Below are 115,343 nucleotides of genomic sequence, written 5' to 3'. Positions count from 1 at the left end.
TAACATAGATAAGATGTTTATTTAACCAGTTCTCACTTAAAGCATATTCTGAGGTTGAAAGTGTAATGGCCAGATCGGCAATATCTCTATCCTCATGTTTAACAAAGTGGTTCGACGTGGGTAATCGGCCGTTGTCGATTTCTGATTTATAATAATCGATAATTCTTTTGCAAAGTGGATCATCAAATTCGACATCGCTCAGGTTCTGCATGATGAATGAACCGATGTACATATCATCAATTTTATCCCAGTTTACAAATTCGTGCCCGAAAGCCAGTAATAAGCGCACAATTTCTTTTTCCTGATGCTCATTCTCTTCTGCGGGTGCTTCATGACCCATTGGGCCTGCACTATCATCCCATAAATCATCTGGCGGACCAAGTGGTTCAGGTGCACCCGAAGAATATGGTTTTGGACTTGAAGCAGGGTTAGCCCTCTGGTTGTTATCAAAACTTTTCTTAAGCTTGGCTGAGCGCATTTTATTGAGTTCGCCAAGTAGGATGTGTTCATCGATTTCGAGCAAACTGCTACACTCGCGGATAAAAACCGAGGCTTTGATCTGATCTGGAATTTTAGCAATACTTTCTACAATATCGCGGATAATGCCTGCACGTTTGATGGGATCATTGCCCGCATCTTTAAGCAATACATTCGCCTTGTATAAAATGAAATCTTTTCTATTCTGCTCGAGATAGGTTTTAAAAGCACCTGCCCCAACATGGTGCATATAAGAATCGGGATCGTGGCCATCGGGGAAAGAAACGATTTTCACGTTCAGTCCTTCTTCCAAAATCATATCCAAACCACGGAGGGAGGCTTTAATACCTGCAGCATCGCCATCAAACAAAATGGTAATGTTCTGTGTAAAACGTCCGATCAGTTTAATCTGCTCTACGGTTAACGAAGTACCCGAAGAGGCTACTACGTTTTCTATTCCAGCCTGATGTACCGAAAGCACATCGGCATAACCTTCCGCCAGGTAACAGTTATCCAAATCGCGAATGGCTTTTTTGGCATGGAATAAACCGTAAAGTACATTCGATTTGTGATAAATCTCACTTTCTGGTGAATTTACATACTTAGGGACATTTTTGTCGGTTTTTAAAGTCCTACCTCCAAAACCGATGATCCGGCCTGTAAAGTTGTGGATCGGAAACATTACCCGACCGCGAAAGCGATCGTAAATTTTGCCGTTATCGTTTTTGATCGATAATCCGGTGGCTTCTAAAAACTCTAATTTATGTCCGGCGTTGATTGCGCTTTGCGTCATCGCATCCCATACATCCGGAGAATAACCCACCTCAAATTTTTTAAGGATGTCTTCCCTAAAGCCACGTTCTTTAAAATAACTTAAGCCAATGCCCTTTCCTTCATCTGTTTCCCAAAGCTGTTTTACAAAAAATGCAGCAGCGTACTGCGAAACGATATAAAGACTTTCTTTGGCACTTTGTGCTTCGGCATCTTGAGGGCTCAGTTCGGCTTCCTCAACTTCTATATTGTATTTATTGGCTAAAAATTTAAGTGCTTCGGGATATGAATATTTTTCATGATCCATAATAAAGCGCACTGAATCCCCCCCTTTACCACAACCAAAACATTTGTAAATGCCTTTAGTTACGGATACGTGAAAGGAAGGTGTTTTTTCGCCATGGAAAGGGCAATTACCAATTAAACTGGTTCCGCGTTTTTTTAAGTGCACAAAATCCCCAACTACCTCCTCAATACGGGCGGTATCCATTATCTTATCTATCGTTTCGCGGTTTATCATATCCCCAAACCCCTAAAGGGGCCTTTGCCTTTCTATTAATGTAAAATATATTTTCTTCGGTTCGCAGTAACGCTACAAAATCGTCATTGCGAGAAGGCTTTTTCAGCCGACGAAGCAATCTTTTATGCTATTAATTTATTTTTAAACTGTTAACGCCATACAGGAAAGATTGCTTCACCCCACCACACAGTCCCCTTCTACAGTTCGCAATGACGTAACCGACATTTACCATTCTTTCACTATCTCCCATAAATCCTTCCATTCAGGATTCATGGATTGAATTAATTTTATCTTTTTTTTTCGGCTTCCGCCTTTAATTCTCTTTTCTTCTGCAATTGCTTCCTCAATTGAATCATAAGAACAAAAATAAACAAGTTTATTCGTGCTATATTTTACAGAAAAAGAATTAGGGTATTCTTTATCTCTATGTTCTTTTATCCTAAACATAATATCTGAAGTGACCCCAGTGTATAACGTGGTATGGGTAAAATTAGTAATGATGTAAACTGTCCCTCCCTGTTCCATTATTCTATTTTAAGTCCACCGTTATACAGGATAGATTGCTTCACTCCACCACACAATCTCCTTCTTCGGTTCGCAATGACGATCTCTGGTCCGTCATTGCGAGAAGGCTTCTTCAGCCGACGAAGCAATCTTTTATGCTATACTCTATTTTCAATTCTATCATTCTAAAACAAGAAAGATTGCTTCACTCCACCACCTAATCCCCTTCTTCAGTTCGCAATGACGAATATGTTTCTATTTTACCAAAGGCAATAACTGATCAGCAACCAATTTATTACCTGTTTCATTTAAGTGTACTCTATCAACAGTTAAAATGCCTTTTTCTTTATCCTCTGGATTATTTTTTGCTTCGTACTCTGCAAAAATTTTCCTTAAATCGCATACAGGAAGATTATTTTTTGCAGCCAATGTTCTAATACCTTCAGCATATTTATTCAAATCGGCATCTAGCTCATTCGTACCATCTTTTTTCTCACCAACAACTGATGGAGTAACCAATACCACTTTGCTACCTACACCCTGAATTTTATTGATCAGCGCCTGATAAAACTTTAAATATTTGTCATAATCGGTTCCGGTATGAGAAGATTGTTTATGCCAAACATCATTAATGCCGACATAAATCACCACTAAATCGGGTTTCTTGTTGAGCACATCATCTTCTAAACGCAGGTATAAATCGTAAACCTTGTTGCCGCCAATTCCGGCCCCAATTATATCATATTTAGTAGAATCGAGCGATTTTCTGATCAGGGTTACATATCCGTTTTTAGAAACACCCTGTTGGGTAATCGAGTCGCCAAAGAAGATAATCCGTTTTGGTTTAAATGTCATTGATGTTAATGCAATTAAGCAAAAGCTTAGTAAAATACTCGTTTTAAATAATGTTTTCATTTTATAATTGGTTAGGTTATTTTTTATCGGTCTTTTTAAAATCCAGGTCCTGGAAATCGAAACTAAAATCGGTTAGCGGCGAAATCGCTTTTATTTTAAAACCATCGGCCGAAGCATTGTTATCTAAACTAAAATTAACAAAAGCATCGGCATCTAAACTTCTATCGTACCATTTTACAATAAAGGTATTTCCTTTGTAGTAAGTCATGTCGCCTTTCAATTTTGGAGCGTTTTTAGCCTGAAAATGCATTTTACCGTTTACTTCACTGATGGTAACGTCGCCAAACCATGAATCGTGGAAAGTGCCATAATAGTTTTTAACATCAGGTTTTGTAGCCGAGAGTTTTTGTTGAGCTGCAATATCGTTCCAAACTTTGCTTACCATCTCGTCAGCCTGCTTTTCGTTTCTGAGCCTGTTATCGTTATAGGTTTTAATCCGGTCCTGTCCTTTAATACCAAGATAACCATCTTTAATCGAATTGGTGATCGAATTAAAAGCAGCACCAGATTGCTGATTGGTTAATACAATAATGCCCAATTTCATCTCTGGAATAATCGTTACCTGTGTTACAATCCCTGACAGACCGCCTGTGTGTGTTGCCTGAAAATTGCCATTTACATTACTCAAAAACCAACCTAGGCCATAACTACTAAAAGCAACTGGATTACCGCCTGCAATAATGGTCTGCGGCGTCCAAAGTTCTCTTGCCACAGCAGGACTGAATAATTTCTTGTCAAGAGTTTCGCCATATTTGCCGCCATTGATCATGGCCATTACCCATTTGCTCATATCGGTAACGTTCGAATAAATTCCACCGGCGGCATTTGCGATCTCTCCAAAGCTTAGTCCTACAGGAAGCAGTTTACCTTCGTAAGGGGCATGACCGTCAATTACATTCGATTTGTCTTTTAAGCGGTACCAGGAAGCTGCCGTTTTGGTCATGCCTAATGGTTTAATGATCCTGCTTTCAATAAAATCTTCATAAGTAACTCCTGAAACCCTTGCTACCACATCGCCAGCAACAATATACATCAGGTTATCGTAATCGTATTTGGTACGGAAAGAGGAAACCGGCTTTAAATAACGCAGGTTATGGATCAATTGCTTTTTATCAACGGTTGAAGAATCTGGCCAGATCATTAAATCGCCCGCACCTAAACCCAAACCACTGCGGTGCGTGAGCAAATCGCGGATGGTAAATTCGCTGGTTACGTAGGCATCGTACATTTTAAACTCCGGAATTACATCGGTAACTTTAGTATCCCAGGTGATTTTCTTTTCATCAACCAACATACCCAATGCTGCAGCCGTGAATGCTTTTGTATTTGATGCCACACCGAAAAGGGTATGCTCATCAACCTTTTTATTGGTTTTGATGGAACTTATCCCATAACCTTTTAAATGGATTACTTTACCCTCTTTAATTACAGAAACCGCAATTCCGGGAACATTAAAGGTGGTGAGTGTTTTTTCTACAACACTATCGATCTGTTTTGAAGTGAGCACCTGTGCATGTACATGAAGGCCCAAAAACAGTGATAAAGCTAATGATATTTTAAATTTTAACGGGGAAAGGAATTGCATATTTATTGGTTTAAATAATCGTTTAAAGATAATAAATCTTTTTATGCGTCAGTTAATCCATATAGGTGCTTCATATTGTAAAGCTATCATCATGTCGAACTCGTTTCAGTATTTTGTTATTATGAGAAAGATCCTGAAATAAATTCAGGATGACGACCGCCTACCCCAAATCCTTATTTTCCCTTTTCGAGTTTATAATCTTTATGAACGATTAAAAAACTTGCCCGTTCTTCTTTTTTGAAAGGGTAATCCCAGTTACCCTGATAGGTGATTTTAGTTGGCAATTTATCTTCTCCGAAGTAGCCCATTTCGATGTTCATCTGCACATCAAAATCGAACAGCATGTTGCTGTATTTCATATCTACATAACGCCCCAGAATATTGAAATTTCTTTTATCGAAAATGGTAACCAGTTCCTTGATCATGATGCCATCTTTTGTCCAGCTGCTTAAATCGGGTTTAACTGAAACCTTAAAACGATAAACCGGAATAGAATCAAGATAGGTGCCGCTGGTGAAACCATAATCATAATACTGGCGCATATTGGATGAAAATATTTCGGTTTTACTGCCAATAAAAGGAACTTTTACCGGACGGCCAGGATTAAAGATTAATGTTTTGAGTTTGTCTTTATAACTTTCATTTGTTCCGCCCTTTCCGTCAGGCTTGGGTGCATTGGGGACAAAATCGGTGTTATAAGCATTCATAAAAATGTAATCGAACATCTCTACCGTATAAAGTTGGTATTTGCCATTTTTCTTATAAATTTTCCCGGTATCCTGTTTTACCAGATACTCCATTTTATAAGGACCGCTATTGTTATGTCTTATTTTACGGTAAATTTTTCCATCAACCTTGTTCTTTTTATCGTAACTGTAAATCCTGTTTTCGGCAATGAAAGAATAACGTTTCATATCCCTAAACGATTGATAAAAGGAAGTATCGTACATCACCTTTCTGATAAATGTCTCTACATTCAATTTTTCAGCCTTGATATTTACTGCAGAATCGAGCGTAATGGTTTTAATTGTATCAGGATTAAAGCGGTTGATTTCCTGAGCGAAACCTGTGTAAAAGAGCGACGTTAACAATAATAACAAAAATACTTTTTTCATGGAAGGTAGATGTAAAAGGTAAAATGGATAATGTATCATGAAAGATGTAAAACGGGAGAAAGATTAATTCCGTCCATCTTACATCCTCCACCTTATCATTAATTCCCTAATTGTTTTAAAGCAATATAGGCCATTAATCCTGTTGATATTTTCAAGGCATCTTCATCAATATCAAATCTTGGTGTATGTACTGAATATTGCGTCTCCTTTGCGGCATTCCCAGTACCTAAACGATAAAAACAGGCATCTGTTACCTGCGAGTAGAAAGAAAAATCTTCGGCAGCCATCCAGATATCTAAATCAACCACATTGTCTTTCCCCAAAAATTCTTCGGCAAAAGCCTTTGCATTTGCTGTTAATTTTTCTTCGTTAATTAAAAATGGATAACCTCTATGGATATCAAAATCGCAACTTCCCCCCATACTTTCGGCAATTCCTTCAGCCATTTTTTTCATGCGTTTATGTGCTTCATCTCTCCACCCCTCATCTAAGGTTCTAAACGTACCCTCGATTTTTACCTCATTTGGAATAATGTTAGTTGCTCCATTGGCATTTACCTTACCAAAAGATAAAACCGATGGTGTACGTGGATCGGCATTGCGACTAACAATCTGTTGCAAAGCAATAATGATATGCGATGCAATTAAAACCGGATCGATATTTTGGTGAGGCTGCGCGCCATGACCACCTTTCCCGGTTACAGTAACATATAATTCATCTGTTGAGGCCATGTAAATACCTGAACGGAAACCTACTTTACCGGCATCAATTAACGGCATTACATGCTGACCAACAATATAATCAGGTTTTGGATTCTCCAATACACCTTCTTTAATCATGATACTTGCTCCGCCTGGCAACAACTCCTCTGCAGGTTGGAAGATCAATTTGATGGTTCCACCGAATTCATCTTTCATTTGGTTTAGGATATGAGCTGTTCCTAAAAGTGAAGAAGTGTGAACATCGTGTCCGCAGGCATGCATTACACCATGGTTTTTAGAACGGTAAGGTTTGTCGTTTGCTTCGTGAATAGGTAATGCATCCATGTCGGCACGTAATGCGATTACTTTATCAGATGGCTGGTTACCCTTAATTAAACCTACCACACCGGTATTAGCACAATCGGTATATTCAATTCCCCATTTTTTTAATTTATCCTTGATGAACAATGAAGTTTCGAATTCTTTGAAAGATAATTCAGGATTGGCATGGATATGTTGACGATAGCCCACTACATCGTTAAAAATGTTCGCGGCTAGTTCTTGGATTTTATTTTTGATCATTACTTGTTGTGGTATCTAAACTTGGTGCATTAATTTTTTCCCTAAAAATAAACAATGTCGGGAAGTTTGGCCTGAGTTCGTTTATGAGGCGCTGCGCTTCTAAGCGTGTTCTAAAATCGCCCACTCGAACATAATAGTTAGGTTCTTTATAAACGAGGTAGGTATTATATTTAGGATAAAGTCCTTTAAACCTTGCCTGTTCGTTAAAAACCTCGCGCCGGTCTGACCCATAGAAAATCTGTACGCGGTAACCGTAAGCCGAAACAATGGGCTTACCCGGCTTTACCTCTCCAGAAGTTTTATAAACTGCCAAACGTTTGGCAATTAAACTATCAATTAAGGGATCTTTTATAACCGTAACCTCTCCTTTTTGTGCAAAAGCAGTGGTAAAAAGGAACAAACAGCCTATAAAAGTTAATATTGTTTTCATGTGTAAAAGACCTTGGCATTTAGTGAGCAGATGAATAAAATATCATCTCATTTCTTCTTAACAACAAGAATGCCGAAATCGTTGCAAAAATCGGCATTCTTTATGGGTTAAGCAAATAGTTTAATGCTACCTATTTATATGATTAAATCATTGGGATTCTGATTAGTAGGCCAAATGGTATGAATGATGAGTTGAAAATCATTACATTCATAAAAAATAATGTAATCAAGTACGATCAACCCCCTTATATTATCTTTTGATGACTGAATCCCTAATTGGGGATTTCTGATCAATAATTTTAGTTCCTTATTAAATATCTTGTAGAGTTTTGCCGAATATTTTTTATTACCATTTCTTTGAGCATAAAACTCAAGTATGGCAAATAGCTTAATTCTTGCTTTGTGAGACCAAATTATTTCTTTAACCATTTTCCTATTTCATCATCCAAACCTGATTGGGTTACAAACAGACCATTATTAATTTGTTTTTGGGATGAAATAATTTCTTGTTGTTGTTCTGGCGACAGAGCTAAGGTTTTATTTTTGGCGCTGCCCTCAAGAATGGTAACGCCAAGTTCTTTGAGTAATTGTCTTACAAATGTGCTTTTATTCTCTGGAATTTTTATGGTAAGTGTTTCCATATCTCAAAAATACTAAAATAAAACCGTAAACAAAAAAGCCGGATTTCTTATCAAAATCCGGCTTCATCAACTTTTTAACTAATTCCTATAAATTTGCTCCATGGCAGTTCTTGAACTTCTTGCCACTACCGCATGGGCAAGGTTCGTTTCTACCAACTGTCGCCTCCTTACGGATTGGCTGTTGCGGCACGGGCTCACGCGTATCGCCAAATTCGATACCTGGTTCTTCTCTACCAAATTCTTGTTTAGTAGTTTGCAACTTCGGCTGTTTTACCGGAGCTGGTGCTTCTCTAACCTGATCTGGCTCTTGCTGAACCGGGATACCGCCTTTATATAAGAAACTTACTACTTCTTTATTTACCGCATTAAGCATGTTTTTAAATAGGTTGAAAGCTTCCATTTTATAAATCACCAATGGATCTTTTTGTTCGTAAACTGCATTTTGTACAGATTGCTTCAAATCATCCATTTCGCGTAAATGCTCTTTCCAGCTATCATCGATCAAGGCAAGGACAATAGTTTTTTCGAATGAACGAACTACTTCTTTTCCTTTGTTGTCGATTGCTTTCTTCAAATCAACCGCTACCTGAATACCACGGATACCATCAGTAAACGGAACCACAATCTGTTTGATGTGCTCGCCACGTTCCTGATAAACCTGGGTTAAAACTGGTAATGATTGTTGGATAATGGCTTCCGATTTACGTGCGTAAAATGCTTCAGCTTCATCGAATAACCTTTCAGTTAACTGAGGGATGTTGGTTGAAGTAAATTCTTTTTCGGTAATGGCCGTATCTAAAGAGAAGTTTTTGATTACCTCCAGTTTAAAACCATCGTAATTTCCTTCTTGTTTATACTCGCTTACGATATCCTCAGCAACATCGAAAACCATATTGTTCATATCTACATCTAAACGCTCGCCAAATAAAGCATTTTTACGTTTAGCATAAATTACAGTACGTTGCGAGTTCATTACATCATCGTACTCTAACAAACGTTTACGGATACCAAAGTTGTTCTCTTCTACTTTCTTCTGTGCACGTTCGATAGATTTGGTAATCATCGAGTGTTGAATCACTTCACCATCTTCGATACCCATACGCACCATGATGCCAGAAATACGCTCAGAACCAAATAAACGCATTAAGTTATCTTCTAATGAAACGAAGAATTGAGATGAACCTGGGTCACCCTGACGACCTGCACGACCACGTAACTGTCTATCTACACGACGAGACTCGTGACGCTCGGTACCCACAATGGCTAAACCACCAGCTTCTTTAACACCTGCACCCAATTTAATATCGGTACCACGACCAGCCATGTTGGTTGCAATGGTTACAGTTCCTGCCTGACCAGCTTCGGCAACAATATCGGCCTCTTTCTGGTGCATTTTCGCATTTAATACATTGTGTTTAATTCCACGAAGTTTAAGCATACGGCTTAACAACTCTGAAATCTCTACCGATGTTGTACCCACTAGTACCGGGCGACCAGCTTTTGGCTCTAGTTGCCCTGTTTCAGGATTAACCGCAGGAATTAATGCACCTTTAGCATCGAGCTTAGGCACAGCTCTACCTGTTGGATCGTATTTGATTACCGGTTTGCCATCTTTTTGTTTCGGATTTCCTTCTTTATCCAGTTCATATTCTGTTTCATAATGAGAATACGGAAAAACAAGAAACTGAATTTCTGAAGCAACAGCGTTATATTTTTCACGAACGGTACGGTAAACGTAATCCTGCTCATCTTTTCTAGAAATATTTCTGTTGGTTGGAATTTCTACCACATCTAATTTATAGATTGACCAAAACTCGCCAGCTTCTGTTGTCGCGGTACCCGTCATACCACAAAGTTTGTGATACATACGGAAATAATTTTGCAAGGTTACGGTTGCATATGTTTGGGTAGCATCCTCAACTTTTACATTCTCTTTAGCCTCAATTGCCTGGTGTAAACCATCAGAGTAACGACGGCCATCCATAATACGACCTGTTTGCTCATCAACAATTTTAATTTTTCCTTCATCGATGATGTATTCTACATCAATTTCAAATAAAGTATAAGCTTTTAACAATTGGTTAACCGAGTGGATGCGTTCTGCTTTAACAGAATAATCGCGCATTAGGGCATCTTTTTGAACTACTTTTTCTTCTAAAGGCAGATCAGATTTCTCTAGATCTGCTACTGCAGTACCTACATCAGGCAATACGAAGAAATTCGGATCTTCACCTGATTGGGTAATCAGTTCGATACCTTTTTCCGTTAATTCAACCTGGTTATTTTTCTCATCTATATAGAAATACAATTCAGAATCTACTTTAGGCATATTCTTAGATTGATCTGCCATATAGTGGTTTTCGGTTTTCAACAACAAACCACGAACACCGCTTTCACTTAAAAACTTAATTAAAGCTTTGTTTTTTGGCAAGCCACGGTATGCACGCAATAAGGCTAAACCACCTTCACCTTCTTCGGTTCCGCTGTTGCCTGCGTTGATCAATTTCTTCGCTTCGTTTAATGCTTGGGTTACATAGGCTTTTTGTGCATTAACCAAACGTTCGATACGTGGTTTTAATTCATAAAACTCATGCTCATCGCCACGTGGAATCGGACCTGAGATAATCAAAGGGGTACGGGCATCATCAATCAAAACTGAATCGACCTCATCCACCATTGCAAAATGCTGCTTGCGCTGCACCAATTGATCAGGTGTTTGCGACATATTGTCACGCAGGTAATCAAAACCGAACTCATTATTGGTTCCATAGGTAATATCTGCAGCATAAGCTTTTCTTCTTTCCTCAGAGTTTGGCTCATGTTTATCAATACAATCTACACTTAAACCATGAAATTCGAATAACGGCCCATTCCACTCACTATCACGACGGGCCAAGTAATCATTCACGGTAACAATATGAACACCTTGTCCGGCCAATGCATTTAAATAAGCCGGCAATGTACTTACCAGGGTTTTACCCTCACCAGTAGCCATCTCGGCAATTTTACCGCTGTGCAATACAATACCACCAATTAGCTGTACATCGTAGTGCACCATATTCCAAACTACTTCGGTTCCTGCAGCATCCCACCTATTCGCCCATTGTGCTTTATCGCCAACAATTTTAACATTGTTTTTCCTTGCAGCATAATCTCTATCGAACTGTGTTGCGGTAACCTCTAAATAATCGTTTTCGCTTAAACGATGAGAAGTTTCTTTAATTACAGCAAAAGCTTCCGGAAGGATTTCCAAAAGTACTTTCTCCAATTCTGTGTCGCGCTCTTTACCTAAGGCATCAACCTGATCATAAATTGCTGTTTTTTGGTGAAGATCTAAATCTTCGCTTTCTGCATCAGCTTTTAGTGCTGAAATTTTCTCATCAATTTCGGTTAAAAAGGCCGAAATCTTTTCTTTAAATTCTATGGTTTTACTACGTAACTCATCGTTGCTAAGCGCAGACAGTTTACTGTAGTATTCGTTAATTTTAACAACTAATGGCTGAATAGCCTTTATATCTCTTTCTGATTTACTTCCGAAAACCTTCGCTAAAAATCCTAACATTATAATATTTTAAATCGTATTTATTATTAAAAAATGGTGTGTTACAACAACCAAGCCATTGTCTTTCTTAAGTCAGTTTGGCAGTTGTTGGTATGAATGAGGCTAAAAACCTCTCAAAAAATCTTGTAGAGAAGAAAACTAGGGACTATTGTTCTTCGGTTTTTTTCTGATTGTTAAATCGGCAATTACCTGATTTACGCTCACATATTTTGCAACTTTTAATTGGGCTTGGGTCCCGATTAAAGCTAGCTTGGTGTACGATAACAGATAAGGGTTACGGTCTTCATTAAGTTGAACCGACTCTTTACCCGTTGAATTAACGCTGATATTATGCTCATTACAATATTCGTGTAATATCCTTAGCCCTTCAACGCGTTCGGCTTTTGCCAAATGTGTTAAGCTAAAAAATACAAGCGATATGGTAACCAGGTGTTTCATTAATAGCGGCAAAGCTAGTTTTAATCTTTTATAAAAAGAAATTACATCATCGCAAAAAGCGTTCCTCAATTTCTAAGCCTTTTTTCGCGTTTGTTTTTTAAAGATTCGAACATAGATTAAATTGAATATAAAAGCATAGCATAATCCTTATAATTGTTTTATTTTCATAAAGACGTTAGGATTTCTTAGCGTCTTTTTTAATTTTATGCCATGTCAATGAAAGTAATTACGCTATGCTATCGAAAAATAATTGATGCAACCAATACCAGCACATGGGACAAGTTTGTACATGAAGATAGTTTTGCTGAGTTCAAAATGCAGGCACAGTTTTATAATCAGGAAGAGCGGTTTACTACTTTCGCCGAAATGGTACTGCATGTTCCAGAGGCAGAGAAGTTACATTTTTTGGTCAGTGCCACTATTACTGGTTATTTGCGCCAGTTAAACGGAATTATCCCGGATGTACTGGATAATTTAGGCAGGCGTTTCCTGACTTTTGAAAACTTTAAGTTCGAATTGATCAATTCGGACATTAACAGTCTTGAAAAGCATAAAGTGGCCATCAATTTTTTCTCAAAACCGCTGGTTTGGCACGATACAATAGATAATTTGCTTTTGGTATCGCAATTTAAAGAAAGTAATGAGGATGAAGTTTTCACTAATCTTTTTCAGATCCAGCCTTTCGTAAGTATCCACGCCATAAAAAACATTGATTAACAATGGAACTCAAACCTGGAAAAATATTTTTAGCCGATGAGCGGGGCTTAACAGAAACTTCGGCACTAAGAAGATACAGCACCTTTAATTTTGAGAAATATTACAGTGAACACAGAACACCTTTCGGCAACTTATTTTTATGTAATGATGAATCGATTGCTGGCGGAAAGGTTACGTTTTTTCTATGCAAGGAAGATTCGCTCCAGATATTTATGCCCATTACTGGCGGAATTGATATTGTTGCCAACGGAAAAGAATTTGCTTTGGAAACCGGGCAAGTACAGGTGTTGAATATGGGTAGGGGTGAAGTTTTAGAAATCAGCAACCCCTATCAAAACGATGTGATTAATTACATACAATTTGGCATTAAAACCGATATGTTTTTAATGCGGGCAAGTGAAATGCTTTTCAGTTTCGATTTTGAGAAAAACAAGAACCAGCTGCTCGAAATTATATCAAACCCAAAATTACCTTTTAAGCTGAGTGCAGGCATTTTTGCTGGCCGTGAAGAAGCAGTTTGTAAAATGCAAAGTCCAAACCATCGGTTCTATGCTTTTATTATTGACGGGGCTTTCGAAATTGAAGGCCGCTTGATGCACTCAAGAGATGGTTTAGCGCTCTGGGATATTGAACATGTAGAACTGGAAGCATTGGGCAACAATGCAATTGTAGTGGTTTTGGAGTTTGGATTTTAATGCCTCCATCGTTCTATTTTCCCGCCGATTTAGAAGATTGTCGCAGCGTTTTTCGATAGGCTTAGGCTGAAAATTCGTCGTGAAGTCAGATGTTACCATCTGACTTATTGCACATCTAAAAAGATTTGATTCAGTGTAAGATGATAACATCTTACACCAATAATATTTTATTGACGCTGGGTTTTGCGTTAGGGATTGGATGGGTTCAGTACCGATTCTTCATCGGTACCGCAGCGAAGCGTAGCCCTGTAAAGCCCGCCCCCTTTCCCGTTTTTCACGGGATTGGGGAACGCCCAAATAATAAATTACCAGTTTATCCTTCTACAGACTCAGGATTGAAATTCACCTTCTGTTATTCTGAGCCCACCGTATAGAATTTTAATTTACTGAATAGATTCTGAAACAAGTTCAGAATGACGAATCGTATGAAAAAGACTGCAGTGCAATCAGATGTGACCATCTTACCTAGCGTAAATCTAAAAAGATGATTCAGTGCAAGATGGTAACATCTTACACCACAAACAAAAGCCTACTATTTAAAAACTACTTCTGTAGCCCCGTAACCAAACTTTTCTTTTCTGGCATCCATGTATGTTTTTACATGTGGATTTTTACTGATTAGTTTATGGATTTTATCTCGTAAAGTACCATTTCCTGAACCGTGGATAAAAACGATTTTATCGAAATGATGCACAACCGCAGCATCCATCGCAGTTTGAAAATGATTGATCTGTATCTGCAGCATTTCATCAGCTTCCAGAAAATGATGATCATCTCTCAGTTTTTCGATGTGCAGATCGATTTCTTTTTGAGGGGCTGCAACTGTTTTTTTCTCTTCAGTTGATTTAAAAAAACTTTCTTTTAATTTTTGCGGATCGATGGTTACCGGAACCAGATCATCCAAGCGGATTAGCCATCCCTTATTTCTCAATTGAGGCAATTCCTTTTGTTCGGTGCTAAAATCTTTTGCCCTAAATTTCTTACGGATTACCAAGGGATCGATAGGTTTCACATCAGCTTTGCTAAATACTAAAACCTGAAAGTTAAATTCTGGCCAAAGATCAAGATCAGCCAAGGAAGCAGAATAAACTAAAGTAGAGCCGTAAGATTCGATTATCCCATGAAAAGCACCTGCATACTTCTCTTTACGCTCGGTAGTTAAGCTTACCAATAAAATATTTGGAGAATGGTTCTGCAGGTGAAAATGTACCACATTACCGGCCTTATCATCAGTAGCAACAGCTATATAAATACCATTTTCGATTTTGTTAATACTGGGGACATTTACATGGACGGGTTTGGGGGCATCTAACTCTTCGGCTACCACACCATGACCATGTACAGAAGTTAAATTACTCACCGCAACAGGTATCTCGAAACCATCTTCATCGGTAACACCTAAAGTTTGGCTATCGATTATTTTAGTTACATAACCTTCACGTTTTTCATCAACAAAACGCACAAAATCTCCCAGTTTAAATTTCATTACTTATTTTTTTTGTAAAGGTTTTCAATCTAATTCGTTGGTTCAATCAAGAAGTATTTTATCACACACCATATCTTCTGACCTTTCGACTCCTCACTCAATTAATGACGAGTATCGTTTCCGTGATAAATGCTCAGGTAACTTTCATACCTTGAAACTGCAATTTCGCCGTCGTTTACCGCGGCTAAAACAGCACAGCCGGGCTCGTTAATGTGCCTGCAGTTGTTAAAACGGCAATTGTGCGAGGTTTTAAAGATTTCTCTAAAAAAATGACCTAGTTCTTCTTTTTCGATATCAATCACACCCAATTCTCTAATTCCGGGAGAATCGACAATGAAACCGCCCTGTGGTAATTCGAACATTTCGGCAAAAGTAGTGGTATGCTGCCCTTTATCGCTCCAGTCCGAAACCTCCCCCGTTCTTAAATCACGATCGGGCAATAATGCATTAATCAAACTCGATTTCCCAACGCCCGAGTGACCAGATATCAGTGTAATTTTATTGGTAATCAATTCCTGAATAACCGGAATATTAATGCCTTTTAAAGCCGAAACTTCGTAACAGGCATAACCAATACGCTCGTATATCTCTTTAAACTCCTGAAGAATTTCTAAACCCTCTTTACTAAACAGATCGAGTTTATTAAACACCAAAACCGCAGGTACATCGTAAGCCTCGGCCGTAACCAGGAAACGATCTATGAAACCTAAAGATGTACGGGGCGAAGCCAGCGTAACCACCAACATTGCCATATCCAAATTTGCAGCCAATATCTGCGCCTGCTTACTTAGGTTGATCGATTTGCGGATGATGTAGTTTTTACGTGGTAGCATTTCGTGTATCAAACCCTGGTTGCTATCCCGTTCCAGATCAAATTTCACCCTGTCGCCAACCGCAATCGGGTTGGTGGTTTTAAGTCCTTTAATCCTGAATTTACCTACAATCCGGCAATCATAGCGTCCGCCATTATCGGCCAAAACACTATACCAGCTCCCTGTAGATTTAATAACTAATCCCTGCATATTTGCGGTAAAGGTATGAATATGATTTCATTGGTAGAAGCGGCTAGCCAGGATAAAAGTTTGTACATTAATGATGAAGAATAAAAAGGAATACAGACATTTCGGCGATATATTTTGTTATCCATTAAATATCTTACATAAATCCAACGCTTTAAAAGGCAAAAAACCTAAATTTGCGACAATAAAAATCAAAAATATAATGAGTTTCAGAATAGAACACGATACCATGGGCGAGGTGCAGGTACCAGCCGACAAATACTGGGGTGCACAAACCGAACGCTCACGCAATAACTTCAAAATTGGGCCAGAAGGTTCGATGCCAAAAGAAATTATCCATGCTTTTGGATACCTGAAAAAAGCAGCTGCGCTTGCCAATACCGAACTTGGTGTATTATCAGCAGAAAAAGCCGATTTAATCGCTAAAGCTTGTGATGAAATTATTGCTGGACAGTTAGATGATCAATTTCCTTTGGTAATCTGGCAAACCGGATCGGGTACACAAAGCAACATGAATGGTAACGAAGTGATTGCAAATCGTGCCCATGTAATTAACGGTGGTTCATTAGCTGATGATAAAAAAGTACTTCACCCTAACGATGATGTAAATAAATCACAGTCATCAAACGATACTTACCCAACTGCAATGCACATTGCAGCCTATAAACTTACTGTAGAAAACACCATTCCGGGTTTAGAAAAATTAAGAAATACTTTAGCCAAAAAAGTAGAAGAATTCAGTTCGATCGTTAAAACCGGGCGTACACACTTTATGGATGCTACTCCACTTACCTTAGGACAGGAATTTTCGGGTTATGTACAACAGATCGATAACAGCATCAGGGCCATTAAAAATGCTTTGGTTATGGTTGCCGAGCTGGCTTTAGGTGGTACCGCCGTTGGCACAGGCTTAAATACACCAAAAGGATACGATGTTTTAGTGGCTAAAAAAATTGCTGATTTAACCGGTTTACCATTTGTTACGGCTCCAAATAAATTTGAAGCCTTGGCAGCGCATGATGCAATGGTAGAGCTTTCTGGTGCTTTAAAACGTACTGCGGTTGCTTTAATGAAAGTAGCAAACGATGTAAGAATGTTAAGCTCTGGCCCACGTTGTGGTATTGGCGAAATTGTAATTCCTGATAATGAACCAGGATCTTCAATTATGCCAGGTAAAGTTAACCCTACGCAACCAGAAGCTTTAACTATGGTTTGTGCACAAGTAATCGGTAACGATGTTGCGGTTTCAGTGGGTGGGATGAGCGGCCATTTCGAACTTAATGTGTTTAAACCACTTATTGCGGCTAATGTACTACAGTCGGCCCGCTTAATTGGCGATGCCTGCGTTTCTTTCACCGATAAATGTGCGGAAGGAATCACCGCTAACTTGCCAGAAATTGAGAAACATTTACAAAACTCTTTAATGTTGGTTACGGCTTTAAATCCGCATGTGGGTTATGAAAACGCCGCTAAAATTGCGAAGAAGGCACATAAAGAAAATAAAACTTTAAAAGCTGCAGCTGTAGAATTGGGCTTGTTAACCAACGAACAGTTTGATGAATGGGTTCGCCCGGAAGATATGGTTGGCAGTTTGAAATAATTAATTTTCAAAGATGCTATAAAATATAAAATTTGTCATCCTGAGCTTGTCGAAGGACCTATTATAAACTTATAGTAAAACGTTTCGACAGGCTCAACGTGACAAATCCGAGTGAAAGTATTTTATGCCACAACCTCTTTGTTAACTGCAATAATTACAGATCCAAATCAATACGATTAATTAAAACATAGACAAAATGAATTCAGTACTCTCTATACTCATGAGCGTGTTATCTGTTATAGCTCCATGCATTGTATTTGGAACCTGCTGCTATTTTTTAGCAAAAAAAAATGTAGTTGAGGCCATTTTAATGACCATAGGCTCAGGAATTGGTATACTGATACACTTATTTTATATTCTATTGCCACTATGGATTAGTAGCAGGAATATCCCCTATACTGAAGTTTCAAAATACTATACTTTAATCGGTATTATCGGTGCACTAGCCAATATTTGTTTCGCGGCGGGCTTTTTAATTTTGGTTTTCAATACCGTTAAAAAGAACACTTTATTTAACGATCAGTTTCCTAAAAGCATCGATTAACAATACAATGAACAAGCTGCACCAGGGTTTAAAGAATTTCTACATCATCCTTTTTACGTTATCTATCTTACATGTAGCTTGTAGTCCGCGGCCTAATATACAGGGCAAAGGTGAAGATTTTATGCAAGGCGTTTGGAATGAAGATTCCGTCGCTTTTAGCAATAAACTGAGCAACTACACACAGCACCATTTCAAATTTACCTGCGATTCTGTTTATATTGATATGGTTACCCACAGCAAAGTAAATTTTTACGAAGATTCTTGCTACAACAATGGCATTTGGAAAGAATATGCCAGAGGCGTTTATGTAGTTAAAGGCGATACCCTATTTGTTGGTGCCACCTTTACACACGCTAACCATAAACAAAAAATATCGGGATGTTACCGCATTGGCCGATACGACAAGAACTTCCTGATCAAAAAGAAATCTGCAGATACATTATTGTTAGAAAGTTTAAGTGACCAACGCGAAATCAAATTAACCCTCAAAGAAAAAATTACCTGCATCCAAAAAGAATTATAAAATGATTTTAACATCAATTAAAAAGAAATTAACCATTGCGCTAGTTTTTGGTTTTTTAGCTTATCTACCAATTCAGGCAAATGCCTGGGGAACTATTGGTCACAGGGTAGTTGGCGAAATTGCCGATAGTTACTTAAAAGCTAAAACACGCAAGGCTATTCAGGGCATTTTAGGTTATGAAACTTTGGCCATGAGTGCCAACTGGGGCGATTTTATCAAATCAGACTCTACCTACAATTACATGTATAACTGGCATTTTGTTAATCTTCCGGCGGGACTGAACAAAGAAGGCGTTTACAACTTTTTAGAAACTGAAAAATCACCTAATCTTTACAACAAAATACTTGATCTAATTGCTGTATTAAAGAAAGCAAGCAGCACTGCAGCCGAAAAGAAATTGGCTTTACGTATGTTGGTACACCTGGCGGGCGATTTATGTCAGCCTATGCATGTTGCCCGTAAAGATGATTTGGGTGGTAACCGCATTTCGGTGTTATGGTTCAATGAAAAATCGAATATCCACAGGGTTTGGGATGAACAACTTATCGAATATCAGCAGTTGAGCTATACAGAATATGCGAAAGCAATTAATCACCCTTCAGCAATTCAGCTGTATAACTGGCAAAACACAGGCCTTAAAGATTGTATTTACGAATCGTACGGCATTTGCAATAAAATTTACGATACCACCAAACCGGATGCTAAATTAAGCTATCGCTACAATTTTGATTGGGTTGATACCCTTAACGAACAGCTATTAAAAGGTGGTGTTCGATTGGCGAAAATGTTAAACGACATCTACGGATAATATTTTAGATATTCTCGATGCCCCAACGCTAAAAAGCTTGGGGCTTTTTTTTCATCCGTTGTAGCATATCAGAAGCTAGTTTCGTTATCTGATGTATACCAAAATCAATTATAAACTGATGAAAAAATTACTACTTATCTTAACCCTATGCCTGGCATTTGCCTGTAAAAAGAAAGAAACTCTTGCAATTGACGATATTACAAGTTACAAATGGCCCTTGCAATCGGCAACTGTTAGTCCTGTTTTAACCGTAAACGGAAAATCGAGCAGCAATTTCATGACGCTTTCAGGACCTAGTTCTTGTTTAAACAACAATTACGCATTAAGTTTTTCATCAAACGGATCTTATGCCTTCACCTCCACAGGTCCATTATGCGACATGTTTTCCTTTCAAAATGCCAAATGGACAAAAAGTGGGAATGAAATCACGCTAAATACTGGTTTCGGCAATACAGAAACTGTAAATTTAAACGGGACAAATATCATTCAAAAATATACTTTTGAGAAGGATGGAACAACCTACACCGTTACTTATATATTTACAGCAAAATCTAAATAGTATTGAAAATTTTAATGGTTTGCCTTGGTAACATCTGCCGTTCACCTTTGGCCGAAGGCATTATGCGCCATCTGGCAGATAAACAGAACTTAAATTGGGAAATTGCTTCGGCAGGAACGGGTAATTGGCATATCGGCAAAGCCCCCGATCACAGGAGTATTTCAGCGGCGAAAGCGCTAGGTTACGACATCAGCAAACAGCGGGCACAACAATTTAACCGCTCCATGTTTGCTAAATACGATCTGATTTTGGTTATGGACCAGAATAATTTAGCTGATGTTAAAAACCTTGCTAAAAGCGAAGAAGAGCGAAAAAAGGTTAAACTTTTTCTTGATAACGACGAAGTTACAGACCCATATTGGAATAATGCCCTGTTTAACCCTGTTTGCAGGCAGGTTGAAGAAAGATGTATAGAAATTATCAAACAACTTTCTTAAATTTAAAGCTCAATATTCATCACTAACCAAGTCAGCAAAAATGAAAAAGTACCTGTCCCTATGTTTATTAATTGTATCCGTTTTTTTATTCCAAAGCTATACCACCGCTAAGAAATCGGCAAAAGTTTTAGTTTTTTCCAAAACCAAAGGCTTTAGGCACAATTCTATTGAAACCGGAAAAGATGTTATCCAAAAATTGGGCGCCGAGCATCACTTTGATGTAGATACCACGGAAAATGCCGATCTGTTTACAGAAGATAATCTTAAAAAATATGCTGCTGTGATTTTTCTAAATACTACAGGCGATGTTTTAGACAATAAACAACAAATAGCCTTCGAAAGATATATCCAGGCTGGTGGAGGTTATGTGGGCATCCATGCCGCAACCGATACTGAATACGATTGGCCTTGGTACGGCAAATTGGCCGGCGCTTATTTCATCAGTCACCCAGCTGTACAGGAAGCTAAATTTATCATTAAAGACAAAAAACATCCTTCAACCAAGTTTTTTACCGATTCAGTTTGGATGAGAAAAGATGAGCTATATAACTTTAAAGATATCAATCCAGATATTAAAGTGCTGATTACCTTAGATGAGAAATCGTATACCGGCGGTAAAAATGGTAATTTCCATCCTTTTAGCTGGTACCACAATTTTGATGGCGGAAGGGCTTTCTATACCTGTATGGGCCATACTAAAGAAGGCTGGACAGAAGATAAATTCCAGAACCATTTATGGGGCGGCATTGAATATGCCATAGGCGGACAAAAGAAACTAGACTACAGTAAGGCTCATTCTAAATTCTAAGATCAAGGCTGAGCTTACTGAACGATTAGGCAGCGGGCTCAACCTTTCATTCCCCTCTAATAAAACAACTGAGAAAGCACATTGCTTGCACTTGGAGCAGCAGGTTTTAAAGCAGTAAACTTGGCCAATTGCGCAACCGTTAAAGCAGTTCCCAGTTTCGATTTCAATCCAGAAAACAATTTACCAAATTTGTTTTGATAAGCAGCAGGATCTGTTTTTTGAGTAGCCATAATGGTTGCTTTCTGCACTAGAAAATCTTTCACAATTGTAGTTACGGTTGGTTTTTGAACCGGAGTTAAACTTAAGGCAGGAGTAAGTTTACCAATAATACCAGAGGTTAAACTTGCCGCATCGAAACCCCGTACTTGCTGCAGCAACGGATCCAACTTTATTTTTAAAAGACTTTGTGAATGAGACGCAAAGTTTAGGCTCAATATCAGGGCAGATAAAATCAATATTTTTTTCATTTCAATAGTTATATATTTAACTAAGGCAAACAATTTACACCTTTTAGGAATGAATATTTATGAAGATCTGGCTTTTTTCAGATTAACCAAATAAATATAATTCAGCATACAGAAAGAGGCCACAGCCCCGAAAGTATGCCATAAAAAGTGAGTACCAATTGTAAATACATCCCATTTATCGGCAATTCGAAAAGTTAGCGCGAATATGAAAGCAATTAGGGCAAAGCCAACCCATTTGCCGTTTTTCCACTCTGTTTTAATCAAGTACCCAAATACCGGAAATAAAACCAGTGCAGCCATAAAAGCATAATTGATGTTGATGAAGATCTGGAAATCGCCGTTGCTAAAGAGCCGTCGCACGTAAAACTGAAAGAAAGCATAAACGGCTACAATTAAAACGGCAAAATACCACTTGGTTAGTTTGGAAAGAAAGTAAACCCCGGCTGAAAGGCATAAGAGCATAATCGGCATCCAGTCCATCATAATAAAAATTGGCCAACGCCTCAATCCATGATAAGTGGTGCCTCCAATTCCACCTATATAAAGTAAAACCAGGGCAATGGTCAGAAAAGTATGCTGTTTAAAATTCCCCCAAATTTTTATTGTCCAATACACTGCAATAGCTAAAAAAAAGCAACTTGTTATAGTATTAAATGGCTCAGGAAAAAGCTGGCTAAGATTAGTTTCAGTATACATTGTACCTCCATCGGGAGGATTCTGGATAAAAGCGCTCATAATTAATTAACGTAAACTGAAATTAAATGTTTGGTGAATCCATGTAACGATCAAGATGTAAAAATAATTTCGTGTTTACATTTTCAAGAGGTTAAATATTGGTTAACTCTTTTCCTTCAGCTGGTATTTTTTTGTACTTTAGGTGGATCTAAGCTATAATGATGATGAAATACATATTAATTTTTTTTCTATTCTTAACAACGGCAATTTACGCCCAAACACCGCCTAAACCTTACGGTGCACTACCATCAAAAAGGCAACTGGCCTGGCATGATATTGAAGTTTACGGCCTAATCCATTTTACGCCAACTACATTCGAAAACAAAGAATGGGGCTTTGGTGATGCTGACCCGAAAACATTTAACCCAACAGATTTCAACGCCGATCAAATTATTAAAGCAGCCAAGGCCGGTGGATTAAATGGCATCATCTTAGTTGCAAAACATCATGATGGTTTTGCTTTATGGCCAACCAAAACGACCGATTATAATATAAGTAAAAGTCCTTTCAGAGCAGGCAAAGGAAATTTAGTTAAAGAAGTGGAGCAGGCTGTACGTAAAAACGGTTTAAAGTTTGGGGTATACTGCTCACCATGGGACAGGAACAACGCGCTTTATGGTACCGATAAATATTTGGCCATTTATCAGGCCCAGTTAAAAGAACTTTACAGCAATTTTGGCGAACTTTTTATGAGCTGGCATGATGGTGCTAATGGTGGTGATGGCTATTATGGTGGTGCAAAAGAAAAACGCTCGATAGATAACACTACCTATTACGATTGGAAAAATACCTGGGCCATTACCCGTAAAATGCAGCCCATGGCCAATATTTTTAGCGATATAGGTTTGGATATCCGCTGGGTAGGTAATGAAGATGGTCACGCAGCGCCAACCTCTTGGGCTACTTTTACACCGATGGCGCCTGATGGGAAAAATGAAGCCGTTCCCGGTCAGGCAAATTATCCGCAAAGTCCTGAAGGAATACGAAACGGTAAATTCTGGATGCCAGCAGAATGTGATGTTCCTTTAAGAAAAGGGTGGTTTTACCATGCCAACCAAAAACCTAAAACCCCAGAAAAACTGTTCGATCTATACTTAAAAAGTGTTGGCCGTGGCGCAGGTTTAGATCTTGGTTTAGCACCCGATACCCGTGGACAACTTCACGAGGATGATGTTGCTGCACTGAAAACTTTTGGCGACATGGTTAAACATACTTTCGAGAATAACCTGGCCAAAAATGCCCAAATTAAAGCGAGCAACAGTAGAGGCAAAAAGTATGATGTTACTTCCCTGCTTGATGGTAAAAGGGAAAGTTACTGGGCAACACAGGATGATATCCGCCAGGCAAGTTTAGAAGTAGATTTAAAAACAGCTAAAACCTTTGATATCATTAGCCTACAAGAGTATATTCCCTTGGGTCAGCGAATAGAGGCTTACACCATCGAGGTATTTGAAAACAATGCATGGAAAAAAGTTTACGACGGCACGAGCATCGGCGCGAAACGTTTGATTAAATTGGAGAGTCCCGTTACAACTAATAAAGTAAAAATAACCATAACTAAATCTCCGGTTTGTATTACGCTAAGTGAAATTGGGATATATAAATTCACAAACTAATTTGATTTGCCCTGCTTAAGCTATCACTAAGTTTGAAAGTGAGTTCTGCAACATTGGATATTTCTTTGGATGTTTGTTTACTGTACTTTGATACGCTATCAGCTTGAATATCCCTTAACATCAAAGCAACAGCAAGAGACATTTTTTTTGCAATTTCTGCTTTCTTCGAACGATCGTAAGCCTCTAAATCTTTAAGCTTAAGAGGCTTCATCTGTTTGATAATTTGCAGGTTATTCTGGCTGGGGATAATGCCATAATCGTTCACTTCTCTAAGTTTTTCCTCTTTTGATAAGGATGCTTTCAAATATAAAAGCTGATTAAAGGAAATCAGGTTATCGCTAAAACTATCCCTTAGCTTCTTGTATTGTTGCGTTTGATAATTCGGAGTAAAAAAGGCTACTCCAAACGAAAAAGCAATAAATAAAACAAACACGCCTGCATAACGCAATTGAGTATTCTGCCAGGGCTGCTTTTGTAATTTAAAGCTAAAAATATAGCAGATTATAAAACCAGCTATCATACCTGCAATATGTGTTGCATTATCAGTTGATTTAGATAATGATCCATTTAAAATAATTATCGCAGTTACAAAAACTGTACTGATCAACAATGCCCGGCTTGCATTTTTCTCAAAATATTTATTGAGCAAAAGTGCTATAAGTGCACCCATTACTCCCATAACCGCACCAGAAGCGCCAAAAATATAACCCACTTCGTGAAAAAGCAAGCTGATAAATCCGCCACAAATGCCACTTAACAAATAAATAGTTAAGAATTTTTTCCAACCTAATTTATTTTCAACCATTAACCCTAAATAGATTAATGCGTACATGTTAAAAAACAGATGAGAAAACGACCCATGGATAAACAAGCTCGAAATTAGTCTCCAATATTGCCCATCAAGCACCAGGAATTTATTGCTCACACCAAAATAAACCAATAAGGTTTGTATTTTTTCAACAAAACTTTCTTTAGAACCTGTTTGGTAGGCTTGTGTTAGTAAGTATTGCCTGTAAACAAATGTTACAAACGTTATTAAAACCCAATACAGAACATTCAATGCAACCAGGATTGGGGTAACGATATAACCCTTTTGAGGAAAAAACAGGAAGAAAACATTTTTGATCTTATTTTTAATGGCTAATGGGGCCTTTTCAAAATAAGTACCATCGGAAGTGGCAACTAATTCATGGAATTTGACCCTAATTTCATTCCACGAATCCTTTAGGTGATACTCCACGTATTCAAATTCATGAAAGAACTTTTCGAGGTTTGAATCATTCTTCCCATAATCATTTAAAAGCAGTTGAATGCCTACGCATTCGCTTTTTACTACGGCGAAATTGCGGATAATACGGATCGAGATCTCCTCACTATAGGATTGAAATGATAATGGTGTATAAGCAATAATCCCGGTTTCCGATAAGTGACTTAACTTCCAGCCCAGATTTTCGATTGCCTGCCTGGCAATAATTAGGTATTTATCTGCCGGAAAATCGGCCAAAGGAATATATTTTTCAATTTTAGGCGAGTAACCCCAACTGATTGACATAGCGCGTTATATTTTTTTCGCTACTAAGATAATATAAGGTGATAGATTTTTGCTTTCGAACGGAATAATCTTCGTAAATACTTTTCCGGTTAGCCAAACTACTTTCTTAAATAGACGAACGCCTGCAGATTTCTGGCTTTCATTTTCCAGCCATACACTAAAACGACCAAAATAACCAGATTTTACTTCTTTAAGTCCGGCATGCTCGCAGATAGATTTCAATAACGCGGGATCCATGCTATCGATATTATGCTTATCATAATTTTCTCTATCGAAATTCTTTTGAAACCAGCCGTTAACCGCCTTAAAATTTGGCAACGTGATAAACAAAGTGCCACCTGGTTTTACAAAAGCAATATGACGGTTAATAATATCGGCAGTATCGTTAAAGTGTTCGATTAAACCGCAGCTTAGTACAAGATCATACTGCTTTTCGGGCGTGTAATTAAAAAGATCGGTTTCAATAATATGGATATCCTTTTCCGTTAATCCGTTCTTTTCTAAAAGCTCATTTACAACCGGTGGATGAACAAAATAATCGAGAAGGGTAACATCAAGTTGAAAATATTTTTTCAGGAATACGGCATAATAACCGGGAAAACCGCCCAATTCGATGGCCGTTTTAACATTATCTTTCTGAATAACATCAGCCAGTTGTTGATGAAATAAATAATTTGAAGGTAACTGAACAGCTAGTCCTTTCTTACTTTCCCAATAATTTACCCAAAAAGCCCTGTCGGTTAATAAATTTGCCATGTTTTAAATAATTCCAATCCCAAAGAAACGGAAAAATTTGGTTAATTGTTAAAGTGGTTAACTGTTTAAACTGTGAAATTGGTTAATCGTAGACAGCACCATGCTATATACAATTAACCGATTTAAACACTTAACCGGTTAACCCTTCTTCCGATTAACCTTATTTAAGGTCCTTCAAAATCTCAGCCACTGCTTTTTCGAGCTGAGGATCTTTATCTGTCAGGCGGTCTTCGAAAGTATTTTTCACAAAAATATCGGGTTTAACGCCCTCCTTTTCGATGTTTTTGCCATTCATGGTATAACAGCCCCACGATGGTAAACGGTAAGAAGAACCATCAACCAAGCCTTTAGCAGAAGTAAAAATAATCCAACGGTAGGTTTCCGTACCGATAATCTTACCCAATTTTAATTGTTTAAACCCTGCCGCCGTCATTTCAGCATCACTTAAAGATTGTTCGTTAATTAGCAACACGATTGGCTTCGCTGCCGGACCAAAATTACTTTGTGGAGCCATTTTACCGCCGCGGTATTTCCATTGTAAATAAGGGCGCTGAGAAAGGAATTTTAGCACATCATCATGTACGTTCCCTCCGGTATTATAGCGCAGATCGAGGATAATGGCCTCCTTATTTTCTTCTTGCGCAACCATATCCAATAAGAAAGTTTCCAATTCGCCACCCCCCATGTTTTTCATATAAGAATAAGCAATCCTGTTGTTGCTCCATTTATCGACATTTTTATGGTTTTGAGCGATCCACTCATCGTAAAGATTTCCGCGCAAAGTGCTTGAGCTTTCTGGATGTACGTTTACAAAAACATCTTTTCCGTTACGCTTAAAGGTCAAAGTGATTTCTCTATCCAATGATGGTTTACTAAAATAATAATCGCGGTCTATTTCTTCATCTACCTTAACGCCGTTTACTTCTGTAAGAATGTCTCCTGCCAAAATATTGGTTCCGGTGCGGGCTGCATTACTTTTAGCGGCAATGCGTTCAACTTTTAAAGGATTTTCATTATCGAAGATGATTCCTGTTTCGTTGGTGATGTAAGTAAGGTTTTTGCGTTCCTCTGCCCCCGCACTGTTAAAGCCCATGTGCGAAGAATTTAGTTCGCCCAACATATCGTTCAATAAAATCCTCAAGTCACTACGGTTGTTCACATAGGGCAGATAAGCTGCGTAACGTGTCCTCATTTTATCCCAGTCTACGCCATGAAATTTTTCGTCATAAAAATTCTCATCTAAACCTACCCAGGTTTCGTAAAACATCTGGTTAAACTCGGCATTCAGGTTTCTGGTAAATTTATAACCGTGGTCTACGCGGTCAAGCTTGTTCCCTTCCAAGGTATATTTGTTGATCGCTCCTCTTGATAAAACGAAAAATTTATCACCAGTCGATACAATCGAGTAATCGCCCCCATCGGCAACTTTTTCAGTTTTATTGGCTTCAAAAGGCTCAATAGTAGTGCGATAAAGACCTGGTGCGCCTCCCTCATGGTTAGAGGAGTAAAACACATAGGTTTTGTCGCCTTTGGCAAAAGCATCCGTTCCAAATTGGCCGCCAAATGCAGGACCAACCAGTTCTATGCGATCTAAAACATCCTGCGTATTAATGGTAATTACATTTGCTGGTTTTGGCGTAGGTTTTACCTCGGTCTTCTTTTTAGCTGTATCTGTTTTTGCTTTTTTATCATTTTTATTATCAGTTATTGCAGGCTTAACTTCGGTTGGTGCAGGCTTGGTTTCTTTAAACAGGTCATCAAACTTATCAGAACGGTAAGGTTCGTCATAATTATTCAATGCCATACGGTAAATGTGTGCATTCTGCATTCCCGTTGGGTAAGACGGCTTGGTACGGGCACTGGTAAAGAAAATATATTTGCCATCGGGCGACCACGCAGGCCCTGTTTCGGTAACACCTGTATTGGTTAAATTGATGGTTTTATTACCCTTGATTTGATGCACCATAATATCCTGCTCGAAATTCCGGTACACCGTAAAAAGCACATACTCATCATTTGGCGAAAAGCTTGGTGCTGCACTTTGTAGGGCCCAAAACTCGTCGGTCACCAAAGTTTTGGCATCAAAAGTTTTAAGATCCATCAGCTTGAGCTCGTTTCTGCCACTCAGGTACACGGCCATGGTTTTGGTTTTGTTTAAAGTGATATCGCGTACATTTGCTTTATCCTTTGTCAGCTGTTTTACCGATCCTTTTCCGTCACCGGTAATGGTAAACCAGTTCTGATAACCATTAGCTGTTTGGCTGAACAAAATCGTTTTGTTATCGGCCAGCCATTTGCATTCTAAAGCACGCTCACCACTGTTGGTAATCTTACGGATAAATTTTCCGTCTGCATCGCTTACAAATACTTCACCACGTGAAATAAAAGCCATTTTTTTCCCGTCAGTAGAAACATCGAATGCTGAGATATTTCCACGCACATCATACTCTTGCTCTTTACTCAACACCTGGTTACGTGAAGTACTGATATTGATTTTCTCGGTTTTCTTCGAAGCTACATCGTAGGTGTACAATTGATAATCTTTCTCAAACACAACCGTAGTTCCATTGGCCGAAACAAAGGGGCGTTTAATGGAAGTATCAAAATTAGTCAGGCTTGTTTTCTTGCCCCCGATAAAAGTGTACAAATTGTATTCCTCATTGCCTTCATCTGATACAAAAAAAACATTCCCTTTTTGATCAACACTGGTCCAGAAATCTTTCCCGATATAATCGGTATAACGTTTATAGCTTTTCGATTTTGGGTTATACGATTGGATATCTGGATTATAGGCTCCTTTATAGTGTTTGCGGTTTGCAAATCGGTAACTCTCCCAGGTATCGTTAAAAAACAGTTCACCACTTGGCGATTCGGCGATGTGGTGCGTGGTATTGAAATAATTATCGAATAAACGGACGGCCGTGCCACCGTTTACACTTACTTTATAGCTTGAAAAAGAATTATAGCGCCCAGATGTGAAATAAATTGTTTTCGAATCCCAGCTCCAGTTGTCTACTTCATCCGCAGCATCGTTAAAAGTTAATTGTTTAATATCTCCACCTGTTAAAGGCATAACATACACGTCGTAATTACCAAACTGGTTTGATGAAAAAGCCATCCATTTCCCATCAGGAGATATTTTCGGATTAATTTCTTCACCCTGCATGGCTGTAACCCTCGAAGCCACACCTCCTTTTACGGGTACTTTCCAAATATCACCATCATAGCTGAATACTATTGTTTGTGCATCGGGCGTTAAAGCAGGGTATGCAGCAAAGTAGGTTTGCCCTTGAGCAAATGAATGGATAGACAACAAAAATGCTAGTGTCGCTAGCGATTTTAACAGGGATTTGATCATAATTTATTTTGTTTGGCTTTGATACATGAAAATACACAACAGATTTTATATTCGTAAACAATAAAATGTATTTTTGATTGATTTGAAAGTAGTACACCTAAATACCTATGATGGAAATGGCGGAGCAGGGCGTGCCTGTTTGCGTTTAAGTGATGCCTTAAAGGCCAGTGGAATCGATTCAAAAGTATTGGTTTACTATAAATTTGGTCAAAACCCGAAGATAGATACCTTTAGCAAGTCGCCTTTTCAAAAAGCCAAAGCCATTTATAACATCTTATCTGAAAGATATTATGCAAAATGGCTCAGCAAATCGATAAAAACACCTTTCAGTTTGCAGTGGTTTGGCCGTTCAGTAATTAATCATCCGGATGTTAAAAATGCCGACATTATCCATTTACATTGGGTAAACCACGGTTTCTTAAATCCTAAGTTTTTGGCGCAGCTTGATGAACTGGAAAAGCCAATTGTATGGACTTTTCATGATAGCAACGCTTTTACAGGTGGGTGCCATGTGCGTTATGGATGCGAAAATTTTCACCAACAATGCGGTAATTGCCCGATTTTAAAAATAAGCGGCAAAAATGATATTTCGCACAAAACCTGGGTACGTAAACAAAAAGCTTATACCGAATTGAATTTCCACATTGTGGCGCCTAGCAAATGGATGGCTGCATCTGTAAAGTTCAGCAGTTTGTTGGGCACCAGGAAAGCTACAGTTATCCCAAATACGATTGAAACAAAAATTTTCAAACCTTATGTTAAATCGGAGGCGAAAAAAATCTTAAAGATCAATCCTGATAAGTTTGTACTAATGAGCGGATTTATGCCTTCAAAAAACGACAAACATAAAGGAACCCCCTATTTAATCGAAGCTTTAGAAATTTTATCGCGTAGGCCTGGAATACAAAAAGGAAATATTGAATTGGTTATTTTCGGAAATAAGGAAAATGCAGAAATGCCCGAATTTCCTTTCAAAACCACTTTTTTAGGCACCATTAATAAAGATGATCATTTAGCGAAATGTTATTCTGCTGCAGATGCATTTATTACGCCATCATTGGAAGATAACCTCCCCAATACCGTGATGGAAAGTTTATCGTGCGCTACACCCGTTGTTGCTTTTACTACTGGTGGCATACCTGATATGGTGAAACACATGCAGAATGGCTATCTCGCAGAGTATCAAAATGCGGAAGATTTAGCAAACGGCATTGAGTGGCTGTACCACCGTCCAAATAAAGAAGAAATCCAAAAAGCGGCCAGATTAAGTATTTTAACAGATTTCTCGGAAGAAGTAATCGCTGCCGAGCATATCCATCTTTACGAAACACTGATTGATCTGCAACCGAAATAAGCTCAACCTTCTAATAAAGTTTCACAGTTCTATTTACAATTCAATTGGCAAAATCTAATTTTCTTTCCAACAAACAAAAATTTGGTCAATCTTTATTAAATTTATAGCGACTGAAACTGTTAAATGGAAAGCATCACAAATTATTCTGAAAGTATTAAAGCATTAAAATCAGCTATTTTATCGAGTCGGTATAAAGCTGCTACTTTAGTAAATAAAGAACTTTTGCTATTATATTTTACAGTTGGTAAATTCATTTCAGAAAAGATAAAGAAAGAGAAATGGGGCGCAAAGGTTATCGACAACCTTTCTGCTGATCTACAGACCGAATTACCTGGCTTAAGAGGATTTTCTGGAACAAATATTAAACGGATGAGGTTCTTTTTTGAATCTTGGGAAGAGCATATACTAATTAGTCCGTCAATAACGGACCAATCACAACACACGGATATTAAGCAAATTGAATTTAGTCCATCAGTAACGGACCAATTTCAAAAAACATTTTTCAATATTAGTTTCACTCACCACATCGAAGTTTTACAAGGTTCAAATTCAATTGAGGAAAAAACGTATTACATTCAAAAAGCGGCCATAGAATTCTGGAGTGTAAGTACATTAAAACATCACCTCAAAAATAAGTCATATAGTAATTCTGGCAGTTTACCTAACAATTTTTCAAAAACGATTACCAACGAAGAAACAAGGAACAAAGCACTCCAATCTTTCAAAGATGAATACCTCTTGGATTTCATTAATATAGAAGATGTTGATGAAGAGGATGAACGTGTTTTAGAAAGTGGCATTGTACGAAATATCAAAAAGTTATTAATGTCGTTAGGAACTGATTTTGCATTTATCAGCAACCAGTATAGATTGATTGTTGAAGACGAAGAATATTTTTTAGATCTTTTATTTTTTAACCGCCGTTTACAATGTTTGGTTGTTTTTGAACTTAAAACCGGGAAATTTAAACCCGAATATTTAGGTAAAATGAACTTTTATTTATCTGCTTTAGATGAATACATTAAACAACCACATGAGCAACCCTCAATAGGCATAATACTTTGCAAAGAAAAGAAAAATAAGATTGTAGAGTTTTCGTTCCGCGATTTTAATAAAGCGATGGGTGTTTCTACCTACAAAACCAGTGCAATATTACCAAAAGCATTTAAAGGTTTGATCCCCGATGCAGAAACCTTTAAAAAATTAATGGACTAACATGCCAAAGCTAACTGTCATTACCATTGTATACAATAACGTTCGCGATATCGAACGCACTATCCAGTCTATCCTTAATCAGACCTATAAAAAAATTGAATATATAGTAATTGATGGGGCGTCTACAGATGGCACTTTGCAGGTTGTTGAACGTTACAAAGATCAGATTACAAAAATTGTATCTGAACCGGATAAAGGCATTTACGATGCCATGAACAAAGGTTTAGCACTGGCTACGGGAGATTATGTATTATTCATGAACTCAGGTGATGAGATTTATGATGAACATACCGTTGAGGATGTTTTTGCCTCTGCCCCTGGTGCCGACATTTATTACGGGGAAACGGAAATGTACAATGATAACTGGGAAAATTTAGGCCGCAGAAGGCACGAAGCACCCGAAGAATTTGATTGGACCAGCTTTAAATACGGCATGAACATTAGCCACCAAGCCATTTATATCCGCCGCAGTATTATTACACCATACGATTTAACTTATAAGTACAGTTCAGATATTGATTGGATCATCAAAGCGGCAAAAAAGGCATCTAATATTGTTAATGTTCACCGTTATGTAGCGAAATACCTGGTTGGTGGCATGAGTAAGAAAAAACACCGCGAGAGCTTAAAAGAACGGTTTAACATTTTTACTAAATATTATGGTTTAGTACCCAATATTTTTCACCACATCATTATTGCAGGTAATTTGGCCTTGTATTTTGTAAAACACCGTAGGACTAACGACTAGGTATTTTAGCTCAATATATTAATTATCGAAGTATCGTCATTTCGAGCGCAGTCGAAAAATCTATGTAAATTAATTTAGTTCAAAGATCTCTCCATTTCGTTGCACTTCAGTCGAGATGACGCCCCCCTATGGAATTTGTTAAATGGATTGGAATAAAAGATACCACCTTAATCTCAAATTTCTAAAAACAATAATTTCCCCGAACTGTCTTTAATACATTACCTATTAAAAATTTAAAGATTATGGGACAATTAAGTAACCGCACTATTGCTGTACTTACAGAAAGCGGATTTGAAGAAGTAGAATTAACCGAGCCAGTTAAAAGGTTAAAAGAAGAGGGCGCAACCGTTCACATTATCTCCTCAAAAAGCGGAAAAATAAAAGCCTGGGACCATGATCATTGGTCGATAGAAGTTGATGTAGACAAAACCATTTCTGAAGCAAATGCCGAAGATTATAATGGTTTGCTTTTACCGGGCGGTGTTATCAATCCTGATCAGCTTCGTGTTAACGAAGATGCGATAGCCTTTGTAAAATCGTTCTTTGCCGATGGGAAACCAGTTGCAGCAATCTGTCATGGACCTCAAACCTTAATTAATGCAGATGTGGTTCAAGGCAGAAAAATGACCTCGGTAAAAAATATTTCACAGGATCTGATCAATGCAGGTGCACTTTGGTCAGATGAGGAGGTGGTTGTAGACCAAGGTTTGGTTACGAGCCGTACACCAGAAGATTTACCTGCTTTTAACGATAAAATTGTAGAGGAATTTGCCGAAGGTGTTCACGAAGGGCAGCACGCCTAAAAACTTTGGACGCTCTTTCTAGATTCACTCAAAAACGGTTGGCAAATTGTCAGCCGTTTTTATTTTGTCTTTTCCTCGTGCCGTCAGATGTTACCATCTGACAGCACTTATAAATTTATAACTTAACCTGCCTAATAATATTTTTAATGTTCAATTCAATAATATCGGTCATGGTTTTACAGCGCAAATAATTTGTATCCTTAAAATAATCGCTCATACTCTGTTTTAGCAGCGCGATGTTCTCAGGTGTGGTTAATTCTTCCTTATTAGAAACATCACGGAGATCGGTTAGACGGTGCCGTTCGCTTCTTACACGGTGCACAATAGACGAGCGTTCTTCTTGTTGGTATTGAAGTACGGTTTTCTCAGTTAATTGCTCCATGCTCATTTTTACATATGGCAAGTTCTCTTTAAAAAACTGGGGCAAATAAACCTTTAAATTCCCTTCGTAAAACTGTTGGTCGAAATCTATTGCACGGATACGAAACTGAATATCATCAAAATCGGGTGTAATCTGTACCACAAAATTATACGCTCGCATATCACCCAAAAGCATAATCAAACAACGTTCATTAAACTTTACGAACTCTTTTGCTATCCTGGTCGGATTAAACTCAGGTGTATATAATTGTCCTTTTGTAAAAACATCCCCCGGAATCCCCGCAATATGTTCTTCCACTAAGGTATTGCCATCAACAAGATAATTTACCTGATTGGGTGAAAGGATTTCTTCCATTTCCAAGCCATAAATCCGCGAAGCATCGGCTTTTTTAATATAGAAATAATCGTAAACATCATTTAAACGGTTTACAATGCGGATACGAAATGGATGGGTATTTCCGAAGGTGCAATATTCTATTTTATCAATGTATTTATGCTCCACAATCCGCAGATTGCCAGATGCTTTTAAGTTTGCATAAATTTCCTTTAAACCATCATGCAAAGTTTCAATTAAATCCTGTGCATAAATCGGCCCTTCCCAGAGCGAGTCCTTCCCAAACTTATCCATTAAAGGAAAAGCTTCGTTAAACTGCATTAAATCATTATAACCGATGGGCAATTTTGCTTCGCGCTGGTAAGTACGTAAATATTTCTGCAAAGCAGGAGTTACCGGAAAAATCGGCTTCTTTTTCGAAATTCTTACATCGTTATTTTCCATGTAGAGGCAATGTACTATTTAAAAATTTAACCGCAAAGGGCACAAAGTTTTCAGCAAAGAATACAAAGTTGCGTATTGCACAGTGCTCTTTGCGTCCATTTCTTAGCGTACTTTGCGGTTAAGGCCTAGGGTATTTAAATGGCAATCCACTCAAATACCGGCTGATTTTTCGATAGGGATAATTCCCTGCGCCGTGATCGGCAAACTGAACAATAATGGTTTTTGTTTTCGGATCAATGTACAACCTTTGGCCGAGCATGCCTTCTGCAGCATAATCGCCGTTATCACCTTCCTGTGGAACCCACCAAAGATAGTGATGGGCTGATTTTTGCCAGCCTTTTGCCGATGCAGGTTTTTCGGCACCTATATTTATCGATTGATTTACCCAGCTTTCTGGAACAATCTGTTTCCCCTTGTATTTGCCTTTATTTAAATATAATCGACCAATTTTGGCGAAATCGATAGCCGTAACCTGAAAGCGACTTGCAGTGTTTGTTAAACCGTTAACCTGATCTAATCCCCAGGTGGCGTTATATTGCGTACCGATCTGTTTCCATACATTCGCTTCAAAATATTGCGCTACCGATTTACCAGTTGCCTTTTGCAAAACCCAGCCCAACACAATCGGATCGATGCTTTTGTACTTCCAAACCGTGCCGGGTTTATTCACCAGTTTAACTTTCATCAATTGGGCTTCCATATCATCCGTATAATAATATTTGGCTTCATCAGAAAAAAATGCCTTAACAATCCCACCTACAGCATCCTGAAACTCCAGGCCGGATTTCATATCTAATAGGTTTTTTAGTGTGATCTCTTGAAAAGCTGGATTTGATTTTAACTCGGGAATATACTCGGTTACTTTCTCGTTTAAACTTTTAATGCTATGATCATTTAATGCTTGTCCGATCATAATAGAAACCATGCTTTTGGCACCAGAAAAAATGGCAGTTAAGGTGCTATCACGATAACCTTTATCATATTTTTCGTATAAAACACTGTCATTCCTGATCACGATAAAAGCGTTGACCGCTCCATTTTTTAAATATTCTTTCAATGGAACAGATTGATTATTTCCATCCAGAACATGAAGTGTATCTAAATCGTTCCGTTGCCTGGCCGATCTGATAAAATGAAAGGCAGAATCACTTTTAAGTGAAATTTCCTGTGGGAAAATTTTATATGTTTCAGCACCAGGTGTTCTATATTTTAATACATTTAACAGATAAGGCTTCCAGAGAAACAGTGCGAACAGCGATAAAAAAAATGCATAGATCAGGAACAGTAATATTTTTTTGAAGGTTTTCATGGGTAGGCGTTATACCAACAAATATAAAATATTTAGGAAATTATGCCTGCTTCAGCAATTCATTTGTGGTAAAAAGAAGTTGATGTTTAGGTTTATACTTCCACCTTTTATGGCTCCAAAGCCAATACTCGGGCTTTGCCCTGATAATTTCTTCCAAAAAACCGGTGTGCATTTCAGTAATTTCGAATTCAGCGGTCCCGGCCGGATTTAAACAAAGGGGCACACAATCTACCATGTAAAAACCACGTTTAAGCACATTGATTTTGAAATAAAAGATAGGCTGGTTAGTACGTTTTGCAATTTTTTCAATCCCTAACTGAACGGAGCTGGGCTGATGCATAAAACTTGTCCAATAATGCGACTCGTCTTTTGAGGGTGCCTGGTCATTCCCAAAACTAAATATGCTCGGTTTATCTTTACTCGCCTGCAAAGCCCGTATGGTTTGCCGCATGGCAATTAATTTATTGCCAAATTTACTACGTACTTTTTTAAACCAATGATCAACTGTCGAATTTGTTAAGGGTTTGTAAATTGGATAATGATCTGCAGAAAAGTTAAGCCCTATACCCAAAGTTCCCCACTCCCAGTTACCATAGTGTGCTGCACAGATCAACACACTTTCTCCTCGATCTAAATATTCCTGAACCTGCTCTTTGTTTTTAAATATGAAACGCCTTTCGATTTCTTTTTTTGAGATACTGCTCATTTTAATAATCTCGAAGACCAGCGAAGCGAGGTACCGGTAAAAGCGTTTTTCGATAACCAAAATCTCTTGTAATGTTTTATCAGGAAGTGCATTTAATAAATTTTCCCGAACAACTTTACGTCGGTAGCCGAAAACAAAATACAGTAGTAAATAAGCTCCATCGGCCAAAATGTATAAAACAGATAATGGGAGCAGAGATAATACGCCTAAAAAAAATACTCCCAAATGGGAAATCCCCTTTTTAATCATACCAGAAATTTTATAGTGCTAATTTAAAAAGCACCTTAAAAAATTATGCCACGAAAATGTTAGATTTCATATTTAGACAAATGGATTAGCCTAAGCCATGGCATCCATTATGTTCTGATCTTTTTTGATGATTTCTGAAATCTTTTGCTCAGGTTTATATTTCCATCTGCGGTGGCTCCATAACCAGTAAGCCGGTGCTTCTTTGATCATATCCTCTAAAAAGTGCGTATGCATTTCGGTGATTTCGAATTCAGCAGTTTCTGCTGGGTTTAAACAGATCGGCACACAATCTACTTCGTAATAGCCTCTTTTTAAATAATTTATTTTGAGGTAAAACACCGGGCGGTTTGTTTTTCTGGCTATTTTCTCAACCCCTAACTGGATGGAAGATTCCTGATTTAAAAAAGTTGTCCAGTAATTCGATTCATCTTTTGAAGGTGCCTGATCGCTTCCAAAAGTAAACATGGTCGGTTCATTTTTACTCGATTGAATAGCCCTTAAAGTTTGACGCATAGACACCATATGGTTGCCAAACCTGCTTCTCATGGTCAAAAACCAATTATCAAAAGCTTCGCTGCTCAACGGTTTATAAATTGGGTAATGTTTGCCAGAAAAGTTTAAGCCAATAGCCATGCACACCCATTCATAATTGCCATAATGTGATGAACAGAAAAGCACACTTTCGTTATTTTTGAGATAAGCTTCTACCAGATCGGCATTTTTAAATTTTACCCTTTTATTTAATTCCTTTTCAGAAATGCTTTTCATTTTAATCACTTCAATAAAAAGTGAAGAAAAAAACTTATAAAAACGTTTCTCTACGGTATTAATTTCTGTAGTATTTTTCTCGGGGAATGCATTAACCAGATTTTCTTTAACCACTTTCCGGCGGTAACCAAAAACATAAAATATTAACACATAAAAAACATCCGCCAATCTGTATAAAATAAATAGCGGCAACAGTGAGAGCATATTTAATAAAAATATACCCATTTTGGATAACCCTTTATTAATCATGATTTGGGATGATTAGTTTGCTTGCAAAAACACAAAATTAAAGCTGAACGCAAAATTAATTGCCATGCAATTGTTAGTTTTTTATTCCCAAAGGTTTTATGAAAAAATACTGACAAAAAAAGAGATATCTGATTAACAATTAAACTGAATTACAAACACTTAACGCAAGCGATTACCTAATTTATAAACTTCAGAAAGCCATTTTAGACGCTGTTTCTCAGTTGATTTTTTGATAATTCCTACATAAGTAACTTTTACCGGATCTACCCCACAGAACTGAAGTACACTTTTCTTTAACTGGTTAACACTAGGGCGACCGAACGATAACCAATAATACCAAGAAGGCTGATCTAGTGTCGTAATGATTCTTGCCGTTTTTCCCTTTAACAGCTTATCCCACCAAACACTATTTTCGCGATACTGAAAAGTAATACCTGGTAGAAACAGTCGATCGATAAAACCTTTCATTATCGCAGGCATGCCACCCCACCACACAGGATGTACCCAAACCAAATGATCAGCAGCTTTGATTTTTTCCAAACTTGACAGCAAATCGGGCTCTAATTCCGTCCTTTGGCGATACCCGAAAGCCAGGCTGGGATTAAATACTAATTCAGCGAGATGAATTAATGAAACATTGGCACCTGAATCTTTAGCGCCTTTATAATAGGCTTCAGCCAACGCAAAATTGATGCTATCTTTATTTGGATGACCATTAATGATTAAAATATTTTTCATGTTGTTTTATCTACAACACAAAATTAACACAGGCCTTGCGCTCAAGAGGCAGACAAATGTCCTTAAATGATTTCTTTCCGCAGTCTGCTTAAATGTCTTGGCGTAATGGCCAGAAAAGATGCCAGATACTTTACTGGAATTTGTTTGATATAATCTGGATGACTTTTAAAAAGCTCTATATACCGTGCTTTGGCTGCATCTTTTTGATACATAAACACACGATTCTCTAAATGAATATATTGCTGTTCAGCTATTGTTTTGAATAATCTCAGCCCATTAATGCTCGATTCGGTCAAAATATCTATAACTTCTTTTTTAATGATCAATAAATCTACATCACTCATGGCCTGAATATTTTCTACAGTTGGGTTTCCGGTAATCAAAGATGAATATGCTGTCATAAACTGATTGGGAAAAGTAAGGCAATAGGTATATTCTTCTGCGCTGGTTGATGTATAAAATGAACGCAAAATCCCCGATTTTATAAAAGCGACTTCCTTACAAATTTTATTCTCGGTAATAAAGAATTCTCCTTTTTTTAATGTTCTTGGTGTAGCGTTTGCTGTAAAAACATCAATTTCTGCCGGCGAAAGAATATTAAAGGATTGTAGGTAGCTTTGCATGGATATTATATTGTTTTGGAAAGATAAGTAAAACTGAAGAAACCTAATACCACCGCCCCAACGCCCCTAAACCTTATTGCAGCGATATCCCCCGATTCTTCATCGGGGATTTAGCGGAAAGAAGGACTAACAATAAAAAAAGCCTCGCAATTGCTTTCCATATCATTTTCGACCACCTAAGCCGCTTTAGTTCAACTTAGAATAATAAAACATAAATTATGCGCTCAGATGTTCTTAGATGACTCAGGTGGTAAAAACAAACGGCAATTTGTTATGCGCTATTATTAATACTAATTGGTAAAACGCAAAAAAGCCCCGATTTACATCGAGGCTTTAGTATCAATATGTTCAAAGGTTTAAGCGAATTGCTTTCCTTTAACTTTACGTTCTTGTTCTGTTAAGAAGATTTTACGTAAGCGCATGCTTGCAGGTGTAACCTCGATATATTCATCAGCTTGGATATACTCCATTGCTTCTTCTAAAGAGAATTTAATTGCAGGTGCAATACGGGCATTATCATCAGTACCTGATGCACGCATATTGGTTAAGGCTTTACCTTTAACAATATTTACCACTAAATCATTATCACGGATGTGCTCACCCATAATCTGACCTTCGTAAACATCAACTCCTGGATCAACAAAGAAACGACCTCTATCCTGTAATTTATCGATTGAATATGCGGTTGTTTGTCCTTTATCCATTGATACCAATACACCGTTTGAGCGGCCAGGAATTGTACCTTTCCAAGGTTCGTAAGCTTTGAAACGGTGTGCCATAATTGCCTCGCCAGCAGTAGCAGTTAATACGTTGTTACGTAAACCGATAATACCACGAGATGGGATTTCGAATTCTAAATGCTGTAAATCACCTTTTGGCTCCATAATTAACAACTCACCTTTACGTTGAGTTACCAATTCGATTACCTTACCAGAAACTTCACCCGGTACATCAACGATTAAGGTTTCAATTGGCTCACATTTTTTACCGTCGATTTCTTTAACAATAACCTGTGGTTGACCAACCTGAATTTCGTAACCTTCGCGACGCATGGTTTCGATTAACACCGATAAATGGAGAATACCACGACCGTAAACCAACCATGAATCAGGAGATGGAGTTTCTACAACTTTTAAAGCTAAGTTTTTCTCAGTTTCTTTGATCAAACGTTCTTTAATACGTTGAGAAGTAACCAATTTACCTTCTTTACCGAAAAATGGAGAGTTATTGATGGTGAACAACATGTTCATCGTTGGCTCATCAATACTGATTACTGGTAATTGTTCCGGAGCATCAAAGTCAGAAATGGTATCACCAATATCAAAACCATCAATACCAACAACGGCACAAATATCGCCTGAACTTACTTCTGTGGTACGGATTTTTCCTAAACCTTCGAAAGTATAAAGTTCTTTTACTCTTGATTTAACAATTTTGCCATCGCGTTTGATTAAAGTAACCGGTTGGTTTTCTTTAATTGTACCACGGTGAACACGACCGATTGCAATACGACCTACGAAAGATGAATAATCTAACGAAGTGATTTGCATCTGTAATGTACCATCGTTAATTGGTGCAGGTGGAATGTTAGCCACAACCGCATCTAATAAAGCGAAAATATCAGTAGTTGGCACCTTCCAGTCAGTACTCATCCATCCTTGTTTGGATGAACCGTAAATTACCGGGAAATCCAATTGCTCTTCTGTTGCCTCAAGGTTAAAGAACAATTCGAAAATCTGCTCATAAACCTCTTCTGGACGACAGTTTTCTTTATCCACTTTGTTTACCACCACAATCGGTTTTAAACCAAGGGCCAAAGCTTTTTGCGTTACGAAACGCGTTTGAGGCATTGCACCTTCAAAAGCATCGCAAAGTAAAAGTACACCATCTGCCATTTTCAAAACACGCTCTACCTCACCGCCGAAATCCGCGTGACCAGGAGTGTCAATAATGTTAATTTTTACGTCTTTGTACTGAACCGATACGTTTTTAGATACAATCGTGATACCACGCTCGCGCTCTAAATCGTTGTTATCCAATATCAAATCTCCTGTTTGTTCGTTGTCACGAAAAATAGAACAAGAATGTAAAATCTTATCAACCAAAGTAGTTTTGCCGTGGTCAACGTGTGCTATAATAGCTATATTTCTAATCTTTTGCATAAAATGCGCCTCAAATTTGGCGCAAAGATAGTGTTTAGAAATGGATTTTCTACTATATTGCGTACTATTTAATACGATGATAATGTTGCAATTATCTCATTTTTAAATAGAAAGGCGGAGTACTACTTTTTTCAATCAAATAAGGTTTGAACAAAATGTTTAAAAGAAAACATAATCTTTAAATTAGCCACAATGAATTACAACACACCCCCTATTTTAAAATATAAATGAAAATTGAATCACACACCGTAAACAATACCAATATTGCCGAAATTCTTTCGGAAGAAATAATTATTAATAACGCAGCCGATGGGCTAGACTTATTGGGAAACTTATACTACCAGGATTTTGATAAAATCATTATACACGCACAGAACATCACACCTGCTTTCTTCGACCTAAAAAACGGAATAGCAGGAGAAATTCTCCAGAAGTTTTCAAATTACAGGGTAAGCCTGGCCATTATTGGCGATTTTAGTCCATATCAAAATAAAAGCATAAAAGATTTTATTTATGAAAGCAATAAAGGTAAACACATCAACTTTTTGGGCTCGACCGCTGAAGCGCTAACAAAGCTAGCTGGTTGAGAGATTTATGTGTTTAACCATTCTTCGTAAGAAATTACACCCAATGCTGGCTTTGCTTCTCCTTCTAAAATGGCTATAAATTCTAATGCATGCCCATCGGTATCATTAAAATAAATAGCTAAGGCGGGCATCCACGTAAAAACCATTGGCTTGTGATTTCCATTATTAAGAAAATTATATGGCTTTAGGTTTTTAGATTCGAGAAAGTTAACCGATTTGTTCAGCACATCTTCTACATCGCAACGGAAGGCAAAATGTCTGATATCAATCTCATCTTTTGGCTTTTCCCAGATTCCAAGCATGGCTTCTTTAGGTTTCCCGATCCAAAAAAATGCAATTTTACGTTCTTCTTCGTAATGGCATTGTATTAAGCCCAAAATATTGCTATAAAAATCGATCGATCTTGCTAAATCTTCAACATAAATGTGTGTTTCAAATAGTCCTTTTATCATATAGTGAAGGTACAGATAAGTCATAGCCGCAAAAAATCGTGTTTTTCAATACCGCCATCAATAAAATCGATATCTGGAGCTTAATGGGTTACCAAAAACTCAAATGCTGTATTAAGAATAAATAACCCATCGAAATGAACAAAAGGTTTTTAAAATATGCAGGCAGGTGCAGTATTGCTTTTATCACATTGATTGGGCTTTATTTTCTAATCGCCTTTTGTTGCTCGCGCATTACCATAAATACCAACCCTTCAAACCCTAAAGAGGTTGCCATCTACATCATGACGAACGGTGTACATACTGATATTGTGGTTCCGGCAGTCAGCGCTGAAATAAACTGGACAAAAGAAATCCGTTACCAAAATACGCTTGAAGCCGATAGCACTTATCAATACCTGGCTATGGGCTGGGGCGATAAAAAATTCTACCTCGAAACACCAGAATTTTCGGATCTTAAACTCAGTAACGGACTAAGGGCAATCTCTGGATTAAGCACATCGGCCATGCACACTACTTATTACAAAAAGATACTGGAAGATGCAAGCTGTAAGAAAATCATGATCAGCAAAACGCAATACCAACAACTGATTAATTATATTTTAAATAGTTTCAGAAAAGATGAAGCAGGGCATTTGATCAATGTTAAATCAAACATCCATTATGATATCGGTGATGCTTTTTACGAAGCAGAAGGAAGTTACAGTATTTTTAAAACCTGCAATACCTGGGCCAATGCAGCATTAAAATCGTGTGGACAAAAAAGCTGTTTGTGGACCATTTTCGACACCGGTATTTTTTTAAAATATCAACAATAAAAATACCGTGAAATAACTATACAGGTATTTCACACCTTTAAGCAATTCTGCGTACAAATTTACCCGTCGTATTAATCGGACAGCACAAAGCGTTAATTTTATTCTTAAACGAAGTATTAACCTTAACGCTATGCTGTTCAACTCTTTTAGCTTTGCTGCTTTCCTGCCCATAGTTTTTATACTCTATTGGGTTCTGGGGAAAGAACGTTTAAGATCTCAAAATATATTATTGCTGGGTGCCAGCTATTTCTTTTATGCCTGCTGGGATTGGCGGTTTATGTTCCTACTCATTTTTTCCACATTATTGGATTATTTCACCGGGTTAAAAATGATGGAAAGCAAAAATAACAGGGCTAAAAAATTTTGGTTCTGGCTGAGTATTTCCATTAATCTCGGTTTTTTAGGCGTATTTAAATACTATAATTTCTTCGCCGATTCTTTTGCTGATGCTATTGCAAATTTTGGCCTTCAGGTAAACCCATGGACATTAAAAGTCATTTTACCTGTTGGTATATCATTTTACACTTTTCACGGCCTGTCATACGTAATCGATATTTATAAGAACCGTATATCGGCAGAAAAGAACTTTATCGATTACTCGTTATTTGTAAGTTTTTTTCCTCTACTGGTTGCCGGGCCGATAGAACGGGCCACACACCTGCTTCCTCAGATCAAAAAAGAAAGATCTTTTGACTACAGCAGGGCAATTGATGGCTTACGGCAGATTTTATGGGGCTTGTTTAAAAAAATCGTCATTGCCGATCAATGTGCTAATTATGCCAATATGATTTTCAACCATTCAGGCGAATATTCGGGCAGTACATTGTTGCTTGGTGCCATCCTTTTTGCCTTTCAGATATATGGAGATTTCTCTGGCTATTCTGATATCGCTTTAGGTACAGCACGTTTATTTGGGATAGAGCTGTTAAGAAACTTTGCCTACCCCTATTTCTCCAGGGATATTGCCGAATTCTGGCGTAGATGGCATATCTCGCTATCCACCTGGTTCAGAGATTATCTTTACATCCCCTTAGGCGGAAGCAAAGGCGGAACCTGGGCAAAAGTGAGGAACACGTTTATCATCTTCCTTGTGAGCGGTTTTTGGCATGGCGCCAACTGGACCTTCATCATCTGGGGCTTATTAAATGCGCTGTACATTATGCCCTCGATAATTTTCAACACCAACCGTTCGAATCTGGATACCGTTGCACAGGGAAAGACATTTCCAAGCTTAAAAGAATTAGCAGCAATTATATTAACATTTGGATTAACAGTTTTCGCCTGGATATTTTTCAGGGCAAATTCTGTACAGCATGCTTTCAATATCATATCAACCATTGGTTCCGAATCGTTTTTCATCATTCCTCAAATACTGCCGATTAAACTATTTCTATTACTCGCCTTGTTTATACTAATCGAATGGAATGGCAGGATGGAGCAATATGCCATTGCCAAATTCGCTTTATCGTGGCCAAAACCAGTAAGATGGGGTATTTATTATGGCCTTGTTCTGGTAATATTCTTTTTCGCAGGGGCGGAACAGCAATTCATTTACTTTCAATTTTAATTATGAAAAAATTCGTTAAATATATCGCCATCTTCCTATTTCCCATCATACTTCTAGGTGTTTTTTTCGAAGTTTTGATCAGAAAAATCCCAAACGATTATGAATACAAAAAAAACTATCTCGATCACCATGCCAAAGAGGTAAACATTTTATTTCTGGGCAGCTCCCACGTGTATTATGGTATCGATCCAAAGTATATCAAATCGAGTTTTAATGCGAGTTACATTTCACAATCATTTGATTATGACCTGGAAATTCTAAAAAAATATAAAGATCAATGGACCAATTTAAAATACATTGTGATCCCAGTTGATTATTTTTCCTTTTATGGCCGTTTAGAAAATAGCCCCGAGGCTTGGCGTGCGAAAAACTACCGCATTTATTATGATATCAATACCGATCATAAAATTTTCAACGGAACAGAAATGTTGAGTAATAAATTCGACATCAATTTAAGCCGGCTTTTAAACCATTATGTTAGAGGTGAAAATGATATTAGTTGTAGTAACCTGGGCTGGGGATCGAGTTATAAAGCGATCAACCATAAAGATTTAATGATAAGCGGGGCAACAGCCGCAGCAAGACATACGGCTAAAGACAATCTTCAATATTCAACTAACCTGCATTTATTGGATGAAATTATAGCCTTTGCAGAGCACAAACATATTAAGGTGGTGTTGTTTACCAGCCCAGCTTATAAATCTTATGTATCGCATTTGAGCAAAAACCAGCTGAATACTACACTTTCAACCATCAAGAAACTAAATACCACACATAGTACAGTGAAGTATTTCAACCTTTTACAGGATAGTTCTTTCCGTGAGCAGGATTTTTACGATGGCGATCACCTTAACGAATTTGGCGCAAAAAAACTAAGTTTAAAAATGAATGTGCTTTTGGGTAAGATATAATTGCTAAACCTCAAATGCCCAATCTAAAAAGGCAGGCATTACACTTTCCCAGGTTGGAACATCGTGTTTACCCCCAACTTTTTCATAATAAAATACATTTTCGGGCCGTTTATAGCCTTTATTCAAGAGTATTTTAACCACATCAATTGTATCATCTATAGAATCGATGATCATATTTTTATTCCGATCAGCCTCCTCATCTTCCGTTCCGGTCATTAACCAGAATTTCATATCAGGTCTGGCAGAGGTACTTTCTAGTTTTGCATGCATAATACGATCTGCATCAGTATACCCTTCTGTCAGATCTTTTTTTCTCCACCAAAATGCCCCTGAAAAAACACCGATGGCATCAAAAGCAGAAGGATTATTCCAGGCAATATCAAAAGCAGACAAACCGCCCAAAGAAAATCCCGCAAAACCTACTTTACCAGTTATCGGCATCGCAATTTTCTTTTTAACAAAAGGCAAAAGCTCTTTGATCACGAAATCGGTGTATAAATCGGCTTTCGCTCCACGCCCTTTAAAATCGGGCACACCCGCTACACCATATTCCATTAGTCTGTCTTCTGATGCCCTAATAGCCACAACAATTAACCTGTGGTTTCTTTTACCATGGTGGGCTTCTTCCAAAATCCGGCGGAAATCCATTTTGGCCACATCCTGCCCATCATTTAATAAAAGAAGCTCTATTTTCTCATTTCCCAAAATACCTTCAGGTGTATAAATATCTATTTCTACCTCGTGCTTTAAATAAGCAGATGGTATTTTAAAATTGCTTTTGTTAACTTTTACTGATAGAATTGTCGTGTACATCATATTCAAAATCCCCTATCACATGGCTATCGCCTCAGAATTCGGGGCAAAGGTACAAATCTTGCTAAACTATTAATTATCATAGGTTAATTTTTACAATAGGCTTTTGATTTGCATCATTTTTACCGCTTAAACTATTCTTTTTGTAGAATTTAATTTATACCTTAAGTCATTCAATTTTAATTATGGTTAAAGAAGAACATAAGAAATGGTACAGCCCGAATTTAAGTGGCGAAATCGACATGCTCATCTTTGGTCACGGTGGTATCCCTATCCTACTGTTCCCGACAAGCATGGGCCGATATTTTGAAAACAAGGATTTCAAACTGATAGATTCTGTTGAGGGATTTATCAATGAAGGAAAAATTAAGATCTATTGCCCCGATGGGGTCGACAAATTAAGCTGGTACAACAAAAGTATTCATCCTGCCGACAGGGTTAAAAACCACATCTGGTACGACAAGTATTTATTGGAAGAGGTAGCCCCTCTGGCAAGGCACGAAACCGGGCACAGCAAAATTATTACCGCTGGCTGTAGTTTCGGAGGCTATCATGCTGCTAATTTCGCTTTTCGGCATCCCTGGTTGGTTAGCCATATGTTTAGTATGAGCGGGGCTTTCGATATTTCTGGTCAGTTGGATGGTTTTTATAATGATGATGTTTATTTTAACAATCCGGTTGATTATCTGCTGAATAATAGTAACCCCGAACTGCATTATATGAAAATTGTTTTGGGCACAACCGATCGCGATATGTGCAGGCCTGACAATGAGCGTTTAGCTGATATTTTAAACAAAAAGGGCATCGACCACTGGCTTGATATCAGACAGAATGCAGATCACGATTGGCCCATCTGGAGAGAAATGTTTCCAGATTATATTGCACAGCTTTAGTTTGGTCCAAAGTCGGCAGTCTTAAGTCCCGAGTCGATTTAGGATATAATTATCAAACAATTAACCGATTAACCAGTTAAACATTTAAACTAAAATTTACCAATGAAGAAAATAGGGATTTTATTTGGACAGGAACGCTCTTTTCCTGAAGCCGTAATCGAAAGAATTAATCAAAAAGCAGAAAAAGGCATTACCGCCGAAGCTGTTAAAATCGACAAAATATTTCAGAATGCACCATTAGGTTATTCGGTAATCATCGATCGTATTTCGCAAGATGTACCATTCTACCGCGCATCACTAAAAAATGCCGCCATTACCGGAACTGCCGTAATTAATAACCCATTTTGGTGGAGTGCCGACGAGAAGTTTTTCAACAATGCACTTGCCGAACAAATTGGCGTACCCGTACCCAAAACAGCCTTAATTCCATCTAGAGAACACCCTACAGGAACCACAGGAGAATCTTTCTCTAACCTAACCATGCCGTTGGATTGGGATGCGATTTTCGAATACACTGGTTTTCCGGCCTATATGAAACCTTATGATGGTGGTGGCTGGAGAGATGTTTATAAACTGCATGACAAAGAAGATTTTTTTGATAAACACAGCGGTACACAACAGCTGGTGATGCTTTTGCAGGAAGAGATCATTTTTGAAGAATATTTTAGGTGTTATTGCATTGGTGGCAAATATGTCCGTATTATGCAGTACGACCCACGGAATCCGCATCACTTGCGTTATGCAACTGAAGGCAAATCGCCAGATGCGAAGCTGCTTAAAACTGTAGAAGAGTACACCCTAAAGCTATGCAAGTACTTAGGATACGATTTCAATACGGTAGAATTCGCGGTGCGTGATGGAGTGCCTATTGCAATCGATTTCTGTAACCCCGCACCTGATGCGGATATCAAAAGCGTTGGTCAGGAAAATTTTGATTGGGTAGTAGAAACTACGGCAAATTATGCCATTGAAAGAGCAAAAGCGCAAAAAGACGGGCAAGATAATCTAACCTGGGGCGAATACATTAAATCGTCGGTTGGAGGCAAACCATTAATTGTGAAGGCTGCACCAAAGGTGGCTAAATCGACAACAACCGAAAAAGCACCGGCAAAGCCTAAAAAAGCTGCACCAAAAAAATAATTGGGATTTAAAATTTAATCAACACTAGGATGAACGAGTTTACGCTGGGCATAGAAGAAGAATACATGGTAATTGATCCCGTTACCAGAGAGCTTACTTCTCACGACCAAAAAATCGTAGAGGCCGCACAAAAAATCCACAAAGACCAGGTTAAGGCAGAAATGCACCAGGCTGTGGTAGAAGTTGGAACGGGCATTTGTAAAACGACCACCGAAGCACGTAAAGAAATTTCCCAATTACGTTATACCGTATCGCAGCTCGCCGGCGAGCAAGGCTTAAGGATTGGAGCTGCTGGTACACACCCCTTCTCACATTGGGAAAAACAGTTAATTACAGAACATCCCCGCTATAATGAAATTGTGAACGAACTACAGGAGGCTGCACGTTCTAACCTCATTTTTGGGCTGCACGTACACGTAGGTTTTCAATCTCGCGAGCTGGCCATTCATATTGCAAACCAGGTGAGGTATTTCCTGCCCCATGTTTTTGCCCTATCTACCAATTCTCCATTCTGGGAATCGCGGAACACGGGTTACAAATCTTTTCGCACAAAAATTTTCGACAAATTTCCGCGTACGGGCATTCCCGATATTTTTAACAGCATCGAGGATTACGATAATTATGTAAAACTGCTCATCAAAACCAATTGCATGGACAATGCGAAGAAAATTTGGTGGGATATCCGTGTGCATCCGTTTTTCGACACCGTTGAGTTCCGCATTTGCGATTGCCCGATGCTGATTGATGAAACAATGGCTTTTACTGCACTATTTCAAGCCTTATGCGCCAAACTGTACAAACTGCGTTTGCAGAACATGGAATTCATCAGCTATTCGAGAGCACTAATTAACGAAAATAAATGGCGTGCTGCCCGTTATGGAATTGATGGGAACCTGATCGATTTCGGGAAAGAAATGGAAGTAAACTGCCGCAACCTTATTTTAGAATTATTGGATTTTGTAGATGATGTGGTAGATGATTTAGGCTGCCGTGATGACATTAGTTATGTGCATAAAATATTGGAGCATGGCACAGGCGCAGACCGGCAGTTGGCAGTTTACCAACAAACTGGTAACTTTGAGGCAGTGGTAGATTACATTACTACTCAAACACTTATAGGCGCAAAGTAATTTTATAATGTATAAAAGTAGCTTAAAGGTGGCCGTTATTGACATGAATAACGGTGCACCTAATCAGGGTATGCGGGGAATTCAGGAAATTTTATCCCGTTTTAAAAACGATAACAATATCGATCTAAGCTTTGATATTTTTGATTTAAGGCAAAAAGGAGAAATACCGGGCATCGGTTATGATGCTTATATTTCTAGCGGTGGCCCAGGTAGTCCGATTGAAAGTAAGGGCGAACAATGGGAAAATGATTTCTTTAATCTCTTAGATCAGATAGAAGCTTTTAACCATAAAAACGATGAACGAAAAAAGTACGCTTTTTTGATCTGCCATTCCTTCCAATTAGCTTGTAGAAAATATGAATTGGGCAATGTAACCGAAAGACGATCGAATGCTTTTGGCATTTTCCCGATAACCTTAACGGAAGATGGAGAAAAAGACGAAATTTTTAATGGCATTACCAACCCTTTCTTTTCAGTCGACAGCAGAGATTGGCAAGTGATCGAGCCAGATTTTGCTGCTTTCGAGAAAAAAGGCGCTAAATTATTGGCCATCGAAAAAGAACGTAAACATGTCGATTTAGAACGTTGTATGATGTCGATCCGCTTTTCCGATGAAATCATCGGTACACAATTCCATCCAGAGGCTGATCCGGTAGGCATGAAAATGTACTTACTTCAAGAAGAAAAGAAAAAAGCAATTGTTGATATGCACGGAGAACAAAAATACCTGGATATGTTAAACAGTTTAGACGATCCGGCAAGGATTGTACTTACGCAAAGTGTTATTTTACCTAATTTCTTACAAAAAGCAATTGGGGATTTGCAAGTGGTGTAAACAAATAGCCGCCATTGCGATCGTGCGTCATTTCGACTGCAGCGTTCCAAAGGAACTCCTTCGGAGGAGAAATCTTTTACAAAACAATTCAGAGATTTCTCCATTCCGCAATGCTCCAGTCGAAATAACGATCTCTCTTTAGTAATGACGAAAACTATATAAACTTATGATACCTGCTCAACGCCAAAAATACAATCAGCAATTTACAGAAGAAAAATACAAAACCTTCATCGCTAAACTGCAAAATGGTTATCCGAAAATCCCTTTCAGGGTTGCAGAAACGCCAGTATTTATTCCGAAAGCATTGAAAGAAAAATTGATTGCGGCAGGAGAAGAAATTATAAACCTGATTAAGCAACCTAATTTTAAAGCACTTACTCAAAAGGCAATCCCCTCCAACTGGGATGTACCTAATGAAAATGCACAGCCCCACTTTTTAACCTTCGATTTTGGTATTTGTAAAAATCAAGCCGGAGAACTTACACCCATGCTAATCGAAATGCAGGGTTTTCCTTCCTTATATGGCTTTCAGCATCACTTGGCTAAAACTTTCCAGACAAATTTTGAGATTGACGGTGCTGTGAATCATTTCTTAAACGGCTTTAACGAAGAAGCGTACATCAAGCTACTTAAAGAAGTAATTATTGGCTCCCACAAACCAGAAGAAGTGGCCCTGATGGATGTAGATGCGCCTAACCAAAAAACGGCTATCGATTTTTTTGTGACCCAAAAAATGTTGGGCATTAAGATTTTAGCACTGGAAGACATTAAAAAAGTAGGTAAACAGCTTTTTTATGAAGAAGATGGCGAAAAGATCCAGTTAAAAAGAATTTATAACCGCCTGATATTTGATGAGGTAGCCAATAACACCGAAATTTTCCAAAGCAGTTTCGATCCACGCGAAGAACTGGATGTAGAATGGGTAACGCACCCAAACTGGTTTTACCGCATCAGCAAGTACACCATGCCATTTTTAAAAAGCGAATTTGTACCCGAAACGCTTTTTTTGAACGAGGTAAAGGTTATTCCTAAAGATTTAGAAAACTACGTACTTAAGCCATTATTCTCTTTCGCTGGTATGGGCGTAATTATCGATGTAAGCGAAACGGACATTACCAATATAAAAGATCCCGAAAACTGGATTTTACAAAGAAAAGTAAATTACGAGCCAGCTGTACACGCACCAGATGGTGGCGTAAAGGCTGAAATCAGGATGATGTATTTATGGCCCGATGGTGGTGAGCCTCAGCTTTGCATTAATCTGGTAAGGTTAAGCAAAGGAAAAATGATTGGCGTACGCTACAACGCCGATTTCGATTGGGTTGGCGGTACTGTAGGTTTTATGGAGGAATAAATTTATAAGTTTAAGTGGCCTATCAGTCTGAGCCTATCGAAGACTTATGCGATGCTCCTTCGACGAGCTATCAATGACGTTATTTTGTAATCGTTTAAATATGAAAGTTTATATCGATTTTGTATTTCCGCCCAACTAGGCCGTAGCACCGTATCCCCGTTCTACTTAAATCCGGCCTAAAAAATTTTTCGGACTGCACTGCCCAAGCCTACCTGCTGGCTTCGAAAGAAAAATTTTCAGCCGTTGTTTTTTGTTTTTTCATGGGCCTTTATATTTTCAACTGCATTCAAGCTAGCTCTGCTGGTCTTTTTGACATCAAAAAGGAAGAAGCCCGTCCGGCTAGGGCTAATAAAAACGCTCCATCCTGCGCCCCACTCTGAAGAGGGGAATCACATATTGCACAAGACCAATAATTAAATGTCATTTATATTGATTTTTATACAATAAATTAACCATCAGAATGACAATAAAAGCTAAGCTTTTTACATTCAACTGAACACCTTCCTCCTAAAACCCTTTATATTTGTATTATGGATATTCAAACGATTTTAGTCTTTTTACTTTTTGCGGTAGCATTGGTATATGTTGGCCGTTTGGTTTTTAAATCTTTACAGGTAAAAAAAGATGGATGTGGTGGTAATTGTAAATGTGGTGTAGATTTTTCCGATATTAAGCCCGTAAAAAAATAACATTCCGCCTTTATGATTCATCAGTTCCAGAAATACTTACAGGAAAAAATAGAAATAACTGATGAACAGTTCGAAAGCATATCATCTGTTTTAAAGGTTAAAAAATTCGAGAAAAACGAAATAGTTCAATATACCGGCGATAATTTTAAACATGGATATTTTGTAGGCAAAGGTTTATTACGCGCGTACTCCATTGATGCGAAAGGCAAAGAACACATCCTTCAGTTCGCCCCCGAAAACTGGCTGGTTTCTGATCGCAACAACATGAATAATGAGCCATCAATATTTTTTATCGATGCCATCGAAGCAACCGAAGCCGTGTTAATGCCCAACAATTTCATGGAAGAAGCCGCCAGGCAAGTACCATGTTTGCAACCCATGCAAATTAAACTACTCAACAATTCGATCCGTTTTATGCAGAAAAGGATCAATATGTTATTAAGTGCTACGGCTGAAGAAAGATACCTCGATTTTATAAAACTCTATCCTAATCTTACCCTCCGCGTACCACAATGGATGATTGCCTCTTATTTGGGCATTACTCCTGAATCGTTAAGCCGTGTGAGAAAAGAGCTGGCCAATAAACATTTCAGGCCTTAGACTGAATTTTGAGTGAATGAATTTTGAATGAGTGAATGTCTTGGCTAAATCCCAATATCCGATCCTTCTCTCAATTTCTCATTCAATAACTCAATCATTCTTTCATCCAATCATTCTGTCATTCAATTATTTCCCTTTCTTACCATACATCAATCTGTAGTAAAAACCTGCGCTGTACTTTTGTGTTGTAAATATTAAACATCTCAAAAAACAAAAGATATGGCAACTACAAAATGGACATTAGATCCAACCCACAGCGAATTACAATTTAAAGTAAAACATTTAATGATTACTACTGTAACCGGTAGTTTAAAATCTTTCTCAGCAGAATTATCATCTGAAGGTGATGAATTTGAAAATGCAGAAATTTCTTTCAAAGGTGATATCGGTTCAATCGATACAGGAAATACAGATCGCGACAATCACTTAAAGAGCGGAGATTTCTTCGATGCTGAAAAATTTGCACACATCGAATTTAAATCTAATTCAGTAGAAAAAGATGGCAGCGATTATATCGTTAAAGGCGATTTAACCATTAAAGGCGAAACCAAACCTGTAAAATTAACTGCAGAATTTGGTGGTATTGCTACCGATCCATGGGGAAATACCAAAGCAGGATTTACTTTAAGTGGAAAAATTAACCGTTCAGAATTCGGTTTAACCTGGAATGCTGCATTAGAAACCGGTGGTGTGATGGTAAGTGAAGAAGTTCGCATTTTAGGCGAATTACAGTTTGTAAAAAGTGTATAAGTGATAGGCGTTTGGCGATAAGCGTGGATTATCCGTCAAACGCCAAACGCATAACAGAAAGGTTCCAATCATGGAAACAAAACAAATAGAAAAAGTACTAAAAGCGCCAGCGCCACATATGGTTGGCGATGGCTTTAGGGTACACAATTTTTTTCCAAGTGGATATAAAATCAACATGAGTCCGTTTTTCTTAATGGATTATGGTTCAAAGATCGAATTTTCTGCCAGGAAAGAACCCAGGGGCGTTGGTGTTCACCCACATCGAGGCTTCGAAACGGTAACTATTGCCTATCATGGTGCGGTTGCCCATCACGATAGCTCTGGAAACAGTGGTGTGATTTACCCCGGCGATGTACAATGGATGACTGCTGCAAGTGGTATACTACATAAAGAATATCACGAAGCGAACTACAGCTTAGCTGGTGGTCCTTTTCAAATGGTTCAGCTTTGGATTAACCTGCCTGCTAAAGATAAAATGGGTAAACCAAGATATCAGGCAGTTAAGCAGGCTGATATGGCTCATTTTGATCTTCCCGAAAATGGAGGAAAAATCGAGATCATTGCTGGTAATTATCGGGGTATAAAAGGCAATGCAAATACCTTTACCCCCATAGAACTCTATAATGCCAGGCTAAATAAAGGTGGTGGAGCTACTTTTAACTTTCCTGAGAATTTTAATACCGGATTTATGGTGATTGAAGGTTCGATCAAAATTAATGGGTCCGAAACCGCATCCGTGGATGATTTTATCCACTTCAAAAACAAAGGTGAAGAGATTAAGATCGAAGCGCTAGAAAATAGCGTGGTTTTGATTTTAAGTGGAGAACCTATAGATGAGCCAATTGTTCAGTACGGTCCGTTTTTAATGAATACTGAAGCCGAAATCCATCAGGCCATTGAAGATTACAACCAAGGTAGGTTTGGTTATTTAGAGGAGTAAACAGAAAATCGTCATGCTGAACTTGTTTCAGCATCCATCATACTGAATAGATAAATAAGCCGGCATTTTTTATAAAATTTGTCGGCTTTTTTGTGGCTTTATATTACAGGACAACCCAGTTGAAAACATCCTCTTACCAGATAACAAAAACCAGAAGATCCTGAAACAAGTTACCAATGACAGATTAAAAAGAGAGATCGTCTTTCCCGCGCAGGCGGGAATCTTAAAGCGCTTGCATTAAGATTATTCATAAGTTTTCCTTTTTTCAGAGGTATTCATGAGCACTCCGTGGTTCCCAATCAAGTTGGGAATGACGAACCGCCAAAACTTGCCATCAATAATCCGATGTATTTAAAAAATTTAACCTATCAGGATAACGACGCATATCTTAATTTACGCAAGAAAACCTTAACTTCTTAATGATGAAAAGATCCGGGAACACCACTTATGCACCTGATAAACAGTAAGTAAATCAGCATCTTAAAACTGGAATAACGATCCATCATCTTAACCATTCTTATTAATCATTCATCCAATCTTCATATTCGTTAGTGACATTTGATTAATAAATCAGAACAGAAAAATGTCCGGAAAACAAATATTTCAAACTGAGACCAAAAGACGCTGGCATACATTTACATGGGTAAGCCGTACGTTTTTTTTAGTCTTCATTATCGCAATCATCTGCGTGGTGTACACACTATCTTCAGTACAGGCACCCAATTTGCCTTTTATCAACACGAATACACCGTTAACACAAAAACAATTAGAGAAGTTAAAAAAATCGCAACAGTATAAGGATTTCACCATCGAAAAATCTAAGCTGCAAAAAATTAAAAAAGATCGTGAATACCGCATTTTAAGCCATCGAGGTAACAGCAAACGCATCAACATGGCCTTTTACGTAAGCTGGGCAGCCAGTAAAGAATCATCAATATCAGATTTAAAACGCAACATCAGCCACTTGGATATGGTAGCTACAGAATCGTTCTTTTTAAATGGTGATTCTATTGTAAATAAAGTAGATACTGCGGCATTAAAAGTAATACATGCTGGCAAAAAATCGGCTATTGCAGTGGTTTCAAATTACAATAAAGATCATTGGGATGGTGCGGCAGTAAGAAGATTATTAAACGATGAATCTGCCCAGCAAAAATTGATCTACGATCTTATAGCAATTACCAAAAAATACGGTTATAGTGGAATTAATATAGATTTTGAAGAGCTCAATCTCCAAAATAGCGATAGTTTTAACGCTTTTATGAAAAATCTATATACCCAGTTCCACGCCGAAAAACTGATAGTTTCTCAGGATATTTCACCTGAAAACGACGATTATAAGCCAGAAATCCTTCAAAAATATAATGATTACCTCATATTAATGGCTTATGATCAACATACCGAACAAAGTAACGCAGGCGATATTTCTCATCAGGAATGGGTAGAAGAAAAGCTTGATGATATTTGCAGTAAAGTTAATGCCAGCAAAGTAATCCTTGCATTGGCTTGCTACGGTTACGATTGGCCAAAAAATAGCATTGGACAGCCGGTTACTTACGAGCAGGCGATGACAATGGCAGTTAATTATAAAAGCAAAATAAACTACAATCCTGCTTCTGCCAATTTAAACTACACTTACAACGATGGCAGTGGAATTAAACATAAAGTTTACTTTACTGATGCGGCAACCTATTTTAATTTAATCCGCAAGGCGGATGATTGGGATATTGCTGGTGTAGCCTTATGGCGTTTAGGCTCGGAAGACAAACGCTTATGGTCTTTTATTTCTAACGACCTTAGTTTGGATACACTAAAGAAAAAACCCTTCGATTTACGCAAAATTGCTTCATTAAATATGGGTGGAATCTCCTACTTAGGCGATGGTGAAATTCTGGACCTGATTTCTACCCCTACACCCGGCAGTGTAAAGTTCACTTTAAATAAAGATAACTTTTCTATTGCCGATCAAAAGTATATCAGACTTCCAGAGCAATATGTAATTAAAAGGTTTGGAGAGGCCGATAAGAAAATCGCCTTAACCTTCGATGATGGCCCCGATCCGGTTTATACACCACAGGTATTAAATATTTTGAAACGGGAAAAAGTGCCTGGCTGTTTCTTCGTAGTTGGAATTATGGCTGAACAGAATATGGAGCTGCTAAGACAGGAATATAATGATGGTTATGAAATTGGAAACCATACTTTCTTCCATCCTGATATGTCGGCCATTGGGCCACGACGGGTAAAATTCGAGCTAAATGCTACCCGTCGCTTAATAGAGGCAGTTACTGGCCACAGCACAATTCTGTTCCGTGCACCATTTAATGCAGATGCCGAGCCCCAAAATATTTCCGAAATTCTACCTGTTGCACAAAGCCGTAAAGAAAATTACATCAATATCGGGGAATATATAGATCCTGAAGATTGGCAACCAGACAAAACTGCCGATCAGATTTTTAACGAAGTAGTGAAACAACAAGACAACGGTAATATTCTTTTATTACATGATGCTGGTGGAAACCGTGAAGCTACCGTTGCAGCCTTGCCCCGGATTATAAAATTCTTCAAAGCCAAAGGATATACTTTTACAACCGTTGGCGATTTAATGGGCAAAAAAAGATCAGAGCTCATGCCTGCGGTAAAATCTATGGCAAATAGTGGTTTTTCTGGCTCTGGTGATTACTTTTTCATCAATTTCTTTTACTATGGAAACATGATTTTAAACATCGTATTTTCTGTAGCGATTGTACTTGCTATCTTAAGGACCATATTTATCGCCTATTTAGCCATCAGACAGCGAAAAAGAGCAAAACGTAATATCGATAAATTGATAGTAAATCCATCAGAAAAAGTGAGTATTATCATTCCGGCTTACAATGAAGAAGTTACTGCTGTACAAACCATTAATAGTCTGTTAAAAACCACCTACCCGGATTTTGAACTGATTTTTGTGGATGATGGTTCGAAAGATAAAACCTTCGAAATTATTAATGAACACTTTGGCAACCACCCTCAGGTAAAGGTTTTCCGCAAAGCAAATGGAGGCAAAGCATCTGCATTAAATTATGGCATTTCAAAAGCAGCTTCCGAATTTGTGGTCTGTATAGATGCCGATACACAGCTAAAAGATGATGCTGTTACCGAACTGATGCGTTATTTTTATAGTGAGCAAATTGCGGCAGTAGCTGGCACTGTGAAAGTTGGGAATGCCAACAATATCATTACCAAATGGCAGTCTATTGAATATATCACTGCACAGAATATGGATAGGCGTGCTTTCGACTTATTAAATACAATTACTGTTGTGCCTGGAGCAATAGGTGCTTTCAGAAAAAATGTAATTTTAGAAATTGGCGGATTTACCATTGATACACTTGCCGAAGACTGCGATTTAACCATGCGTATTTTGAAAGCAGGTTACCGCGTAAAAAATTGTGATACTGCAATTGCTTATACCGAAGCACCAGAAACGGTGAATATGTTGCTTAAACAACGTTTCCGCTGGAGTTTTGGCGTAATGCAAAGTTTCTGGAAAAACAGAAAAACACTGCTAAACAAGAAATACGGTTACTTTGGGATGGTAGGAATGCCAAATATTTTGATCTATCAGATCATTTTGCCGCTATTTTCTCCACTTGCCGATCTTTTTATGTTCATCTCATTAATTAGCGGTCTATTTTCGTTAAGTGCTATAAATAATTTAACCCTAACCGGATTTTCAGGAATTTTAAGCCTGCATAACGGTTTTGGCCAGGTACTTTTCTATTATATCATCTTTATTGTTGTAGATATGATTTTTGCTGCCATCGCTTTCCGCATGGAAAAAGAAAAATATACAAATTTACTTTACATATTTCCACAGCGGTTTTTCTGGCGCCAACTAATGTATATTGTACTATTCCGTTCGTTCAGAAAAGCTATAAAAGGTGAACTGGAAACCTGGGGAACGTTAAAGCGGACCGGAAACGTTAAAGAGCAGCAGGCGTAATGCTTTATCATCAAGATATCGTCATTGCGAGAAGGCTTTTTCAGCCGACGAAGCAATGACGACCCTTATATTGGAATCTGTCAAAGGTAGCCTGTTGAAGAGCTGGTTAAAATGCAATGTAAAGCATTTCGACAAGCTCAATGTGACAGTTCCGAATCAAAATTTAATATTATTACATACAAGCAAAAAAAAACATAAACAATTCATAACAAGCTATTTAAAAAAACATTATCATTGTTAATGGAAAAATCCAACCAAACTATATTTTCCTTTAAACAGGTTTTATTTACTGCGCTTATTGCCGGAACATTAGATGGATTGGCAGCAGTTATATTTTTAGGAAAGATGAATTTTATGGGGGTATTTCAGTATATCTCCAGTGCTATTATGGGGCCAAATGCTTTTGCTGGAGGGATTAAAACGGCTCTTATAGGTTTAGCACTCCACTACTTTATTGCTTTTTGCTTCACCCTGATTTTTACTATTGCATCAATAAAAACACCTGTTTTACGAAGGAATATTATCCTGTCAGGAATAATATATGGCATTATCGTTTGGACGATCATGACCCTCCTGATTGTTCCACTAACCAAAATACCTGCAGCACCGTTTCATTATGAACGGGCGATTTTAAATGCAGTAATTCTGATTTTTTGCATAGGCTTGCCGATTTCTTACTTGACCGCCCGAAAATTCTAGTAGGAATTAAGGTTTTTCTATCAGGCAAACGGCATAAGAAACAACACCTTCTTCCCTGCCGATAAATCCCATTTGCTCATTGGTAGTGGCTTTTATCGAAATATCCTCGGTAGAAATTCCAATGGCTTCAGCAATATTTTGTTGCATAGCAGGAATATGAGGGTTAATTTTTGGCGCTTCTAAACAAAGCATCGCATCTATATTGCCAATTTGCCATCCTTTTTCGGTCAACAATTTAACCGTTTCCTTCAATAAAACGAGGCTACTGATGCCCTTCCACCTATCATCTGTATTCTTAAAATGGAAACCAATATCGCGAAGGTTGGCTGCCCCTAAAAGCGCATCGCAGATGGCGTGAAGCAAAACATCGGCATCCGAATGCCCAAAAGCACCTTTATGATGATCTAATGTAACTCCACCAACAACAAAAGGGTGCTGATCTTTTAACTGATGTACATCGAATCCGAAACCTACTCTAATTTTCATGGGTATTTAGGTTAATTGCTTAAATACGTTAATCTGTTAATTATAAACTAATAGCTTAAAATTACTTTTTAACAATCTTTTTGTCTCCAAAGTTAAACAATAGACCAAAACGTAAGGTATTTGCAAGTGGACTTGTTTGTGCATTTGCAATCAAATAAGAGAAATCTATATTAAAAACGTTGTATTTTAATCCAAGGCCCAGGGTAAAGTAGCGGCTATCGCCTTTCATTGGGCTCTGATAGTTGTAACCTGCTCTCACTGCAAATTGTTGGTTATACCAGTACTCTAAGCCTGTTGAAATTCCTACTTCCTTTAATTCTTCACTAAAACCGCCCGGGGCATCACTAAATGAACCAAAAATTCCGGCAGGTACTGAACGGTTAGGGTTTTTTCCGCTCACAATGTTATTGTTCGAATCGTATATCGGCTGCGTTGGCACCAGTAACTTATTAAAATCAAGGGCAAAAGTTAAGGTACTGAAATCGTCGACAGTAATTGTAGACGCGCCTCCTATTTTAAAATTTGTTGGTAAAAAGAAATTTTCTCCACCATCAGAATAGCTCATTTTTGTTCCAATGTTGGAAATATTAGCGCCTGCAGAAAGAACAGTTTGCCTGCCAAACATTGTAGTTGTTGTTTTGTATAGGCCCGACACATCTACAGCTACCGCATTTCCGCTATGAACCTGCCCTGATGATGAAAATTGACCTGAAGCTAAATTTGAATAAATATACCTTAATGATGTTCCTAATGAAAATTCCTCACCAAAATTACGGGCAAAAGAAACATCAAAAGCCAATTCATTCGGATTGGAAATTCCCAGGTCTTGTTGGTTGATGTCGGTAAGTTGAATAGAGCCTAAAGAAAAATACCTTAATGAGGCACCAATGGTATTACGATCATCCAATTTATAAAAGCCACTTAAATAAGCAAGATTAATATCAGGTACTAAACTTTTTAACCATGGGCTATAAGAAACAGAAAATCCGTAAGGTTTATCTAAAAATGCAAGTTTAGAAGCATTAATACTGGCTGAATTTACATCACCAGCAACAGCCACGCCAGCATCGCCCATTGCACCGGCACGGGCATCGGGTGTAATGAGCAGAAATGGAACTGCTGTTACAATATTGTTTGCCTCGCTACCATTTGTTTGTGTATTGCCTATGGTTACCTGAGCATTTGTTTTACCAAACACCAAGGCCATTGAGAGTGCAGAAAAAGCAAGTTTACTGATGTACTTGAAATTCATCCTTTAAAGGTACGTAATTTTAGATTTTGGTATTTAGCAACAACTGGAGAATATATTCTGTAACGTAAAACCAAAACTTATATTTCACCAAATTACGAATTCTATGATTATTTACTAATTAAACCTACGATTTTTACATACAGGCGCGACTGCAAAAAACCTAAACCCATAACTAATAACCATTTAGATTCATAATTGAGCTATTTTCTTTTTTCCATAAAAATTATTAATTCGATTTGTCAACTTAATAATCTTTAAATCAAATATGGTTAATTTATTGCAATCTCTATAAACTATAACAATACTCTTTTTATATATACGTGTTTAAGCTGTCACTAAAAACATAAAAAAAATTAATATTGAGATGACCTGAACTGTAATAAAAGTAATTCTACCTATTGGGCCAATGGCTTGCTAACAGCACTTCTCAATCATCTCACTTTCTTTTTATCTTGCTTATTTATAATTATTTAACCTAAATTTAACTGAAAAAGTAAGTAGACACAATACGATATAAAATAATACGTTATCACTCAAAAATATAATCGATATTTTATTACCACATTATTTATATATTCATTTAAAATTGTTTAATTTTATCGGTTGAATCCCTATAGGGACGATTTTCCCAACGAACTATATGAAAAAACTGTTACTATATTCTTTTACTTGTTTGTCATTAGCTGCCCTACTTACGAGCTGTAGCTCAAAAGGAGGAAACAGTTCTAGCAAAACAGGTATTCCTTATGCCGATAGGAAAAGCAAAAACAACCAATCTGGTGCTTTTGCTGTAGCTACTCAATACAAGAGAGCTCCAGGACCAGGCTTGATTCCAATTGAAGGTGGAGTTTTAGTTGTTGGTGGTAGTGCCATCGAAGTACCGGGTGTTGAGCCAAATATTTACAATTATAAAAGACAGGTTACTGTTCCATCTTTTTACATGGATGAAACTGAAGTATCGAATACCGATTGGTTAGAATACTTACACTGGATCAGATACAACTACCCTGAAGATCGTGAGTTTTATTACAATGAGCTTCCTGATACTTTAGTGTGGCGCCGCGCATTATCTTATAACGAACCTTATGTAGATAACTATCTAAGACACCCAGCTTACCGTGACTACCCTGTTGTAGGTGTTTCATGGGAGCAGGCATCACGTTATTGCGAATGGAGAACTTCGAGAGCTAACGAATTTATTCTACGCGAAAAAGGAATTTTAACTGATTATAAAACTTTAGCCGGTAATGGAAAAAGCAATGCTGCTACTACAGCTGCGGCGACTCCAAAACCAGACAAACCTTTTAATACTGATGCATATTTAAATGGCCAGTATGATGATAAGGGGAAAAATGCGCCAATCGATTACAATACAAAATCAGGTGCAGCTACATCAACCGCTGGAGGAACAGTAGCCCCAGCATCTGGAGGCAAAAACAATCAGCCTAGAAGAACTGCGACACTAGAGGATGGTGTAATTATGCAGCCTTATCGTTTACCAACAGAAGCTGAATGGGAATATGCTGCTTTAGGTTTAATTGGCAATACAGAATACGAAAACATCAATCAGAATAAAATCTACCCGTGGAATGGCTTAGGTGTGAGCTCTGCCAAAAAGAAAACCAGAGGTATGATTCAGGCCAACTTTAAAAGGGCACCTGGTGATTATATGGGTGTTGGTGGTTCATTAAATGATAAAGGAGATTTAACTGTTCCCGTTATTCAATATGCACCAAACGACTTCGGCTTATATAATATGGCTGGAAACGTGAATGAATGGGTTAATGATGTTTACAGAACAGGTACATTTACCGATGCAGATGCATTTAATCCATATCGTGGTAACTATTTCACCAATAAAAAATTAGAGGATTCGCAAAGCGGAAAAATCGCATTGGATAAATATGGCAATCCGATTAAGGAAAATGCTTACGCTGGAAGAAAACAAACCTGGGCAGAAAAACAGGCACAGGCGAAACGTTCTGATTCGATTTCAAAATCGACTGATCCACAATCTCCAGTAGCATCAACCAGTTATCAGGCAGATCAAAGAGGTTACCGTGATAGACAAAATATTTTATTAAATGAAGAAGGTGTAACGCTTGTAAACGATAAATCCAGAGTTTATAAAGGTGGTTCTTGGAATGACATGGCTTACTGGTTAAACCCGGCAACACGCCGTTTTATGCAGCAAGATGAATCATCTGCAGAAGTTGGTTTCCGTTGCGCCATGACTATGCTCGGCGCTCCAGAAATTAGTACTGCAGGTAAAAGAAATTTTAAAAACCCTCCTCAAAAACCCTACAGGGTAAGTAGAGGTAAATAAAAAAGAAAAGTCCCGACATTAAATCGGGACTTTTTTTTTGTGGTTTTATATTTTGTTAGATAATTTAAGTTTGACGGATTCAAAGAAAAATCGTCATCTCGACTGGAGCGTAGTCCCGAACGTTCGGGAGAGAGATCTATCTAGCCAGATTCTCGACTGCGTTGCACTCCGCTCGAAATGACGCCTATTTAGATAACTTAGGTAGCGAGAAATAAAACTACTTAAATTGAACCAAGATCTGGTTCTTCTCTACCTTATCGCCCTGCTTAATCAAAACTTTCTTTATCACACCATCAGTTGATGATTTTAGGATATTTTCCATTTTCATGGCTTCCAGCACCAGTAAGTTATCCCCTTTCTTTACCTCAGCGTTTTCTTCAACCAAAACCTTTAGTACTAAACCAGGCATCGGTGCTTTAATTTCTGAAACTTTATTAGCAGTTAAATTATCCAACCCCAACTGTTTTAACAAAACATCAAACTGATCTTCGATGCTAATCTGATAAATATTACCGTTAACCTTTATTTTACAGGTTTTATCTGCTTTGTTCAGCTCAACCAGCTCTGTATTAAAAGATTTATTCTGGTATAAAACGTGCGTAATATTATTCCCAATTGAACTCAGATCGAATTGAATAGGTTCTCCGTTTACCAAAAAAGATAACTCCTTATTTTCAACCTCGAATAAAAAATGATCGTTTACTTTTACTTTATACATTTGTTATTGGGTTAAAGCATACTGAACCAAATTTGCGCCCATTTTAAGCGCCTTAGTCCTCGTTTCTTGTGTATCTTCAGGATATGTACCAAAATCTTCCCAGCCATTCCCTAAATCGCACTCAAAGGTGTAATAGCATACAACTCTACCTTTATAAATCAACGCAAATCCCTGTGGCCTTTTATTATCATGCTCATGGATTTTTGGCAAGCCTCCCGGGAACTTAAATTTTTGGTTATATAATGCATGGTTGGCCGGCAATTCGACAAAACTAAGTTCCGGGAATACTTTTTTCATCTGCGGGCGGATAAATTTATCCAATCCATAATTATCATCAATATGAAGAAAACCACCACCTGTAAGGTATTGCCTTAAATTTTTAATTTCCTGATCGTTAAAAACTACGTTTCCGTGGCCAGTCATGTAAACAAATGGATAATTGAATATTTCTTTCGAGCCTACTTCTACGATACTTTCTTCGGCATAAAAATTAGTCTTCAAATTGGCATTGCAGTAGGCGATTAAATTGGGTAAAGCTGTCCTATCCGCATACCAATCGCCACCACCATTGTATTTAAGTTTGGCCATGCGGTAGGTTGGCGGGAATGAACTAAAAGCAGAAAGCACAAAGTACAAAGCTAAAACTCCTACACAGGCAGCAATAAACTTAAATTTCGGAAACTGAAAACTGAAAACTGAAAACTTCAAATTGATTATCGGTTAAGGTAATTGATTTCAAAACAAACAGATAATGCAGCCGTTTCTGTGCGCAATCTGTTATCACCTAAAGTTAATGCTTTAAAGCCTTTGTTCAAAGCTAAATTAACTTCATCAGGTGTGAAATCTCCTTCAGGACCAATGAGAATTAAGTATTTTTGATGTGGAGCTACAAGTCTGGATATATATTGTTTCTCCCCGTTATCGATACAGTGTGCTATTAATTTATGCCCATCGAATGATTCTTTTAAAAAAGCATCCAAAGAAATGGCATCATTTAATTTTGGATGATAGGCTTTTATCGATTGTTTTACGGCAGAAGTAATCACTTTGTTGAGCCGATCCTCTTTAACTATCCTACGCTCCGATCGATCGGTAATAATTGGTGTAATTTCATCAATACCCAACTCTGTAGCTTTTTCTAAAAACCATTCGATTCGGTCGATATTTTTAGTTGGCGCAACAGCAATATGCAGGTAATGATTTCTTTTATGAAACTCCGTTTCTACTTTTAAAATGGATAAGGAGACTTTTTTCGGATTATCAGAAGTGATTTCAGCGGTGTAAAAACCACCATTTCCATCCACCAGATTAACGATTGAGCCAACGGCAAGTCGAAGTACCCTAACACAATGTTTACTCTCTTCTTCGTTAAGTGTGTAAGTATTTTGGGTTATATCTGGTGTATAAAAAATATGCATAGTTGAAATTAGTGATTATCAACCATATCTCCTTTATTGATTACCAATTCTAATTTAATGGTTTCGATGTTCTTTTCTGTCTTTTTAAGGATAGTAAACAGGTAGCCATATGATTCGTTGCTTTCGCCTACCTCAGGAATACGTTCAAAAACGTGAGAAACCAATCCACCAATGGTATCGAAATCTTCATCCTCTGGTAGATCGTGAGGTAAATGTTCATTTACATCGTAAACTGTTGCAAATGCATTTACGATAAATTCATTATCAGAAACTTTTTCTACTAATGGCTTTTCTTCATCGTATTCATCCTGGATTTCTCCAACAAGCTCTTCAACAATATCCTCTAAGGTAACCATACCTGCCGTTCCGCCAAACTCGTCCAATACAATAGCGATTTGTATGCGGTTACTTTGCAGTTCGCTCATCAAATCGTTTATTTTCTTGGTTTCTGTTACGAAATATGGTTTTCTGATAATATCGTTTAACGTCCAATGTTGATTGCCTGCGGCAACCAATGGTAAAATATCTTTTGCATGGATAATCCCTACGATTTTATCCATAATCTCATCGTAAACCGGTAAACGTGAATACCCTTCTTTAATAATGGTATCGATTACTTCTTCTTTCGGAGAGGTTAGCTCAATACCCGAGATCTTGGTCCTGGGTACCATGATATTCTTCACCACGCGCTCATTAAAATCGAATACATTTTTAATCAGCTCGTGTTCATTATTATCTAATGCGCCGCTTTCTTTACCTTGATCTAATAAATACTGAAGTTCTTCCGTACTATGAAGTGATTCGTGCCCTCCGGAGGTGTCAATTCCAAATGGTTTTAAAATAATAGCGGCCAGGCTGTTCAATGTCCAAATGAATGGCCTAAATACCACATAAAATATCTGTAATGGAACAGAAACAAATAAGGTTGTTGCTACTGGCCGTTGGATGGCAAATGATTTCGGAGCCAACTCACCAAATACAATGTGCATAATAGTGATCACGGAAAAAGCGACTACTGTTGAGGCCGAATGGATAAAAGCATCGCTAAAGCCCCATTGCAAGCTGTCGAAAAGATTTTTAAAGATAGTATGCATAACGCCCTCACCTACCCAACCTAAGCCAAGTGATGCAAGCGTTATACCTAGCTGTGTGGCGGCCAAATATCCATCAAGGTTATGAATAATCCCTTTGGCCATTTTGCCTACCCGACTGCCTGTTTTTGCTTTAATTTCAATCTGTGATGCCCGGACTTTTACAATTGCAAACTCTGCTGCAACAAAAAATCCGTTAAGTAACACCAAAAATAACGCAAAGAATAATCGCCAGCCTACAGAAGTGGTATCGGGTTCTTGTACAGCAACCAAAACTACGTTTGTGGGCAGGATTGCACTTAGCTCAAAATTTAAAAACAAACATACCGTGGGTAAATCCATTAAGCTAATTCTCTAAATGTTGTGTTATAAAGTTCTATGCTTTCTTTAATTACTTTATGCGCATAACGAACACCTAGTAAATGTTCGATAGTTACATTTTTATCTTCTAATGCTTTATAATCCTGAAAGAAACGAACAATCTCTTTCATTTGGTGTGGAGGCAACTCATCTAAATCGTTGATATAGTTTACCGACATATCGTGAGCAGCTACAGCAATGATTTTATCATCCTGTTCACCATTATCAACCATATGCATTACACCTACTACTTTAGCCTCGATCAATGTCATTGGATAAACATCCACTGAGCAAAGCACTAAAATATCTAATGGATCTTTATCATCGCAATAGGTTTGCGGAATAAAGCCATAGTTTGCAGGGTACATTACTGATGAAAAAAGAACCCTATCTAACTTGATCAGACCTGATTCCTTATCTATTTCGTATTTTGCTTTCGAACCTTTTGGAATTTCAATAATTGCGTTTACAACCTCTGGAAGGTTTGAACCAGGAGATACGCTATGCCACGCGTGATGATCGTCTTTTGCCATTTCTAATTTAAATCTGTTTTATCCTCTTCAGGGCCACTTACTACTTTACTTTTTACAAAGGTAATTAATAATGGTATAGTTGTAATAAGGATAAAGCCAATAATAATATATAATAAATAATCGTTAATTTCTTTTTCAAACCTTCTGCCCAAAAAATAACCGAGCAAAGTTAACGAGCAGATCCAAAGTACGCCACCAACAACATTGTATAACGCAAACTTTTTAAACTCTAATTTTACAACCCCCGCAAAAATCGGTGCAAAAGTTCTAACAATTGGCACAAACCTGCCCATAATTAATGCGAAGGCACCTTGTTTGTGATAATAATCCTCTGCAGCTTTTAAATATCTCTTCTTAAAAAAGAAACTATCTTTTCTGGTGTACAATACGGGGCCAGTTTTACGCCCAAACCAATAGCCGGTAAAATTTCCAGAAATGGCTGCGAAACACAAGCCCGCCAAGAGCACCGCAATGTTCACATCAAGCTTGCCTGTTGCTACAAACATTCCCGCTAAAAACAATAAATAATCACCGGGAAGAAAAAAACCAAAAAACAGGCCCGTTTCTGCATAGATAACGAATACGACGAGATAGAAACCACCCTCCCTCAATAATTTCTCGGGATCAAGTAGCTGATGCAGGTTATTCCAAAAATCGTGCATATTCAATTATTCGTAAAACTACAAATAATTATTAAACAACAGCATACCTATATCAGGTTTAAAATAATTGCAGGGTAAATACCTAAAATTAATGTAATGGCTACAGAAACCAGTAACACAATTTTGTACTGTGCCGGGGTTGAAAGTTCTGTTTCTGCACCGTCTTTAAACCACATGGCTACAATTACCCTAAAGTAATAATAGAAGCCAACCAGTGCATTTAAAATCGCAAATGCAACAAGCAAAGTTTTATATTCGGTCATTACATTCAGGAACATTAGATATTTCCCGATAAAACCAGCTGTTAGCGGAATACCTGCTAACGAAAGCATCGCTACTGTTAAACATAATGCTATTAGTGGATTACGTTTAGCTAAACCATTGAAACTTTCGAAGCTATCGCTACCCGTCTTTTGTTTTACTAATATTAATACCGCAAAAGCGATAATTGATGCGAAGGTGTAAGCCGCGGCATAAACCAATACGTTGTTTTCAGAGTTTTTGGTTAACACAATAAGCGAAAACAATAGGTAACCCGCGTGCGAAATACTCGAGTAAGCCAGCATGCGTTTGAAGTTCTTCTGGAAGAGTGCAGTTACGTTTCCGATAAATAAGGTTAAACAAACAATCACCATAAGCGGTGCAACCCAAAAATCGTGGAGTGGCGCAAGTGAGCCAGCAAATAACCTTAAAAAAGCAGCAAAACCTGCAGTTTTAACTACTGTACTCATAAAAGTAGTGATTAAGGTTGGCGAACCTTCATATACATCTGGAGTCCAGAAATGGAAGGGAGCAGCACCAATCTTAAAACTTAAACCAATCATCATCAAAATTACTCCAGGATAAAATATTGGAGTAATTGTCTGACTATTTACCAGATAAGCTTGTATTTTATCTAAATCGAATGATCCTGTAGCGCCATAAATTAACGTAATACCAAATAACAGGAAGCCTGTTGAGAAAGCTCCCATCAAGAAATACTTTAAAGAGGCTTCGTTAGAGGCAAAATCCTTTTTACGGATACCAGCCAGGATATATAAACTCACCGACATGATCTCTAAGCCTACAAATAACATGGCCATATTTTTATACGACACCATCATGAGCATTCCCGCCAGTGCGAAAAGAATTAAGGTATAATATTCAGCTATATTATCGCTTTTAGCGTGGAAATAGTTCTGTGTTAATAAAAAGATTAAAAGTGTACCGATAATACAGATCCCTGAAAATGCCAGGGCGAAGTTATCTGTCTGCATCATTCCGAAATGAATAGCATTGCCGTTCCATGCACAAAAAGTAAATCCTAGTGCAGTAAGTAAGCCAACAACGGTAAGTGGTAGTAATGCTTTATTTGCCTTAAACAAACCTGCATAAAGCACTATAAAAGCTGTTATACTAATGGTTATAATAATATTCATTGCTTAATTTACTGTGTTTAATTTTTGATTTACCTGTTCTAATAAATGTTGTACAGATGCCTCTGTTAAGTGCAAAATTGGTTTCGGATAAACACCCAAAACTATAATTAATGCACATATGGTATAAAGAACCAATTTTTCAGTTCCTTTAATATCCTTGAAAGTGATGGTTAAACTATTGGTTTCGCCCAGCATTACATTCTGGTACATGCGTAACATGTAAACTGCACCGAAGATAATGGTTAATCCTGCAATAGCTGCAGCCCAAATGCCGTAATTATAAACGCCCATTAGCAATAAGAACTCACCAATAAATCCATTTGTTCCAGGTAAGGCTACTGTTCCTAAAACAATGATCAGAAAAGTAAGGGCTAACTGAGGTGCTACTTTGGCGATTCCTCCCAACTCTTCAATTTTATTTGTTTTTACCCGAGAAAATATAATATCTAAAACGAAGAATAAACCGACTACATTAATACCATGACTTAACATCTGTACCATTGCACCTTGCATACCTTGCTGGTTGAAAGCGAAGATCCCTGCTGATATTAATCCAACGTGGGCAATAGATGAATAAGCTACTAAACGTTTTGCATCTTTTTGTGTAAAAGCAATTATCGAAGCATAAACAATACCAATGATTGATAAAATAATAGCTACCTGGCCCCAATCGTGAACGCCAGCCGGAACAATTGGCAACAACCATCTAATTACACCATAGATACCCATTTTTAACATGATACCCGACAACAGCATCGTTCCTTGTGTAGGTGCCGCTGTATAAGTGTCTGGCTGCCAGGTGTGGAAAGGAAAAATCGGCATCTTAATCGCAAAAGCAATAAAGAAAGCCCAGAAAATCCATCCCTGTTGCGCACTATCTAAATTTAAGGCATAAAAAGCCTGGATATCGAAGTTGTGGGCTGGGTTTTGAAGATACAGGTAAATAATCCCCATCAACATAAATAACGAACCTGCAATAGTATACACGAAAAATTTCATGTTGATACGGATGCGGTCTTTTCCTCCCCAGATGGCGCAGATAAAGTAGATTGGAATTAATGCTGCTTCCCATCCGATATAGAACAAGAAAGCATCTAACGATGTAAATACCAATAACAGGCCACATTGCATAAATAAAATTAAGGCATAAAATGCAGCCGGATTTTTATACTCGTGGTTGTAGCTTGATAAAATGATAATCGGCACCAATAAATTGGTTAGCAATACTACAAGCATGCTAATACCATCAATACCTGCGTGGAAATTGATGCCCAGGTCTGCAATCCATGGCAAATTAACCTCAAATTGGGTACTTGCATTTGGAATGAAATTGCAGGCGATAACCAAAGCCAGGCCCAAAGAAACAACCGCAAATACGGTCGAAACTATTTTAGCCGACTTACCCGCAAATGCCGTGATAATTGCACCTGCAAGCGGAAGAAATATAAGTAGTAAAAGTTGTTCCATTATTTAATTTTGAACCCTTTTTATATGTATAAAAATGTATATAATAACAATGCGACGATACCGAATACCATCATAAATATATAGAAACCTACGTTTCCACTTTGCAACAAACGGATGCCCTTACTGGCTTCGTTTGTACTCCATCCCAATCCGTTTACAATTCCATCGATCAACTTGTTATCGATAATTCTGTAAAAGAATTTCGAAAGTGCATCTAAAGGTTTAGTGATCAAGAAATCGTAAATCTCATCCAAATAGAACTTATTGTACGATAGTTTTGCCAATACAGAGCGTGGTGATTCATCAGCAACAGGAACGCGGGCTCCCCTTACATATCTGCTATGAGCATAAAATAAAGCGGCTACAGCGGCTGTTACCGATATTGCCATTAAACCTATTTCTGTTGAATGACTTAAATCCAGTTCGTGCTGAGCGACACCTGCACCTGCTAACCAATGTGCTAACCATTCGTTTCCACCAAAAATATGTGGCCAGTTGATTACTCCACCAATTGCAGCAAGAATAGCCAATATGATTAATGGCAATGTCATCGCTGTTGGCGATTCGTGCACATGGCTTTCTGCATGGTGTGTTCCACGGTATTTTCCGGAGAAAGTAAGGAACATCATCCTGAACATATAAAATGCAGTTAGGAATGCCGTTAATACACCGATTCCCCAAAGAACCGGACTATCTTGGAAAGCGTGCGCTAAAATTTCGTCTTTTGAGAAGAAACCAGAGAACGGTGGTAAACCTGCAATGGCAATGGTACCAATCATCATGGTTAAAAAAGTAACCGGAAGTTTCTTTCTCAATCCACCCATATGGCGCATATCCTGCTCATGGTGCATGGCATGAATAACCGAACCTGCGCCCAAGAATAATAGTGCTTTAAAGAATGCGTGGGTTAATACGTGGAAAAACGAACCTGTATAAGCACCAACACCTAAACCTAGAAACATATAGCCCAGCTGCGATACGGTTGAATAAGCCAGTACTTTTTTAATATCAGTCTGTGTTAAAGCAATAATTGCAGCAACTAAAGCTGTAGCCGCTCCAACAATAGCAATAATGTGTTGGGTAAGCGGAGCAAGATCGAACAATACGCTTGAGCGGGCAATCATGTAAATACCAGCGGTTACCATCGTTGCTGCATGGATCAAAGCCGAAACTGGTGTTGGTCCGGCCATCGCATCAGGTAACCAGGTAAACAATGGCAATTGTGCCGATTTACCGCAGGCACCAATAAACAACAAGATCGTAATTAGAACCAGCGTATCATTACCAGGTAACATGTTCGCTGCCTGAGGGAAAACTTTAGCAAATTCTACACTACCGAAAGTGGTGAAGATTAAGAATACGCCTAACAAAAAGCCTAAGTCGCCAATACGGTTCATTACGAAAGCTTTTTTAGCTGCTGAGGCATAAGCACTGTTTGTATACCAGAAACCGATTAACAGGTAAGAGCATAAACCTACGCCTTCCCAACCGATAAACATAACGATGTAGTTTGATCCCAATACCAATAAAAGCATGAAGAATACAAACAGGTTCAGATAAGCAAAAAACTTACCGAATCCTGCATCATTGTGCATATAGCTGGTAGAATATAAATGGATCAGGAAACCAATTCCAGTGATGATCAAAAGCATGATCGAACTTAAAGGATCAACCAGGAAAGATAATGGAATGTGTAATGCACCTGCGCTGATCCAATCGAATAAAAATACTTCGTGAGATTTTTGTGTGTCGCCTTGTAAACTAAAGAAAATAACTACGCTGATGATAAAGGAGGCTAAGATTACCCCGCTTCCGATGATACCAACAAGTCCTTTAGATAAAGAGTTTCTGCCTAGTCCATTAATTACAAACCCTAAAAAAGGAAGTAACGGAACCAACCAAATCAATTGTTCTATTGTCATTCTTATTATATATTTACCACTTAAGGCGATTTAAAACATTAATATCTACTGATTTCGTATTTCTGTAAACCATTACGATAATTGCCAGGCCTACTGCAACCTCTGCAGCTGCCAAAGCCATAATGAAGAATACGAAAACCTGCCCTGATGGGTCATTGTTATGAACTGAGAATGCTGTTAAAAGCAAATTAACCGCATTTAGCATCAGCTCAACCGACATAAAAATTACAATGGCATTTCTGCGGGTAAGTACACCTATTACGCCAATAGAAAAAATAATAGCACTTAAATAGATGTAGTGGTTTAGCGGAACGCCTGCTGCTTGTGTGAATAAATTTTCCATTATGCTTCTACCTCATCTCTTTTAGATAATAAAACGGCCCCAACCATTGCTGCCAATAGTAACAGAGATGACAATTCGAATGGCAATAAGAATGGGCCAAAAAGCTCCTTACCTAGATTTTCTACCAACCCTAATCCTGGATTTTTCAAAATCAATGGACTGGTAATACTTGCTGATTTTAAAGAACCGATTAAGGTTACAACCAAACAACCGCCAGCAATTACACCTACGATTTTGATCAGTGGCGATTTACTCGGTTCAGTTTCTTTGTTCAGGTTAAGTAGCATCAGTACAAAAAGGAACAATACCATAATGGCCCCCATGTAAACGATAAAGTTTACTACTGCTAAAAATTGTGCGTTTAATAGCACGTAATGAACAGTGAAGGTAAAAAAGGTAAGGATTAAGTATAATACACTGTGGATCGGATTTTTTGCAAAAATCACCAGCAGCGAAAAGATGATACTTAATGTGGCTACGAAATAGAATACTTGTGTACTCATTAATTGTTTATTTATTTAGTTCCATGGTTTGTGTCTCCACAAACCATTAATTATCTTTCGTTTCGTAAAAACACGAACCGAGGCTTAAGCAATTTTATTTATGTCTTCGTCATCCTGAATTTATTTCAGGATCTGGCTTGATAGATACTGGAACGAGTTCAGCATGACGATTCTATCTAATTATTTTTTCATTTCCAATGGCGCCTCTACCAATTTATCTTTCCCGTAAATAAAATCTTTACGTAAATAATCAGCAGGAACAATAGGCCCATCTAAATAAATGGCCTCTTTAGGGCAAGCTTCTTCACATAATCCACAGAAAATGCAACGCAACATGTTGATTTCGTAAGTTGCTGCATATTTCTCCTCACGATATAAATCCTTCTCTTCCGGTTTACGTTCTGCGGCAATCATGGTAATGGCTTCAGCAGGACAAGATAAAGCGCACAAACCACACGCAGTACAACGTTCTTTACCATTCTCATCGCGTTTTAACGAGTGCATCCCTCTAAAGTTGGTGGAGAATTCTCGTTCTACTTCAGGATATCTTATTGTAGCCTCTTTTTTAAATAAGTGACTGATGGTGATCCCCATACCCTTAGCAATTGCTGGCAGGTACATTTTCTCCATAAAGCTCAATGGCTTTTGTTCCAGTACTTTTTTCTTATTACTTAATGATTCCATAATTAAAACTTCTCAATAATCGCAATCACAACACCTGTTATTATAATATTGGCAATAGCCAAAGGTATTAAACCTTTCCAACCTAAATTCATCAATTGATCGTAACGGAAACGAGGGATTGTCCAACGTACCCACATGAAGAAAAAGATAAACGCACATATTTTACCAAAGAAAACTGCTGTACCAAAAAGCGGTGCCCAGGTTGGGCCTAACCACACCGCCATCGAATCCATGCCAGGGTAATTATAACCGCCCCAATATAATGCCGCCATTACTGCCGATGATACAAACATATTGATATATTCAGCAAATAGGTAAAAACCTAATTTCATTGAAGAATATTCGGTATGATAACCACCGATTAATTCCGTTTCGCATTCAGGCAAATCGAATGGCGCACGGTTGGTTTCTGCAAATGAACAAACCATAAAGATTAGGAATCCAAGTGGCTGATATAAAACATTCCATCTCCAGCCATGTTGCTGATCAACGATTTCTTTTAAGCTTAAGGTATTCGTCATTAAAAGCAAAGCGATGATCGATAATCCCATTGCAATTTCATAACTGATGTTCTGCGAAGCTGCACGGATCGCACTTAACAAAGAGTATTTGTTGTTTGAGGCCCATCCCCCAATCATTACGCCATAAACACCTAGAGAAACGACTCCAAAAATGTATAAAACTCCAACATTGATATCTGAAACCTGTAAAGGAATAGTTTTGCCTGCAATTAAAACAGGACTGCCCCACGGGATAACCGCCGTACCTATACAGGCACAAAGCAATGCCAAACCCGGGCCAGCGATAAATAAAAACCTGTTTGATGAGGTAGGAATAATTTCCTCTTTCATAAACATTTTTAATCCATCGGCCAATGGTTGTAAAATACCAAAGGGGCCAGCTCTATCAGGGCCTAAACGATCTTGTAAATATGCAGCAACTTTACGTTCTGCATAAGTAGAATACATGGCAATAACTAAACTGATGCCGAAAATTACAGCTACCAGGATAAATTTTTCTATAACAAAACCGCTATCCATTAGTATTTAACTGTTTTATGTAATTCAATTTCATTTGCAGCTTGTAATGCCTCATTTGGCTGAATTACATGCAAAGGTTTTAATGTTTCGTAGTGATTAGATGCAATTACCGAAGTATCATCAATGTGTGTTGGGTGTTCAATTACCCAATCAGTAGTTGCTTTTTTATCGAAGCGGCAAGTATTGCAAATAAATTCTTCTACTTCTCCAAACTGATCTTTACGTGCGGTAACACGTAAAACATCTGCGCCTTTATACCAAAGTGTTACTTTACCGTTGCATTTTTCGTGATCGCAATCACGGTGCGCATCAACTGGTTTGGTAAACCAGACACGATTTTTAAAACGGAAAGTTTTATCGGTTAAAGCACCTACTGGGCAAACATCGATTACGTTTCCAGAGAAATCGTTATCAACAGCCTGGGTGATGTAAGTAGAAATTTCGGAATGGTCGCCACGGTTTAAGATACCGTGAACACGTTTATTGGTAATCTGATCGGCTGTGAAAACACAACGGTAGCACAAAATACAACGATTCATGTGCAACTGGATTTTATCACCTATATCAATGCGCTCAAAAGTACGACGCTCAAACTCATAACGTGTTTTTTGCAAACCGTGCTCATAACCTAAGTTCTGAAGATCACATTCCCCTGCCTGATCGCAAACAGGGCAATCTAAGGGGTGATTAATCAATAAAATCTCTACAACACCTGCACGTGCTTCCAAAACTTCTGGTGAAGTAATGTTAAGCACTTCCATCCCATCCATTACGGTTGTGCGGCAAGAAGCCACCAACTTAGGCATTGGGCGAGGATCTTTCTCCGAACCTTTAGTCACTTTTACAATACAGGTACGGCATTTACCGCCACTGCCTTGTAATTTAGAATAATAGCACATTGCTGGCGGAACAATATCCCCTCCGATTTGCCTTGCAGCATTCAGAATGGTTGTTCCGTTATCAACCTCTACTGTTATTCCATCTATCGTAACCTTAACTTTTTCACTCATGGTTAATGATATTCTTTTATTTTTTATACTTCTACCATCATTGCGAGGTACGAAGCATTTTTTTTAGTTTATTTTTCTTTCGAAATCCTGTAACCAATTTCTTTTCTTGGTTGTGCTTTCTGCTCAAGTAGTTCATCAAAATATTTAAAGATTACTTCAATATTTTTATCCTGATTATCTACCTTCTTTTTAATCTTTTCTACTTCTAATCTTAAATTAAGATTAGAAGATAACAGCTCTCTAATCTCCGTAAATACTCTCACAATTTGAATATTTACTGCTATTGCCTGATCACTATTTAGAACACTTGCTAGCATCACTGCCCCATGTTCGGTAAAAGCATGAGGTAATGCTGAAGAGAACTTTAATTTATTCAGGTGTTCAAACTGCAAAATTAAACTGTCTTTCTCCTCTTTAGTAATTTGAAACATGAAATCTTCTGGAAAGCGTTTTATGTTTCGTTTTACTTGTTCATTTAATCTCTTAGTTGTTACTCCATAAAGTTCAGCTAAGTCACTATCAACCATCACTTTTTTATCTCTCATTTCAATTATTTTATTGAGGATAATTTCAGCAGGTATCTTTACTAGCAACTTATCTTTACTCATATTTTCATTTTCAGTATTTTCAAGGTGGTCGCAATTTGCGACCAGTTCATATTAAGCAACTCTCAACGTCACAAATTCAGACCTTGTAATTTTTATTTCTCTTCCGTTACCGGAGCTTTCTCAATCGGGTTTGCATAATTTGCAATACCATAGTTTTGGCTCTGGCTTTTAACAGGTTCTTTAATGTGCCATTCAAATTCATCTCTAAAGTGACGGATTGCACTGGCTACTGGCCAGGCTGCTGCATCACCTAGCGGACAAATTGTATTTCCTTCAATTTTGCGTTGAATATCCCACAATAAATCAACATCTTCCATTTTACCATGGCCGTGTTCGATTTTGTGTAACACTTTTTCCATCCATCCAGTACCTTCACGACAAGGAGAACATTGTCCACAACTTTCGTGGTGATAAAAACGGGCAAAATTCCAGGTATTACGAACAATACACTGATCTTCATCAAAAGCGATAAAACCGCCTGAACCCATCATGGTTCCGGTAGCAAATCCACCTTCTGATAACGATTCGTAACTCATTAAACGAGGTTCGCCATTAGCGTATTTCAAGGTTAAATTAGCAGGTAAAATAGGCACAGATGATCCACCTGCAACCGTTGCCTTTAAACGTTTACCATTGGCAATACCGCCACAATACTCGTCTGAATAAATAAATTCTTCTACTGGTAAACCCAATTCGATTTCGTAAACGCCTGGTTTTACTAGATTACCTGATGCGGATATTAATTTTGTACCTGTACTTCTACCAATACCAATTTTTGCATATTCATCGCCACCATCGTTGATAATCGGCACAACTGCAGCAATAGATTCAACATTGTTAACCACTGTAGGGCAACCATATAACCCTGCAATTGCCGGAAATGGTGGTTTAATCCGTGGATTACCTCTCTTACCTTCAAGCGATTCTAACAAAGCAGTTTCTTCACCACAAATGTAAGCGCCGCCGCCTGGCTGAACATATAATTCTAAATCGTAACCTGTTCCTAAAATATTTTTACCCAACCATCCTGCAGCTTTAGCCTCAGCAATTGCTTTTTCTAAAATGCGGATCTGAGGCATCATCTCTCCCCGTACATAGATGTAAGAAACCTTAGCACCTAATGCGAAACTCGATACAATCATTCCCTCAATTAATGCATGGGGAATATAAGTCATCAAATAACGGTCTTTAAAAGTTCCTGGCTCTGATTCATCAGCATTACACACCAAATAACGTGCAACACCCTCTGGTTTAGCCAAAAAGCTCCATTTCATCCCGGTTGGGAAACCCGCACCTCCGCGACCGCGTAAGCCCGATTTCTTAACTTCTTCAACAATCTCTTCAGGTGTTAAAGTTTTAAGGGCTTTTTCCACAGCACGGTACCCGCCTTTTTGGCGATAGACTTCAAGTGTATTGATGCCCGGTACGTTTATATGCTCAAGTAACAGTTTTCGAGACATTTTAATTAGTCTATAGTCTGTAGTCCATAGTCCATAGCCATGAGTCAAAACGACTCTCGACTTAAGACTTTCGACTTAGGACTTATTTTTCAAATCTTCAATCAATTTATCTACACTGGCTTCGGTAAGGTTTTCGTAGAAAGTATATTCGGGGCTAATCTGCAACACCGGACCGAAACCACAGGCGGCTAAACATTCAACTCCTCTAAAGCTGAATAAACCATCGGCAGTAACTTCACCTTCTTTAACACCTAACTTGTTTTCCAAGTGGTTTAATATTTTTTCGGCACCAACCAAGCAGCATGGACCAGTACGACAAACCTCCAAAGCATATTTACCTTGTGGTTTTAAGAAGTACATGCTATAAAATGTTGCTACCTCATAAACTTCAATCGGTTGGATATTTAAATATTCAGCAACTTTATCCATTGCCGATGTACTTACCCAAAGGTATTCTGCTTGTACCAGGTGCAAAAGCGGTAGCAAAGCTGATTTGCTCTTATCTTCCGGATAACGGCTTTTTACATCATCAAATTTGGCCAGCAATTCTGATGAAAACACTACAGGTGTTTGTTCTTCTACTTTAAGCATCTAATTCTCCTGCAATAATATTCATACTACTCATGTTGATAATGGCATCAGACAATAACATGCCCGCGCTCATTGGTGCAAACATCTGGTAGTTTACAAAACTTGGTCTGCGGAAGTGTAAGCGGTACGGTGTACGGCCTCCATCGTTAATCAGATAGAATCCTAATTCACCATTTCCGCCTTCTACAGCGTGATAAACTTCTGCTTTAGGTGCATCAATTTCACCCATCACAATTTTGAAGTGATAGATTAATGCTTCCATATTGTTGTAAACTTCTTGTTTTGGAGGAAGGTAAAATTCAGGAACATCAGCATGAAAAATACCTTTTGGCTCTGTTTTTAGCTTCACGAGCGCTTGCTCGATAATGCGGAGACTTTGCCACATCTCTTCATTACGCACTAAATATCTGTCGTAAATATCGCCACTTGTACCTACCGGAACTTCAAAATCGAAATCCTGGTATGAAGAATAGGGATCGCTTACACGAACATCATAATCTACACCGGTAGCACGCAAAAGCGGACCTGTCCAGCTGTATTCTAAAGCAGCTTCTTTAGTTACTTCTGCAACACCAGCCGTTCTATCAATAAAAATACGGTTACGTGTTAACAGGTTTTCGAACTCTTTTAACGCTTTAGGGAATTCTTTTAAAAACTTATCAATTTTAGCAAAGGCGATATCATTGAAATCTCTTTCAAACCCACCAATACGACCAATATTTGTGGTTAAACGTGCACCACAAACTTCTTCGAAGATTTCGTAAATGTGCTCGCGGAACTGGAAAAGGTATAAGAAAGTGGTGGTGGCTCCGGTATCCTGACCAATAATCGTGTTACAGATAATATGATCGGCAATACGCGAAAGCTCCATAATGATTACCCGAAGATAATCTACACGTTTCGGCATCTGAATATTTAACAACTTCTCAACCGTCATGTGCCATCCCATATTGTTAATAGGCGACGAGCAATAGTTTAAACGGTCGGTAAGTGGTGTAATTTGATAAAACGGGCGATGCTCGGCAATCTTTTCGAAAGCACGGTGGATATACCCAATGGTAGAAACGCCGCTTACAATACGTTCGCCATCTAATTGCAAAACGTTTTGAAAAACGCCATGTGTTGCAGGGTGCGTTGGGCCTAAGTTTAAGGTTACCAGCTCACTTTGCGGGTCGTTATCTGTAAATACCGGATGGTTATGATTCATAGTTTACCTTCCAAAAAATTCGTCTTTTTTATCTACTCTGTTCGGATCTTCCAATGGATATTGTTTCAACATCGGGTGAACACCTAAATCGTCCATATTTAAAATACGGCGTAAATCAGGGTGACCTTCAAATTTAACCCCGAACAAATCGTAAGTTTCGCGTTCCATCCAGTTGGCACCTTTCCAAACAGTTGTTGCTGTAGGGATAGTTGGATTTTGTTCTGAAATGAAAACCTTAATCCTAATCCTAACTTTCTCTACCATGTTGTGCAAATGGTAAACCACTGCAATACCATGATCTTTACCAGGATAATGAACCGCTGTAATATCGGTCAAGAAATTAAAACTCAAATCGTTTTTAAGGAACGATAATACATTGATGATAACATCTTTGGTGGTTGCAAAAGTTAATAAGCCATATGGCTCAGAAACTCCGGTTACCTTTTCGCCAAACTTATCGCTAAGTTTTGCCAGAATATTATTATTTAGCGTCGTTTCTTCCATTATTTAATGCCGTATTGACCTAAAAGTTCTTTGTAATAATCAGAATTTCTTCTTCTGCCCGACTCGTTTTTCACTAAATCCTGAATACGTTGAAAACCATCTAAAATGGCTTCAGGTCTTGGCGGACAACCCGGAACGTAAACATCCACCGGAATAACCTCATCAATACCTTGCAATACGGAATAAGTATCGAAAATACCACCGCTACTTGCGCAGGCACCAACAGCCATTACCCAACGTGGCTCTGCCATTTGGATATAAACCTGTTTTAATACCGGGGCCATCTTTTTTGCGATAGTTCCCATAACCATTAAAACATCAGCCTGACGGGGAGAAAAACTTAAGCGTTCGGCACCGAAACGACCAAGATCGTAGTGGGAACCCATGGTTGCCATAAACTCGATTCCACAACAAGAAGTTGCAAAAGGTAAAGGCCATAATGAATTTGAGCGGGCCAAACCAATCACTTTATCAAGAGAAGTGGCGAAAAAGCCAGATCCTTCTATTCCTGGAGGCGCATCAACTATATTAATTTCACTCATGTTTATAAACAAAAAATGCTCATCCCTTTGCAGAATGAGCAACAAATTTACAATATTTTAAAGGCAAACAAACTAGCTTTACTCGATTTAGAACCTTTCTAAATAACCAAAATGACTATGAGTTAGTGTAAGTGATACACATTCGGTTTTCAGTTCTCAACTTTCAGTTCGCAGTTTTGAAATTGCTAACTGAGAACTGCCAACTGACTAGTTCCAGTCTAAAACTTTTTTCTTAATTACGTAGATAAAGCCTAGCAACAATGTACCCATGAAAATGAACATTTCGATCATTCCATCCATCCGTAATGTACGAAAATTAACCGCCCAAGGATACATAAAGATAACCTCCACATCAAACAGTACAAATAAGATGGCTACTACAAAATATTTGATAGAGAAAGGCTGACGTGCATTACCTACTGATTTAATACCAGCCTCAAAAGTTTCTAATTTATCACTTGTTTTACGTTTTGGACCTAAAAAGTGAGTAGCAACCAATGTGGTTACCACAAAACCTAAAGCAACAATTACCTGAAATATAATTGGTAAAAAATCTATAGCCGAACTCTGCGCTTGCATATTATTTATTTTATGTTGCAAAAATAAAAGAAAAAGGCAGAGTAACCAAACTCTGCCTTTTCTAAATTATTTAACTTTTTAATTATTTACCTTTAGCTTTTGGTTTTGCAGCAGGTGCAGGTGATTGTAACTCTTTTAATCTAGCCGCAGCGTAAGTGTCTGCAGGATCTAATGCCAGACTTTTGGTGAAAGCATCAATGGCCTTAGCTTTATCCTTATCCGAATACCAAGCGCCAATGTTATTATAAGATTCTGATAAGTTAGTCTTATTTGCAGCTACTTCTTCAGGTTTTACCAAACTCACATATTTCTCAAAGTATGGTATTCCGGTTCCCTTTGGATTAGCTTTGTCATCTACTAAATTTGCAATTCTTCCTCTTACAAAGTATCCTAAGGCAAATTCTGGAGAAACTTTAGCTAAATGGCTTAAAGCAGAATCTGCCTCAACTAATGCAACAGTATTAAGCGGTTTTTTCTCTTTCTGGGCAATGTAAGCTTCGTAGAATCTAGTTTGACCTAAATAGTAGTAATTAGTAAGCGATCCTTTTCCATTAGGATTATATTTAATGGCCATTTGGAAAAGTTCAGCGGATTTAGCATATTTCTTTGCCTTCATTAAAGCTAAACCAGCTTCCGCCAAAGCGTCGGCATTGTTTGAATCAATTTTAGCAGCCTCAATAATATTTTTTACGGCTAAACTATCTTGACCAGCTTGCAATTGTGATTTTCCTAAATAAAGATAATCGTTTCCTAAGATTCTAGATTTATCCTTTTCTTTGGCAAAAAACTCGGTCATGCTTGTTAAAGCTGCTGGATAATTCTTATTCTCATAAGCGGCCCAGCCTTTAAGTCTAGCTACTGTGTTTGCCTTTGGATTATTTGCTGGAACTTGCAAAGAAGTGGCCACTTGCTCTAAGGTTTTGAAATCTTTTGCATAGAATAAAAATTGAGCATAACGCAATTGAGATTCCAAAGATTTATCAGTTAAATCCATGTATTTTTTATAATTCTCAATCGCTTTTGCTGCTTTTTCTTTATCTGTACCAAAGCTACTCCATTGTAAGTATAACTCACCTAACTCGCGGTAAGCAGGGCCATAGTTTGCATCAGCAGCAATTACATCTTGTAATTCTTTTTCACCCTCAGGAAAAGCCCTAGATTCTTTGTACATTTTACCAATCTGCGTTTTGGCTCTCCTGTTATTTGGATCAACATCACCAACCCGCATATAAGGGCCTAATGCCTCTGAATTTTTTTTCTGTAACGCATAAGCATCACCTTGTGCCAAGAAAACTTCCGCATCCTTATCTTTAGAATCTAATTCATCAGCTTTGGTAATGTTAGCCAAAGCGCTAGTAAAATCAGGTTTAGATACATCATCACTAGGTTTATCCTGTGCTAAATAAGCTTTACCGATATACAAATAAGTTTTGTAATCTTTTGCTGCCAAAGCTACTGCCTTGTCGAAATTAGTTTTAGCAGAAGTTGGGTTATTAGATAACATATCTGCTTCACCTAAACCAATTAAGTTTAAGTTGTTTTTTGGATCAGCGGTAATACCCTTGGTAAATACGGTTCTGGCCGAGTCAATATAACCGGTTTTCAAATAAACCAAACCAAGATTGTAATAGTTATTACCATCAGTTGCTTTTGAGCTCACCAATGACTTAAGCATTGATGATGCTTTCTGATACTGCTCCGCGTCGATGGCTTTTTTCGCGTCATTTAAATCTTGAGCAAAAACTGCAGAACCCATCAACACCAAACCTACATTTAAGGTTATTGCTTTCTTTAAAATTTTCATAGTTCTTTATTGTTTTTTAATGGTGATGAAGCTTGCATAGCCATGCAGGTTTCATCGGATATTCTGTTTTTTTATTTAATAAAAATGAAGTGTCTCTTTAGATTTACTTCGTGGTTCAATTTATAATTTTTAATTTAATTTCCTTTTGTCAGGTTAATTTGCCTTGGCATTAATTTATGCGGGCCAAGTCCAGATTTAAGTACAATCAATTGTCCCCTCTGACTTCTTAACCATGTTGCAAATCCTGTGCCTAAACCATCTCTTCCCTCGCAATCTATAATATTTATATTTCTTAAGAAAGGATAAACACCGTTAATTAAGTTATCTTGAGTTGGTTTATAGAACTGATCGTCTCCTACCTTGCCTTTTACATTCTTTACACCCAGCACTTTTATTTGAGAAAGGTACTCGCTCATCTCTGTATCTTTGTCAGTGATCCAATTCACGCCCAAAATACCAATAAAATTTTTATCTTCTGCAATAAGTTTAATTACTTCTTTGCTAGAATTTTTAGAGTAAACACCTGTAGCTGGAAATTGGCTGATATGGGCCAACTCTTTAAAATATTGAAAGGTACTTGAATAAGCGTTATCAAAGACCAATTTTTTATCTGATTTCTTCCCCTGTAATATATCAATCACCTCTTTAACGTTAATTGTACTATCCATATTGCCCTGATTGGTAATTAAAGCAAGACCATCAATGGCAAAACGCGAAGAGTTGATTTTGATATTACGCTGGTTATAATACTTTTCTTCTGCTTTGGTTAATAACCTTGGTAAAATAATTACCCTTACACTATCGTTAAGAAAAGCAGGCAATAATTTTTCTTCAGGTTTTACTGTTGTCTGAAATTTTGCATCCGGATAATCCAAACTAAAAATATCGATCTGATCTTGAACAATCGGTCCAACACTTTCATCAACCAATATTTTCAAGGTACCGCTTGTTCTGGTTTCTTTAACTGCATTGGCTTTATTTTTACGCTTGCAGGATACAAGTAAAGCTAGTACACAAAATATTAAAAGGAAATTTTTCATTGAAATGATTAATCGCGCCTTCCAAGGCTTAAAAGTCTTACAAATGCATAAATAATTAAGAAGATACCGATTGTGATGCGGCCCCATTGCGGAATAGTGCTCAAGCGCAGGGCAATTGGCTCATAAAATATAAATGCAAAGCCCAATACCACATAAAAAACGAACATGACAAGGCCTAAAATGAGCAAAAACCGCTGTTTAGGCGATTTTTGCTTAAAAATATCAAAATTTAACATCTACTATTAGTTCAATGTAAAGTTAACGTTGATGTTGTATTTTACCCTTACCGGCTTACCATTTTGGATACCTGGGTTCCAACGTGGACTAGCTTTCAATACACGGATGGCTTCTTCATCAGTTCCGCTACCCAAACCACGGGTAACTGTGATATCTGTTAATTTACCATCTTTTTCAACAACGAAAGATAAAAATACTTTACCTTGAACGTTGTTTTCTTGTGCCATTGGCGGGTACTTTATTGCTTTACTTAAGTATCCATAAAACTTAGAGATACCTCCAGGGAATTCTGGTTGTTTCTCAATACTAACAAAGTCGTAAACTTTATTATCATCAACCGCAACAGCAGCTTCTCTTTTTGGTCCTTCACCTACCGGTTCAGCGATAACAATATCTGCTGTTGGGTCACCTTTAATATCTCTCTGCCCTGGATCTGCTTCCTTCAATTTTTCAACCGTAGGTGGTTCATCACGAACCTCGATATCTGGTTTTACAATTGGAGGTGGCATTTTCACCTGGTCAACTTTTGGTGGTGGTGGCTCTACCGGTGGTGGTGGCGGTGTTTTAGGATCTACTGGTGGTGGTGGCGCTAAAATTACTTCTTGTGCTTTTAATTGCTCATCTTCATGATCCATTGAGCCTTTAATCAGGCTATAGATTTTAGGAGAGAAAAATAACACAATAAATATAATAGAGCCGATAATTAATGCTTTTGAGGTGTTGGCACCATTGCTTTTACGCAATTGATACGCACCGTAGGTTTTGTTTTTATCTGCAAAAACCACTTCAAGCCATTCTTTTCTGAATATATCTAACTTCGACATAACTATTGGTTTTACTGATTATAAAATTCCTTTTTCTTTCATGAACTGCTTCTCATTGTCAAGGATGTTATCATCATCAATCTGACGAACCTTAACTTTAAGAATTTCCAGCTCATCCATCATATCTACAAAGTTTTGGAATGTAGAACCTGATGTTGGTTTTACCAGTACAACAAAGTCTCCAGCAACGCCCGAGGCATCAGCTGCCTTTCTATTTTTAACAATAGCATCTTCGATTTGTGAACCAGATTCTATAGTTGGTGCGCTTTCGCCAGCTACTCCCATGTACCATGCTACCTTATTGCTTTTACCCAACAAAATAGTCATTGTTTTACTTGCTTTCAGCTCCAATCTGTTCTCAGGTAACTTTTCGTTCTTATCTGGCTTTGCAATATCCATCGCTTGAGGCGTAGAGATTACCGTTGTTAAGATAAAGAATGTTACCAAAAGAAACATTAGATCCACCATCGGAGTCATATCAACCCTTGGGGTGGCTTTCTTCCCGCCTGTGTTTAATTCTGCCATTTCTTATTTCTTTTTAGCTTCAGAGTTGGTAACCAATAAAAACTTGTTTACACTTTGTTTCTGAAGTACATCAATAATCTTTTTAACTACCGGATATTCTTCTTTTGCATCACCTTTGATACTGATACGCATATCCTGATTATTAAGCTCCTTAGTTGCTCTACGCGCATTTAAAACCCAATCGTTTAACTGATTGTCAGTCGAATCTGAAGGTATACCAGGTTGTACCCCTGGTTTCATACGATCACCACCATTTAAAGCAATAAGTGATTTTAAACTCTGGATCGGAACGCCGAAACTTCCTATGTTCGAAAAGCGTTGTATCTCTAACGGTGTGAACGATATTTTGTACTGTTCGCCCATTAGTTCTAATGTTTTCGCTCTTACTTTTGTACCTGCTACTTCAAAGAAAACTTTCCCTTGCCCAATGGTTAATGTCGCATTGTTTTCTACCGGTACCTTAAACTCATACGTCGATGAAGGTGTAGAAACGGCTAGTGGTTCTGGTTGCCTTGCTGTAGCAGTTAAGATGAAGAAAGTAAGTAACAATGAAGCCACATCACACATGGCAGTCATATCTGTTACTGTACTTGTTCTTTTAACTTTAATTCTAGGCATAATATTTTTTACTAGTTTTAATAATGATGATCTTTTTTCCGGTTTTCCATAAAGCCGGTAAAAATTTTTTCAAAATTCTTATTTATGCGAACTAGCGTATGTTTGAACGATGCTGAAACCAGCCTCATCGATAGCGTAAGTTAACTTGTCGATTTTAGAAGTTAATACGTTATACATGATAATTGCCACAGTAGAAACCAAGATACCTGTCGCAGTGTTGATCAATGCCTCAGAGATACCTACCGCTAATGCTGACTGATCTGGTGCTCCAGAGTTTGCTAAACCGGCGAATGCACGGATCATACCTGTTACTGTACCCAATAAACCTACTAATGTACCGATTGATACCAAAGTTGCAATTACTGTTAAGTTTTGCTCTAACATTGGCATTTCTAAAGCTGTAGCTTCTTCAACCTCTTTTTGGATTGCAACGATTGATTGTTCAACATCCATATTGGTATCTGCTTCAACTTCACTGTATTTTTTCAAGCCAGATTTAATTACGTTAGCAACTGAACCTTCTTGTTTATCACACTCAGCTTTTGCTGCTTCGATGTTACCTGCGCTTAATAAACCTTGTACTTTGCGAATGAAAGTGTCTAAGCTAGATTTTCCACTTGCTTTACCAATAACGATGAAACGTTCGATAGAGAATACAATTACTACTAATAGTAATCCAACTAAGATCGCTACGATAGGACCTCCTTTGTAAGCTGTTCCAAGATAGTTACCAGGTAATGGTAATTTTTCTCTGTCACCATCGATAAAGTTACTTCCTTCTCCGAATACGAATCTCCAAACACAGAATCCAATGATAATACAAATTGGAATAACGAATGTTGCAAATACATTTGAAGCGCTAGAAGAGCTCTCTTTTTTAACAGTTGTTGGTTTTGGTGCGTTTGCCATTTTTTTTGAAATTTTAGTTTTAGTTCTTGTTTTTAATTTTTAGCTGTTTTTTTCTTTTGTACTACACTCAACGTTTCATATCCGAAATTGTTGCGAAAAACAAATTTATAAATTGATTTTAAATTACAAATTAATAAATCAATAAGCAATTAAATCGTTACTTAGAATTTAGTTTCGGTAAATCACCTAGGGTGTATAACAAAAAAATTGCCCCAGCCGAGGCAATTCTTTCACAATAAAAACTAAAAAAAAATCGAATTGCAAATTTTTCGCTCAAAAAATGCATTTTAAAGTGCATTTAACATAATTTTAACGCTTCGTGTCTGCTTTTTGGTACTTTTGTCAGTTCGAACTGCTTGAAATTCTCAGTAAAGGCATCCGACAGTTCGTAGGCTTTCAAAAAGTATTCTTCCTGATTGCTCCATGTTTTGGAGGGGTCTAAAATTTCGTCCGGCACCCCAGGACAATTTAACGGCATCATCAATTTAAATACATGATGTTGCTTATATTTATTATGATCTAAGTCTCCATTTAACGCTGCCGTAATCATCGCTCTGGTATAACTTAATTTCATCCTTTTACCCACGCCATAAGCTCCACCGCTCCAACCCGTATTTACTAACCATACGTTTACCTGGTGTTTTTCCATCTTCTCGCCCAATAGTGCGGCATATCTAGATGGGTGCAATGGCAAAAAGGCTTTACCAAAGCAAGCCGAAAACGTTAACTGAGGTTCTGTCACCCCTGTTTCTGTTCCTGCAACCTTGGCTGTATATCCGCTCATAAAGTGGAACATGGCCTGTTCTACATTCAATTTTGAAATTGGAGGCAATACGCCAAACGCATCTGCAGTTAAGAAAAAGATATTTTTCGGAACAGCCGCTATTGATGGTAAAATCGCATTGTCAATATAATCTATTGGATAAGCCACGCGGGTATTCTCCGTTTTACTGATGTTGCTATAATCAACCTCCTTCGTGCCTGGAAAAAAATTGATATTCTCCAGCAACGAGCCAAATTTGATTGCCTTAAAGATCTGAGGCTCTTTCTCTTCGGTTAAGTCTACGCATTTTGCATAGCAACCGCCTTCGAAGTTAAATACAGAATCTTTACCCCAGCCATGTTCATCATCACCGATCAATCCTCTTTCGGGATCGGCAGACAAGGTGGTTTTTCCCGTCCCTGACAAGCCGAAGAATATAGCGGTATCGCCATCTTTACCCACATTGGCCGAACAATGCATGGATAGCGTATTCTTATATACTGGCAGGATAAAGTTTAAAACAGAAAAAATTCCTTTTTTAATTTCACCGGTATAACCAGTTCCCCCGATCAAAATCATTTTCCTGGTGAAATTGATGACGGAGAAGTTTTCCTGTCTGGTTCCGTCAATAGCCGGATCGGCCAAGAAACCTGGCGCAGCAATGATAGTCCACTCTGGTGTGGTCCCCAAACGATCCTCTTCAGGGCGGATAAACAAATGATGAGCAAAAAGATTCTGATAAGCAGTTTCTGTAATTACCCGAATGGATATATCGTAATCCGGGTTGGCACAGGCTGAAGAATCGCGGACATAGATTTTCTTATCTTCAAGGTAATTTGTTAGCTTATAAAACAGCTGATCGAATTTCTCCGGAGAAATTTTAATGTTTACATCGCCCCACCAAACCTGATCTTCGGTTACTTCGTCGCATACAATAAAACGGTCTTTAGGAGAACGTCCGGTAAACTTTCCGGTGTCAACCGCCAGCGCTCCTGAAGCAGCCAGCGTACCTTCTTTATTTAATAAGGCATCATCAATTAATTCCGTTGGAGATAATTGGTACTTTACAGCAATGTTTCCACCTAGATTTAAATAGCCTAAATCTGGCGTTTGCAGTTTCTTTTTGCTCATAACAATAAGTTAGTTAGTACAGCAAAGGTAAATACTTATCACCCACAAAAACTAGTTTTGAAGCGTAATTTTTTACATATTGTAGCAAATACACTATTATGTAAACATTTTATTTACAGATGTTTACACCCATTTTTACAAGATAAAAAAAATTAAAAAATTACACTAAGTATAAAAACAGAATCTCTGCTTACAGCGTGCATATACTTTTCCTAAATTTTTGTGAGATAAGGTTTTAGGCGTTTTAATTCTGCTTTGGCATATCGTTTCTTAAGTGTTATAATAATAACTCCTGCAGCTCCTCTTAAGCCATACAATGCCGTTGTCCCAGCATCTTTTAAAACCTGGACATTTTCTATGTAATCAGGATTAAGGATGCCACTTTTTGCCTGTAGGCTATCTAAAGTGTATGTTTTCTTCTTATAGTGTATTAACCAGAGCGGTGAAGTTGGCACAATTGGGCCTCGACATACCCATCGAACATTGCTCGTATGCTGTGAAAAGGCTTGATTACAAAAAATGGTTAAAAATGTGATGAGTAAGAGCATTCTTAAATTCGACATGGCTTTTTATGATAAGATTCAGGAGTACCTGAGAATCCATAAGGCTGTTCAGAAAAATAATACTGTTATTTAAATTTATAATACTCGTTTACCACCCGCCCAATGCCATTAAGTTAAGACCGCTGTTGTCAGTCTGAGCTTGTCGAAGACCTTTTAAGTAATCGAAAACAAAAAAACATTTGTCCTTCGACAGGCTCAGGATGACAATGTTTTTGTTTTCTCCTTAACTTAATAACATTGCGAGCACCCCTCAAGAGGGGAATAAATAGATGCTAGAACGTCAACCCGCATTAATAGTACCACAACCCAAATTTAACTAAACCTGATAAAAGCGGCAGCTCCCGATCTTACCAACAACAAAACTGCACTACCATCGGGACTAAAGCGGTTAGCAGGGCTGCACCATCTAAAGAGGTACTACAGCATATTTTCTAATGATTAAAATTTACTGACCAACCACCCCGCCCTACAGGTACCCCTCCTTGGGAAAAGGAAGGGAATTGGAACCGTCGCAGTAAAAACAATATTGGTTTTGGGTTCAGAAAATGCAGCTATTTCATCTACTTAAACGTTTTAATAGAAATTTCGAAATAAAAATCAAAAAAAATTTGCATTTTAAAAAAATAATCTCCTACTTTACGGTGTACAAAGTACACAAAGACAAAATGAATTTTAACACTTCGATTATTACAACGATTATTATTACCACCGGTATAAACCAGCGGGGCTAATTTGTTGTAAATTGAAAAAACATAAAACACAGAAAGCGTCCCGATGAAAGTCGGGACGCTTTTTTTTTAAACCCATGCTGAATGAAATCTGTACGCGCAACCATGAATTATCCGCACAGCATCAAACAGTTAAAACCAATATAGACTAATGAAAGTACTCAAATTCGGCGGCACATCCGTAGGTTCGGCCGAGAACATTAAAACCCTCTTACGCCTGGTTGGCGAAGAAAAACAGAAGAACAGCCCGGTAGTTGTATTATCGGCAATGAGTGGTGTAACCAATTTGCTTACCGATATGGCCGAAATGGCCGAGCGTGGAGAAGATTACGATGCTCATTTAAAAGAAATCGAAGCAAAACACTTTGCTGTAATCCGCTCGCTTTTACCTGCGGCTGCACAAAACCCTGTGTTTACACGTTTAAAGATTTTTTTTAACGAATTGGAAGACCTGTTACAGGCTGTGGCCAATCTACGCGAACTGAGCTTGCAGACCAAAGATCAGATTTTAAGTTACGGCGAACGCTGCTCTACTTTTATGATCAGCCACATTGCTTCTCAAAATTTTGGCGATGCGCTTTATGTTAACGGTTCTGACCTGATAAAAACCGACAGCAACTTCGGTCAGGCGAAAGTAGATACCGAATTGACTGAAATGCTGATCAACAATTTTTACCAGGAAAATAAAGACAAAGTACTTTTTGTTACTGGGTTTATAGCAAGCAATGCAGCAGGCAGGGTAACAACTTTAGGCCGTGGTGGCTCTGATTATACCGCAGCGGTATGGGGTGCGGCCTTAAATGCCGAAGAAATAGAGATATGGACGGATGTAAACGGCATGATGACAGCTGATCCACGCATTGTGAAAAAGGCTTTCTCGTTACCGGAATTAAGCTACACCGAAGCCATGGAACTGAGTTATTTTGGGGCGAAAGTGATCTATCCGCCAACAATGATTCCTGCTTTTATGAAGAAAATCCCGATTGTGATTAAAAACACTTTCGAACCTGATTTCGCAGGAACTTATATCAAAAGCGATGTTAAAGCATCGAGTTTACCCATAAAAGGAATTTCCTCTATCGATCATATCAGCATTATTAACCTAACGGGTAGTGGTATGGTAGGTAAGGCAGGCTTTAGCGGAAGATTATTCTCACTACTTTCGCGCGAACAGATCAATGTAGTATTGATTACACAGTCTTCATCAGAACATAGCATTACTTTCGCTGTTAAACCAACGGATGCTTCACAGGCCATTTCTCTAATCAAAAAAGAGTTCGAACTGGAGTTAGACGCTAAAAAACTAGAACTTCCGGAAGTTGAAAATAACCTTTCAGTTTTGGCCATTGTTGGCGAAAACATGAAACGTACACCAGGTATGAGCGGACGTTTGTTCAGCGCTTTAGGCCGCAACGGTATCAATGTAAGGGCTATTGCTCAGGGATCTTCAGAATATAACATTTCGGTAATCATCAGCAAAGACGATTTATCGAAAGCAGTAAATGCAGTGCACGACGCTTTCTTTACCGACCTGAAAAGAACATTAAACGTTTTCTGCCTGGGCACTGGAAACATTGGCAAAACCTTGTTTAACCAACTGAAAGAACAGATGCCTTTCTTAGCGGCGAATAACGATCTACAGGTTAAGATAACGGGCATCAGCAATACACGAAAAATGATTTTCAGCCCTGATGGCCTTTCGTTAGAAAATTGGGAAACTGAATTGAATACAAATGGTGAACAGGCAGATTTAGCGGGTTTTGTTGACAAAATGAAAGCCCTAAACTTACCAAACTGCGTTTTTGTAGACAACACCGCTGCGGAATCACCAATAGAATTTTATCAGGGCATCTTCGAAAGCAGCATTTCGGTAGTAACCTGCAATAAAAAAGGAAACTCGGCAGATTACGCCCAGTATAAATCATTTAAAGATACCGCCCGCAAATTTGGTGTAGATTTTTATTACGAAACCAATGTTGGTGCAGGCCTGCCAATTATACGCACCTTACGCGAGCTGATGATGAGTGGTGATAAGGTAGCGCGGATTGAAGCGATTTTATCAGGAACCATTTCTTACATCTTCAATAATTTTAAAGGTGATGCCGGTTTTTACGAAACTGTGAAGGAAGCGCAAGGACTGGGTTATACTGAACCAGATCCTCGCGACGACTTAAATGGAAAAGATTTTATGCGTAAAATGCTGATCCTTGCCCGTGATGCTGGTTATCCGTTAGAAGCCAGTGATGTAAAAATCGACAACATTTTACCAGAAGCCTGCTTAAATGCTACATCGGTTGAAGATTTCTATTCAGAATTACAGGCAAATGCAGCATACTTCGAAAATTTAAAGAATACCGCAGCCAACGATGGAAAAGTTTTGCGTTACATCGGTAAGCTTGAAAATGGAAATGTAGAAATCAGCCTGCAAATGGTTGACGACAGTCATCCTTTTTATATGCTATCGGGAAGTGACAATATTATCTCTTTTACAACCGATCGTTACAAAACCCGCCCGTTGGTAGTGAAAGGCCCTGGTGCAGGTGCAGAAGTTACCGCTGCCGGAGTTTTTGCGGATATCATTAACGTAGGTACTTTAAATAAGTAGCAAGATGAATTCGGTTTTAGACAAAAAGAACGAGATCCTTCAGCTGGTTAATCAGGCGATGATCGATTTCGAAAATATTCCGGATGAGGCCTGGAATAATAAACCGCAGCTTTTAAAATGGTCTAAAAAGGAACTGTTGGGGCATTTGGTAGATAGTGCAGTTAATAACATCCGTCGTTTGGTTGTTGGACAATACGAACAAGGGGTTAAAATTATTTATCATCAGGATGAATGGGTAAGCTACCAAAACTACCAGGAGGCAGCTATTGCGGAAGTTATAATGCTTTGGAAGTTATTAAACTATCAGATTAGCCGGGTAATTGAAAATATTCCAGAGGAAAAGCTTCAAAATACCTGCGACACAGGAAAAGGGAAAATAGAAATGCACACCCTTTCTTTTTTTATCGATGATTACTTAGTGCATTTGAAATATCATTTAAACCAAATAACGCTTAACAAATAGCTAAGCCAATTAATAATGAAAAATAGTATAAAAGTTTTCGCTCCGGCAACCGTTGCAAACGTAGTTTGTGGTTTCGATGTACTGGGTTTCGCTGTAAACGAACCTGGCGATGAAGTTGAAATGCGATTTACCGATACACCTGGTGTGGTGATCAAAAGAATTACTGGCGATGATGGCCGTTTGCCTTTAGATGCAGCGAAAAATACCGTAAGTGCCAGTGTTCAACATTATTTAAAGCATATAAACCGTTTGGATGTTGGTGTAGAAATTGAACTGCACAAGAAAATGCCTATTGGTAGCGGATTGGGCTCAAGCTCAGCCAGTACAGTAGCTGGTTTGTTTGCCATTAACAAATTAATGGGCGATTTATTAACCACTAAAGAGCTGGTTCCTTTTGCCATGAAAGGCGAAGAACTTGCCTGTGGTTATGGCCATGCCGATAACGTTGCCCCTGCATTATTGGGCGGCTTTGTGCTGGTGAGAAGTTACGAACCGCTTGATGTAATTTCTTTACCTACGCCAGCCGGCATGTATGCGGCAATTGTTTATCCAGAAGTAGATGTGCCGACCAAAGATGCACGCCAAATGATCCGCAGTAAAGTAGCATTAAAAGATGCGGTTACCCAGTGGGGAAATGTTGCAGGTTTAGTGAGTGGATTGTTCATGAATGATTTTGATTTAATCGGAAGAAGCATGAAAGATGTTCTGGTAGAACCAACACGTTCAATCTTAATCCCAGGTTTTGAAGAAATGAGAAAACTGGCAATGGAAAATGGGGCAATCGGTTTCGGAATTTCAGGTTCGGGTCCATCTGTTTTTGCATTAACTCAAGATGAAGAAACAGCCAGAAAAATAACCAAATCGCAACAGCAACATTTACATAAAATAAATATTAACAGTAAAGCTTTTGTATCTCCGGTTAACGCCGAAGGACCAAAAGTGATGTAGATAAAGCCTAAGGCAGAAGGTTAGGGCGTAGGGCTGTACTAGGCGCCATAACCCTAAACCTTATACCCCATAATCCCTATAACTCAAAATGAAACTATATTCAACCAACAATAAAGATTTACGTGTTTCTTTCAATGAAGCCGTTTTTAACAGCATGCCACAGGATAAAGGCTTATATATGCCTGTTGAAATCCCACAGCTTGACCCCGAATTCATCCAGAATATAGAAAAATATTCTCTGCCTGAAATTGCTTACAAGGTAGCTTCAACTTTATTAAAAGATGAGATCCCTTCAGATGATTTAAAAGCTTTAATTGATGATGCTATTAATTTTGAAGCACCGGCTGTTAAATTAGATGACAAAACCTTTGTGCTCGAATTGTTCCACGGTCCATCTTTGGCCTTTAAAGATTTTGGCGCCCGTTTTATGAGTCGTGTGATGTCTTATTTCTTAAAAGACGGCGAACAACTTTTAGATGTTCTGGTTGCTACTTCTGGCGATACCGGTGGCGCAGTGGCTTTGGGTTTCTTGGGTGTGCCGAACACCAGAGTAACGATTCTTTACCCTGAGGGGAAAGTGAGCCCGATACAGGAACTGCAGTTAACCACCAACGGCGAAAACATCAGAGCTGTTGAAGTTAAAGGTACTTTTGATGACTGCCAGGCTTTGGTTAAACAAGCTTTTGCAGATGATGAGTTGAATGCGAAATTTAGATTGACTTCTGCCAATTCGATTAATATTTCGCGATTAATTCCGCAAACATTTTATTATTTCAATACTTACGCCCAACTGAAAAAGCAAGGTTTTAAAGACGTTGTGTTTTCAGTACCAAGTGGAAATTTCGGAAATATTGGCGCAGGTTTATTGGCCTATAAATTAGGATTACCCGTTAAGCAGTTTATCGCTGCTACTAATGTTAACGATACCGTTCCGCGCTTTTTAGAGAGTGGCGTATATGAAACGAAACCATCTACACAAACCTACTCGAACGCGATGGATGTAGGGGCACCAAGCAATTGGGTACGCATTATGGATCTTTTTAATCAGGATGTAGAAGCCATCAAAAAGGTGGTTACCTCCTATCGTTTTACTGATGATGAAACATTGGAAGGGATCAAAGAAATTGACAGCAAGTTAAACTATGTAGCTTGTCCGCATACCGCGATTGCCTATTTAGCAGTTGAAAAATACAGGAACGAAAATCCTGCAGACAAAAGTGCCGCAGTTTTCTTATCTACGGCACACGCTTGTAAGTTTCCTGATATTTTCCCTGCAGATATTGCAGCTAAAATCGAAATCCCTGAACAGGTAAAAGCTTTGGAAAGTAAACCAAAACATGCAGATCAGTTAGATGTGGATTTTGAAGGATTTAAAGAGTATTTGCTTAAAGGATAATAAGTATACATTGTTATTTCGAAGGCTGATCATTGTCAACTCGATTGGGAACCTAATGCAATTAACAGGCATTAAGATTCCCGCCTGCGCGAGAATGACGTGTCTATAAGATTAATACCTGAAGTTAGTCGGGATTTGTAATCCTTAATCAAAAAGTCAAACAACACAAAGGTCCGGACTATAATCCGGACCAACTTGAAAATATTTATTTAATTAACAGAAGCGAATGCTGTAGAAGTAATGCTAACATTATTAAATGTTGCGCTCCCAGTGCTGGTGGTAATCGCTTGTCCATTAAATCTAAAAGTGCGTGAACCTGGGGCTGCAGTATAAATAATAATAGTATAGGTGCCGGCCGTCAACGGACCATACGAACCTCCACTTGGGCCAAAGTAAGCACTAACAGGAGTAGGTCCGTATAAGTAAATAGAGCCGTTATCACCAGTTCCATTACTTAAATTTAAACCAATGCTAAAAAATTTACTGGCACTACTTTCAGCCTTAGTATTTTGCAAAGGTAACGCAGCCAGCACTGTACAAAACAGGAATAATTGAATAAGCTTTTTCATAATAATTGTTTTTAATTGTAGATTTATATTTGGTTAACTATATAAAAATAAAAATTTAAGCGTTAGGTAGGATCGTTTTATTTATAAAAACAAAAAGGTCGGAACATTACTCCGACCTGAATCAACTAAAAAAACTACTTTGTATTTCTGGATTTTAAACTGTTTACCTCTGCCCTTAATTGTTCTATTTGCTCTTGTTGCTCTTTTATGCTGGCGACCAAAAGCGGGACTAATCTTTCATAATCTACCTTGGTAATAGTAGCATTTTTAAAAGCATTTTTGCCTGATGCATAACTTTTTGCCTGTACAGAAACAATTTCAGGAAAAGCTATTTTAGCGTCAGCTCCTACAAAACCATACTGTGGTTTAGCAGATAACTTCAGTTTTTCGGCCCAGGCTTTATCATAACTAAAACTTACAGGTTGCAATTTAGTAACCTGATTTAGGGCATTTTCTACTGGTTTAACATTGTTCTGCACAACTTCTTGTGCACTGATTTTTAAAGCGGCAGCGACTAACAGCACTGCAAATGAAATTGCTCGTTTCATATATATTATTTATAATTTTTAAAATAGGGAATTGGTTCCGTTTTAGCCAAACGGAGTTTAAACATAAAAGGATATGCTTATACGGAAGGTGGCGGCGTTAAAACCTCTGGAAAGTAAGCCAATTGAAGAGAATAATCAGGAATAAGCACCTTTTTTGAAGTTTGAAGTGGGAAATATAACGCTCCGTGAAACGCGATTTGCTGCACCGCATATTCGGTTTCTACTTTCTTTTCTTCCTTCTCTGTTGCGTCGTCATTTGTGGATAAAACTTCAATATTATTGGTAGAATAGTTTAAATACGAAACCGCATGACTTACTTTTAAGAAAAAAGCTATCGCAATGCAGGCAATAAGTACATATTTAAGGCCATCTAATTTCATCGGTACAAAGATAAACGCTACAGCATTAAAACAATAATTTTAAGGTTAAAGTTCTGTAAGAATTTCAAGCATAGCTGTCGTAGCCAACTCAACATCAGCGGCTGAGGTCCGCCAGTTTACAAAAGCAGCACGTATTCCTTTCTTCCCGTTATAAAATGTAGGGGTCATAAAAACTTTTCCGCCCGCGTTTAACTTATTCAGGAATGTTGCAACTAAACTTTCATCTGTCAACGAAAAACAAACGGTATTTAGACGTACGGGTGCCAACAACTCGAAGTTTGGATTTTCATTAATAAAACCGGCAAACTGTAAGGCCACTTCGACATTACTTTCTACAATTTCCTGATAACCTTGTTTTCCATAACCTGTTAAGGTAAACCATGCAGGTAAGGCCTTTAAACGGCGGGAATTTTCTGGCAAAAAATTTAAGTAACTGAAATTTTCCATCGGATTGCCCAAATAAGCTGCATTAGAATTCTGAAAGGTTTCTACCTGTAACAATTGGTGTTTTTCTTTCACGAAAAATACTGCGTTTTCATATGGTACATTTAGCCATTTGTGGCAATCTACCGTAATACTGTCGGCATGTTCCCATCCTTTAACCAAATGATTATATTTTGGCGAACAAGCGGCAAAGCCACCAAAGGCTGCATCTATATGCCACCAGAAATTATATTTTTCTTTTAAGGTATTAATGGCTTCAAAATCATCAAAATCAACCGTATTTACTGTTCCGGCACTGGAAATCAATATGAAAGGTTCGCCATTTAAGGCTTGGATTTTCAGTTCGAGATCGGCAATATCCAATGCTTCGCGGTTGCCCTGCATTACGTTTACCTGAATAAAATTGCCACTTCCCAAGCCCAGCATGGATAAGGATTTTATGGCTGATGAGTGTGGTGTAGCCGACAGCACTTTTACAGCACCCGATATCCCTTCTCTGGCAAAATCTTTCCCAAATTGTTTGCCAATCCATTGCCTTGCAACAGCTAGGCAAGTAAAATTAGATAAGGTTGCCCCGGTTACAAAACCACCGAAAAAATCTTTGGGCAGGTTAAACAACGAAAGTAATAACTGGATGGTTTCGAGTTCGATGATGGCTGAAACGTCGCCGTTACCTTTTGCGCTTTGTGTGTTTTGATCGTAGATAGTCGACAGCCAATCGCCAGCAATGGCAGCAGGAGTTGTTCCACCGGTTACAAAGCCCCAATATCTTGGCCCAGATGAGGCCACCATAATAGGCTCGAAACGTTGATTAAATTGCTTTAAGGCTTCAAGTGTACCAAAACCTCGCTCGCTTAAATCCCGGACAATCTCTACTTCAGCAGAACTGGCCGTAGGCCGCTCATGAATTTGGTTTAAATAATCTATTCCCTGTTGTTTAACCTCTGTTAGTATGGCATCAAGGTTTTGTTGGTCGGTATTTAAATTATTCATGATGATAATGTTTATGGAATAAAGAAAAATACGTCATTGCGAGGTACGAAGCAATCTTAAAGCGCTGGGTTAATTAGCGATCGTTGTAGGATTGCTTCGTACCTCACAATGACGATGCTTTTTAGGCTAAAATATAGCCTTCGCAATCTTTTTGGTCTGTTCTGGGCGGCCCATGGTGTAAAAGTGTAATACTGGAGCACCGAAATCAATCAGTTCTTTACATTGTTTAATCATGGCTTCAGTACCTATTTCTTTTGCCTCATTATTATTTTTAGCGTGCGATAACGCATCCGTTAACTCATCAGGCAAATCGATGTGAAATATTTTAGGCAGCACATTTAACTGCGATAAGGTACTTATAGGTTTCAAACCTGGTATAATTGGAATGTTAATATCGTTTTCCCTGCATTTTTTCACAAAATCGAAATACTTCTGGTTATCGAAGAACATCTGCGTAACAATAAACTCCGCTCCCGTTTCAACCTTCTTTTTCAGGTATTTGAAATCGGTACTCATGTTAGGTGCTTCGAAGTGTTTTTCAGGATAGCCCGCCACGCCGATACAGAAATCACTTTTAAAGGTTTCTACGTCTTCGTGGAGAAATTTACCTTCGTTATGGTTCTTGATGTGCTCGATTAAATCCGTAGCATAACAGTGTCCGCCAGGAGTTGGCACGAAATTCCCATCTGCCTTACGTGCATCGCCACGCAAAGCCAAAACGTTATCGATACCTAAAAACTGTAGATCGATCAATGCATTTTCGGTTTCTTCCTTGGTAAAACCACCACAAATTAAATGTGGAACGGCATCAACCTTATATTTATGAATAATAGCTGCACAAATGGCAATGGTACCCGGACGTTTACGGTAAGATACCTTTTGCAGCAAACCATTGGCCTGCTCTTTATAAATGTAATCTTCGCGAAGAGAGGTTACATCAATAAAAGGAGGATTAAATTCCAACAAGGGCTCTATCGCGTCATAAATCCATTGTATACTTTGCCCTTTAATAGGCGGCAATAATTCAAAAGAGAACAAGGTTTTACCCTTTGCGTTTTTTATATGGTCTGTAATCTTCATAACCTATTTTTGGGTGTCATGCTGAGTGCCAACGAAGCATCTCTAACATTGTAGCAGTTCTTATTTCTGATGACTGCAAACATCAAAATTATATGTTCTTCGGTTTGAGATCCTTCGATTCACTCAGGATGACAAATCGAAAATATTAATAAGCTAAATTTGGACTTAACCACCGCTCCACTTCTTCAACCGGCATATTCTTTCTGATGGCGTAATCTTCAATCTGATCTTTGGTAATTTTTCCTAATCCAAAATACCTCGAATCGGGATGTGCGAAATAAAACCCACTTACTGCTGCTGTTGGATACATGGCATAACTTTCGGTTAAGTGAAGTCCAATTTTATTCTCCGCATCAAGCAATTGGAATAAAGTTCCTTTTTCGGTGTGTTCCGGACAGGCAGGATAACCTGGCGCGGGACGGATACCTGCGTATTCTTCTTTAATCAATTCCTGGTTGCTCAGATTTTCATCCTGTGCATAACCCCAATATTCCTTACGTACCCGTTCGTGCAAGCGCTCGGCAAAGGCTTCAGCTAAGCGATCAGCCAATGCTTTAGCCATGATACTATTGTAATCGTCGTAATTAGATTCGAACTCATTTACCAGTTCATCAATCCCAATACCTGCGGTTACGGCAAAACCACCGAAATAATCCTGAATACCACTTTCTTTTGGTGCGATAAAATCAGATAAAGCATAATAGGGCTGCCCATCTACTTTTTCGGCTTGCTGGCGAAGGGTGTGTATTTTAACTAGTTTGGAGCTTGGAGTTTGGGGTTTGGAGTCTCCCAACTCCGAACTCTCAACTCTCAACTCGATGTCGTCTCCTACCGTGTTTGCTGGCCAGAAACCGATTACAGCTCTTGCTGTTAATAGTTTTTCGTCGAGGATACGTTTTAATAAAGTCTGTGCATCATCAAAAAGTTTCTTCGCTTCGTCGCCTACATTTTTATCGTCGAAAATTTTCGGATAACTGCCGCGGAGTTCCCAGGTATGGAAAAACGGCGTCCAATCGATATAGGGAACCAGTTCGTCTAATGGGTAATTATCGAAAACCCTTGTACCTGTAAATTCCGGAACGGGTAGGTTAGGCTGAAAATCAATCTTAAATTTATTTGCACGTGCCTCTTCTAAGGTTTTAAAACGTTTATCCGATCGCTTATTTAAATGCGCTTCGCGGGCTTTGTCATATTCTGCCCTGATACCTGCCACATAATCGTCTTTTGTTTCAGGATTCATCAAGGTGCTGCAAACGGTAACGCTTCTCGAAGCATCTAACACGTGGATTGCTGGTCCTGAATAATTTGGCGCTACTTTTACCGCAGCGTGGATTCTAGAGGTCGTAGCTCCGCCAATAATTAATGGAATGGTAAAACCTTCACGCTCCATTTCTTTTGCAAAGTGAACCATTTCATCCAATGAAGGGGTAATTAATCCGCTTAAACCGATAATATCAGCATTTATTTCTTTGGCTTTTCTAATGATTTCCTGTGCAGGAACCATCACGCCCATATCTACAATTTCGAAGTTATTACAAGCCAATACTACACCCACAATATTTTTACCAATATCGTGTACATCGCCTTTAACAGTAGCCATTAAGACCCTTCCTGCTGATGAACTTTGGTTTTGATCCGGGTTATCAAGCTTTTCCTGCTCAATAAATGGCAATAAATACGCCACGGCTTTTTTCATTACCCTAGCCGATTTTACTACCTGAGGCAGGAACATTTTTCCGGCACCGAATAAATCACCAACAATGTTCATTCCATCCATCAGCGGACCTTCAATTACCTGAATCGGGCGGGCATATTTTTGTCTGGCTTCTTCCACATCATCATCCAGGTATTCTACAATTCCCTTTACTAAAGAATGAGATAATCGCTCTTCAACAGAACCTTTTCTCCACTCTTCATCTTTAACTACCTCTTTACCTTTCGATTTTACGGTATCGGCATATTCTACCAAACGCTCTGTAGCGTCGTCTCTTCGGTTTAAGAGTACATCCTCTACCCTTTCTAACAATTCGGGTGGAATTTCCTGATAAACTTCTAGCATCCCTGCATTTACGATCCCCATATCTAACCCAGCCTGAATGGCGTGATAAAGAAATGCGGAGTGCATTGCTTCGCGAACGGTATTATTTCCCCTGAAAGAGAAAGAGATATTAGAAACCCCTCCGCTCACTTTAGCATGAGGTAGGTTTTCTTTGATCCAACGGGTAGCATTTATAAAATCAACTGCATAATTGTTGTGCTCTTCCAGTCCGGTTGCAACGGTTAAAATGTTCGGATCGAAAATAATATCCTCTGGCGGGAAACCAATTTCGTGCACCAGAATATCGTAACTTCTTTTACAGATTTCTTTTCTGCGCTCGTAATTATCGGCCTGTCCCTGCTCATCAAAAGCCATTACTACTACCGCAGCACCGTATTGCATAATTTTGCGTGCACTTTCGCGGAATTTCTCCTCTCCTTCTTTTAGTGAAATAGAGTTTACAATTCCTTTTCCCTGCAAACATTTTAAGCCATTTTCAATAACCGACCATTTGGACGAATCGACCATGATGGGCAATTTGGCAATATCAGGTTCAGAGGCAATGAGATTTAAGAATTTGGTCATTGCTGCTTCCGAATCCAACATCCCCTCATCCATATTCACATCAATTACCTGCGCACCACCTTCAACCTGTTGCAAAGCAACGGCCAATGCAGCTTCATAATCGCCACCTAAAATCAGTTTAGAGAATTTGGGAGATCCGGTAATATTTGTTCTTTCACCAATATTTACAAAAATGCTTTCTGGGGTGATGGTTACAGGCTCCAATCCGCTTAAACGCATATAAGGCTCAAGAACCGGTATTTTCCGAGGTTCAGCTTTTCTTGCATTTTTAGCAATACAGCCAATATGCTCTGGCGTGGTACCACAACAGCCGCCTACAATATTCACAAAACCAGAGGCAATAAAATCGTCAACTAAATGTGCCGTTTCATGCGGCTGTTCATCGTAAGCACCAAACTCGTTTGGCAAACCAGCATTTGGATAGGCCGAAACATAACAGCCTGCTTTTGCTGCAAGTTCCTCAATATGCGGACGCATTTCTTTAGCACCCAAAGCACAGTTAAAACCGATACTTAATGGTTTTGCATGCATTACAGAGTTTAAGAAAGCTTCGGCAGTTTGACCTGAAAGTGTTCTTCCAGAGGCATCGGTAATGGTACCAGAAATCATGATCTCCAGCTTACGGCCAATTACCTCTTCGTATTTTTTAATGGCTACAATAGCCACTTTAGCATTTAAAGTATCAAAAATGGTTTCGATTAATAATACATCAGAACCGCCATCTACCAAACCACGCACCTGTTCGTAATATGCCGCTTCGAGCTCATCAAAATAAACTGCCCTAAAACCAGGATCGTTTACATTCGGCGACATGGAAAGGGTACGGTTGGTTGGGCCAATAGCACCAGCAACAAAACATTTACGGTCTGGATTTGCAGCCATGAACTCGTTTACGGCTTCTTTTGCCACCCGCGCGCCCTCAAAACTCATTTCGTAAGAAAGGTCTTCCATCTGGTAATCGGCCATGGAAATGCGTTGTGTACTGAACGTATTGGTTTCGATAATATCGGCACCAGCCGCCAGATACTCCAGGTGTATCGTTTTTATAATATCCGGACGTGTGATGTTAAGCAAATCGTTATTGCCTTTTACATCACAGGGATGGTTTTTAAATCGCTCCCCTCTAAAATCTTCTTCGGTTAAGGTATATCGCTGAATCATGGTACCCATTGCACCATCAATCACCAAAATACGTTTCTCTAATTCTTCTCTTATGCTCATTTGTTGTTTTAGTAGCAAGTGGCTAGTATCAAGTATCAAGACTAAATGATAGATCGAATTAACCTCAGGTAAGGAGCAAAAGCATAGACAAATTTGTCTCGATACTTGATACTCGAATACACGATACTTATATGGCTTATTTAAAAAGTTGGTACGTGAATCGTAATCCTAAACTTATCTGTTTCCGCTATTTGCAGAATAGAATTTAGCACCTTGTATGGTTACAGGTTGCTAAGACTTCGTTGGGTCTAATCCCTCCGTCTTTCTTAATAAGCATACAAAAATGCAACAAAGCAACATCAATTCCAAAATTTATCGCTTTGCTACCAAATAAAATTACAAAGGCCATGCAATTCTGCACGGCCTTAAGAATATTGTTCTGTTAATGACTATTTTCTGCTTCCGAAAATACGAAGTAAGAAAAGGAAGATATTGATGAAATCTAAATATAAATTCAAAGCAGCCATTATTGCCAGTTTTTTAGTGTCTGCTTCTGGAATTGCTTCTCCACTCTCCTGAATTCCCATCCCAATTCTTTTGATTTTCTGCACATCATAAGCCGTTAACGCAGTAAATACTGCAATACCTACAAAAGCCATAATCAGGCTAAATTGTTCGCTTTTAATAAACATGTTAAGAATGCTCGCAATAAATAATCCCGCAACACCTACCATTAAGATAGGGCCGAACTTGCTGAGATCAATATTAGTGGTATAGCCCATAAATGCCATAATACCGAAAATACCCGCAGCCGCAGCGAAACAGGTAATTATTGACGCCCCGGTATAAATTAAGAGAATAAAGCTTAAACTTACTCCTAATAAAATAGAGAAAAGCACAAAAACGCCTAATAGTGCACCATAAGATAATTTGTTAAAACCCGCGCCCATTAACAAAACTAATCCAAGTGGTGCAAACATGGCTACGTAACCTAAAGCAGTTCTTCTACCGGTTTCAAAATCGATTAACGATCTTAATGCACTTTCACTGTTAGAAATATAAAAGGCAGAAAGCGTAGATAATAACAATGCCACGAACATCCACAAGAAAACGTTTGCAAAGAATTTTTTAGAAACAGATCTTTCCTGTACAAAAACACTGTCTTTTTGATATTGATAATTTTGTTGTTCCATTTTAAATTTTGTGTATTTAACTATATAAAAATAAATATTTAGTTTAATCTTTTTGTCAGCAATTCTTCAACTTTTTTAAAGAACTGTAACGGTTTTAATGTGCGCCATGGCAAGTCATCAAAAGCACCACCAAAGTTAATGTAATAATCGATGTTATTATCCCTGAACTCGGTAATTACATGTTCCTGAAAATTAACTCCAACAATCCAGCCATCTTCTACTTCCTGAAACCACTCTTCGTAATAACTGTCATCAGAGGCATGAAAATTCAGTATATTTTCACCGATCAGGATAAATTTATTAATGCCTTCATCCATCATCAGTTCTAAAATATCGCGCTTCATTAACATGATGTCATTGTTAATCGCATCGTTCCACTCGCCGATAAATTCGATAATGGCATAACTGTGGTCATAATCTGCATACAAAACCTTCATATAAAGGGTATTCGATCCAAACTCGTCCCACTGTGGGTGCAATAAAAAGTTATATATCTGCTTATCGAAGTAAAGTTCCGAATATTCGGTATTGTAAAATGGCGATCGCTCATCTTCTGCCGAAATATAATCATCTCTCCACTGATAATAAGGCTCAATTTCGTGCATGCTTTTTTTTAATTATTGAAGGATCGAATTTTGAATGAGAGAATGATTAATGCTACTCTTACATTCTATCATTCAAAATTCTTTCATTCACTCCATCCATCCTTCTCTCATTCTAACATTTCTCAGTGTCCTGCTTCAACTGCTTTACGTACACTTCCGTAACGGGTTAATAACTCAGCTGCTTCATCGTAACCTATATTTAGCTCATCGGCCACCATTTGTGTACCGCGGTCTACGAGTTTATGATTGGTTAACTGCATATCGACCATTTTATTGCCAACTACACGCCCCAACTGAACCATGACGGTAGTGCTTAACATATTTAACACCATTTTTTGCGCCGTACCAGATTTCATGCGGGTAGAGCCGGTTACAAACTCAGGGCCAACCACCACTTCAACCGGAAAATCCGATTCTGCAGCAATAGGTCCGCCAGTATTACAAACGATGCAACCTGTTAAAATACCATGCTTACGTGCCGTGTTTAATCCGCCGATTACATATGGCGTGGTACCTGACGCCGCCAGGCCAACCAAACAATCTTTCTCGTTAATTTCAAATTCCTGAAGGTCTTTCCAGGCTTGTTCGGCGTCATCTTCAGCAAATTCTACCGCTCTTCTAATGGCTGTATCTCCACCGGCAATAATTCCAACAACCCAATCAAAAGGAACACCATATGTAGGTGGGCATTCTGATGCGTCTACTACACCTAAACGACCACTTGTACCCGCACCTATATAAAAGAGACGGCCACCTTTTTTCATTCGCTCGGCCACTGCCGATGTTAATTTTTCGATCTGAGGCAAAGATTTTTCAACTGCAAATGCGACAGTTTTATCTTCGTTATTAATGCCCTGCAAAACTTCTAACACCGACATCTGATCGATGTGGTTATAGTTAGACTCTTGCTCGGTAACTCTATTCATAAATTTAATTTTGATAAAATTCGGTAAATTCTTTCTAAAAACTACCCTAAAAACTCAAAAATATCTGTCATAAATTTCAACCCATCGCTCCATCGCGTTAATTAATGTTAAATATTATAAACAAAAGACATGAAAATGCAGTTAAAAAATATATCAACTCGCTAATTTTCATAAATTTGCAGTAACGCTGATGAAAAAAAATACCCGAAATAACATACTGATTGCTGTGAGCTATTCTGTAATTTTAATAGTAGGTATGTTTTTGGGCATAAAATTCATTAAAGACCAAGGTTTTGGCGTTAAAAAAAGCCCTCAGCTCGCTAACAATAGCGACGAAAAATTAAACGAAATCTTACACATCATCAACGGCAATTATGTTGATGACATCAATACCGATTCGCTTCAAAATTTACCTATTGATAGTGTTTTACACCAACTCGATCCACATAGTGTTTACCTGCCGCCAACCGATGCGCAAGACATGACCGATAACCTGGAAGGGAACTTTGAAGGTGTGGGCATAGAATATTATATGCTTAACGATACCATGATGGTTACCGGCGTGGTTAAAGATGGCCCTGCTTACCAGGCGGGGATAAAACTGGGCGATAAAATCCTAAGTATCGATACGGCAGTTGTAAGTGGAAGAAATTTACCAAAAGACCAACTTACGGGCCGTTTTAAAGGCAGATCAGGAACGGGTGTTAGCGTGGTGCTTTTACATCCAGGTGCACCACAAAGTAACCGCATTATGGTTACGCGAGGAAAAGTAAACATCAGTAGTATTGATGCCGCTTATATGATCAATAACGAAACAGGTTATGTACGGATCAGCAAGTTTGGCGCCAATACCGATAATGATTTCTCTGTTGCAGCCAATAACCTGAAAGCAAGGGGCATGAAAAAACTGATTCTTGATTTGCGTGACAATGGGGGTGGTTATTTTACTGCTGCTACAGGTTTGGCCGATCAGTTTTTAGCCGAGAACAAACTTATAGTATATACCCAGGGTAAACATGAGCCACGTACCGATTATTTTTCTACGGGTACTGGCGCTTTTCAAAATGGCAAACTGGCCGTCCTGATTAATGAAAATACCGCTTCGGCCAGCGAAATTGTTGCTGGAGCCATCCAGGATCTGGGACGCGGAATTATTGTTGGCCGCCGCTCCTTTGGTAAAGGATTGGTACAAGAGCAATTTGCTTTTGGCGACGGTTCTGCATTGAACTTAACCATCGCTAGATATTACACACCATCTGGTCGCAGTATCCAAAAATCGTATAAAAAAGGTTACGACGCCTATAAACATGAATTAGACGAGCGCATGATGGACGGAGAGCTTACCGGAGACCGGACCTCTTTTCAAGATTCTATTGAGAAAACAGAAGGCGTAAATATTCAGCCCAACAGGAAAGTTAAACCGATTGGCGGTATCCAGCCTGATGTATTTGTAAAACTAGACACAAGTGGCTACAATAAGTTTTACAGCAATTTAGTGAGCAAAAAAGTGCTTTCTGATTATGTATTTAATGTACTTACCAATAAGTATAGTGCCAGTTTTGTAGAGCAGAATATCAATATCTTCACTATAAATGATAACGACTTTAAAGACTTTATCGGGTATCTTCAACGCAAAAATGTAGCGATAGACCGCTTTCAATTGTATAATTCGAAAAATGTGATTCTGAATGATTTAAAAGCTTTGCTTTGCCGTTATTATCTGGGCGATGTAGGCTATTACAAGGCTACAAACCAAACCGACAACGCCGTAAGACAAGCGCTACTTAACCTTCAATAGCCATATTTTATATTTCATGGCAAATCAATCTAGGGGCCAAAAAGAATTTTGATTCCACAAATTAAACTTATTACAGAATAATATTCTTAATTCAAAACAAATAATAATACTATATTTTGTTTTGTTAATTTTGCCAGCAAATCATATGTTTATGGAAGCGAGCAAATTACAGGAAAAAGATCAACAGGTATTAAATGATCTATTAGAGAACGTTAAGAAACAGACCGATTTATTCTTAGGTTATCCCGTTTCAAAGGACTTCGATTATCAATCACTTTCAGATTTTTTAAAATATCCGATGAACAACCTGGGTGATCCTTTTGTTACTTCAACCTATGCCGTAGGCTCACGTGAACTCGAAAAAGAAGTAGTCCAGTTTTTTGCTGAACTTTTCCGTGCGCCTGTAGATAACTGGTGGGGTTATGTAACCAATGGCGGCTCAGAAGGAAATCTTTATGGCTTGTATCTTGCCCGCGAATTACATCCAAAAGGAATGGTTTATTATTCTGAAGCTACACATTATAGCGTACAAAAGAACCTGCACTTACTCAACATGTCAAATATCGTCATCCGTACCCAGGAAAATGGAGAAATCGATTACGAAGACCTTGAACACACCATTAGGATGAACCGCCACATGCCTGTTATCATTATGGCCAATATTGGCACCACCATGACTGAAGCACGTGATGATGTGGCCAAAATTAAAAGCATCTTAAAAAAATTGGCTATCCAACATTATTATATCCATGCCGATGCTGCACTTTCTGGCACCTACAGTGCATTGATTGAACCCAGACCAGCATTCGACTTTGAAGATGGCGCAGACAGCATCGCCATTAGCGGTCATAAGTTTTTTGGCTCGCCGATGCCTTGCGGTGTGGTGATTGCCAAAAAATCGAACCGTGATCGGATTGCCCGTTCGGTGGCTTACATCGGGAGTGTTGATACCACCATTACCGGATCTAGAAACGGCCATAGCCCCTTATTTTTATGGCACACCATTAAACGTTTGGGTATAACAGGTTTAAAAACCAGGGCCATGCACAGTTTAGCAACTGCAGCTTATACCGAGCAAAAACTTAAAGCGCTGGGTATTGCAGCGTGGCGAAATGCGAATGCCATCACCGTAAACTTCCCTACCCCATCTGCTACAATCTGTAAAAAATGGCAACTGGCAGCTGAACAGGGAAATTCGCATATCATCTGCATGCCCAACGTAACGCAAGCGCATATCGATCTTCTGATTACCGACCTAAAAGCAGAAATTGTGTTGCAGGATTGACGCGATACAAACATTTTAATGATCCCGATGTTTAATAACGACGCTAATCTGGCATCCACATTAAACATATTTATATGAAAATAATAATTGTAGGTGCTACAGGCACATTGGGCAAAAAAGTAGCTGAAGCTTTTGCACAAAAACATGAGATCATCCGCGTAGGAAATACCAAAGGCGATGTTCAGGTAGATATTACCAATGAAGCATCGATTAAAGCCATGTTTAAGCAGATTGGGCCATTCGATGCCTTGATCAGTACGAGCGGAAAAGGCCCTTTTGCGCCGGTAAGCCAGATGACGGGTGAGGTATTTAAGAGCGGCTTACTAGACAAACTATTGGGCCAGGTTAACCTTGTGCTTATCGGTCAGCATTACATTAATAAAGGTGGCTCATTTACGCTAACTTCGGGCATATTGGCTGATCATCCCGTTGCAGCAGGCGCCGTACTAAGCGCAATAAATGGAGGATTAAATTCTTTTGTTCTCGCTGCTGCTCCAGAACTCGAAAATGGGGTTCGTATAAATGCCATCAGCCCTAACGTGGTTGAAGATTCACCTGCTTATTTCGATTCTTTTCCCGGCGAAATTCCGGTTACCATGGAGAAAGTAGTTAAAGCTTACGAGAAAAGTGTACTAGGCATTGTAACAGGACAGGTAATAAAGGTTTATTAATTACGCTCGGCATTTTAAGACATTTTTTTTAACAAAAGCTTGTTCTAAAATTTTGGTTATTCAAAACCCAAAGCTTTATATTAGTCTATCTAACAAACTCAAGCATGATAGAAACAGAACGCCTCATTTTAAGACCACTAACACACGATCAACTTTTAAAATACATTAAAGATGATCATTCACTTGAAGAAGAGTTTGGCCTTTTGCCAACCAAAAAAACATTTCTCCTTCGCTTCATGATGCTTTGGAAGAAACGATTTTACCTAACGTTTTCGATAAGGATAAAGATTATCTGTACCATACCTTATGGACAATCATATCTAAACCCGATCATAGAATGGTAGGCGATATCTGTTTTGTTGGTGAGCCTGATCCAAATGGCGAAATTGAAATTGGTTATGGTACTTACGAAGAATTTAGAGGTAAGGGCTTTATGACGGAAGCCGTGGGCCGATTAATAGAATGGGCTAAAGCGCAGGCAAAAGTGAAATCCGTTTTTGCCGCCACTACAAAAGATAATGTAGCCTCGTATTCCATTTTAGAAAAAAACAACTTTATCCATATTGGAGAAGTTGATGATATGTTAAGCTGGAAAATTGAATTGAAATGATGTTGGAGGCACGGATTAATTTTGTCACCGAGACGCGGAAAACCATGCGTTAGGATACGATTTGCCGAAAGGATAGATAGCCAATATAGAAATCATGCTCTTATTATCGTCATCCTGAGAGGTTAGTTTTAGGAAAAGCAAAGGAGGGGTGATGCAGGTCAGTAGAATCGTCATTTCGACCGCAGTGGAGAAATCTCTGAAGTATGTTAAAGATTTCTCTCCCGAAGATTCGGGACTGCGCTTCAGTCGAAATGACGACTGATTTTCTAAACCTGTCCTCTAGTCTTAGCGTCTCGCTAAGATATTAATGATTTTATCACAGTATAAATTTCGTTACGAGCCACCTTGATGCACCTGACAATGCGCTACAGCACAATCTCAAACAAACTTAAACTGATTCCTTCATAGTGTTTCGGCAGTCCATCAGTTTTTTCCATGGTTACCATCCCAACATAATCAAAGCCACAGCCTGTATAATATTCGAGTAGTTTTTCATTATCTGCCCAGGTGTCCATTCTGATAAACTTAATGTTATTCTTTGCAGCGTAATCCTTAGTCCATTTGATAATTTCCTTCACAAAAGAATAACCTCTAAATTCGGGATGGGTTACAATCCTATGAATATAAATCGCATCATGATCCCGCTCTCCCCAAATTAACTGATCGTTAAACGTAACGGCAAATACACAGGCCACCACGCCATCTACAAGAATTTTATATTGGCGGTTTTCATCAATTTCGGCTTGCACCATTTCTCTACTAAAGCCTTGCCAATGTTTATTAAATACTTTCTTCTGGTGGGCAATAGCCATATCGTAAAACTCGAAAATGATATCGATGTCAGCTGCCAGGCTATTTTGTACTTGTAATTGCATGAAACAAAGGTAAGGGTATTTTCTGACCACAGATAAGAAGATAAACACAGATCTGGATATTGGCCGTCATTCCCACGCAGGTGGGAATCTTAAAGCTTGTGCATTAGGGTTCCCAATCAACCCGATAGCTATCGGGTTGGGAATGACGATCTCTATAAATATCGCTTCAGCCCCAATGTTGTGTAAAAAATGATCATTCAGAATGACAAAAAACAAAACAGGGCTGCTTTCGCTATGAATGCAGCCCTGTTTTAAATAACATTGGTTTTAGGCATATTGGCCTTACGCCTTCCACCTTTAAACCCTCAACCTCAAACTTATTTCTGTCTGAAATAAATCTGAATTGGTGCACCGGAAAAATCGAAGTTTTCTCTTAATTTATTCTCGATGAAACGCTTATATGGATCTTTAATGTACTGTGGCAAGTTGCAGAAAAAGGCAAACATTGGCGAAGTAGCATTAATCTGGGTGATGTATTTTATCTTAATGTGTTTTCCTTTTAATGCTGGTGGCGGGAATTTTTCGATCAACGGCAACATTACATCATTTAATTTAGATGTAGGAATTTTCTTACTACGATTTTTATAAACTTCTAAAGCCGCTTCAATTGCTTTGAAGATACGTTGCTTATTTAAAACTGAAGTAAACACAATTGGCACATCGGTAAACGGGCGGATACGCTCATGAATCTGCTCTTCAAAAGCTTTCATTGTTTGGGTATTCTTTTCGATCAAATCCCATTTGTTAACCAAAATTACTATACCTTTTTTGTTCTTCTCGGCCAGGTGGAAGATGTTGATATCCTGACTTTCGATTCCTTCTACTGCATCGATCATTAATACCACAACATCAGCTTCTTCTAAAGCTTTAATGGTACGCATTACCGAATAAAACTCCAGATTTTCTTTAACCTTGGTTTTTTTACGTAATCCGGCAGTATCGATCAGCATAAACTCATGACCGAACTGGTTATAATGAATTTTGATTGAATCGCGGGTTGTACCTGCATTTGCGGTAACGATATTACGCTCTTTGCCAATTAATGCATTAACCAAAGAAGATTTACCCACATTTGGTCGACCTGCGATGGTAATTTTAGGCAATTGGTTTTCTTCTTCAGGAATATCTTCGAAGTTTTTAACAACCTCATCCAACAACTCTCCTGTTCCAGAACCCGTCATTGATGATAATGCATATACTTCGCCTAATCCAAAACCATAAAAAGTATGGATTTCGTTATATAATGCGGTATTGTCTACCTTATTTGCACAAACATAAACAGGCTTATTACTTCTGCGCAATACCTGGGCAATGTCATCATCCAAATCAGTAATGCCTGTAGTTACATCAACCATAAAGATTAAAACACTGGCTTCTTCGATGGCGATCATTACCTGCTCGCGGATGGCGGCTTCGTAAACATCTTCTGAATTGGCTACATAACCACCTGTATCGATTACGGTAAATTGTCTGTCTGTCCATTCGCCCACTCCATAGTGCCTATCGCGGGTTACCCCGCTGATATCATCTACAATCGCCTTACGGCTTTCGGTTAATCTATTAAAAAGGGTGCTCTTGCCTACGTTTGGCCTGCCTACGATGGCTATAATATTACTCATGGTGTTCTTTTGATAGTTAATGGCTTATAGTTAATGGTCGTGATGTTTAGGCAAGCTGCTCAAACTATTTGGCTATCAGCCATTGACTATCAACTACTAACCGATTTATTTCGGGCTGCAAAGGTAAGGTTAATTTTCGTAACCTCCATTAATATTAATTTTTATACTTTTCTAAAAGTCCTTTTATCACCTCTTCTGTTAATTGATTTCCTTGTAATAAAGGGAAGCCCTCCCACCTAACAATTCCTTTCGGATCGACGAGAATAGCATGTGGAATACCTTTAACCTGAAGTGAGTCTTTTACCGTTCCCTTAGTGTCTATGGCTTCAAAATAGTCGATTTTAGGATTATTAAAAGCTTCTACTTTTTCTGCTGCTTCATCAGAAACACCAATAATTACAATTTTATCGGCATATTTTTTCTGGATATCGTTTAATGTAGGGATATATGCCCTGCATGGTCCGCACCAGGTTGCCCAAAAATCGATCAGTACAAACTTCCCTTTGGTATTGGGCTGTT

Annotated in this window: 109 protein-coding genes and 1 riboswitch (2 of these 110 running past the window's edge); of the genes, 38 read left to right on the top strand and 71 right to left on the bottom strand. The window is 38.3% G+C overall.

Going from position 1 to position 115,343, the window contains the following annotated elements:
- The 11 genes from dnaG to J7E57_RS02025 form a co-directional block, all read right to left on the bottom strand.
- Positions 1–1,768 carry the 5' portion of a DNA primase gene (gene dnaG / locus J7E57_RS02075; RefSeq protein WP_215130118.1) on the bottom strand. It extends 212 nt beyond the left edge of the window, so the window shows 1,768 of its 1,980 coding nt (coding positions 1–1,768); it begins with the start codon at positions 1,766–1,768; its stop codon lies beyond the left edge, outside the window.
- A gap of 225 nt (positions 1,769–1,993) precedes the next feature.
- Positions 1,994–2,293, bottom strand: a complete 300-nt coding sequence (locus J7E57_RS02070; RefSeq protein ID WP_215130116.1) for a GIY-YIG nuclease family protein — start codon at positions 2,291–2,293, stop codon at positions 1,994–1,996.
- Between the two features lie 234 nt (positions 2,294–2,527).
- On the bottom strand, positions 2,528–3,187 hold the full coding sequence (locus J7E57_RS02065; protein ID WP_215130114.1) for an SGNH/GDSL hydrolase family protein: 660 nt from the start codon (positions 3,185–3,187) through the stop codon (positions 2,528–2,530).
- A gap of 16 nt (positions 3,188–3,203) precedes the next feature.
- On the bottom strand, positions 3,204–4,772 hold the full coding sequence (locus tag J7E57_RS02060; protein WP_215130112.1) for a serine hydrolase: 1,569 nt from the start codon (positions 4,770–4,772) through the stop codon (positions 3,204–3,206).
- A gap of 173 nt (positions 4,773–4,945) precedes the next feature.
- The gene (locus J7E57_RS02055; RefSeq protein WP_215130110.1) at positions 4,946–5,887 is read right to left on the bottom strand and encodes a hypothetical protein; all 942 of its coding nucleotides are present in this window, start codon (positions 5,885–5,887) and stop codon (positions 4,946–4,948) included.
- A gap of 98 nt (positions 5,888–5,985) precedes the next feature.
- Positions 5,986–7,170 carry a M20 family metallopeptidase gene (locus tag J7E57_RS02050; RefSeq protein ID WP_215130089.1) on the bottom strand — a complete coding sequence of 395 codons (1,185 nt, stop codon included), beginning with the start codon at positions 7,168–7,170 and terminating at the stop codon, positions 5,986–5,988.
- Positions 7,157–7,600, bottom strand: a complete 444-nt coding sequence (locus tag J7E57_RS02045) for an SPOR domain-containing protein (RefSeq protein WP_215130087.1) — start codon at positions 7,598–7,600, stop codon at positions 7,157–7,159. Before J7E57_RS02045 ends, J7E57_RS02050 begins: the two co-directional genes overlap by 14 nt.
- 134 nt (positions 7,601–7,734) lie before the next feature.
- Positions 7,735–8,028, bottom strand: a complete 294-nt coding sequence (locus J7E57_RS02040) for a type II toxin-antitoxin system RelE/ParE family toxin (RefSeq protein WP_215130085.1) — start codon at positions 8,026–8,028, stop codon at positions 7,735–7,737.
- Complete coding sequence (locus J7E57_RS02035; protein ID WP_215130083.1) at positions 8,013–8,240, bottom strand: hypothetical protein; 228 nt, start codon at positions 8,238–8,240, stop codon at positions 8,013–8,015. The genes J7E57_RS02040 and J7E57_RS02035 overlap by 16 nt, the downstream gene beginning before the upstream one ends.
- An 85-nt stretch (positions 8,241–8,325) precedes the next feature.
- Entirely contained in the window at positions 8,326–11,802 is a 3,477-nt protein-coding gene (locus J7E57_RS02030) for a preprotein translocase subunit SecA (protein ID WP_215130081.1), read from the bottom strand.
- 138 nt (positions 11,803–11,940) lie between these two features.
- A complete protein-coding gene (locus J7E57_RS02025) occupies positions 11,941–12,309 on the bottom strand; it encodes a hypothetical protein (protein WP_215130079.1) in 369 nt (122 codons plus the stop codon).
- Between the two features lie 141 nt (positions 12,310–12,450).
- On the opposite strand from J7E57_RS02025, the gene J7E57_RS02020 reads away from it, so the two are divergent.
- A complete protein-coding gene (locus J7E57_RS02020; RefSeq protein ID WP_215130077.1) occupies positions 12,451–12,957 on the top strand; it encodes a hypothetical protein in 507 nt (168 codons plus the stop codon).
- A 2-nt stretch (positions 12,958–12,959) separates the two neighbouring features.
- Complete coding sequence (locus J7E57_RS02015) at positions 12,960–13,652, top strand: hypothetical protein (RefSeq protein ID WP_215130075.1); 693 nt, start codon at positions 12,960–12,962, stop codon at positions 13,650–13,652.
- Between the two features lie 532 nt (positions 13,653–14,184).
- Here the strand turns inward: J7E57_RS02015 and J7E57_RS02010 are convergent.
- On the bottom strand, positions 14,185–15,138 hold the full coding sequence (locus tag J7E57_RS02010) for a Smr/MutS family protein (protein WP_215130073.1): 954 nt from the start codon (positions 15,136–15,138) through the stop codon (positions 14,185–14,187).
- Positions 15,139–15,239: 101 nt separating this feature from the next.
- Positions 15,240–16,160: a ribosome small subunit-dependent GTPase A gene (gene rsgA, locus J7E57_RS02005; RefSeq protein ID WP_215130070.1), complete on the bottom strand. Its 921-nt coding sequence runs from the start codon at positions 16,158–16,160 to the stop codon at positions 15,240–15,242.
- 199 nt (positions 16,161–16,359) lie between these two features.
- On the opposite strand from rsgA, the gene fumC reads away from it, so the two are divergent.
- The 7 genes from fumC to J7E57_RS01970 all read left to right on the top strand — a co-directional run bounded on the left by fumC (position 16,360) and on the right by J7E57_RS01970 (position 21,436).
- The gene (gene fumC / locus J7E57_RS02000; RefSeq protein WP_215130068.1) at positions 16,360–17,757 is read left to right on the top strand and encodes a class II fumarate hydratase; all 1,398 of its coding nucleotides are present in this window, start codon (positions 16,360–16,362) and stop codon (positions 17,755–17,757) included.
- Positions 17,758–17,953: 196 nt separating this feature from the next.
- Positions 17,954–18,301, top strand: coding sequence for a hypothetical protein (locus J7E57_RS01995; protein WP_215130066.1), 348 nt, complete (start codon positions 17,954–17,956; stop codon positions 18,299–18,301).
- Between the two features lie 7 nt (positions 18,302–18,308).
- Positions 18,309–18,824 (top strand): fumarate hydratase, encoded by a 516-nt coding sequence (locus J7E57_RS01990; protein WP_215130064.1) that lies wholly within the window; start codon positions 18,309–18,311, stop codon positions 18,822–18,824.
- A gap of 1 nt (position 18,825) precedes the next feature.
- On the top strand, positions 18,826–19,632 hold the full coding sequence (locus J7E57_RS01985) for a S1/P1 nuclease (RefSeq protein ID WP_215130062.1): 807 nt from the start codon (positions 18,826–18,828) through the stop codon (positions 19,630–19,632).
- A gap of 118 nt (positions 19,633–19,750) precedes the next feature.
- On the top strand, positions 19,751–20,191 hold the full coding sequence (locus J7E57_RS01980) for a hypothetical protein (RefSeq protein ID WP_215130060.1): 441 nt from the start codon (positions 19,751–19,753) through the stop codon (positions 20,189–20,191).
- A gap of 2 nt (positions 20,192–20,193) precedes the next feature.
- Entirely contained in the window at positions 20,194–20,628 is a 435-nt protein-coding gene (locus J7E57_RS01975; protein WP_215130058.1) for a low molecular weight protein-tyrosine-phosphatase, read from the top strand.
- 40 nt (positions 20,629–20,668) lie between these two features.
- On the top strand, positions 20,669–21,436 hold the full coding sequence (locus J7E57_RS01970) for a ThuA domain-containing protein (protein WP_215130056.1): 768 nt from the start codon (positions 20,669–20,671) through the stop codon (positions 21,434–21,436).
- 56 nt (positions 21,437–21,492) lie between these two features.
- Here the strand turns inward: J7E57_RS01970 and J7E57_RS01965 are convergent, their stop codons facing one another.
- Both J7E57_RS01965 and J7E57_RS01960 read right to left on the bottom strand, forming a co-directional pair.
- The gene (locus J7E57_RS01965) at positions 21,493–21,903 is read right to left on the bottom strand and encodes a hypothetical protein (protein ID WP_215130054.1); all 411 of its coding nucleotides are present in this window, start codon (positions 21,901–21,903) and stop codon (positions 21,493–21,495) included.
- A 57-nt stretch (positions 21,904–21,960) separates the two neighbouring features.
- The gene (locus J7E57_RS01960; RefSeq protein WP_215130052.1) at positions 21,961–22,638 is read right to left on the bottom strand and encodes a hypothetical protein; all 678 of its coding nucleotides are present in this window, start codon (positions 22,636–22,638) and stop codon (positions 21,961–21,963) included.
- A 164-nt stretch (positions 22,639–22,802) separates the two neighbouring features.
- Between J7E57_RS01960 and J7E57_RS01955 the strand changes: the two genes are divergently transcribed.
- The gene (locus J7E57_RS01955; RefSeq protein WP_215130050.1) at positions 22,803–24,254 is read left to right on the top strand and encodes an alpha-L-fucosidase; all 1,452 of its coding nucleotides are present in this window, start codon (positions 22,803–22,805) and stop codon (positions 24,252–24,254) included.
- Here the strand turns inward: J7E57_RS01955 and J7E57_RS01950 are convergent.
- The 3 genes from J7E57_RS01950 to J7E57_RS01940 all read right to left on the bottom strand — a co-directional run bounded on the left by J7E57_RS01950 (position 24,244) and on the right by J7E57_RS01940 (position 29,920).
- Positions 24,244–25,806, bottom strand: a complete 1,563-nt coding sequence (locus J7E57_RS01950; protein WP_215130049.1) for a rhomboid family intramembrane serine protease — start codon at positions 25,804–25,806, stop codon at positions 24,244–24,246. The genes J7E57_RS01955 and J7E57_RS01950 overlap by 11 nt on opposite strands.
- A 6-nt stretch (positions 25,807–25,812) precedes the next feature.
- On the bottom strand, positions 25,813–26,562 hold the full coding sequence (locus tag J7E57_RS01945; protein ID WP_215130048.1) for a class I SAM-dependent methyltransferase: 750 nt from the start codon (positions 26,560–26,562) through the stop codon (positions 25,813–25,815).
- 160 nt (positions 26,563–26,722) lie between these two features.
- Entirely contained in the window at positions 26,723–29,920 is a 3,198-nt protein-coding gene (locus tag J7E57_RS01940; RefSeq protein ID WP_215130046.1) for a S41 family peptidase, read from the bottom strand.
- A 73-nt stretch (positions 29,921–29,993) separates the two neighbouring features.
- Here J7E57_RS01940 and J7E57_RS01935 point away from each other — a divergent pair, with 73 nt between their 5' ends.
- From J7E57_RS01935 to J7E57_RS01920, 4 genes are all read left to right on the top strand, one after another.
- Positions 29,994–31,274 (top strand): glycosyltransferase family 4 protein, encoded by a 1,281-nt coding sequence (locus J7E57_RS01935; RefSeq protein ID WP_215130044.1) that lies wholly within the window; start codon positions 29,994–29,996, stop codon positions 31,272–31,274.
- Positions 31,275–31,397: 123 nt separating this feature from the next.
- Positions 31,398–32,489: a YhcG family protein gene (locus J7E57_RS01930; RefSeq protein WP_215130042.1), complete on the top strand. Its 1,092-nt coding sequence runs from the start codon at positions 31,398–31,400 to the stop codon at positions 32,487–32,489.
- Position 32,490: 1 nt separating this feature from the next.
- Positions 32,491–33,237 carry a glycosyltransferase family 2 protein gene (locus J7E57_RS01925; RefSeq protein ID WP_215130041.1) on the top strand — a complete coding sequence of 249 codons (747 nt, stop codon included), beginning with the start codon at positions 32,491–32,493 and terminating at the stop codon, positions 33,235–33,237.
- Positions 33,238–33,479: 242 nt separating this feature from the next.
- A complete protein-coding gene (locus tag J7E57_RS01920; protein WP_215130039.1) occupies positions 33,480–34,040 on the top strand; it encodes a type 1 glutamine amidotransferase domain-containing protein in 561 nt (186 codons plus the stop codon).
- Between the two features lie 115 nt (positions 34,041–34,155).
- Here J7E57_RS01920 and J7E57_RS01915 read toward each other — a convergent pair whose 3' ends face one another.
- From J7E57_RS01915 to typA, 7 genes are all read right to left on the bottom strand, one after another.
- Positions 34,156–35,199 (bottom strand): hypothetical protein, encoded by a 1,044-nt coding sequence (locus J7E57_RS01915; RefSeq protein WP_215130037.1) that lies wholly within the window; start codon positions 35,197–35,199, stop codon positions 34,156–34,158.
- A 118-nt stretch (positions 35,200–35,317) separates the two neighbouring features.
- Positions 35,318–36,508: a serine hydrolase domain-containing protein gene (locus J7E57_RS01910; RefSeq protein ID WP_215130035.1), complete on the bottom strand. Its 1,191-nt coding sequence runs from the start codon at positions 36,506–36,508 to the stop codon at positions 35,318–35,320.
- 40 nt (positions 36,509–36,548) lie between these two features.
- Complete coding sequence (locus tag J7E57_RS01905) at positions 36,549–37,463, bottom strand: lysophospholipid acyltransferase family protein (RefSeq protein ID WP_215130033.1); 915 nt, start codon at positions 37,461–37,463, stop codon at positions 36,549–36,551.
- Positions 37,464–37,553: 90 nt separating this feature from the next.
- Complete coding sequence (locus J7E57_RS01900; RefSeq protein WP_215130031.1) at positions 37,554–38,480, bottom strand: lysophospholipid acyltransferase family protein; 927 nt, start codon at positions 38,478–38,480, stop codon at positions 37,554–37,556.
- A 159-nt stretch (positions 38,481–38,639) separates the two neighbouring features.
- The gene (locus tag J7E57_RS01895; RefSeq protein WP_215130029.1) at positions 38,640–39,218 is read right to left on the bottom strand and encodes an NAD(P)H-dependent oxidoreductase; all 579 of its coding nucleotides are present in this window, start codon (positions 39,216–39,218) and stop codon (positions 38,640–38,642) included.
- A 62-nt stretch (positions 39,219–39,280) separates the two neighbouring features.
- Complete coding sequence (locus J7E57_RS01890) at positions 39,281–39,841, bottom strand: Crp/Fnr family transcriptional regulator (protein WP_215130027.1); 561 nt, start codon at positions 39,839–39,841, stop codon at positions 39,281–39,283.
- A 356-nt stretch (positions 39,842–40,197) separates the two neighbouring features.
- The gene (typA, locus tag J7E57_RS01885) at positions 40,198–42,003 is read right to left on the bottom strand and encodes a translational GTPase TypA (protein ID WP_215130025.1); all 1,806 of its coding nucleotides are present in this window, start codon (positions 42,001–42,003) and stop codon (positions 40,198–40,200) included.
- 227 nt (positions 42,004–42,230) lie between these two features.
- Between typA and J7E57_RS01880 the strand changes: the two genes are divergently transcribed.
- Positions 42,231–42,590, top strand: coding sequence for a DUF4180 domain-containing protein (locus tag J7E57_RS01880; RefSeq protein ID WP_215130024.1), 360 nt, complete (start codon positions 42,231–42,233; stop codon positions 42,588–42,590).
- Positions 42,591–42,595: 5 nt separating this feature from the next.
- Here the strand turns inward: J7E57_RS01880 and J7E57_RS01875 are convergent, their stop codons facing one another.
- Entirely contained in the window at positions 42,596–43,042 is a 447-nt protein-coding gene (locus J7E57_RS01875) for a VOC family protein (RefSeq protein WP_215130022.1), read from the bottom strand.
- 134 nt (positions 43,043–43,176) lie between these two features.
- Between J7E57_RS01875 and J7E57_RS01870 the strand changes: the two genes are divergently transcribed.
- The 3 genes from J7E57_RS01870 to J7E57_RS01860 all read left to right on the top strand — a co-directional run bounded on the left by J7E57_RS01870 (position 43,177) and on the right by J7E57_RS01860 (position 46,335).
- On the top strand, positions 43,177–43,857 hold the full coding sequence (locus J7E57_RS01870; protein WP_215130020.1) for a TIGR02117 family protein: 681 nt from the start codon (positions 43,177–43,179) through the stop codon (positions 43,855–43,857).
- Positions 43,858–43,987: 130 nt separating this feature from the next.
- A complete protein-coding gene (locus J7E57_RS01865) occupies positions 43,988–45,424 on the top strand; it encodes an MBOAT family O-acyltransferase (RefSeq protein WP_215130018.1) in 1,437 nt (478 codons plus the stop codon).
- A 2-nt stretch (positions 45,425–45,426) separates the two neighbouring features.
- The gene (locus tag J7E57_RS01860; protein ID WP_215130016.1) at positions 45,427–46,335 is read left to right on the top strand and encodes a hypothetical protein; all 909 of its coding nucleotides are present in this window, start codon (positions 45,427–45,429) and stop codon (positions 46,333–46,335) included.
- Between the two features lie 3 nt (positions 46,336–46,338).
- Here the strand turns inward: J7E57_RS01860 and J7E57_RS01855 are convergent, their stop codons facing one another.
- Positions 46,339–47,151 carry an alpha/beta hydrolase gene (locus tag J7E57_RS01855; protein WP_215130014.1) on the bottom strand — a complete coding sequence of 271 codons (813 nt, stop codon included), beginning with the start codon at positions 47,149–47,151 and terminating at the stop codon, positions 46,339–46,341.
- A gap of 182 nt (positions 47,152–47,333) precedes the next feature.
- Between J7E57_RS01855 and J7E57_RS01850 the strand changes: the two genes are divergently transcribed.
- From J7E57_RS01850 to J7E57_RS01800, 11 genes are all read left to right on the top strand, one after another.
- Positions 47,334–48,041, top strand: a complete 708-nt coding sequence (locus tag J7E57_RS01850; protein WP_215130011.1) for an esterase family protein — start codon at positions 47,334–47,336, stop codon at positions 48,039–48,041.
- A 102-nt stretch (positions 48,042–48,143) separates the two neighbouring features.
- Complete coding sequence (locus tag J7E57_RS01845; RefSeq protein WP_251029759.1) at positions 48,144–49,181, top strand: RimK family alpha-L-glutamate ligase; 1,038 nt, start codon at positions 48,144–48,146, stop codon at positions 49,179–49,181.
- A gap of 29 nt (positions 49,182–49,210) precedes the next feature.
- Complete coding sequence (locus J7E57_RS01840) at positions 49,211–50,311, top strand: carboxylate-amine ligase (protein ID WP_215130009.1); 1,101 nt, start codon at positions 49,211–49,213, stop codon at positions 50,309–50,311.
- 7 nt (positions 50,312–50,318) lie between these two features.
- Positions 50,319–51,146 carry a type 1 glutamine amidotransferase gene (locus J7E57_RS01835; RefSeq protein WP_215130007.1) on the top strand — a complete coding sequence of 276 codons (828 nt, stop codon included), beginning with the start codon at positions 50,319–50,321 and terminating at the stop codon, positions 51,144–51,146.
- Positions 51,147–51,312: 166 nt separating this feature from the next.
- Positions 51,313–52,500, top strand: coding sequence for a hypothetical protein (locus J7E57_RS01830; RefSeq protein ID WP_215130005.1), 1,188 nt, complete (start codon positions 51,313–51,315; stop codon positions 52,498–52,500).
- A 530-nt stretch (positions 52,501–53,030) separates the two neighbouring features.
- Positions 53,031–53,189 (top strand): FeoB-associated Cys-rich membrane protein, encoded by a 159-nt coding sequence (locus J7E57_RS01825; RefSeq protein WP_082458743.1) that lies wholly within the window; start codon positions 53,031–53,033, stop codon positions 53,187–53,189.
- Between the two features lie 12 nt (positions 53,190–53,201).
- Positions 53,202–53,789: a Crp/Fnr family transcriptional regulator gene (locus tag J7E57_RS01820; RefSeq protein WP_029274727.1), complete on the top strand. Its 588-nt coding sequence runs from the start codon at positions 53,202–53,204 to the stop codon at positions 53,787–53,789.
- Between the two features lie 219 nt (positions 53,790–54,008).
- Positions 54,009–54,539: a YceI family protein gene (locus J7E57_RS01815; protein WP_215130003.1), complete on the top strand. Its 531-nt coding sequence runs from the start codon at positions 54,009–54,011 to the stop codon at positions 54,537–54,539.
- 70 nt (positions 54,540–54,609) lie between these two features.
- Positions 54,610–55,479 carry a pirin family protein gene (locus J7E57_RS01810; RefSeq protein WP_215130002.1) on the top strand — a complete coding sequence of 290 codons (870 nt, stop codon included), beginning with the start codon at positions 54,610–54,612 and terminating at the stop codon, positions 55,477–55,479.
- A 583-nt stretch (positions 55,480–56,062) separates the two neighbouring features.
- Positions 56,063–59,467 (top strand): glycosyltransferase, encoded by a 3,405-nt coding sequence (locus J7E57_RS01805; protein ID WP_215130001.1) that lies wholly within the window; start codon positions 56,063–56,065, stop codon positions 59,465–59,467.
- Positions 59,468–59,707: 240 nt separating this feature from the next.
- The gene (locus J7E57_RS01800; protein ID WP_215130000.1) at positions 59,708–60,166 is read left to right on the top strand and encodes a hypothetical protein; all 459 of its coding nucleotides are present in this window, start codon (positions 59,708–59,710) and stop codon (positions 60,164–60,166) included.
- 6 nt (positions 60,167–60,172) lie between these two features.
- Here J7E57_RS01800 and ispF read toward each other — a convergent pair whose 3' ends face one another.
- Both ispF and porV read right to left on the bottom strand, forming a co-directional pair.
- Positions 60,173–60,652 (bottom strand): 2-C-methyl-D-erythritol 2,4-cyclodiphosphate synthase, encoded by a 480-nt coding sequence (ispF, locus tag J7E57_RS01795; RefSeq protein WP_215129999.1) that lies wholly within the window; start codon positions 60,650–60,652, stop codon positions 60,173–60,175.
- A gap of 61 nt (positions 60,653–60,713) precedes the next feature.
- A complete protein-coding gene (gene porV, locus J7E57_RS01790; protein ID WP_057931413.1) occupies positions 60,714–61,904 on the bottom strand; it encodes a type IX secretion system outer membrane channel protein PorV in 1,191 nt (396 codons plus the stop codon).
- A gap of 640 nt (positions 61,905–62,544) precedes the next feature.
- Between porV and J7E57_RS01785 the strand changes: the two genes are divergently transcribed.
- Entirely contained in the window at positions 62,545–64,230 is a 1,686-nt protein-coding gene (locus J7E57_RS01785; protein ID WP_215129998.1) for an SUMF1/EgtB/PvdO family nonheme iron enzyme, read from the top strand.
- Positions 64,231–64,447: 217 nt separating this feature from the next.
- On the opposite strand, the gene J7E57_RS01780 is transcribed toward J7E57_RS01785, so the two are convergent.
- From J7E57_RS01780 to J7E57_RS01635, 30 genes are all read right to left on the bottom strand, one after another.
- Positions 64,448–64,948: an acetyl-CoA carboxylase biotin carboxyl carrier protein subunit gene (locus tag J7E57_RS01780; RefSeq protein ID WP_215129997.1), complete on the bottom strand. Its 501-nt coding sequence runs from the start codon at positions 64,946–64,948 to the stop codon at positions 64,448–64,450.
- 3 nt (positions 64,949–64,951) lie between these two features.
- Positions 64,952–65,536, bottom strand: a complete 585-nt coding sequence (locus tag J7E57_RS01775; RefSeq protein WP_251029768.1) for a DUF4159 domain-containing protein — start codon at positions 65,534–65,536, stop codon at positions 64,952–64,954.
- Positions 65,537–65,661: 125 nt separating this feature from the next.
- A complete protein-coding gene (locus J7E57_RS01770; RefSeq protein ID WP_215129994.1) occupies positions 65,662–66,366 on the bottom strand; it encodes a 16S rRNA (uracil(1498)-N(3))-methyltransferase in 705 nt (234 codons plus the stop codon).
- Positions 66,367–66,374: 8 nt separating this feature from the next.
- The gene (locus tag J7E57_RS01765; protein WP_251029758.1) at positions 66,375–67,799 is read right to left on the bottom strand and encodes a hemolysin family protein; all 1,425 of its coding nucleotides are present in this window, start codon (positions 67,797–67,799) and stop codon (positions 66,375–66,377) included.
- Entirely contained in the window at positions 67,799–68,350 is a 552-nt protein-coding gene (locus J7E57_RS01760) for an inorganic diphosphatase (protein WP_055908779.1), read from the bottom strand. The genes J7E57_RS01765 and J7E57_RS01760 overlap by 1 nt, the downstream gene beginning before the upstream one ends.
- 2 nt (positions 68,351–68,352) lie before the next feature.
- Positions 68,353–69,012, bottom strand: coding sequence for a DedA family protein (locus tag J7E57_RS01755; protein WP_029274742.1), 660 nt, complete (start codon positions 69,010–69,012; stop codon positions 68,353–68,355).
- A 47-nt stretch (positions 69,013–69,059) separates the two neighbouring features.
- A complete protein-coding gene (locus J7E57_RS01750; protein WP_215129992.1) occupies positions 69,060–70,430 on the bottom strand; it encodes an NADH-quinone oxidoreductase subunit N in 1,371 nt (456 codons plus the stop codon).
- A gap of 3 nt (positions 70,431–70,433) precedes the next feature.
- Positions 70,434–71,897 (bottom strand): NuoM family protein, encoded by a 1,464-nt coding sequence (locus tag J7E57_RS01745; RefSeq protein WP_215129990.1) that lies wholly within the window; start codon positions 71,895–71,897, stop codon positions 70,434–70,436.
- A gap of 20 nt (positions 71,898–71,917) precedes the next feature.
- Complete coding sequence (nuoL, locus tag J7E57_RS01740; protein WP_215130282.1) at positions 71,918–73,813, bottom strand: NADH-quinone oxidoreductase subunit L; 1,896 nt, start codon at positions 73,811–73,813, stop codon at positions 71,918–71,920.
- A gap of 19 nt (positions 73,814–73,832) precedes the next feature.
- Positions 73,833–74,162, bottom strand: a complete 330-nt coding sequence (gene nuoK, locus J7E57_RS01735; RefSeq protein ID WP_029274746.1) for an NADH-quinone oxidoreductase subunit NuoK — start codon at positions 74,160–74,162, stop codon at positions 73,833–73,835.
- On the bottom strand, positions 74,162–74,665 hold the full coding sequence (locus J7E57_RS01730; protein WP_108197414.1) for an NADH-quinone oxidoreductase subunit J: 504 nt from the start codon (positions 74,663–74,665) through the stop codon (positions 74,162–74,164). Before J7E57_RS01730 ends, nuoK begins: the two co-directional genes overlap by 1 nt.
- Positions 74,666–74,845: 180 nt before the next feature.
- On the bottom strand, positions 74,846–75,349 hold the full coding sequence (locus J7E57_RS01725) for a NuoI/complex I 23 kDa subunit family protein (protein WP_215129988.1): 504 nt from the start codon (positions 75,347–75,349) through the stop codon (positions 74,846–74,848).
- Positions 75,350–75,351: 2 nt separating this feature from the next.
- Positions 75,352–76,389, bottom strand: coding sequence for an NADH-quinone oxidoreductase subunit NuoH (gene nuoH / locus J7E57_RS01720; protein ID WP_215129986.1), 1,038 nt, complete (start codon positions 76,387–76,389; stop codon positions 75,352–75,354).
- A complete protein-coding gene (locus tag J7E57_RS01715; RefSeq protein ID WP_215129985.1) occupies positions 76,389–77,399 on the bottom strand; it encodes a 2Fe-2S iron-sulfur cluster-binding protein in 1,011 nt (336 codons plus the stop codon). The genes nuoH and J7E57_RS01715 overlap by 1 nt, the downstream gene beginning before the upstream one ends.
- Before the next feature lie 68 nt (positions 77,400–77,467).
- Positions 77,468–78,007: an ORF6N domain-containing protein gene (locus J7E57_RS01710; RefSeq protein ID WP_215129983.1), complete on the bottom strand. Its 540-nt coding sequence runs from the start codon at positions 78,005–78,007 to the stop codon at positions 77,468–77,470.
- Positions 78,008–78,099: 92 nt separating this feature from the next.
- Entirely contained in the window at positions 78,100–79,467 is a 1,368-nt protein-coding gene (gene nuoF, locus J7E57_RS01705; RefSeq protein ID WP_215129981.1) for an NADH-quinone oxidoreductase subunit NuoF, read from the bottom strand.
- Between the two features lie 75 nt (positions 79,468–79,542).
- Positions 79,543–80,058 carry a complex I 24 kDa subunit family protein gene (gene nuoE, locus J7E57_RS01700; RefSeq protein WP_215129979.1) on the bottom strand — a complete coding sequence of 172 codons (516 nt, stop codon included), beginning with the start codon at positions 80,056–80,058 and terminating at the stop codon, positions 79,543–79,545.
- Positions 80,051–81,265 (bottom strand): NADH-quinone oxidoreductase subunit D, encoded by a 1,215-nt coding sequence (locus tag J7E57_RS01695; protein WP_215129977.1) that lies wholly within the window; start codon positions 81,263–81,265, stop codon positions 80,051–80,053. Before J7E57_RS01695 ends, nuoE begins: the two co-directional genes overlap by 8 nt.
- A gap of 3 nt (positions 81,266–81,268) precedes the next feature.
- Positions 81,269–81,769 carry an NADH-quinone oxidoreductase subunit C gene (locus tag J7E57_RS01690; protein ID WP_215129975.1) on the bottom strand — a complete coding sequence of 167 codons (501 nt, stop codon included), beginning with the start codon at positions 81,767–81,769 and terminating at the stop codon, positions 81,269–81,271.
- On the bottom strand, positions 81,769–82,311 hold the full coding sequence (locus J7E57_RS01685) for an NADH-quinone oxidoreductase subunit B (RefSeq protein ID WP_108197409.1): 543 nt from the start codon (positions 82,309–82,311) through the stop codon (positions 81,769–81,771). Before J7E57_RS01685 ends, J7E57_RS01690 begins: the two co-directional genes overlap by 1 nt.
- 207 nt (positions 82,312–82,518) lie before the next feature.
- A complete protein-coding gene (locus J7E57_RS01680) occupies positions 82,519–82,890 on the bottom strand; it encodes an NADH-quinone oxidoreductase subunit A (protein WP_029274758.1) in 372 nt (123 codons plus the stop codon).
- A gap of 82 nt (positions 82,891–82,972) precedes the next feature.
- The gene (locus J7E57_RS01675) at positions 82,973–84,646 is read right to left on the bottom strand and encodes a tetratricopeptide repeat protein (RefSeq protein WP_251029767.1); all 1,674 of its coding nucleotides are present in this window, start codon (positions 84,644–84,646) and stop codon (positions 82,973–82,975) included.
- 182 nt (positions 84,647–84,828) lie between these two features.
- Positions 84,829–85,734 (bottom strand): PstS family phosphate ABC transporter substrate-binding protein, encoded by a 906-nt coding sequence (locus J7E57_RS01670; RefSeq protein WP_215129971.1) that lies wholly within the window; start codon positions 85,732–85,734, stop codon positions 84,829–84,831.
- An 8-nt stretch (positions 85,735–85,742) separates the two neighbouring features.
- A complete protein-coding gene (locus J7E57_RS01665; protein ID WP_215129969.1) occupies positions 85,743–85,970 on the bottom strand; it encodes a hypothetical protein in 228 nt (75 codons plus the stop codon).
- 6 nt (positions 85,971–85,976) lie between these two features.
- On the bottom strand, positions 85,977–86,795 hold the full coding sequence (locus J7E57_RS01660; protein ID WP_215129967.1) for an energy transducer TonB: 819 nt from the start codon (positions 86,793–86,795) through the stop codon (positions 85,977–85,979).
- A gap of 18 nt (positions 86,796–86,813) precedes the next feature.
- Positions 86,814–87,320, bottom strand: coding sequence for an ExbD/TolR family protein (locus J7E57_RS01655; RefSeq protein WP_029274770.1), 507 nt, complete (start codon positions 87,318–87,320; stop codon positions 86,814–86,816).
- A gap of 3 nt (positions 87,321–87,323) precedes the next feature.
- A complete protein-coding gene (locus J7E57_RS01650; protein ID WP_215129965.1) occupies positions 87,324–87,938 on the bottom strand; it encodes a biopolymer transporter ExbD in 615 nt (204 codons plus the stop codon).
- 78 nt (positions 87,939–88,016) lie between these two features.
- Positions 88,017–88,847: a MotA/TolQ/ExbB proton channel family protein gene (locus J7E57_RS01645; protein ID WP_057931433.1), complete on the bottom strand. Its 831-nt coding sequence runs from the start codon at positions 88,845–88,847 to the stop codon at positions 88,017–88,019.
- Positions 88,848–89,145: 298 nt separating this feature from the next.
- On the bottom strand, positions 89,146–90,741 hold the full coding sequence (pckA, locus tag J7E57_RS01640) for a phosphoenolpyruvate carboxykinase (ATP) (protein ID WP_215129963.1): 1,596 nt from the start codon (positions 90,739–90,741) through the stop codon (positions 89,146–89,148).
- Between the two features lie 212 nt (positions 90,742–90,953).
- Positions 90,954–91,304: a hypothetical protein gene (locus J7E57_RS01635; protein WP_215129961.1), complete on the bottom strand. Its 351-nt coding sequence runs from the start codon at positions 91,302–91,304 to the stop codon at positions 90,954–90,956.
- Between the two features lie 879 nt (positions 91,305–92,183).
- Between J7E57_RS01635 and thrA the strand changes: the two genes are divergently transcribed.
- From thrA to thrC, 4 genes are all read left to right on the top strand, one after another.
- A complete protein-coding gene (gene thrA, locus J7E57_RS01630; RefSeq protein ID WP_215129959.1) occupies positions 92,184–94,637 on the top strand; it encodes a bifunctional aspartate kinase/homoserine dehydrogenase I in 2,454 nt (817 codons plus the stop codon).
- Positions 94,638–94,641: 4 nt separating this feature from the next.
- Positions 94,642–95,100 carry a DinB family protein gene (locus J7E57_RS01625; RefSeq protein WP_215129957.1) on the top strand — a complete coding sequence of 153 codons (459 nt, stop codon included), beginning with the start codon at positions 94,642–94,644 and terminating at the stop codon, positions 95,098–95,100.
- 15 nt (positions 95,101–95,115) lie between these two features.
- Positions 95,116–96,048 carry a homoserine kinase gene (locus J7E57_RS01620; protein ID WP_116249048.1) on the top strand — a complete coding sequence of 311 codons (933 nt, stop codon included), beginning with the start codon at positions 95,116–95,118 and terminating at the stop codon, positions 96,046–96,048.
- An 88-nt stretch (positions 96,049–96,136) separates the two neighbouring features.
- Positions 96,137–97,444 (top strand): threonine synthase, encoded by a 1,308-nt coding sequence (gene thrC, locus J7E57_RS01615; protein WP_215129955.1) that lies wholly within the window; start codon positions 96,137–96,139, stop codon positions 97,442–97,444.
- 209 nt (positions 97,445–97,653) lie between these two features.
- On the opposite strand, the gene J7E57_RS01610 is transcribed toward thrC, so the two are convergent.
- The 9 genes from J7E57_RS01610 to murQ form a co-directional block, all read right to left on the bottom strand.
- The gene (locus tag J7E57_RS01610) at positions 97,654–98,013 is read right to left on the bottom strand and encodes a hypothetical protein (protein WP_215129953.1); all 360 of its coding nucleotides are present in this window, start codon (positions 98,011–98,013) and stop codon (positions 97,654–97,656) included.
- Between the two features lie 134 nt (positions 98,014–98,147).
- Positions 98,148–98,561, bottom strand: coding sequence for a tail fiber domain-containing protein (locus J7E57_RS01605; RefSeq protein ID WP_215129951.1), 414 nt, complete (start codon positions 98,559–98,561; stop codon positions 98,148–98,150).
- Between the two features lie 77 nt (positions 98,562–98,638).
- The gene (locus tag J7E57_RS01600) at positions 98,639–98,941 is read right to left on the bottom strand and encodes a hypothetical protein (RefSeq protein WP_215129949.1); all 303 of its coding nucleotides are present in this window, start codon (positions 98,939–98,941) and stop codon (positions 98,639–98,641) included.
- 45 nt (positions 98,942–98,986) lie between these two features.
- Positions 98,987–100,378, bottom strand: a complete 1,392-nt coding sequence (locus tag J7E57_RS01595; protein WP_215129947.1) for a pyridoxal phosphate-dependent decarboxylase family protein — start codon at positions 100,376–100,378, stop codon at positions 98,987–98,989.
- Positions 100,379–100,504: 126 nt separating this feature from the next.
- Entirely contained in the window at positions 100,505–101,458 is a 954-nt protein-coding gene (metF, locus tag J7E57_RS01590; RefSeq protein ID WP_215129945.1) for a methylenetetrahydrofolate reductase [NAD(P)H], read from the bottom strand.
- 145 nt (positions 101,459–101,603) lie between these two features.
- Entirely contained in the window at positions 101,604–105,302 is a 3,699-nt protein-coding gene (metH, locus tag J7E57_RS01585; RefSeq protein WP_215129943.1) for a methionine synthase, read from the bottom strand.
- Between the two features lie 171 nt (positions 105,303–105,473).
- A riboswitch (SAM riboswitch) is annotated at positions 105,474–105,578 on the bottom strand.
- A gap of 113 nt (positions 105,579–105,691) precedes the next feature.
- Positions 105,692–106,435, bottom strand: a complete 744-nt coding sequence (locus J7E57_RS01580) for a Bax inhibitor-1/YccA family protein (protein ID WP_215129941.1) — start codon at positions 106,433–106,435, stop codon at positions 105,692–105,694.
- Between the two features lie 38 nt (positions 106,436–106,473).
- Positions 106,474–107,040 carry a hypothetical protein gene (locus tag J7E57_RS01575; protein WP_215129939.1) on the bottom strand — a complete coding sequence of 189 codons (567 nt, stop codon included), beginning with the start codon at positions 107,038–107,040 and terminating at the stop codon, positions 106,474–106,476.
- A 122-nt stretch (positions 107,041–107,162) separates the two neighbouring features.
- Complete coding sequence (gene murQ, locus J7E57_RS01570; RefSeq protein WP_131028100.1) at positions 107,163–107,966, bottom strand: N-acetylmuramic acid 6-phosphate etherase; 804 nt, start codon at positions 107,964–107,966, stop codon at positions 107,163–107,165.
- 190 nt (positions 107,967–108,156) lie between these two features.
- Here murQ and J7E57_RS01565 point away from each other — a divergent pair, with 190 nt between their 5' ends.
- The 4 genes from J7E57_RS01565 (at position 108,157) to J7E57_RS01550 (ending at position 112,330) form a co-directional block, all read left to right on the top strand.
- Positions 108,157–109,764 (top strand): S41 family peptidase, encoded by a 1,608-nt coding sequence (locus tag J7E57_RS01565; protein ID WP_215129937.1) that lies wholly within the window; start codon positions 108,157–108,159, stop codon positions 109,762–109,764.
- A gap of 151 nt (positions 109,765–109,915) precedes the next feature.
- Entirely contained in the window at positions 109,916–111,049 is a 1,134-nt protein-coding gene (locus J7E57_RS01560) for a histidine decarboxylase (RefSeq protein ID WP_215129935.1), read from the top strand.
- 74 nt (positions 111,050–111,123) lie between these two features.
- Positions 111,124–111,720 (top strand): short chain dehydrogenase, encoded by a 597-nt coding sequence (locus J7E57_RS01555; protein WP_215129933.1) that lies wholly within the window; start codon positions 111,124–111,126, stop codon positions 111,718–111,720.
- A gap of 244 nt (positions 111,721–111,964) precedes the next feature.
- The gene (locus J7E57_RS01550) at positions 111,965–112,330 is read left to right on the top strand and encodes a GNAT family N-acetyltransferase (protein ID WP_215129931.1); all 366 of its coding nucleotides are present in this window, start codon (positions 111,965–111,967) and stop codon (positions 112,328–112,330) included.
- Between the two features lie 365 nt (positions 112,331–112,695).
- Here J7E57_RS01550 and J7E57_RS01545 read toward each other — a convergent pair whose 3' ends face one another.
- From J7E57_RS01545 to J7E57_RS01535, 3 genes are all read right to left on the bottom strand, one after another.
- Positions 112,696–113,205 (bottom strand): GNAT family N-acetyltransferase, encoded by a 510-nt coding sequence (locus J7E57_RS01545; RefSeq protein WP_215129929.1) that lies wholly within the window; start codon positions 113,203–113,205, stop codon positions 112,696–112,698.
- Between the two features lie 317 nt (positions 113,206–113,522).
- Positions 113,523–114,824, bottom strand: coding sequence for a ribosome biogenesis GTPase Der (gene der, locus J7E57_RS01540; protein WP_131534193.1), 1,302 nt, complete (start codon positions 114,822–114,824; stop codon positions 113,523–113,525).
- A gap of 154 nt (positions 114,825–114,978) precedes the next feature.
- Positions 114,979–115,343, bottom strand: the 3' portion of a protein-coding gene (locus tag J7E57_RS01535) for a TlpA family protein disulfide reductase (protein WP_215129927.1). Its footprint extends 142 nt past the window's final position; 365 of the gene's 507 nt are visible here — the last part of the coding sequence; its start codon lies off the right edge, out of view; its stop codon occupies positions 114,979–114,981.

This window comes from Pedobacter sp. ISL-64, from assembly GCF_018613605.1.
In the GTDB taxonomy this organism is placed as follows: Bacteria; Bacteroidota; Bacteroidia; order Sphingobacteriales; family Sphingobacteriaceae; genus Pedobacter.
Note: the sequence above shows the minus strand (reverse complement) of the source record. Positions and strands in the feature narration are given on the sequence as shown.

Bases quoted from the DNA above. Each gene is read 5' to 3' on its own strand.
- J7E57_RS01600 (WP_215129949.1), bottom strand. From the start codon at position 98,941: ATGAAATTAGATGGCCTTAAATATGTACTTATTGCCTGCATTGCGATA.
- nuoK (WP_029274746.1), bottom strand. From the start codon at position 74,162: ATGGAAAATTTATTCACACAAGCAGCAGGCGTTCCGCTAAACCACTAC.
- J7E57_RS01605 (WP_215129951.1), bottom strand. From the start codon at position 98,561: ATGAAACGAGCAATTTCATTTGCAGTGCTGTTAGTCGCTGCCGCTTTA.
- J7E57_RS01970 (WP_215130056.1), top strand. From the start codon at position 20,669: ATGAAAAAGTACCTGTCCCTATGTTTATTAATTGTATCCGTTTTTTTA.
- nuoE (WP_215129979.1), bottom strand. From the start codon at position 80,058: ATGCTTAAAGTAGAAGAACAAACACCTGTAGTGTTTTCATCAGAATTG.
- J7E57_RS01815 (WP_215130003.1), top strand. From the start codon at position 54,009: ATGGCAACTACAAAATGGACATTAGATCCAACCCACAGCGAATTACAA.
- J7E57_RS01675 (WP_251029767.1), bottom strand. From the start codon at position 84,646: ATGGGTTCTGCAGTTTTTGCTCAAGATTTAAATGACGCGAAAAAAGCC.
- J7E57_RS02050 (WP_215130089.1), bottom strand. From the start codon at position 7,170: ATGATCAAAAATAAAATCCAAGAACTAGCCGCGAACATTTTTAACGAT.
- J7E57_RS01560 (WP_215129935.1), top strand. From the start codon at position 109,916: ATGGAAGCGAGCAAATTACAGGAAAAAGATCAACAGGTATTAAATGAT.
- J7E57_RS01990 (WP_215130064.1), top strand. From the start codon at position 18,309: ATGAACAAGCTGCACCAGGGTTTAAAGAATTTCTACATCATCCTTTTT.
- J7E57_RS01915 (WP_215130037.1), bottom strand. From the start codon at position 35,199: ATGGAAAATAACGATGTAAGAATTTCGAAAAAGAAGCCGATTTTTCCG.
- J7E57_RS01545 (WP_215129929.1), bottom strand. From the start codon at position 113,205: ATGCAATTACAAGTACAAAATAGCCTGGCAGCTGACATCGATATCATT.
- J7E57_RS02040 (WP_215130085.1), bottom strand. From the start codon at position 8,028: ATGGTTAAAGAAATAATTTGGTCTCACAAAGCAAGAATTAAGCTATTT.
- J7E57_RS01610 (WP_215129953.1), bottom strand. From the start codon at position 98,013: ATGAAAAAGCTTATTCAATTATTCCTGTTTTGTACAGTGCTGGCTGCG.
- J7E57_RS01575 (WP_215129939.1), bottom strand. From the start codon at position 107,040: ATGCACGAAATTGAGCCTTATTATCAGTGGAGAGATGATTATATTTCG.
- J7E57_RS01770 (WP_215129994.1), bottom strand. From the start codon at position 66,366: ATGCATATTTTTTATACACCAGATATAACCCAAAATACTTACACACTT.
- J7E57_RS01830 (WP_215130005.1), top strand. From the start codon at position 51,313: ATGATACCTGCTCAACGCCAAAAATACAATCAGCAATTTACAGAAGAA.
- J7E57_RS01690 (WP_215129975.1), bottom strand. From the start codon at position 81,769: ATGGAAGAAACGACGCTAAATAATAATATTCTGGCAAAACTTAGCGAT.
- J7E57_RS01645 (WP_057931433.1), bottom strand. From the start codon at position 88,847: ATGGCAAACGCACCAAAACCAACAACTGTTAAAAAAGAGAGCTCTTCT.
- J7E57_RS01715 (WP_215129985.1), bottom strand. From the start codon at position 77,399: ATGAGTGAAAAAGTTAAGGTTACGATAGATGGAATAACAGTAGAGGTT.
- J7E57_RS01880 (WP_215130024.1), top strand. From the start codon at position 42,231: ATGAAAATTGAATCACACACCGTAAACAATACCAATATTGCCGAAATT.
- J7E57_RS01760 (WP_055908779.1), bottom strand. From the start codon at position 68,350: ATGGCAAAAGACGATCATCACGCGTGGCATAGCGTATCTCCTGGTTCA.
- J7E57_RS01995 (WP_215130066.1), top strand. From the start codon at position 17,954: ATGAATTCAGTACTCTCTATACTCATGAGCGTGTTATCTGTTATAGCT.
- J7E57_RS01920 (WP_215130039.1), top strand. From the start codon at position 33,480: ATGGGACAATTAAGTAACCGCACTATTGCTGTACTTACAGAAAGCGGA.
- J7E57_RS01665 (WP_215129969.1), bottom strand. From the start codon at position 85,970: ATGTTAAATTTTGATATTTTTAAGCAAAAATCGCCTAAACAGCGGTTT.
- J7E57_RS02045 (WP_215130087.1), bottom strand. From the start codon at position 7,600: ATGAAAACAATATTAACTTTTATAGGCTGTTTGTTCCTTTTTACCACT.
- J7E57_RS01785 (WP_215129998.1), top strand. From the start codon at position 62,545: ATGAAAAAACTGTTACTATATTCTTTTACTTGTTTGTCATTAGCTGCC.
- J7E57_RS01985 (WP_215130062.1), top strand. From the start codon at position 18,826: ATGATTTTAACATCAATTAAAAAGAAATTAACCATTGCGCTAGTTTTT.
- J7E57_RS01865 (WP_215130018.1), top strand. From the start codon at position 43,988: ATGCTGTTCAACTCTTTTAGCTTTGCTGCTTTCCTGCCCATAGTTTTT.
- J7E57_RS01945 (WP_215130048.1), bottom strand. From the start codon at position 26,562: ATGGCAAATTTATTAACCGACAGGGCTTTTTGGGTAAATTATTGGGAA.
- nuoF (WP_215129981.1), bottom strand. From the start codon at position 79,467: ATGTCTCGAAAACTGTTACTTGAGCATATAAACGTACCGGGCATCAAT.
- metF (WP_215129945.1), bottom strand. From the start codon at position 101,458: ATGAAGATTACAGACCATATAAAAAACGCAAAGGGTAAAACCTTGTTC.
- rsgA (WP_215130070.1), bottom strand. From the start codon at position 16,160: ATGCAGGGATTAGTTATTAAATCTACAGGGAGCTGGTATAGTGTTTTG.
- J7E57_RS01730 (WP_108197414.1), bottom strand. From the start codon at position 74,665: ATGAGTACACAAGTATTCTATTTCGTAGCCACATTAAGTATCATCTTT.
- metH (WP_215129943.1), bottom strand. From the start codon at position 105,302: ATGAGCATAAGAGAAGAATTAGAGAAACGTATTTTGGTGATTGATGGT.
- J7E57_RS02070 (WP_215130116.1), bottom strand. From the start codon at position 2,293: ATGGAACAGGGAGGGACAGTTTACATCATTACTAATTTTACCCATACC.
- J7E57_RS01620 (WP_116249048.1), top strand. From the start codon at position 95,116: ATGAAAAATAGTATAAAAGTTTTCGCTCCGGCAACCGTTGCAAACGTA.
- der (WP_131534193.1), bottom strand. From the start codon at position 114,824: ATGAGTAATATTATAGCCATCGTAGGCAGGCCAAACGTAGGCAAGAGC.
- J7E57_RS01875 (WP_215130022.1), bottom strand. From the start codon at position 43,042: ATGATAAAAGGACTATTTGAAACACACATTTATGTTGAAGATTTAGCA.
- J7E57_RS01955 (WP_215130050.1), top strand. From the start codon at position 22,803: ATGAAATACATATTAATTTTTTTTCTATTCTTAACAACGGCAATTTAC.
- J7E57_RS01835 (WP_215130007.1), top strand. From the start codon at position 50,319: ATGTATAAAAGTAGCTTAAAGGTGGCCGTTATTGACATGAATAACGGT.
- nuoH (WP_215129986.1), bottom strand. From the start codon at position 76,389: ATGGATAGCGGTTTTGTTATAGAAAAATTTATCCTGGTAGCTGTAATT.
- J7E57_RS01890 (WP_215130027.1), bottom strand. From the start codon at position 39,841: ATGCAAAGCTACCTACAATCCTTTAATATTCTTTCGCCGGCAGAAATT.
- J7E57_RS01555 (WP_215129933.1), top strand. From the start codon at position 111,124: ATGAAAATAATAATTGTAGGTGCTACAGGCACATTGGGCAAAAAAGTA.
- typA (WP_215130025.1), bottom strand. From the start codon at position 42,003: ATGCAAAAGATTAGAAATATAGCTATTATAGCACACGTTGACCACGGC.
- J7E57_RS01650 (WP_215129965.1), bottom strand. From the start codon at position 87,938: ATGCCTAGAATTAAAGTTAAAAGAACAAGTACAGTAACAGATATGACT.
- J7E57_RS01565 (WP_215129937.1), top strand. From the start codon at position 108,157: ATGAAAAAAAATACCCGAAATAACATACTGATTGCTGTGAGCTATTCT.
- J7E57_RS01580 (WP_215129941.1), bottom strand. From the start codon at position 106,435: ATGGAACAACAAAATTATCAATATCAAAAAGACAGTGTTTTTGTACAG.
- J7E57_RS01725 (WP_215129988.1), bottom strand. From the start codon at position 75,349: ATGGAATCATTAAGTAATAAGAAAAAAGTACTGGAACAAAAGCCATTG.
- J7E57_RS01850 (WP_215130011.1), top strand. From the start codon at position 47,334: ATGGTTAAAGAAGAACATAAGAAATGGTACAGCCCGAATTTAAGTGGC.
- J7E57_RS01840 (WP_215130009.1), top strand. From the start codon at position 49,211: ATGAACGAGTTTACGCTGGGCATAGAAGAAGAATACATGGTAATTGAT.
- J7E57_RS02035 (WP_215130083.1), bottom strand. From the start codon at position 8,240: ATGGAAACACTTACCATAAAAATTCCAGAGAATAAAAGCACATTTGTA.
- J7E57_RS01780 (WP_215129997.1), bottom strand. From the start codon at position 64,948: ATGTATAAAGTAAAAGTAAACGATCATTTTTTATTCGAGGTTGAAAAT.
- J7E57_RS01980 (WP_215130060.1), top strand. From the start codon at position 19,751: ATGAAAAAATTACTACTTATCTTAACCCTATGCCTGGCATTTGCCTGT.
- fumC (WP_215130068.1), top strand. From the start codon at position 16,360: ATGAGTTTCAGAATAGAACACGATACCATGGGCGAGGTGCAGGTACCA.
- J7E57_RS01960 (WP_215130052.1), bottom strand. From the start codon at position 22,638: ATGAGCGCTTTTATCCAGAATCCTCCCGATGGAGGTACAATGTATACT.
- J7E57_RS01925 (WP_215130041.1), top strand. From the start codon at position 32,491: ATGCCAAAGCTAACTGTCATTACCATTGTATACAATAACGTTCGCGAT.
- ispF (WP_215129999.1), bottom strand. From the start codon at position 60,652: ATGAAAATTAGAGTAGGTTTCGGATTCGATGTACATCAGTTAAAAGAT.
- J7E57_RS01685 (WP_108197409.1), bottom strand. From the start codon at position 82,311: ATGAGTGAAATTAATATAGTTGATGCGCCTCCAGGAATAGAAGGATCT.
- J7E57_RS02065 (WP_215130114.1), bottom strand. From the start codon at position 3,187: ATGAAAACATTATTTAAAACGAGTATTTTACTAAGCTTTTGCTTAATT.
- J7E57_RS01745 (WP_215129990.1), bottom strand. From the start codon at position 71,897: ATGGAACAACTTTTACTACTTATATTTCTTCCGCTTGCAGGTGCAATT.
- J7E57_RS01750 (WP_215129992.1), bottom strand. From the start codon at position 70,430: ATGAATATTATTATAACCATTAGTATAACAGCTTTTATAGTGCTTTAT.
- J7E57_RS01775 (WP_251029768.1), bottom strand. From the start codon at position 65,536: ATGGCCAAACTTAAATACAATGGTGGTGGCGATTGGTATGCGGATAGG.
- J7E57_RS01845 (WP_251029759.1), top strand. From the start codon at position 48,144: ATGAAGAAAATAGGGATTTTATTTGGACAGGAACGCTCTTTTCCTGAA.
- J7E57_RS01820 (WP_029274727.1), top strand. From the start codon at position 53,202: ATGATTCATCAGTTCCAGAAATACTTACAGGAAAAAATAGAAATAACT.
- J7E57_RS01680 (WP_029274758.1), bottom strand. From the start codon at position 82,890: ATGCAAGCGCAGAGTTCGGCTATAGATTTTTTACCAATTATATTTCAG.
- J7E57_RS01755 (WP_029274742.1), bottom strand. From the start codon at position 69,012: ATGCACGATTTTTGGAATAACCTGCATCAGCTACTTGATCCCGAGAAA.
- porV (WP_057931413.1), bottom strand. From the start codon at position 61,904: ATGAATTTCAAGTACATCAGTAAACTTGCTTTTTCTGCACTCTCAATG.
- J7E57_RS01810 (WP_215130002.1), top strand. From the start codon at position 54,610: ATGGAAACAAAACAAATAGAAAAAGTACTAAAAGCGCCAGCGCCACAT.
- J7E57_RS01805 (WP_215130001.1), top strand. From the start codon at position 56,063: ATGTCCGGAAAACAAATATTTCAAACTGAGACCAAAAGACGCTGGCAT.
- J7E57_RS01625 (WP_215129957.1), top strand. From the start codon at position 94,642: ATGAATTCGGTTTTAGACAAAAAGAACGAGATCCTTCAGCTGGTTAAT.
- J7E57_RS01670 (WP_215129971.1), bottom strand. From the start codon at position 85,734: ATGAAAAATTTCCTTTTAATATTTTGTGTACTAGCTTTACTTGTATCC.
- J7E57_RS01660 (WP_215129967.1), bottom strand. From the start codon at position 86,795: ATGTCGAAGTTAGATATATTCAGAAAAGAATGGCTTGAAGTGGTTTTT.
- thrA (WP_215129959.1), top strand. From the start codon at position 92,184: ATGAAAGTACTCAAATTCGGCGGCACATCCGTAGGTTCGGCCGAGAAC.
- J7E57_RS02030 (WP_215130081.1), bottom strand. From the start codon at position 11,802: ATGTTAGGATTTTTAGCGAAGGTTTTCGGAAGTAAATCAGAAAGAGAT.
- thrC (WP_215129955.1), top strand. From the start codon at position 96,137: ATGAAACTATATTCAACCAACAATAAAGATTTACGTGTTTCTTTCAAT.
- J7E57_RS01855 (WP_215130014.1), bottom strand. From the start codon at position 47,151: ATGATGTACACGACAATTCTATCAGTAAAAGTTAACAAAAGCAATTTT.
- J7E57_RS01800 (WP_215130000.1), top strand. From the start codon at position 59,708: ATGGAAAAATCCAACCAAACTATATTTTCCTTTAAACAGGTTTTATTT.
- J7E57_RS01655 (WP_029274770.1), bottom strand. From the start codon at position 87,320: ATGGCAGAATTAAACACAGGCGGGAAGAAAGCCACCCCAAGGGTTGAT.
- J7E57_RS02020 (WP_215130077.1), top strand. From the start codon at position 12,451: ATGTCAATGAAAGTAATTACGCTATGCTATCGAAAAATAATTGATGCA.
- J7E57_RS02055 (WP_215130110.1), bottom strand. From the start codon at position 5,887: ATGAAAAAAGTATTTTTGTTATTATTGTTAACGTCGCTCTTTTACACA.
- J7E57_RS01900 (WP_215130031.1), bottom strand. From the start codon at position 38,480: ATGATTAATAAAGGGTTATCCAAAATGGGTATATTTTTATTAAATATG.
- J7E57_RS01635 (WP_215129961.1), bottom strand. From the start codon at position 91,304: ATGTCGAATTTAAGAATGCTCTTACTCATCACATTTTTAACCATTTTT.
- J7E57_RS01710 (WP_215129983.1), bottom strand. From the start codon at position 78,007: ATGAGTAAAGATAAGTTGCTAGTAAAGATACCTGCTGAAATTATCCTC.
- J7E57_RS01895 (WP_215130029.1), bottom strand. From the start codon at position 39,218: ATGAAAAATATTTTAATCATTAATGGTCATCCAAATAAAGATAGCATC.
- J7E57_RS01860 (WP_215130016.1), top strand. From the start codon at position 45,427: ATGAAAAAATTCGTTAAATATATCGCCATCTTCCTATTTCCCATCATA.
- J7E57_RS01765 (WP_251029758.1), bottom strand. From the start codon at position 67,799: ATGGATTTACCCACGGTATGTTTGTTTTTAAATTTTGAGCTAAGTGCA.
- J7E57_RS01905 (WP_215130033.1), bottom strand. From the start codon at position 37,463: ATGATTAAAAAGGGGATTTCCCATTTGGGAGTATTTTTTTTAGGCGTA.
- J7E57_RS01940 (WP_215130046.1), bottom strand. From the start codon at position 29,920: ATGATCAAATCCCTGTTAAAATCGCTAGCGACACTAGCATTTTTGTTG.
- J7E57_RS01910 (WP_215130035.1), bottom strand. From the start codon at position 36,508: ATGAAAACCTTCAAAAAAATATTACTGTTCCTGATCTATGCATTTTTT.
- J7E57_RS01825 (WP_082458743.1), top strand. From the start codon at position 53,031: ATGGATATTCAAACGATTTTAGTCTTTTTACTTTTTGCGGTAGCATTG.
- J7E57_RS01870 (WP_215130020.1), top strand. From the start codon at position 43,177: ATGAACAAAAGGTTTTTAAAATATGCAGGCAGGTGCAGTATTGCTTTT.
- J7E57_RS01695 (WP_215129977.1), bottom strand. From the start codon at position 81,265: ATGAATCATAACCATCCGGTATTTACAGATAACGACCCGCAAAGTGAG.
- J7E57_RS02060 (WP_215130112.1), bottom strand. From the start codon at position 4,772: ATGCAATTCCTTTCCCCGTTAAAATTTAAAATATCATTAGCTTTATCA.
- J7E57_RS01965 (WP_215130054.1), bottom strand. From the start codon at position 21,903: ATGAAAAAAATATTGATTTTATCTGCCCTGATATTGAGCCTAAACTTT.
- J7E57_RS02010 (WP_215130073.1), bottom strand. From the start codon at position 15,138: ATGAAATTTAAACTGGGAGATTTTGTGCGTTTTGTTGATGAAAAACGT.
- J7E57_RS02015 (WP_215130075.1), top strand. From the start codon at position 12,960: ATGGAACTCAAACCTGGAAAAATATTTTTAGCCGATGAGCGGGGCTTA.
- J7E57_RS01930 (WP_215130042.1), top strand. From the start codon at position 31,398: ATGGAAAGCATCACAAATTATTCTGAAAGTATTAAAGCATTAAAATCA.
- pckA (WP_215129963.1), bottom strand. From the start codon at position 90,741: ATGAGCAAAAAGAAACTGCAAACGCCAGATTTAGGCTATTTAAATCTA.
- J7E57_RS01950 (WP_215130049.1), bottom strand. From the start codon at position 25,806: ATGTCAATCAGTTGGGGTTACTCGCCTAAAATTGAAAAATATATTCCT.
- J7E57_RS01595 (WP_215129947.1), bottom strand. From the start codon at position 100,378: ATGAATAATTTAAATACCGACCAACAAAACCTTGATGCCATACTAACA.
- murQ (WP_131028100.1), bottom strand. From the start codon at position 107,966: ATGAATAGAGTTACCGAGCAAGAGTCTAACTATAACCACATCGATCAG.